General features: G+C 66.3%; 73 protein-coding genes (1 of these 73 running past the window's edge). 31 read left to right on the top strand and 42 right to left on the bottom strand.

Annotation, left to right across the window (positions count from 1 at the left end; genetic code table 11):
* From HWN72_RS23950 to HWN72_RS23925, 6 genes are all read right to left on the bottom strand, one after another.
* The coding region (locus HWN72_RS23950; protein ID WP_211151583.1) for an urea amidolyase associated protein UAAP1 at positions 1-784 on the bottom strand (784 nt) is incomplete at its 3' end.
* Positions 781-1260, bottom strand: coding sequence for a CopG family ribbon-helix-helix protein (locus tag HWN72_RS23945; protein WP_197524482.1), 480 nt, complete (start codon positions 1258-1260; stop codon positions 781-783). The genes HWN72_RS23950 and HWN72_RS23945, both read right to left, overlap by 4 nt.
* Positions 1261-1436: 176 nt before the next feature.
* A complete protein-coding gene (locus HWN72_RS23940; protein WP_211151582.1) occupies positions 1437-2192 on the bottom strand; it encodes an ATP-binding cassette domain-containing protein in 756 nt (251 codons plus the stop codon).
* Entirely contained in the window at positions 2189-3004 is an 816-nt protein-coding gene (locus HWN72_RS23935) for an ABC transporter permease (RefSeq protein ID WP_211151581.1), read from the bottom strand. Before HWN72_RS23935 ends, HWN72_RS23940 begins: the two co-directional genes overlap by 4 nt.
* Positions 3005-3079: 75 nt before the next feature.
* Positions 3080-4168 (bottom strand): putative urea ABC transporter substrate-binding protein, encoded by a 1089-nt coding sequence (locus HWN72_RS23930; RefSeq protein ID WP_211151580.1) that lies wholly within the window; start codon positions 4166-4168, stop codon positions 3080-3082.
* Positions 4169-4294: 126 nt separating this feature from the next.
* On the bottom strand, positions 4295-4768 hold the full coding sequence (locus HWN72_RS23925; RefSeq protein ID WP_375154541.1) for a CopG family ribbon-helix-helix protein: 474 nt from the start codon (positions 4766-4768) through the stop codon (positions 4295-4297).
* 238 nt (positions 4769-5006) lie between these two features.
* On the opposite strand from HWN72_RS23925, the gene HWN72_RS23920 reads away from it, so the two are divergent.
* The 5 genes from HWN72_RS23920 to HWN72_RS23900 all read left to right on the top strand — a co-directional run bounded on the left by HWN72_RS23920 (position 5007) and on the right by HWN72_RS23900 (position 13177).
* On the top strand, positions 5007-6092 hold the full coding sequence (locus HWN72_RS23920) for an MBL fold metallo-hydrolase (protein WP_211151578.1): 1086 nt from the start codon (positions 5007-5009) through the stop codon (positions 6090-6092).
* 17 nt (positions 6093-6109) lie between these two features.
* Complete coding sequence (locus HWN72_RS23915; protein ID WP_211151577.1) at positions 6110-7120, top strand: MBL fold metallo-hydrolase; 1011 nt, start codon at positions 6110-6112, stop codon at positions 7118-7120.
* A 262-nt stretch (positions 7121-7382) separates the two neighbouring features.
* Positions 7383-8348, top strand: a complete 966-nt coding sequence (locus HWN72_RS23910; RefSeq protein WP_248006275.1) for a sterol desaturase family protein — start codon at positions 7383-7385, stop codon at positions 8346-8348.
* A gap of 256 nt (positions 8349-8604) precedes the next feature.
* Positions 8605-10956, top strand: coding sequence for a TonB-dependent receptor (locus HWN72_RS23905; protein ID WP_211151576.1), 2352 nt, complete (start codon positions 8605-8607; stop codon positions 10954-10956).
* Between the two features lie 175 nt (positions 10957-11131).
* Positions 11132-13177, top strand: coding sequence for a M13 family metallopeptidase (locus HWN72_RS23900; RefSeq protein ID WP_211151575.1), 2046 nt, complete (start codon positions 11132-11134; stop codon positions 13175-13177).
* A gap of 158 nt (positions 13178-13335) precedes the next feature.
* Here the strand turns inward: HWN72_RS23900 and HWN72_RS23895 are convergent, their stop codons facing one another.
* The 3 genes from HWN72_RS23895 to HWN72_RS23885 all read right to left on the bottom strand — a co-directional run bounded on the left by HWN72_RS23895 (position 13336) and on the right by HWN72_RS23885 (position 15221).
* Entirely contained in the window at positions 13336-13764 is a 429-nt protein-coding gene (locus HWN72_RS23895) for a nuclear transport factor 2 family protein (RefSeq protein WP_008830732.1), read from the bottom strand.
* Positions 13765-13841: 77 nt separating this feature from the next.
* Positions 13842-14192 (bottom strand): Rieske 2Fe-2S domain-containing protein, encoded by a 351-nt coding sequence (locus HWN72_RS23890; protein ID WP_008830733.1) that lies wholly within the window; start codon positions 14190-14192, stop codon positions 13842-13844.
* A 21-nt stretch (positions 14193-14213) separates the two neighbouring features.
* A complete protein-coding gene (locus HWN72_RS23885; protein ID WP_211151574.1) occupies positions 14214-15221 on the bottom strand; it encodes an NADP-dependent oxidoreductase in 1008 nt (335 codons plus the stop codon).
* A 116-nt stretch (positions 15222-15337) separates the two neighbouring features.
* Between HWN72_RS23885 and HWN72_RS23880 the strand changes: the two genes are divergently transcribed.
* On the top strand, positions 15338-15742 hold the full coding sequence (locus tag HWN72_RS23880; RefSeq protein ID WP_008830735.1) for a nuclear transport factor 2 family protein: 405 nt from the start codon (positions 15338-15340) through the stop codon (positions 15740-15742).
* Positions 15743-15764: 22 nt separating this feature from the next.
* Positions 15765-16637, top strand: coding sequence for an SMP-30/gluconolactonase/LRE family protein (locus HWN72_RS23875; RefSeq protein WP_211151573.1), 873 nt, complete (start codon positions 15765-15767; stop codon positions 16635-16637).
* A gap of 16 nt (positions 16638-16653) precedes the next feature.
* Here the strand turns inward: HWN72_RS23875 and HWN72_RS23870 are convergent, their stop codons facing one another.
* From HWN72_RS23870 to HWN72_RS31325, 4 genes are read right to left on the bottom strand one after another with little or no spacing between them, the layout of a single operon-like run.
* Positions 16654-17748: an NAD(P)/FAD-dependent oxidoreductase gene (locus HWN72_RS23870; RefSeq protein WP_211151572.1), complete on the bottom strand. Its 1095-nt coding sequence runs from the start codon at positions 17746-17748 to the stop codon at positions 16654-16656.
* Position 17749: 1 nt separating this feature from the next.
* Complete coding sequence (locus HWN72_RS23865) at positions 17750-18838, bottom strand: type III polyketide synthase (protein ID WP_008831587.1); 1089 nt, start codon at positions 18836-18838, stop codon at positions 17750-17752.
* Positions 18835-20052, bottom strand: a complete 1218-nt coding sequence (locus HWN72_RS23860; RefSeq protein WP_211151571.1) for a beta-ketoacyl synthase — start codon at positions 20050-20052, stop codon at positions 18835-18837. Before HWN72_RS23860 ends, HWN72_RS23865 begins: the two co-directional genes overlap by 4 nt.
* A gap of 10 nt (positions 20053-20062) precedes the next feature.
* Positions 20063-20503, bottom strand: coding sequence for an acyl carrier protein (locus HWN72_RS31325; RefSeq protein WP_236727326.1), 441 nt, complete (start codon positions 20501-20503; stop codon positions 20063-20065).
* Between HWN72_RS31325 and HWN72_RS23850 the strand changes: the two genes are divergently transcribed.
* The 4 genes from HWN72_RS23850 (at position 20502) to HWN72_RS23835 (ending at position 24241) form a co-directional block, all read left to right on the top strand.
* Entirely contained in the window at positions 20502-20915 is a 414-nt protein-coding gene (locus HWN72_RS23850) for a cupredoxin domain-containing protein (RefSeq protein ID WP_248006274.1), read from the top strand. The genes HWN72_RS31325 and HWN72_RS23850 overlap by 2 nt on opposite strands.
* Before the next feature lie 35 nt (positions 20916-20950).
* Entirely contained in the window at positions 20951-21646 is a 696-nt protein-coding gene (locus tag HWN72_RS23845) for a methyltransferase domain-containing protein (RefSeq protein WP_211151569.1), read from the top strand.
* Between the two features lie 225 nt (positions 21647-21871).
* Positions 21872-22897, top strand: coding sequence for a glycosyltransferase family 2 protein (locus HWN72_RS23840; protein WP_036525100.1), 1026 nt, complete (start codon positions 21872-21874; stop codon positions 22895-22897).
* Positions 22898-22957: 60 nt separating this feature from the next.
* Positions 22958-24241, top strand: a complete 1284-nt coding sequence (locus HWN72_RS23835; RefSeq protein WP_211151568.1) for a DegT/DnrJ/EryC1/StrS aminotransferase family protein — start codon at positions 22958-22960, stop codon at positions 24239-24241.
* Positions 24242-24246: 5 nt separating this feature from the next.
* On the opposite strand, the gene HWN72_RS23830 is transcribed toward HWN72_RS23835, so the two are convergent.
* On the bottom strand, positions 24247-25503 hold the full coding sequence (locus HWN72_RS23830) for a glycosyltransferase family 1 protein (RefSeq protein WP_211151567.1): 1257 nt from the start codon (positions 25501-25503) through the stop codon (positions 24247-24249).
* Positions 25504-25861: 358 nt separating this feature from the next.
* Between HWN72_RS23830 and HWN72_RS23825 the strand changes: the two genes are divergently transcribed.
* From HWN72_RS23825 to HWN72_RS23785, 9 genes are all read left to right on the top strand, one after another.
* On the top strand, positions 25862-27319 hold the full coding sequence (locus tag HWN72_RS23825; RefSeq protein WP_211151566.1) for a GMC oxidoreductase: 1458 nt from the start codon (positions 25862-25864) through the stop codon (positions 27317-27319).
* A complete protein-coding gene (locus HWN72_RS23820) occupies positions 27316-27753 on the top strand; it encodes a hypothetical protein (protein WP_211151565.1) in 438 nt (145 codons plus the stop codon). The genes HWN72_RS23825 and HWN72_RS23820 overlap by 4 nt, the downstream gene beginning before the upstream one ends.
* 169 nt (positions 27754-27922) lie before the next feature.
* The gene (locus tag HWN72_RS23815) at positions 27923-28207 is read left to right on the top strand and encodes a hypothetical protein (protein WP_008828446.1); all 285 of its coding nucleotides are present in this window, start codon (positions 27923-27925) and stop codon (positions 28205-28207) included.
* Between the two features lie 165 nt (positions 28208-28372).
* Positions 28373-29677, top strand: a complete 1305-nt coding sequence (locus HWN72_RS23810) for a polysaccharide pyruvyl transferase family protein (protein WP_211151564.1) — start codon at positions 28373-28375, stop codon at positions 29675-29677.
* Positions 29674-30996 (top strand): glycosyltransferase family 4 protein, encoded by a 1323-nt coding sequence (locus tag HWN72_RS23805; protein ID WP_036525110.1) that lies wholly within the window; start codon positions 29674-29676, stop codon positions 30994-30996. The genes HWN72_RS23810 and HWN72_RS23805 overlap by 4 nt, the downstream gene beginning before the upstream one ends.
* A gap of 4 nt (positions 30997-31000) precedes the next feature.
* Entirely contained in the window at positions 31001-31864 is an 864-nt protein-coding gene (locus HWN72_RS23800) for a glycosyltransferase family 2 protein (RefSeq protein ID WP_211151563.1), read from the top strand.
* Positions 31865-31866: 2 nt separating this feature from the next.
* On the top strand, positions 31867-32961 hold the full coding sequence (locus HWN72_RS23795) for a glycosyltransferase family 1 protein (RefSeq protein WP_036525116.1): 1095 nt from the start codon (positions 31867-31869) through the stop codon (positions 32959-32961).
* Complete coding sequence (locus HWN72_RS23790; RefSeq protein ID WP_051586776.1) at positions 32958-33866, top strand: glycosyltransferase family A protein; 909 nt, start codon at positions 32958-32960, stop codon at positions 33864-33866. Before HWN72_RS23795 ends, HWN72_RS23790 begins: the two co-directional genes overlap by 4 nt.
* Positions 33863-35362, top strand: a complete 1500-nt coding sequence (locus HWN72_RS23785) for a lipopolysaccharide biosynthesis protein (RefSeq protein WP_036525119.1) — start codon at positions 33863-33865, stop codon at positions 35360-35362. Before HWN72_RS23790 ends, HWN72_RS23785 begins: the two co-directional genes overlap by 4 nt.
* A 3-nt stretch (positions 35363-35365) precedes the next feature.
* Here HWN72_RS23785 and HWN72_RS23780 read toward each other — a convergent pair whose 3' ends face one another.
* The 9 genes from HWN72_RS23780 to HWN72_RS23740 all read right to left on the bottom strand — a co-directional run bounded on the left by HWN72_RS23780 (position 35366) and on the right by HWN72_RS23740 (position 46480).
* A complete protein-coding gene (locus HWN72_RS23780; protein WP_248006273.1) occupies positions 35366-36187 on the bottom strand; it encodes a calcium-binding protein in 822 nt (273 codons plus the stop codon).
* Between the two features lie 249 nt (positions 36188-36436).
* Complete coding sequence (locus tag HWN72_RS23775) at positions 36437-37687, bottom strand: cell wall hydrolase (protein WP_236727327.1); 1251 nt, start codon at positions 37685-37687, stop codon at positions 36437-36439.
* A 42-nt stretch (positions 37688-37729) separates the two neighbouring features.
* On the bottom strand, positions 37730-38827 hold the full coding sequence (locus HWN72_RS23770; protein ID WP_211151561.1) for a polysaccharide pyruvyl transferase family protein: 1098 nt from the start codon (positions 38825-38827) through the stop codon (positions 37730-37732).
* Between the two features lie 2 nt (positions 38828-38829).
* Entirely contained in the window at positions 38830-39765 is a 936-nt protein-coding gene (locus HWN72_RS23765) for a phosphoribosyltransferase family protein (RefSeq protein ID WP_036525126.1), read from the bottom strand.
* Complete coding sequence (locus HWN72_RS23760; protein WP_036525129.1) at positions 39765-41237, bottom strand: hypothetical protein; 1473 nt, start codon at positions 41235-41237, stop codon at positions 39765-39767. Before HWN72_RS23760 ends, HWN72_RS23765 begins: the two co-directional genes overlap by 1 nt.
* A complete protein-coding gene (locus HWN72_RS23755; RefSeq protein ID WP_051586777.1) occupies positions 41234-42373 on the bottom strand; it encodes a glycosyltransferase in 1140 nt (379 codons plus the stop codon). Before HWN72_RS23755 ends, HWN72_RS23760 begins: the two co-directional genes overlap by 4 nt.
* Positions 42370-44511 (bottom strand): Wzz/FepE/Etk N-terminal domain-containing protein, encoded by a 2142-nt coding sequence (locus tag HWN72_RS23750; RefSeq protein ID WP_036525132.1) that lies wholly within the window; start codon positions 44509-44511, stop codon positions 42370-42372. The genes HWN72_RS23755 and HWN72_RS23750 overlap by 4 nt, the downstream gene beginning before the upstream one ends.
* 41 nt (positions 44512-44552) lie before the next feature.
* On the bottom strand, positions 44553-45821 hold the full coding sequence (locus tag HWN72_RS23745) for an outer membrane beta-barrel protein (protein WP_036525135.1): 1269 nt from the start codon (positions 45819-45821) through the stop codon (positions 44553-44555).
* A complete protein-coding gene (locus HWN72_RS23740; RefSeq protein ID WP_008828990.1) occupies positions 45821-46480 on the bottom strand; it encodes a sugar transferase in 660 nt (219 codons plus the stop codon). Before HWN72_RS23740 ends, HWN72_RS23745 begins: the two co-directional genes overlap by 1 nt.
* 378 nt (positions 46481-46858) lie before the next feature.
* On the opposite strand from HWN72_RS23740, the gene HWN72_RS23735 reads away from it, so the two are divergent.
* Complete coding sequence (locus HWN72_RS23735) at positions 46859-47464, top strand: polysaccharide biosynthesis/export family protein (protein ID WP_211151560.1); 606 nt, start codon at positions 46859-46861, stop codon at positions 47462-47464.
* 497 nt (positions 47465-47961) lie between these two features.
* Positions 47962-48663 (top strand): response regulator transcription factor, encoded by a 702-nt coding sequence (locus HWN72_RS23730; protein WP_036525138.1) that lies wholly within the window; start codon positions 47962-47964, stop codon positions 48661-48663.
* Between the two features lie 73 nt (positions 48664-48736).
* Here HWN72_RS23730 and HWN72_RS23725 read toward each other — a convergent pair whose 3' ends face one another.
* From HWN72_RS23725 to hisD (HWN72_RS23710), 4 genes are all read right to left on the bottom strand, one after another.
* A complete protein-coding gene (locus tag HWN72_RS23725) occupies positions 48737-49450 on the bottom strand; it encodes a 2OG-Fe(II) oxygenase (RefSeq protein WP_036525141.1) in 714 nt (237 codons plus the stop codon).
* Positions 49447-50517, bottom strand: coding sequence for a bifunctional DNA-binding transcriptional regulator/O6-methylguanine-DNA methyltransferase Ada (ada, locus tag HWN72_RS23720; protein ID WP_211151559.1), 1071 nt, complete (start codon positions 50515-50517; stop codon positions 49447-49449). The genes HWN72_RS23725 and ada overlap by 4 nt, the downstream gene beginning before the upstream one ends.
* Before the next feature lie 197 nt (positions 50518-50714).
* A complete protein-coding gene (locus HWN72_RS23715; protein ID WP_008828985.1) occupies positions 50715-51479 on the bottom strand; it encodes an SDR family NAD(P)-dependent oxidoreductase in 765 nt (254 codons plus the stop codon).
* Positions 51480-51572: 93 nt separating this feature from the next.
* A complete protein-coding gene (hisD, locus tag HWN72_RS23710) occupies positions 51573-52904 on the bottom strand; it encodes a histidinol dehydrogenase (protein ID WP_008828984.1) in 1332 nt (443 codons plus the stop codon).
* 229 nt (positions 52905-53133) lie between these two features.
* Between hisD (HWN72_RS23710) and HWN72_RS23705 the strand changes: the two genes are divergently transcribed.
* The 3 genes from HWN72_RS23705 (at position 53134) to HWN72_RS23695 (ending at position 56340) form a co-directional block, all read left to right on the top strand.
* Complete coding sequence (locus HWN72_RS23705; RefSeq protein ID WP_008828983.1) at positions 53134-54147, top strand: LacI family DNA-binding transcriptional regulator; 1014 nt, start codon at positions 53134-53136, stop codon at positions 54145-54147.
* Between the two features lie 128 nt (positions 54148-54275).
* A complete protein-coding gene (locus tag HWN72_RS23700) occupies positions 54276-55046 on the top strand; it encodes an HpcH/HpaI aldolase/citrate lyase family protein (protein ID WP_008828982.1) in 771 nt (256 codons plus the stop codon).
* The gene (locus HWN72_RS23695; RefSeq protein ID WP_069709365.1) at positions 55036-56340 is read left to right on the top strand and encodes an amidase; all 1305 of its coding nucleotides are present in this window, start codon (positions 55036-55038) and stop codon (positions 56338-56340) included. Before HWN72_RS23700 ends, HWN72_RS23695 begins: the two co-directional genes overlap by 11 nt.
* A gap of 256 nt (positions 56341-56596) precedes the next feature.
* Here HWN72_RS23695 and HWN72_RS23690 read toward each other — a convergent pair whose 3' ends face one another.
* Together HWN72_RS23690 and HWN72_RS23685 are read right to left on the bottom strand one after the other, a co-directional pair.
* Positions 56597-58876, bottom strand: coding sequence for a TonB-dependent receptor (locus tag HWN72_RS23690; protein ID WP_036525149.1), 2280 nt, complete (start codon positions 58874-58876; stop codon positions 56597-56599).
* A gap of 261 nt (positions 58877-59137) precedes the next feature.
* The gene (locus HWN72_RS23685; RefSeq protein WP_211151558.1) at positions 59138-60184 is read right to left on the bottom strand and encodes a LacI family DNA-binding transcriptional regulator; all 1047 of its coding nucleotides are present in this window, start codon (positions 60182-60184) and stop codon (positions 59138-59140) included.
* A 173-nt stretch (positions 60185-60357) separates the two neighbouring features.
* Here HWN72_RS23685 and hisD (HWN72_RS23680) point away from each other — a divergent pair, with 173 nt between their 5' ends.
* Positions 60358-61653: a histidinol dehydrogenase gene (hisD, locus tag HWN72_RS23680; protein ID WP_008831445.1), complete on the top strand. Its 1296-nt coding sequence runs from the start codon at positions 60358-60360 to the stop codon at positions 61651-61653.
* Positions 61654-61996: 343 nt separating this feature from the next.
* Here the strand turns inward: hisD (HWN72_RS23680) and HWN72_RS23675 are convergent, their stop codons facing one another.
* The 3 genes from HWN72_RS23675 to HWN72_RS23665 form a co-directional block, all read right to left on the bottom strand.
* On the bottom strand, positions 61997-62251 hold the full coding sequence (locus tag HWN72_RS23675) for a hypothetical protein (protein WP_036525343.1): 255 nt from the start codon (positions 62249-62251) through the stop codon (positions 61997-61999).
* A 105-nt stretch (positions 62252-62356) separates the two neighbouring features.
* The gene (locus tag HWN72_RS23670; protein WP_008831447.1) at positions 62357-62671 is read right to left on the bottom strand and encodes a hypothetical protein; all 315 of its coding nucleotides are present in this window, start codon (positions 62669-62671) and stop codon (positions 62357-62359) included.
* Between the two features lie 190 nt (positions 62672-62861).
* On the bottom strand, positions 62862-63896 hold the full coding sequence (locus HWN72_RS23665; RefSeq protein WP_008831448.1) for a cupin domain-containing protein: 1035 nt from the start codon (positions 63894-63896) through the stop codon (positions 62862-62864).
* 192 nt (positions 63897-64088) lie between these two features.
* Here HWN72_RS23665 and HWN72_RS23660 point away from each other — a divergent pair, with 192 nt between their 5' ends.
* The 3 genes from HWN72_RS23660 (at position 64089) to HWN72_RS23650 (ending at position 67350) form a co-directional block, all read left to right on the top strand.
* Complete coding sequence (locus tag HWN72_RS23660) at positions 64089-64820, top strand: alpha/beta fold hydrolase (RefSeq protein ID WP_248006289.1); 732 nt, start codon at positions 64089-64091, stop codon at positions 64818-64820.
* A 29-nt stretch (positions 64821-64849) separates the two neighbouring features.
* Entirely contained in the window at positions 64850-65995 is a 1146-nt protein-coding gene (locus tag HWN72_RS31925; protein WP_211151556.1) for an ester cyclase, read from the top strand.
* Positions 65996-66087: 92 nt separating this feature from the next.
* A complete protein-coding gene (locus tag HWN72_RS23650) occupies positions 66088-67350 on the top strand; it encodes an MFS transporter (RefSeq protein ID WP_008828942.1) in 1263 nt (420 codons plus the stop codon).
* A 23-nt stretch (positions 67351-67373) separates the two neighbouring features.
* Here the strand turns inward: HWN72_RS23650 and HWN72_RS23645 are convergent, their stop codons facing one another.
* Entirely contained in the window at positions 67374-69068 is a 1695-nt protein-coding gene (locus tag HWN72_RS23645; RefSeq protein WP_008828941.1) for an FAD-dependent oxidoreductase, read from the bottom strand.
* On the bottom strand, positions 69068-69694 hold the full coding sequence (locus HWN72_RS23640; RefSeq protein ID WP_081798965.1) for a gluconate 2-dehydrogenase subunit 3 family protein: 627 nt from the start codon (positions 69692-69694) through the stop codon (positions 69068-69070). The genes HWN72_RS23645 and HWN72_RS23640 overlap by 1 nt, the downstream gene beginning before the upstream one ends.
* Positions 69695-69914: 220 nt before the next feature.
* Here HWN72_RS23640 and HWN72_RS23635 point away from each other — a divergent pair, with 220 nt between their 5' ends.
* Entirely contained in the window at positions 69915-71120 is a 1206-nt protein-coding gene (locus HWN72_RS23635; protein ID WP_036525164.1) for an MFS transporter, read from the top strand.
* Positions 71121-71162: 42 nt separating this feature from the next.
* On the opposite strand, the gene HWN72_RS23630 is transcribed toward HWN72_RS23635, so the two are convergent.
* The 3 genes from HWN72_RS23630 to HWN72_RS23620 all read right to left on the bottom strand — a co-directional run bounded on the left by HWN72_RS23630 (position 71163) and on the right by HWN72_RS23620 (position 75721).
* Entirely contained in the window at positions 71163-72647 is a 1485-nt protein-coding gene (locus HWN72_RS23630; protein WP_289357117.1) for an indolepyruvate oxidoreductase subunit beta family protein, read from the bottom strand.
* Between the two features lie 149 nt (positions 72648-72796).
* A complete protein-coding gene (locus HWN72_RS31920) occupies positions 72797-74941 on the bottom strand; it encodes an indolepyruvate ferredoxin oxidoreductase subunit alpha (protein WP_036525166.1) in 2145 nt (714 codons plus the stop codon).
* 6 nt (positions 74942-74947) lie between these two features.
* Positions 74948-75721: a cyclase family protein gene (locus HWN72_RS23620; protein ID WP_036525167.1), complete on the bottom strand. Its 774-nt coding sequence runs from the start codon at positions 75719-75721 to the stop codon at positions 74948-74950.
* Positions 75722-75824: 103 nt separating this feature from the next.
* On the opposite strand from HWN72_RS23620, the gene HWN72_RS23615 reads away from it, so the two are divergent.
* Positions 75825-76289, top strand: coding sequence for a MarR family winged helix-turn-helix transcriptional regulator (locus HWN72_RS23615; protein ID WP_008828462.1), 465 nt, complete (start codon positions 75825-75827; stop codon positions 76287-76289).
* 35 nt (positions 76290-76324) lie between these two features.
* On the opposite strand, the gene HWN72_RS23610 is transcribed toward HWN72_RS23615, so the two are convergent.
* From HWN72_RS23610 to HWN72_RS23590, 5 genes are all read right to left on the bottom strand, one after another.
* A complete protein-coding gene (locus HWN72_RS23610) occupies positions 76325-76735 on the bottom strand; it encodes a thioesterase family protein (RefSeq protein ID WP_036525169.1) in 411 nt (136 codons plus the stop codon).
* A gap of 95 nt (positions 76736-76830) precedes the next feature.
* A complete protein-coding gene (locus tag HWN72_RS23605) occupies positions 76831-77523 on the bottom strand; it encodes a phosphatase PAP2 family protein (protein ID WP_211151555.1) in 693 nt (230 codons plus the stop codon).
* Positions 77523-79820 (bottom strand): TonB-dependent receptor, encoded by a 2298-nt coding sequence (locus tag HWN72_RS23600; protein ID WP_008828465.1) that lies wholly within the window; start codon positions 79818-79820, stop codon positions 77523-77525. Before HWN72_RS23600 ends, HWN72_RS23605 begins: the two co-directional genes overlap by 1 nt.
* 141 nt (positions 79821-79961) lie before the next feature.
* Positions 79962-81332: a HAMP domain-containing sensor histidine kinase gene (locus HWN72_RS23595; RefSeq protein ID WP_211151554.1), complete on the bottom strand. Its 1371-nt coding sequence runs from the start codon at positions 81330-81332 to the stop codon at positions 79962-79964.
* Positions 81329-81513, bottom strand: partial view of a response regulator transcription factor gene (locus HWN72_RS23590; RefSeq protein WP_211151553.1) — the 3' end only. 496 nt of this gene lie beyond the right edge of the window; the window shows 185 of its 681 coding nt (coding positions 497-681); the start codon falls outside the window, past its right edge; it ends in the stop codon at positions 81329-81331. Before HWN72_RS23590 ends, HWN72_RS23595 begins: the two co-directional genes overlap by 4 nt.

The raw sequence follows: 81513 nt of genomic DNA, 5'->3' as shown, positions 1-81513 counted from the left end.
GGCCCTCGGGCGTTGCGAGGCGGATGGGGTCGTCCTCGCCCGTCACCGGGCCGCGCCATGCCGAGGCGCGCAGCGACGTCACGGTGTATTCGGGGCGCGGATCCAAAACGTGGGGGACGTTTGCGATCACCACGATCACGTCCATCTCGGCGCGCAGGATCACGGTGCGGCCGGGCGCGAAGGGGCCGACCTCGGGCGTGATCGCGCCGTCCGCCTCGATCCGCGCGCCCTTGAACAGCGTCACGCAAGGATGCACGTCGCGGCGGCCGAGGCCGTGCTTGGCCGCGCCGAGCAGGAAGCGGTCGCGGCCGCTCGGGAAGGCGCCGGAGTTGCGACCCTCGCCGTACTTCGCGAGGTTCGTCGCGGGGTTGGAGGTGCCGCAGAAGGTATCGTGCGTGCCCGCATCGTCGGCGACGATGCTCATCATCACGCGGCCCATGTCGGAGAGCAGCAGCTTGCCTTCGCCGAGATAGGCGTTCCACTGGACCTTAACCGTGTCCGCCACGTTGAGCCGTTCGGTCGGCATCTCGGCGTTGAACAGCAGGATCGAGGCGCAGGCGTCGCCCTTCCCGTCGATCAACCGCAACCGGGAGCCGCGCGTCAGCCGCCGCGTGGCGTAGCCGCCCGCCGCGATCGTTTCCTCCCACACGAGGTCGGCGGCATCGACGCCCTCGGGCAGATCGCCCGCCACGGGAGGCAGCACCGGCATGCTCTCGACCACGGTGCCGCCCTGGGCACGCGCATGGTCTCGGGCTGCGAGCGGATCGGCCAATGTTTCGGTCATGAATGCGCTCCGATATTCTTGAAGTCGTCTCCGCTCTGGTCGTAGAGCGGCGGCAGGAGGGCGGTGGTGGTGACCAGCTCAAGCTGCTGCACCCCGCGCACCCGGCGGATGGCGTCGCACAGTTCCTTCAGCCGCACGGCCGGACCCTGCACGAGAAGAACTTCGAGGGACTGGTCGTCCTCCAGCACGACATGCTGCGAGGAGATCACTTCCTTCAGGTAACTGGCTTGCGTCTGGGAGAGCTGGTGCCGCACGCGGCCCCGCTCGCTGCGGTAGACGAGGGTGATGGTGCCCGCGAGCATCTCCTCGGGCCGCATCAGCGAACCGTGCTCGGCCAGAGCATGGCGGATCAGTTCGGCGATGAGCTGGGAGCGGGAAGGCAGGCCGCGTTCCGCCACCATCATGTCGAGCTGTCTGAAGAGGTCTGCCGGAAGGCTCATGCTGAGCCGAGCCAGGCTTGCGGAGTCTGTGCCCATGCCCATTCTCTTTTCAGGTATTACGATTTACGTCAATAGTAATATTTAAACTAATTGCATTCTTTCTTTTCCGTCATCCCCGCGAAGGCGGGGACCCATCTGATGACTGTGCAACAGGCACCTTCAGGAGATGGATTCCCGCCTTCGCGGGAATGACGGAAAAAGGGTAGACGCGATCACCCGGCAGTCTCCTCTTCCGTCTCTTCCGCCCGCTCGCGCATCGGCAGGTCGTAGACGACCGTGGCTCCAAATCGGTGCGGCGCGTGCGGATCGTGGCGGCGCTTGTCGAGCGCAAGGACGCGCGTGCCCAGCGAGAATGCCTCGCGAATGTCGTGCGTCACCATCACGATCGTCAGCGAATACTTGCGCCACAGATTGCGGATGAGCGCGTGCATGTCGGCACGAATACCGGGGTCGAGCGCGCCGAACGGCTCATCGAGCAGCAGGATGCGCGGCCGCTTGACCAGCGCCTGCGCGATGGCAAGGCGCTGCTGCATGCCGCCCGACATCTGCGCGGGGTAGAGGTCGAGGCTATGGCCGAGGCCCACCGCCGTCAGCATCTCGGTCGCCTCCTCGACGGCGGCGCGGCGGGCGCTGCCGAACAGGCGGCCGAGCACCGGGGCCTTCTCGCATTCCAGCCCGAGGATCGTGTTGCGCAGCGCGGAGAGGTGCGGGAACACCGAATAGCGCTGAAACACGACGCCGCGATCCGGTCCGCATTCGGGTTTGAGCGGCGTGTCGTCGAGGGTGATGACGCCTCGGCTCGGCCCCTCCTGTCCCAGTATCAGGCGCAGGAAACTGCTTTTGCCCGCGCCCGAAGGGCCGACGATGGAGACGAAGGCGCCTTCCTCGATGTCGAGGTTCAGCTTTTCGATGATGATCCGGTCGCCGTATTCGACCCAGACGTCGCGGAAGCTCAGGAGCGTGCTCAATGGCTTTCTCCATGTGCCCAGGGAAACAGCCGGTGGCTGAGGAAAGTCAGCGCCATGTCCATCGCGATGGCCAGCAGCGCGATCCACGCGACGTAAGGCAGGATCACGTCCATCGAGAGGTAGCGGCGCACGAGGAAGATGCGGTAGCCGAGCCCGACGTCGGACGCGATCGCCTCGGCCGAGATCAGGAACACCCAGGCCGGGCCGAGTGCGAGGCGGATGGCGTGAAGCAGGCGCGGCATGGCTTGCGGCAGGGCGACGCGGATCATCACCTGCCAACTGTTGGCGCCCAGCGTCAGCGCCTTGATCACCTGCTCCCGAGGAAGCGCGGAGACGTGGGCGGCGATGTCGCGGATCATGACCGGCGCGATGCCGATGACGATCAGCGCGACCTTGGAGGTTTCGCCGAGGCCCAGCGCGATGAACAGGATCGGCAGGAGCGCAATCGGCGGGATGACCGCGATGCCGGTGACCAGCGGGCCGAACGTCGCGCGCACCGGCGGCAAGACGCCGAGCGCAAGGCCCACCACCAGCGCCATCAGCGTCGAGATACCAAGGCCGATGCCAAGGCGCTGCAGGCTCGCCATGGTATCCGCCCAGAACACCAGCTGGCCGGTGAGCTGGTCGGGCACGAAAAGCAGCGCCGACATGCTCTCGGCCATGGAGCCTGGCAGCGGCAGGATCTTGTCGGCCGGGTTCACCGCATGGCGGCTCGCGGCCATGACGATGTAGACCAGCAGGAGCAGCAGGATCGGAACTGCGCCGAGAAGCACCCGCCCCCCTCGCCCGACCTGACGATTCACCCAGCGCATTGTCGTGATCCCACCTGTGGAGTGTTGTTTTTATCCCGACCCGTCATCGCGACCCTCGCGCAATGATGGACGGTTCTAGAGCTTGCCGTCGGCGGCCATCTTCATGAAGCTGTCGTCGAAGCGCAAGGTAACGTGCTGCGCATCACCCAGCGTCTTGCCGCCGGGGAACGACATGCCCACCGCGTCGGCCGAACTGGCGCCCTTGAACAGCCCCTTGGAGAAGCTGAAGTCCCGCACGCGGGTCATCGTGGTGACGAGCGCCGGCGCGTCGGTCGCGGCGACGGCTGCCTTGGCGTCGGAGTAGAGGAAGGTCGTGCTGAGCTGGCTGTCGAACGCTTCCGGCGTCGCACCCGCGAGCTTGGCCATCGCCGCGCGGGCGGCCTTGCCCTCGGCGTCCTGGCGCGTCATCAGCGCGGTCGTCTCGTACCAGATGCCCGCCAGCGCCTTGCCGAGATTGGGGTTGGCCTTGAGCGTGGCGGTATCGACGCAGAGCAGGTCGAGGATCTCGCCCGGAATATCGGCCGAGCTGAACACCAGCTTCGCGCCCGGCTGCGCCTTCATCGCATTGAGCTGCGGGTTCCACGCCACCGCGACCTTGACGTCGGGGCTGGCGAAGGCGCCGACGATGTCGGCATCGCCGGTGTTGACCGTTTTCACGTCCCGCAGCTGCATGCCGACCGAGTTCAGCCCGCGCGCCAACAGGTAGTGCGACACCGAAAGCTCGACGAGATTGACCGACTGGCCCTTGATCGTCTTGAGGTCGCCGCCCTTCATCAGGATGCCGTCGTTGCCGTTGGAATAGTCACCGACGATGATCGCGCTGGTGTCCTTGCCACCCGCCGCCGGGATCGTCAGCGCATCCATGTTGGCGACGGTGACGCCGTCCAGCTTGCCCGCAGTGTACTGGTTCACCGACTCGACGTAGTCGTTGACCTGGACGATGTTGATCTTGAGCCCGTACTTGTCGGCCCACTTCTTCACGATGCCCGCCTGCTGGGCATAGGGCCAGGGCATCCAGCCCGCGTAGATCGACCATCCGATGTTGAATTCGGTACGCTTGGGCGCTTCGCTCGGCGCCTGCGAGCAGGCGGCGGTGAGAAGTGCTGCCGGCATCGCGGTGGCCATCAACGCGGCCTTGGCAATGCTGCGGATCGATACGATCATGACTCGGTCCCCTTTCGCAGTGCAACATTGCTGCGATTCGGATCGTTGTCCATCGAAAATTATTACGGTGCGCTATTTTTGTAATACTTGCGCGCACCATTGCCCTTGTGCATCATGCGCGAGTCTTCAGGCCGCCACTTCGTCCTTCGGCTGCGGCTTGCGCGAGGTTTCCGCCACTTTTGCAGCGACCTCGTCCTGCTCGTGCAGCGGCGGCAGAAGCGCGGTGGTCGTAACCAGCTGCAGCTGGTGAACGCCGCGAATGGCGCGCAGGGCGTCGCACAGTTCCTTCAGCCGCTCGGCAGGGCCCTGCACCAGCAGGACTTCCATCGACTGGTCGTCCTCGAGGAAGACGTGCTGCGAGGAGATCACTTCCTTCAGGTACTCCGCCTGGCTCTGTGCCAGCTGGTGGCGCACCCGCCCCTTGTCGCCCCGGTAGACCAGCGTGATCGTGCCCGCGAGCATCTCTTCCGGCCGGGTCAGAGCCTCATGCTCGGCAAGGGCGTGGCGGATCAGTTCGGCGATCAGCTGCGAGCGCGAGGGCAGCCCGCGCTCCTCCACCATGGCATCCAGCTGGCGGAACAGGTCTGCGGGAAGGCTCATGGAGAGCCGGGCAAGACTGGCGGGATCGGTGCTCAAGCGGCGCCCTTTCTGGAACAACAACAGCCCTCCCCTATACCAACCTTGCCGCCGATGACAGCAGCAGTTGGAGGCGCAGTCGGCGGTGGAGTGATACTCTCATCGCACAAAAATAATACCGTTGTCACGTTTCGTAATATCGATAAGCTGACCCGAGATCGAGCCGGTGTTCACCCGCTCGCAGCCAGTGTGGGGGCATTTCTTGGCACAGAGTCCTACCCGTAGCACGGGGTTTTCCGGCAGTTCGCAGGCCGCCACCGGGCGCGCCTATCCCAACGGTAACCCGGCGCTGGGGTACAATCCACCCGGCGTGCGTAATACCGACAGCGCCGTGCCGCTCCACCGCAGCAAGCCGGTCACGCACGACTATGCCTGCGATGGCCCCGCGGCGGGCAGCCTGTCGTTCCGCTGGACTTACGGCTCCAACGTCGCGGCGAAGAACCGCGACCCGCGCGTGCAGGTGGTGCAGTACAACGAGGATACGTTCGTGCTGCGCCAGAACGTGTGCGTCCACTGGGAGGCGCCGTTCACGTACCTGCTGTTCGGCAACAAGGGCGCGCTGCTGATCGACACCGGCGCCACCGCCAACGCCGGGCATTACCCCCTGCGTGAGACGGTGGATGCAATCATCGCGCGCTGGGCAAAGGCGCGCGGGCGCAGCAAGGTGCCGCTGACCGTCGCGCTCACCTCGGCCGAGGACATCGCGCAGAACCAGGGCCTCGTGCAGTTCGCCGACCGGCCGGACACCACGATCGTCCCCAAGCCGCTGGCGCTGATGCAGAAGACCTACGGCATCGCGAACTGGCCTTCGGGCACCGGCAGGATCGACCTCGGCGATCGCGTGATCACGGTCGTCCCGACCCCCGGCACGCACAAGGACGGGGTCAGCTTCTACGATCCCTACTGCGACCTGCTGTTCACCGGCGACCTGCTGTTCCCCGGCAAGATCAACATCGGCAACGACACCGATTTCGTCGCCTCGCTGGAAAGGCTCAAGGCTTTCGCCGCCGCCAATTCGGTGAAGTGGCTGCTGGGTGGACACATCGAGATGATGTTCGTGCCGGGCAAGTATTATGCCCGCTTCACCACCTATAAGCCTTACGAGCGGGTGCTGGAAATGACGCCCGACCTGATCGACGACGCGCTGCAGCACGCGCGCGAGATCAAGGGCAAGGACATGATGTTGATCCGCCCGGACTTCGCGCTTTTCAACGGCGTCAGTCCCGACCAGCGCACTTCGGTCTGGCCGGAAGGCGTGCCGAACATCAACCCGCCCCGCCCGTTCTGAGTTAAGGAAACCGCACCGTGGATCGCCGCTCTTTCCTGACCTACAACGCCGCCATCGCCGCCGTGCCGCTGACCGGCGCCGCGCTGACCGGGCTGTCCGACGCCGCCTCCGCCGCGACGCGCCCGCCGCCGATCGACTTCAAGGCCAACCTGCCCGCGACCGGTACTTTCCCGGACAAGTGGATTTGCGGCTCATCGTCCTGCATGGACAACACCGATCCGCCGGTGCAGGTCCACTGGTACAACCCGCACACCGCGATCCTGCGCCAGAACAAGGCCTATAGCTACGAGGCACCGTTCGCGCCGCTCTACTTCGGCAACGACCGGGTGCTGTTGCTCGACGAGGGTTTCGTGCAGCTGCGCAACGACTGGGACCTGCGCGGCGTCGTCGACCAGTGCATCGACGAGTGGTGCGCCCGCAACGGCCGCGATCCGGCCAGCCTCGAACTGCTGGTGGCGTTCAGCCATCTTCACGCCGACCACTACGCCGCGACCAACCAGTTCGCCGACCGCCCCAATACCCGCTACATGGGCCTGACGCACGAGGAGATGGTCGGCTTCTGGGGCATGACCAATTTCCCCGAGGAGCGCGTGACCCTCGACCTGGGCGGGCGCGAGATCCTGATCTGGGGCTCGCCGGGGCACGTCGTTTCCGAGTTCGCGTACTACGACAGCTACACGCAGATCCTCTATACCGGGGACATGTTCTATCGCGGCCGCTGCTACATCAGCTTCTGGGAACCGTGGTATGACAGCATGAAGCGCCTCATCGAGTTCTGCGACACGCACCCCGTCACGCACGTCATGGGTTGCCACGTCGAGATCAGCAAGGACGGCGAGGACTACGCCTACGGCATGACGTACCAGCCCGACGAGGCCCCCGTGCAAATGACCGTGCAGCAACTGCGCGAGGCCTGGGCCTACGCGCAGAAGATCACCGAGCCCGGCATCTACTTCACCGGCACCGTCTTCCTGTGCAACCAGACGCGCGGGACGACTACCATCGACAAGAATCCCTACCGCTACTGACGGCGACCCGAATCGGCGGCGCGCCGGATACGCGCCGCCGAGCGCATCTGCAGACGACAAGCGTGTTACGCAGATGCATAAAAACCACGCTCTAGCGTGATTTTTCGCCCCCCGTCGCCAAAACGCATGAGCCTCAATTAATACGCTTGACGAGAAACGTAATATCCATAGCTTGTATCACATCGCCGGTCAGAGCGAAGAAACGGGGAGAGAGAATCTTGTAACAGCAGGCCGGTCCACCGGTCTGGATGGGGGGTTTTCGATGGAACAACTGCCAGTCCGCAACACGGTTCTCTCGAACGATGCGGCTGCCTTCGCGCCTGATGCCACGGTGGCTGACGGGGGCGTGAAGCAGAAGATCTTCAACCTCGTGCCCCCGGCGTTTGTCGCCGTGATCGTCGCGTTCTGGGCATTCGCGCCCAAGGCGCTGACCGACAATGGCTGGACGATCATCGTCACCTCCGCGCTGATCACTGTCGTCGTGCTGGGCCTCGAGTTCGTGCACGAGCGGCACGCCGGATGGCGCATGAACTGGCGCGAGTTCTTCACCGACCTGTTCTACGTCGTGCTGAGCGCCACCGTCATCTCCTGGACCGCGACCGCGCTGGCCGAGGAACCACTGCAGGCAGTCAAGAAATCGCTCGGCATCACCACGCAGTGGGCGATGCACATGCCCTGGCTGCTGCAGGTGGCGCTGGTGGTCTTCATCATGGAGTTCGGCCAGTACTGGATGCATCGCCTGATGCACAATTCGACGCCGTTCTGGCTGACCCACGCGCCGCACCACCACATCACCCAGCTCAACGCCGCCAAAGGCGCGGTCGGCAACCCGATCGAGCTGTTCCTGATCAGCCTGAGCGTGCTGGCGCTGTTCGACCTCTCGCCGACCGCGCTGTTCTGCGGCTTCAACATCCTGAACGTCGTGTCGACGTTCGCGCATGCCAACGTGCGCTCCGATCCGCCGCTGTTCTATTCTTTCTTCTTCACCACGATCCGCCATCACAGCCTGCATCACTCGACCGATTACGAGAGCACGCGCTGCAACTACGGCAATTCGCTGATCCTGCTCGATCGCATCTTCGGCACCTACAAGGAAGGTGAAGCCAGCGTCGTCGGGCAGGACGATCTGAGGCGCCTGTCCATCCGGGAGCAGTTCCTGTTCCCGTTCCAGCCCCTGATCGAACGGATCAGGGCAGGCCGCGGCGAAACCGCACAGCCTGCCAACTGAAAACGGCCAACCGAGCCGCAGTAATAATTCAACGCATCACGGGAGCGAACACCTCGGCGGCATTCACGGCCGAGGGCAGTGCAAGCGCGTCGGCACGACATCCGCAAAGCGATGGCCGGCGTACGAATGAGGGTCCTCACATACACACCCACCGGGCGCGACCAAGGAGCGGGCCGGGACCGGGGCACGTCAACCGAAACTGGGGAAGCACATGACTTATCGCGCGAAATTGAGAGCAGGGCTTCTGTCCGCAACCATGATTACGAGCACCGTGCTCGCGATGCCCGCCGTGGCGCAGGAAGCGCCTGCCGCTTCCGATGAAGGCGACGCCATCATCGTCACCGGCACCCGCCGCGCCACCACGATCATGGACACGCCGATCAACATTTCGGCCATCGGCGCGGACCAGATCGCCCGCCAGCGCATCAACGACGTGCGCGGCATGGCGGACTTCACCCCCGGCCTGACCATCTCCGACACCGGCCCGCGCGGCACCGGCACGATCGTCATGCGCGGCCTCAACGCTTCGGACACTCAGACCGACGGCGCCAGCTACGACAACGCCATGGGCATCTACCTCGGCGAAGTTCCGCTCTACTATGACTTCAAGCTGCTCGACATCCAGCGCGTCGAGACCCTGCTCGGTCCGCAAGGCACGCTCTATGGCCTCGGCACGATGGCGGGCGCGATCCGCTACATCCCCAACCGTCCGAACACGGAGGAATGGGAAGGTGAGGCGCACGGCCGCACTTACGTCAAGTCGCACGCCTCCAAGCTCGGCTACCAGGTCGACGGGATGATCAATATCCCGATCGTGAAGGACCACATCGCCTTCCGTTCGTCGACCGGATACTATTACGACCCCGGCTTCATCGACTATCCGTTCCTGCTGAACGAGCCGGGCGTATCCGATCCGCAGCCGAACGGCACCGCTCGCCCGACCGGCGCGGCTTATGACGCGAACCTGCACAAGGGCAAGGATCTCAACTTCGAGAAGACCTTCACCACCCGCAACCAGTTGCTCTTCCAGACCGACGACGACTTTAAGGTCATCTTCACCTACGCCTTCCAGCGCACGAAGACCGAGGGCTCGCAGGCCAACAACGCAGGCGTCCTGGGTTCGGGCAAGTACGAGAGCGCCGCGCGCTATGCCGAGCCGATGAACCGTCGCGCGCACCTCCTGAGCATGGAGATCAACGCCAACGTCTTCGACATCGCCGACCTCGTCTGGACGAGCGCCTACACCAACGTGAAGTCGAAATCGCGCGCCGACAATACCGACCTGCTGCTCGACCTCGACTACGACTACGAACTGTTCCCTGCGTTCTCCAGCTGGAACGAGAGCTACAGCCGCCGCCAGCAGGTCAACCAGGAAGTACGCCTCGTCTCCACGCACGGCGGCCCGTTCAACTGGGTTCTCGGCGGGTTCTACAACGAGCAGAAATTGCAGCGCGATTACGCCGAGCACGTGCCTGGCCACCCCTGGGTCGATCTGGCGACGAACCCGAACGAACTGGAATACGTTTCCTACACCCGTTCGAAGGTCAAGGAGCAGGCAGTCTTCGGCGAAGGCACCTTCCACGTCACACCCAGCTGGCAGGTCACGGCCGGCGCGCGCTACTTCAAGTATACCTCGGAGATTGCAGGCGCGCAGACCCTGCCGCTGCTCGGCCAGCCGCTCAGCCCCTACGACAAGAAGGTGTCTGGCGGAAAGGCCGGTCAGGACGGCTGGGTGTGGAAGTTCAACTCTTCGTACAACTTCACCCGCGACCTGATGGTCTATGCCACCTACAGCAAGGGCTATCGCATCGGCGGACCGAACACGGTCGCGCCTTGCGACAACCCGCTGCCGCCGGGCCAGAACATCTGCGCCCTGCCTGACGAACTGCAGTACGGGCCGGACTCGACCAAGACCATCGAGGTCGGTTTCCGCGCCCAGCTGTTCGACCGCAAGGTGACGTTCAACATCGACGCCTACAGCACCAAGTGGACCGGCCTGCAGGTTGCCTCGGCAACCGTTAACGGCGCCACCGGCATCATCGTCAACGGCGGCCGCGCCTTGTCGAAGGGCATCGAAACCTCGTTCCAGATCAAGCCCGTCCCGGCACTGACGATCCAGGGCAATTATGCCTACAACGATGCCCACCTGACCGAAGACATCCCGGGCATCCTCACCATCCGCGAGGTGCCGAACGACTACAGCTTCCGCTTCGTCCAGCTCGATGCGCTGTCCGGCGACCGTCTGCCGAACTCGGCCAAGAACTCGGGCAGCCTGGGCGCCACTTACACGGTGCCGATGGGCAACGGCGAACTGTCGGCCAACTGGACGGCGACCTATCGCGGCAGCATCGTCAGCCGTCTCGGCTGGGACCGTGCCTATGGCGACAAGCTCAGCGGCTACGTCCTGCACCGCGCCTCGTTGTCCTATGACACCGACAAGTTCGGGGTCAGCGTGTTCGCGAACAACATCTTCGACAAGTACGCCGTGGTCTCGGTCGGCAACGACCGTTCGCGCATCGGCGTCAACGACGGGGTGGCGGTTCGCTACTATAGCCAGACCGTACTGACGCCGCGCGTCGTCGGCGTGGAAGCCCACATCAAGTACTGAGCATTCGTAGAGGCGCTTTCCCACAAAAGGAGAGCGCCTCTGCGACCAGATTCCGCCGGTTTCTTTGTTGCGCTGCAACGCAATTTTTCCGTAGGCGGACGGGCGATCCGGCGCTAGTCCACCGGGCATGACAGAACCGGCGCGGGCATTCCCGACGCCGCGAAAGGACCGCCTGATGAAGACCCGCATTCTTGCCGCGCTGCTGCTGTGCGCCGCGCCCTTCGCCATCGCCGCCACCGATCCGGCCCCCGCAGGCATCGACGAAACCGCGATGGATGCTTCGGTCAATCCGGGCGACGAGTTCTACCTCTTCTCGAACGGCGCCTGGCTGGCCAAGGCCGAAATCCCCGCCGACCGCAGCCGCATCGGCTCCCACACCGTCGCCGCCGACGAGACCGAGCGCCAGCAGACCGCACTCATCCAGAAGATCCTCGGCGCCAGGCAGAAGTCCGGGAGCGACGAGGCGAAGATCGGCGACTACTGGCGCGCCTACCTCGACACCGCCGCGATCGACAAGCTGGGCATCGCCCCGCTCAAGGCCGACCTGACGCGCTACGCGGCGATCAAGGACAAGGCCGCGCTGGTCAAGGTGCTGGGCGACCAGACCGAGGCCGACCTCGACCTGTTCAACAACAACAACGACATGTCGACCGAGAACCTGTTCGGCCTGTTCATCACCAAGGCGCTCAAGAGCGACGAGGTCGTGCCCTACCTGTTCCAGGGCGGCATCGCCCTGCCCGACCGCGAATACTACGTCTCGGCCGAACCGCGCATGGTCAAGATCAGGGCCGACTACCTCAAGTATATCGCCGACCTTCTGCGCCTGTCCGGCCTCGACCAGCCCGAGGCGCGCGCCGCGCGCATCCTCGCGCTCGAAACCAAGATCGCGCAGGCCCACCCGAGTAAGGCGGAAACCGCCGACTTCACGCAAGGCGGCACCCTGTGGACCCGCGCCGAGTTCGCCGCGAAGGCCCCCGGTATGGACTGGGACGCCTACTTCACCGCCGCGCACATGCCCTCGCAGCAGACCTTCGACGTCTACAGCCCCGGCGCGATCACCGGCCTCGCCGCCCTCGTCGCTTCCGAGCCGCTGGCCGCGTGGAAGGACTGGCTGGCCTTCCACCGCATCAATGCGCAGACAGATGTGCTGCCCACGAAGTTCGACGCGCTGCACTTTGCGTTCTTCGACACCAACCTTTCGGGCACCCCGGAGCAGAAGACGCGCGAAAAGCGGGCGCTGGCTTCGATCAACAGCGACCTCGGCATGCCCTTTGGCAAGCTCTACGTGCGCGAATACTTCCCGCCGGCCGCCAAGGCGCAGGTGGAGGACATGTCCGCCCGCATCAAGCACGCCTTCGCCCGCCGCATCGACGCGCTCGACTGGATGAGCCCGGCGACGCGCACCGAGGCCAAGGCCAAGCTGGAAGGCATGGTCGTCGCGGTCGGCTATCCCGACGTGTGGCCCGACACCTCCATGATCATCATCAAGCCGGGGCAGGCCTACGCCAACCGCATGTCGGCGATCCACGGCTACACGCTCCAGCAGATTTCCAAGCTGGGCAAGCCGCAGGACCGGGGCGAGTGGTGGATGACGCCGCAGCTCGTCAACGCGGTGAACCTGCCCGTGCAGAACGCGCTGAACTTCCCCGCCGCGATCCTGCAGAAGCCGTTCTTCGATCCGGCCGCCGACCTTGCTTCCAACTACGGCGCAATCGGCGCGGTGATCGGCCACGAGATCAGTCACAGCTTCGACGCCAGCGGCGCGGCGGTGGATGGCAACGGTATCCTGCGCAACTGGTGGACGAAGGAGGACCTCGCCCACTTCGAGGCGCAGACGCAGGCTCTGGTTGTTCAGTACGACGCCTACCAGCCGTTCCCCGACCTGCACCTCAACGGCAAGCTGGAACTGGGTGAGAACGGCGCCGACGTGGCGGGTCTTGCCGCCGCTTACGACGCCTACCGCGAAGCGCTGGGCGGCAAGGAACTGCCGGTGATAGACGGCTACACCGGCGACCAGCGCTTCTTCATCGCCTTCGCCCAGAGCTGGGGCGACAAGACCCGCGAAGGCGCGCTGCGCCGTCAGGTCATCGGCAACCCTCACGCGCCGGGCCAGTACCGCGCGCTGACCGTGCGCAACATCGATGCCTGGTACAAGGCATTCGACATCAAGCCGGGCGACAAGCTGTACCTGCCGCCCGAAAAGCGCGTGAAGCTGTGGTGATGTGAAAAGGGCGGGAGTGGAAACAAACACCCCGCCCGCTTTATCCGTCATCCCCGCGAAGGCGGGGACCCATCTGATGCTGGTGCAACTTGCGATGTCGTCAGATGGGTTCCCGCCTTCGCGGGAATGACAAGGAAAAGGTTCAGAGCCAGCGGTTCCTACACCCCGCGCGGCGCGTGCTGGCGGTGGATGTTGCGGAACGAGCGGCTCTTGAACAGCCACTTGCCGTCGATCTTGACGCAAGTGTCCTCGTAGACGCCGCGATCGCGCATGGTGATCCCGTCCTGGTCGTAGACCTCGGAGGTGTAGCTGCGCATCACCGCGCTATCGCCGCTGACCTCGACCGAGCCGGGCCATGCCTCGAACATGATGCCGGGATAAGCCTTCATCGCCTCTATCCACATCGCGACGATCGCCGGACGGCCCTTGGTGGTGCCGAGTTCCGGATAGTCCGGCAGCGACCATTCCGCATCCTCGGCCCAGGTCGCGCCCCAGGCTTCGGAGTCGCAGCGCGTCACCGCGTCGGCATAAGTCTCAAGCAGTTCACGGATGGCGAGGCGGTCCTCGAACGGGCCGGTAAAGGGCATTTCAGCATTCTCCCAAATCGTTTCAGGCAGATGCTAGCCCCTGCTCCGGCGCGCGAAACTATGCCTTGTGCGAGTAATTACGCCCCCACCGGTCGTTCGTTCGGCCCCGGCGCCTCGTCCGGCACGGCCACCTCGATCATGCCGCCCTCGATCCGCAGCGGGAACACGCGAAGGTCCGCGTAGGCGCCGCCGATGCAACGCCCGGTCGCGGCCTCGAAGCGCGCGCCGTGCAGCGGGCACATGATCGCCCCACGCCGCACGCGGCCGGGCGAGAGCAGCGCCGCCTGATGGGTGCAGCGGTCGTTCACGGCGCGAAAGCCGTCCTCGACCTTGACGATCAGCACGCTCCAGCCGCCCAGCATGATCGCGGCCTTTCCCTCTTCGGGAAAGTCGGCCTCGGCGATGACGGAGTGGAAGGTTTCGCTCATGGTAGCCATGGTATCCGGATCTCAGATGCAAACCAGCGTCTTGCCGATGGTACGGCCTGACATGAGGTCGATGAAGGCGGCGGGCAGGTTCTCGAACCCGTTGCGCAGATTGGCGAGCGGACGCAGCTTTCCTTCGGCCACCCACTGGTCCAGCTCCGCCTGCGCCTCGGCCAGCACCTGCGGATAATCGTACGTGATGAAGCCCTGCATCTTGATGCGGTTCACCACCAGCTGCCAGAGCGTCTTGACGCCGTAAGGGTGATCGGCGTCGTTGTACTGGCCGATCATGCCGCACACCGCGACGCGCCCGTGGAGGCGCATCAGCGGCAGGATTGCTTCAAGCATCTCGCCGCCGACGTTGTCGAAATAGACGTCGATCCCCTCGGGCGCGACTTTCGCGATTTCGGCGGCGATGTCGGGCGTGGCGCGATAGTCGATCGCGGCATCGAAGCCGAGTTCGCGGATGACTTCGGCCTTCTCCGGAGAACCGACGATGCCTATCACCCGGCATCCCTTGGCCTTGGCGATCTGACCCACCGTCGAACCCGTCGCCCCGGCGGCGGCGCTGACCAGCACGGTCTCGCCCGCCTTGGCCTCGCCCACCGCGAAAAGGCCCACCCACGCGGTTAGACCAACCGGGCCGAGGGCGCCCATGTAGTGGTGGAGATCCGTGCCCGGCTGCTGGTGCACCGTCTCCAGCCCCCAGCTCTCGCCCGAGAGGATATAGTGATCCTGCCACGTGGCGAAGGCGCGCACGAACGTGCCCACCGGGTAATCCGCATTGTTGGATTGCACGACTTCGCCAAGCGACATGCCGTTGATCGGCGCACCGAGCGCGACGGGCTCTATGTAGCTGGGCCGGTCGTCGAGGAAGCCGCGGATCGCCGGGTCCACCGACCCGACCCGCATGGCCACCAGGAACTCACCGTCACCCGGCTCGGGCATCTCCACCTCTGCGAGCGTGAAGTCCTCGGGCACCGGCATCCCGTCGGGGCGCCGCGCCAGCAATATCTGTCTTACCTTTCCCATCCCCCTTGCTTACCCGCGCCGGGCCTGAGCGAAAGGCTGGTCTAAACGCTAGGTTCGTGTCTCGCGACCGAGAGGCAAACTCGCGCGCAAACAGATGTGGAGCAGGATTCATGAGCATGTCCCCCGAAGCAATCGCCGAACTTGTCGATGCCCTCTACGCTGCGGCAGGCGCCGGCGACTGGGAGACGGCCAACGCAATGCTCACCGACGATTTCGTGGCCTATGAGGCCGATGCCCTGCCGATGGCAGGCGCCTATCGCGGCAAGAACGGCCTCAAGGACCTGTTCGCGAAGGCCATGGGCATGGCCGACGTCGTCGGGCTCGACCGCAGCGACCTGCTGACCGGCAAGGACAGCGCGATCGCGGTGCTGACGATGCGCTTTGCCGATCCCTCTCTCAAGCCCGCCGAACTGTGCGAGATGTTCCGCTTCCGCGACGGCAAGTGCTGCGAGATCAAGCCCTATTACTATGACCCCGCCGCCTTCCATGCCGCAGCGGCAGCCAAGGCGGAAACCGCCTGACGTCTGGTCAAGAGCGGTCAGCATGAGCCTGCCCCCGTATGAAGTGGTCGCCGATGGCTACGACTTCATCGAGGCGCCGCGCGTCTCGGCGGATGGAACGGTCTGGTTTGCGGATCTCACCGCTACGGGCGTGTACCGCAAGCGGCCGGGACACGCGGCTGAACTGATGCTGCCCGGCCGTCTGTGGGTAGGCGGGATCGTGTTCGACGACGGCGGAGACGTGCTGTGCAGCGGGCGCGGCGGCATCGTCGCGCTCAATCCGGCGACCGGCACCACGCGCGATGTCCTCACGCGGATCGAGGGCGCGCCCCTCGTCGCGGTCAACGACATGGAGGGCGATGGACGCGGCGGCCTTTTCGCGGGCACCATCGATTTCGAGGCGATCTTCGAGACCGGAAAGCCGCCTTCCCCCGGCCTGTTCTTCCACTTGTCCGGCGACGGCGAAGTCACAGTGCTGCGCCGCGACGTCGTCGCATCCAACGGCATCGCGGCAAGCCCTTGTGGGACGTGGCTCTATCACATGGAAACCACGCGCGGCATCTGGCGCTACCCGCTGCTACCGAGCGGACTGCCCGGACCTGGCGCGTTGCTCGTCGAACTGGAGGATGGCGACGGGCTGACGGTGGATGCCGCCGGAAACCTCTGGGCGGCGTGCTGGAGCACCGGACGCCTGCTGCGGTTCACCCCCGAGGGGACACTAACCGCAGAAATGCGGCTGCCTTATCCGCACGTCGTCAGCGTCGCTTTCGGGAGCACGGAGCCGGATTGGCTCTACGTCAGCACCGGCGGCAATGCCGACGCGCCACGCTCCGGCGCGGTTTTGCGCATCAAGGTGGAAGGCCCCGGCCTGCCCGGACCGACGACGCGGCTGCGCATGCTTTGCAGGGAACCCTGACCGGCCAGGTGCGCCATCACGCAATTTCCCGCCAGTCCGGCAACCGTGTCGCCCGCGCCGCATAAGCAAGCACGGGGGCATGCATGCGCGCCAGCCAATAAGCCGCACGGCGAAAAGCAGGGGACTCCAGCCCGTTCTGGAGCACCGTGGCACGGATGATCTGGCGGCGGGTCTGGCCCGCCAGCAACCTGTGATAGGTCCCAGCGTCATCGCCCGCCAGCACGCAGTGCGCCGCGAGGAATGCGCTGCGCAAGGCGATCGCCATGCCGTCGCCGGTCAGCGAAGGGGTCATCGCCCACCGATCACCCAGCAACATGGCCGTGCCCGTGGCATGCCCTCGGGGCGGCGGGCCATAGCTTAGGTTGGCAATGGCGAGCGGCCGCTCGAACAGCGGCTGCGCGTCGGCGAGAACCCGTTGGAGGAACCCGGTGCCCTCCAGCCATGCTCGCACGCCCTGCCAGTCGCCGCCAAGCCGCGCGAAGGCATCGGCGCGCAGGACCAGGCACAAATTGGCCCGGCCGTCCTCGATCAGTTGCAGGCCCGCATAGCCGCCCTCCAGCAGCACCAGCACGATCGCTCCCGCCAGATGCCGCATCGCGGCCGGAGAGAGGCGATAGTGCATCTTGAAACCCACATGCCCGTTCGCGATGCGCGCGGCAGGTCTTTCGCCCCGGATCGGCAGCTTGCCGGTGGCGACCAGAACATGGCGCCCATGATGCTCGCCGACGCTGGTGCGGGCCGTGTGTCCATCCAGCCCCGTCACGCGCACCCCGCGTTCGATGCGCGCCCCGCTTGCCGCAGCCCGGCCGATCAGCGCTTCATCGAGGGCATGGCGACTGAGGCCCAGCGCAGCGAACGGCAGCGCAGTCTCTACCGCGCGGTCGCCCCACACAAGGCGCATGCGCCGGATCGGCACCGCGCCCAGGTCCAGCGGCTCGACTCCAAGCTGCCGCAGATGGGCCACGGCCTCGACCGACAGGAATTCGCCGCAGACCTTGTGGTGCGCCCCGGTCTCGCGCTCGAGCAGAAGCACGTCGCCTCCCCCGCGCGCGATCAGGCAGGCGGCGGCGCTGCCCGCCAGCCCGCCGCCGAGGATCAGGGCATCGGTCACCTTAGTCCTCGATCGTGAAGCGGAAGCTCTCCGCCGCCATTCCCGGACCGAAGGCCAGCGCCAGACCCGGCCCCTGCGCGCCGCTGGACAGCATCTGCGCCAGAATGAACATCAGCGTCGCGGACGACATGTTGCCCCGATCACGCAGCACCGATCGCGAAGGCGCGAGCGCTTCGGCGCCGAGGCCGAACCCCTGCTCCACCGCGTCGAGAACGGTGCGCCCGCCCGCATGGACCGCCCACAGCGCGAAGTCGTCCGGCGATCCGCCGCGCAAAAGGCCGTGCTCGTCCCCGCGCTTCGCCTCGGAAGCGAGCGCGGCCGCGATGCGGGCGGGCACTTCCCCGCCCAGATGCATATCGAACCCCTGATCGCGAATGTTCCAGGTGATGGCTGTGGCGGTGTCCGGGATGGTGACTGCCCGGAAGTCCTGTAAAGCGATGCCGCCTCCTTCCGCCGTCACCAGCGCCGCAGCGGCGCCATCGCCGAACAGCAGCATCGCAAGCAGACTCGGCAGGTCGTCGCTGCGCTGGAAATGAATGCTGCACAGTTCCAGCGTCACCACGAGGACGCGCGCGGCAGGCTCGGACCGGACGATGTGATGTGCCAGCCGCAGCGAATTCACCGCCGCGTAGCAGCCCATGAAGCCGACCACGGTGCGCTCCACGCCCGGATCGAGCCCCGCCCCCGCGACGATGGCCTGGTCGAGGCCGGGCGCCATGAACCCGGTGCACGAAGCGACGATCAGATGGGTGATACCCTCCCGCGCGATATCGAGGCCGAGCGCCGCAATGGCATCGAGCGCAAGGCGCGGCGCATCGCGCTCGTAACGCTCCATGCGGCTGCCGGTCGATGGCCATGGGCCGCTGCCGTAGAAGCCTTCCGTGTCCGTGACGGTGCCGTCCTGCAGCGTCACCGGCTCGAGGAAGGAAAAGCGGCGCTCGATCCCCGAACGCGCGGCCATGCGTTCGAACACCTGGCGCGTGCGCTCGTCAGCGATGCCGGATATGACGAAGCGCAGGAAGGCGTCGTGCACCTCGAACGGCGGATTGGCGGTGCCGATGCGATTGATGCGGGCGATCGTTGTGGTCATGCGCGGCGGCCCACCAACACGGCGTTGAGCCCGCCAAAGGCGAAGCTGCTCGATACCAGAACCTCCGGCGCGAACGCCTGCGCTGCAAGGACGAGCGGTAGGTCGCAGTCGGGATCGGGACCGAGGTGATTGAGCACGGGAGGGGCGATTCCTTCGTTAAGCGCGACAAGGCCGAGCAGGAACTCGATGGCTCCGGTGGCGCCGATCATGTGGCCGTGGGCAGATTTCGTCGCGATGACCCGGTGATGCGCCAGCGCCGGGCCGTAGACCCGGTGCATCGCGGCCGCTTCGGCGGGGTCGTTCAGCGCGGTGCCGGTGCCGTGCGCGGAAACGAGCGCCGCAGTGTCGAATCCGATACCGGCGTCTTCATGCGCGGCGCGGATGGCGGCGGCGATGCCTTCTAGGTCCGGCGCGGTCATGTGGGAAGCGTCGCTCGATGCGCCGTAGCCCGCCAGTTCGCCATGGATCCGGGCGCCGCGCTCCAGCGCGTGGCGTTCGCTCTCAAGCACCAGCACCGCGGCGCCCTCGCCCAGCACCATGCCGCGCCGATCGCGCGAGAAGGGGCGGCACGTATCGGACGCCAGCACGCCGAGAGACTGCCAGCCCGTGAGGGAACCGCGCGTCAGGCATGCCTCTGCGCCGCCGGCGATGACGACGTCCGCGCGCCCGGCTCGGATCATGTGCATTGCCTCGCCAAGCGCCTGCGCCGAGGAGGCGCAGGCGCCGGAGAACGTCAGCACCGGCCCATGCACGCCGAGCAGCATGGACAGTTGCGCGGCGGGCGCCGCTACCATGGAACTGGGTATCGTCTGTGGATGGACCTTGCGCTGCCCCGCCCCGAACAGCCGCTCGTAGGCGGTCTCGATCGTGGCGTTCCCGCCGCTGCCGCAGCCGAGCAGGATGGCGCTTCTCCGCGCCAGCGTCGGGTGTTCGAGCAGGCCCGCATCGGCCACCGCCTCAAGCCCCGCCTCGAGCGCGAAGGCGGAAAGCCGGTCGAGCTTCCCCAGCCGCCGCAACCGTTCCGGATCGACGGTGCCGAGCAGGGAGGGTGCGCCGGTCTCGTCATCCGCCCATGCCGCGATGCCGTCGGGCGCGGGCGGCTGGAGTGGGCGGATCGCACCGTCGCCTTTCCGCACGCGCTCCCAGTTTGCAGCAACGCCGCGCCCGACCCCGCTCACGCAGCCCAAGCCGGTTACCAGCACGCGGGCTCTCATTGCGCGGCCGTCATTGAGGCAGGGGAACACCGATGCGGTCGAACAACTGCCGCAAGGTCATCTCCCGTGTGAGTTCCTCCGGCTGAAGTTCGATCCCGTAACGGTCCTCAAGTTCGAAGAGCATGGAAACCAGATCGATGGAGGAAATGTCGAGCGTGCCCAGCGTCTCGTCAGGCTGAAGCCGTTCGATCGGAAGTCCTGTTTCCTGCGCGATCAGGGCCAGAATATCGTCGCAGGTCATCCACGTTTCTCCTTGATGCAGGTTCAGTCGCGGCGTGAAGGTTTGGCTGGCTCTGGAGTGCCGGCCCCACGCGATATCTTCGTGAGACTGCGCGCTTTTTCCAGCCCCGGCAAGTCTCGAAAGACAACAGCGATATCGCTTCAATCCGGCCTCGAAAGGTGAGATACTCGACCGGCTTTCCGGAGATGGGAACATGATCGCCTTTCGCATGACCGATGTTCGTCTGGTCGCCGTCGCCATCCTGATGCTGGCGCCGCTGGAAGCGGCATCGCAAGGTGGTCCGCCCGCAGCAGACTGGAGCCATGCCGAAACGCTGGCCGTCGAGCTTTCCAGCTTCAAGTTCGCGCCTTCCACCATCACGATGAAGCAGGGCCGGACCTACGACCTGCACCTGACGAACGTGTCGTCGGGCGGCCATGATTTCGCGGCCCGGGAATTCTTCGCGGCCGCGCAGGTCATGGACGGCGACCGGGCCAGGATCACCGGCGGCAAGGTATCGCTCGATGCCGGCCAGAGCATCGACGTCCATCTCGTCGCGCCCGCCGCCGGCAGCTACAAGGTGCGCTGCACCCACCTCATGCACAGCACGTTCGGCATGACCGGCGAGATCGTGGTTCAGTGAACGACCTGTCCACCCGGTCACGCCGGGAAGAGCAAATGGATGCATCGGACCTCGACCCGCTCATATATGCCGAGGTGCTGCGCGATCTGGCGCGGGTCAACCGCTGGACCTTCACCGCCCGTTCGACGACCGCGTTCCTGAACCGCGCCCTCGGCGAGACCCGCTCGTTCAGCCTGCTCGACGTCGGTTTCGGCCATGGCGACCTGCTGCGCACGGTGGCGAAATGGGCGGCCGGGCGGGGGATCACCGCGACGCTCGTGGGCGTGGACCTCAATCCCGCCAGCGAAGGTCTCGCCCGCGCAGCGACACCGGCGGGGCTGAGCGTAGAGTACCGCACCGGCGACTATGCCGACCAGCCCGAGAGCTTCGATTTCATCGTCAGCAGCCAGGTCGCCCATCACATGAGCGACGATCAGCTTGGCCGCTTCCTGCGCCACATGGAAATCAGGGCGCGCAGGGGATGGCTGATCTGCGATCTCCATCGCCACCGCTTCGCCTATTACGGCTTCCCGCTGCTGGCCCGTGTCATGGGCGTCCACCGCATCGTGCGCGAGGACGGGCAGCTTTCCATCGCCCGCTCGATGCGGCCCGGCGAATGGCCCGCCAGGCTCGCCGAAGCGGGTCTGGACCCGCAGCAGGTGCGCATCGTCCGGCGTGCGCCCTTCCGCATCGCGATCGAGCGCACCTTTCAGCCCGGTGTCGGACGGCTACCGGAAGGCGAGACACAATGATCACGCGCGCTCGCACGGCGCCCTGTGCATTCCGATAAATCGGGAGAGAAAACTATGCTCTCGATACCAATACAATCAATCCCAAGTCCTGCAAATCGGCCATTGTTTACAATAACGCAGTAATACTAATGCCGCGCCCATCTGGACGCCGGTTGCCGCATATGATGTATTTTCCTGCACAGGAGGCCCAACCTCACATTCCCGGCCTCACATTCTGGAAATCGTATGCCGACGCTTTCGATTTGCATTCCCACCTATAATCGCTCTGCCTGCCTGGCGGAACTGCTCGACAGCATCCTCGCAGAGAACAGCGCGGACGTGGAAGTGGTGGTCGGCGACGATGCCTCTCCCGACGATACCGAGGCGGTGGCTGCGACTTATGCCGACCGCCTCGCCCGCTTCACGTACTTCCGCCACCCCGTCAACGTCGGGGTGGACGGCAACATCGCCGCCGTGGCCGCCCGCGCGACGGGAGACTACGTCTGGCTGATGGGTGACGACGACCGGATCGAGCGAGGCGGCATCCGCCGCGTGCTCTCCGCGCTGTCGGCATGGCCGGATGCCATCGCCCTCACCGTCGGCGTGGTCGACTACGACGTGACGATGCGCCGTATGACGGGCATCAGGAAGATGCCGCGGACCCAGTGCTTCACTGGGGTCGGACCGGCATTCAGCCATCTGGCGGAACTGCTCGGCTTCATCTCGGCAACGCTGATCAGGCGCACCCATTGGGCGGCGGCCGCCGCCGATCCGCGTGCCCGGGCGATGACGAACCTCTATTCGCAAGTATACATCGCGGGCCTTGCGGTCGGCGCGAGAGGCCGCTGGGGCGTGGTCGAGGAGCCCTGCGTGGGCTTCCGGTCGGGCAACGACCAGCTCAAGCGCCGGGTCGGATGGCTGGAACGGCTGAAAGTCGATGTGCGCGCCTATGACGAGATCGCGCAGCTCCTGTTCCCTGACGATGCCCGCGTCCGCCGCGCCATGGCCCGGCGGATCTTCGACACACATGTCATTGCCCGCATCGTCAATGCCAAGACCGAAGGCACGACAGCGCGCGACGCTCTGCTGGCGGGGCTCTACCTGCTGCGCCGATACTTCGCGCTGCCGCGCTTCTGGGCTTTCGCGGTGCCGCTGCTGGTCACCCCGGGCGCAGCGGTCAGGGCGATCCGCCGCGCATACCAGGGCACGATCCGCGAATCCGGCAGCGGCCGTGCCCGCCAGTTCGCGCTCAACCCGGCAGTACGGCCGTAACGGACAAAACAGGGAGATACCGTCATCGGCCTTTTCAAGCCCATCGCGCTCAGTGCGCCCGTGGTCGACGATCCCGATGTGCCGGGGGATTTCGGTCCCTTGCGCATGATCGACGCCGCCGCGCCGGACGCGCTTTCCCATCGGCTGACGGCGTTCGCGCCCAAAGGGCGCCGGCGCCTGCTGGCCTATGAACCGCGCCTGCCCACGACCGATGCGGTGGCGCCCTATCTGCGCCAGATCGACCAGGCACGGATGTACTCCAACCAGGGGCCGCTGGTCAGGTCGCTGCAGACGCGCCTGCAATCGTCCTTCGGGCTGGTCGACGGCAGCGTCGTCACCGCCAGTTCCGGCACTGCGGCGCTCGTCGCCGCGATCATGGCGCATGCAGGGACCGCGACCGCGGAGCGCCCTTACGCCGTATGCCCGGCCTATACGTTCGTGGCGACGGCGGCGGGGGCGAGCCAGTGCGGCTACCAGCCCTATCTTGCCGACGTCTGCGAAGAGAGCTGGACGCTCGACCCGGACCGGCTGGCCGATCACCCTCTGCTCGAACGGTTCGGCGTGGTGATCCCGGTCAGCGCCTATGGCCGCGCGATCGACGTGGCGCGCTGGGCGCAGTTCCAGCGCGATACCGGCGTGAAGGTAGTCATCGACGCCGCTGCCGCTATCGAGGCCGTCGCCGACGGCGCGATGACATGCGACGCAAGAGTACCGCTCGCGCTCAGTTTCCATGCCACCAAGGCTTTCGGCTGCGGCGAAGGAGGCTGCGTCCTGTGGCCCGATCCGGCTTTGGCCGCCAAGGCATCGCAGGCGACCAACTTCGGCTTCATGGGATCGCGCAACAGCCAGAGCGCCAGCCTGAACGGCAAGATGAGCGAGTATCACGCCGCCGTAGCCCTCGCCGAACTCGACGGCTGGACGGCCAAGCGCGCCGATTTCGGGCGCGCCGCAAGGGCCTATCGGGCTGCGTTCGCACAGGCCGGGCTGCCCGCCGAAGACCTGCTGACGACGCCGCATGTCGCATCGAACTACGTGATCCACCGCTGCACCGATGCGGCAACGGCCGAAGCCCTGCAATCGGCAACGGACCTAGCGGGCGTCGAGACGCGGTTCTGGTACGGTCGCGGCCTGCACCTGCACGACCACCTCGCCGATGCCCCCCGCGACGCATTGCCGGTCACCGAAAGCCTTTCCGGCTCACTGCTCGGACTGCCCATGGGTTCCGGGCTGGCATCGGCGGAAATCGCCCGCGTGGTGGCGGTGATCAAGGCGGAACGGCTCCGCTTGGAAGCCGTGGAGGATGTCCCGTCCCCGGACTGCGCTTCGGTGCCCGCTACGGCCTGAACCCGTCAGACTGAGACGGCGACGGAGCCTTGAAACTCCGCCGCCGCCACCGTGGCCCCACCCCCCAAGGCCCGGTCCACAAGACAATCCGCGCCCAGTGCCGCGACGCAGATCAAGGCCGCCTGATCCTGCCAGCATCGACGCTCCGCCATGACGTGCCCGGCTGCGATCGCGCGGTCTCGCCACGCAGAATCCGGCAGCACACTGCGCACCGCGCGCAGCATGGAATCGACCGACAGCGGGTCGCAATAGGTCATCCCCCGCCCGCAGCGCTCCCACATCGAGGGGATGTTGGAGACCACCACCGGACAGCCGAAATGCGCGGCCTCGACTGGCGGCAGCGGGCACGCTTCGTAAAGCGAAGGGAACAGCAGGAAACGCGCGTCACGGTAGATCCGCGCAAGGCTGGCAGCGTCGTTGACCTGGCCCACGAAGTGGATCTGGCCCGCGACATCGGCAGGCACTTCGCATCGCGGCCGGCGCAGCACCCTGCCCGACGAGCCGACGAAGACGAAATGCAGCCCATCCTCACGCGCAAGGCGAATGGCCGCCTCCAGCGTGCGCGCGAAATTCTTCCGGTGCGACAGCGAGCCGACGTAGAGCCCGTAGCCAGGCGGCGGGATTAGTTTCCCCTGACCGGAGGATGGCACGACATCGGCGCTCCAGCCACCATTGGGCGCGACGCTTATCCTCGGCGCCGCAGCCGGAGCCAGCCGTACCAGCCGCTCGCGCTCGGTTTCCGAAACCGTGACGATGGCGCGCGCGCCGCGCATCAGCAGCGGCAGCATCAACCGGTGACCCACACGGTACGTGAGTTTGTAGGCATGCGGATGGTCGAGAAACGAGACGTCATGGATCATCACCACCACGTCGGCCTCGCGCCCGATCAGCGCCAGCGCTGGCGCGCTGTTGCCCAGGCACAGCAGAGTACCGCTACGGGCATGGCGAGGCAGGTCGAGTTGCTCCCACAGCACCCCGGTGTGGCGACCGACCGTCTCGACCCTGATGTGATCCAGGGAAAGGGGCTGGACCCATGGTCCCGGCGGCACCAGCAGCGTTACGTCGGCGACGATACCCCCGCTGCCCAGCATCCGGTCCAGCGCGACCGTGATCTCGCGGGCCGCGCGCTGTACCCCGGTCGCCTGCTGGACGAGGAAGCGGCCATTGATGAACAGGCGGCGCGCCGGTGCCGCGCCGCGCGATCGCGGAGCATGGGAAACGCCGATGCCTGGATTTGCGTCGATCAATGCCTGGCTCGCCACTACATGCCCCCATGTTGCCGCCTTGTGTCTGGCCAGACAAAATCGCGCATCCGGGCGACTGCTCCAATTGCACCATTGGGATTACCCCCAATTTGCGCAGCGAAAGCACTCACAATTCTCCAGCTAAGAAGGCGATGACTATCTTGCGATCTACCGGGATACATTACCCGTTATCCCATCGGATTAATCAATCATGCCCATTGGCGTTGGCGCCGGAACTGTGAAAACTGGACTAATCAATTCATTTCATCGACTTCCGATACTTCGACAAGGATGCGGACATCGTGAACAGCGCCGAACCGCAGATCATTCCCCGCTTCGCAGAGAACGTCACCGCACCGCAGGCGGTCCCGGCTGCATGACCAGGCTGCAAACGCAGGTCCGCGCGGAAAATATCGCCGGTCATCACTTCGATACGGTGGTGATCGGGTCAGGCTTCGGCTCCGGCTTCTTTCTCCACGAAGCGCTGCGCCACGCGCGCACGGGTAGGGTTCTGGTGCTGGAATGGGGCGAGATCCGCAGCCATGCGGACCAGTGGGAAGACGGCAGGCAAAGCCGTATCGCGCCCGGGTCGACCTTCGCCAATACCGGCGATCATCCGTGGAACTTCACGATCGGCTTCGGCGGCGGCACCAACTGCTGGTTCGCGCAAACGCCCCGCTTCCACCCGAGCGACTTTCGGCTGCACTCGCTGTACGGGACGGCACGCGACTGGCCGTTCGACTACGCGCAGCTCGAACCGTTCTACTGCGAGGCGGAGGAGATCATGGCCATCTCCGGCGACGAGGCGATGGGCCGGGTCCTGCCCCGCTCGCGGCCCTTCCCGCAACCGCCGCATCACCCCTCGACCCCGGATGCGCGCCTGAAGCATGCCCGCCCCGACCTGCATTTCGTCATGCCTACTGCCCGCGCCCGCGTGGCGACGGCGACACGGCCGTCCTGCTGCGCCAACCATCGCTGCTCGCTGTGTCCGGTCGATGCGAAGTTCACCGCCAACAACGGGCTGATGGACACCTTCCAGCACGCCTCCGTCACAGTCTGCCCGGGCGCCGAGGTCACCCATCTAGACGCTTCCGGCGGGGTGGTGCGCTCGGCGCAGTTCCGCTCCGGGGGACGGGAGTTCACGGTGCACGGCGACCTTTTCGTGCTGGGCGCCAACGCCATCCACTCGCCCGCCATCCTGCTGCGATCCGGAATCGAGCAGGGGCCGGTCGGCAAGGGCCTGCATGAAGCCTACGGCATCGAGGTGGAAGCCATGCTCGACGGGATCGACAACTTCGATGGCAGCACGATCACCACAGGCCTGGACTATGGCGCCTACGACGGCCCGTTCCGCAAGACGTCCGGCGCGGCGCTGCTCTATTTCGAGAATCGCTGGAAATTCGGGTTGAGGACGGAAGCGGGCCGCTGGCGCCAGAGCTTGCCGATCGTCATCGTCGCCGAGGAACTGCCGGACGAAAGATGCGCGGTCGAGATCGGTACTGACGGACGGGCCAAGGTCGTCGGCGGCGAACCCGGAGCCTATGCAGTGGCGGGTGCCGAGCGGGCCTTCGAACAACTCCCCGATATCCTGTCCGGCATTCCGGTGGAGCGCATAGAGCGCCGCTCCGTCCGGCCGACCGAAAGCCATCTGCAAGGCAGCTTGCGCATGGGCACCGACCCGGGCGATTCCGTGGTCGATGGCGGACAGGTCCATCACACGCTGCGCAATCTCGTGATCGTGGGATCGAGCGTATTTCCGACCTGTTCGGCCAGCAATCCCAGCCTGACGGTCGCCGCCATGTCGATCCGCGCCGCGCGGCAGGTGCTGGCATGACCGAAATCACGCGCCGCACCGCGCTGGCAGGCATAGGCATTGTGGGCGTCGGCATCACCGGCGGGGTCGCGGGGCTCGTCGCCCGCGGCGGTAGCGGCGCTGCGCTGCGCGCCGTCCTCCACCGCCTGGCCGGCCCCTTCACCATGAGCGACGCCGACTTCGCCCTTTTCGCGAAGGATTTCGGCGCCCGCCACGGGTATCTGGGCTACATGGAAGCCGGAGCGCTGCACCTGCTGGAAGTCTTCGGCGGCGCCAGGTGGTTCGCGCTGCGGCAACCCGGGATCGCGGAGCGCTTCGATGCTTTCGACCGCAAGCTGCTAACGGAGTTCGTCCTCGCCACCAGGCACGACGGGTCCGACGATCCCGGCCATCTGGAGTACCACGGGCTCTTCGCGGACAACCCCTGCAGCAACCCTTTCGCGCAGTTGGGGTAAACCGTCTCCCTCCAAAGGGTTAGTGCGATGCCTCGGGCGGCGCGAAATGATGACGACTTCATAGAATTGGCTTCGGACAATTGATGACCCGATACAACGCAGTGGGCGCAGCTACGCGGCGCGTCCCTTGGTTTTCCGATTCACAAGACGGATTTTCGAAGGGGTCGATATGCACGATACTTCAAAAACCGAGCGCGACACCGTCAGGGACTGCCTTGATCGCCTCGCGCGTACCAGCGCCGACATCGACTACCGCGACTTCGCGCCCGTGTCGCACCAACTCGCCGCCACTTACGCGCGACTGGCGGAGCGTGGGCTGCCTGCCAGCACCGTCGCGGTCGCCATGCTGGGCGCTACGGTGAACTTCTACGAGTGCTTCGGACTGTCCGCCGAACTGCCCGAGCAGCTACGCGCGCTGGCCGATCTGGTAGAATACGGCAGGCCGTTGTCCTGACCATCCGCACACCGTGCCCCGCCCTACCCCTTCGGTAGCCCCCCATTCGCACCTCTTCGCCAGAGCGCTGCGATTTCATACTCTTGGCCTTGTTGCAGTGCAGTCGCGGTCGTCCGATCCGCGCCGCGGGATGCAGTCTGTCCGCAACCGGAAACAGGATCGTCCATGGAAGCCGCCGAACGATTGATGCTCGACGATCCGCGCGACGCTCAACACCTCTCGAATCCGCCAGACACCCCCGATCAGCCGGAGGAAACCATCGACCATTCCGCCGATGAAACCCCTGCGGCCGCCCGCGTCGCCATACTGAACGTCAAGTACAGCCCGAACCTGGGCGACGGGATCATCGCGGAATGCCTGGAAGGCGAATTGCGCCGCGCCCGGCCGCGCATGGAGCCGGTTTCGATCGACCTCGCCGGGCGCACCCGCTTCAGCGCGGCTCATGGGCGCCGCCGTACGACTGCACTATCGATCATCGAGCGCCTCCCGGCCGGTCTGCGTGCCCTGCTCGTTCCCGCTCTGCTGCTGGTGCTGGTACGCTATCGCCTTGCGCCGCGCTGGAAGACGGCGCTGGCCGCCTGCGACGGCGTGATCATCGGCGGCGGCGCGCTGTTCCAGGATGTCGACCAGAACTTTCCGGTAAAGATCGCCGAAGCCCTCAAGCTGACCAATGCCCGCCGACTGCCGGTGGCGATCGCAAGCGTCGGCGTCTCTGCGGAATGGTCCACCGCCGGACGCACACGGCTGGCCGAGCAACTGCGGGCGGCGCGTCTACTGCACATATCGGTTCGCGACGACCTCTCCGCCGAAACCTGGCGCGCAACCATGGGCACCCAAGGCATCGGACCGGCCACGATCGCACCGGACCCCGGCCTTCTCAGCGCCCGGCATTACGGTACACCGAGAATATCCGGGCCGCCGCGCGTCGGGCTCTGCGTGACGGCCCCTATCGCCCTGCGCCTTCATCACGAGGGTGCCCACGACGACGGGCAGTTGGAAGCATGGATGCGCGCCGTGGCGCGCCAGTTGACGGCGCTTCGGCGCGACGTCGTCCTGTTCACCAACGGCAGTCCGGAGGACCGCCTGTTCCGCGACCGCCTGAAGGCCCGGATCGGCCGCGAGCCGGGCATCGACTTCGCCCCCGACTTCGCCGAGCCGCGTGAACTTGCCCATGCCCTGTCCGGTTTCGACTGCGTGCTCGCCCATCGCCTCCATGCCTGCATCGTCGCCTATTCCTACCGGGTGCCGACGATAGGCTTTGCCTGGGACAGCAAGCTGCGCAGCTTCTTCGAACTGACCGGACGCGGCGCCTTCGTCATCGACCCGCGTGAGGCGAGCCCGATGCACGTCGCCGACCTTGCGGTGACGGCCATCGAGCAGGGCGTCGACGAGAAAGTGCACACCGACCTGCTGCAAGGCGCGACCGATGCCATTCATGCGCTGGCCGGCCAGCTTGCGGTGGCCGGATGATCGACCGCATCGTCATCATCAACGACCTTGCCCACGCCAAGGGCGGCGCTTCGCAGCTTGCGCTGGAGGCAGCGGTGCAGTTCGCGCGGCGCGGACAGAAGGTGACGCTGCTGTGCGGCTCCGGCGGCAACCCCGATCTCGAGGCCGATGGCATCGAGGTCGTCGCCCTCGGCCATGGACGGCTGCTGGAGGGCAGCCGAGCCAAGGCAATGGTACACGGCCTCTACAATCGCCCCGCAGCGGCAATGGTGGCCCAATGGATCGCCAGCCACGACACCCCGCGAACGGTCTATCATATCCACGGCTGGTCGCAGATCCTCTCGCCCGCGCTGTTCGCAGCGATGCGGCCAGTCCGCGAGCGCATGCTGGTCCACGCGCACGACTTCTTCCTCACCTGCCCCAACGGCGCGATGTTCCATTTCGGCCGGGACGCGCCCTGCCCCGCCACGCCGATGAGCGCGGCCTGCCTTACCTCCGCCTGCGACCGGCGCGGCAAGGTATCGAAGCTGTGGCGCAGCGCCCGGCAGGGCATCCAGAACGGCGTCATCGGCGACCAGCCGCCTCCCGTGCTGCTGATCCACGGCGGCATGGCCGGATTTTTCGCGCGCTCCGGTCTGACGGAGCGCGACATGGCGGTACTGCCCAATCCGGTCGTCCCGTGGACTCCCGAGCGCATACCCGCCGAGGAGAACCGGGGCGTCCTGTTCGTCGGCCGCATGGAAGCGACCAAGGGTATAGACCTGGCGGCCGAAGCCTGCCGCCGCGCCGGAGTGCGGCTGACCGCCATCGGCGACGGCGACATGCTTGCCGACTTGCGCCGCCGTTACCCGGAGATGGCCTGGCTCGGCCGCCGCAAGCCTTCGGAAATCGGCCAGTTCGCCCGCGATGCCCGAGTAGTCGTCATGCCCAGCCGCCATATCGAGCCGTTCGGCCTCGCCGCCGTGGAAGCTCTGTGGAGCGGCCTGCCCGTCATCGCCTCACGCGATGCGCTGATCGCGCCGGACATCGTAGCGGCGGGCGCCGGCCTTGCCGTCGATCCGCGCGACATGGGCGCCTTCGCCGCCGGTCTCGGTGCGATCTTCGCCGACGACGCGCGGGCACGCGAAATGAGCGAGAACGCGCACCGCGCCACCCGCGCCCTCGCGCTGTCGCCCAATCGCTGGATCGACGCCCTGCTCGATGGCTACGCCGGGCTCCTCGACGACGGCCGCACCGGTCTTCTCGCGGCGGTGCGGCGCAGCGTGAGCGACGCCCCCGAATACCCCCCGACCGCCATCATCCTGCCATTCCGCGACCGCCGCGCGGCCGGGGGAGTATAGTCCCATGCGCATCCACGTCGTATTCGCCACCGTCGGCCGTGCCGCACTGCTCGCCCGCACGGTGGACCGCATTGCCGAGCAAAGCCGACTGCCGGACGGCATCCTCGTATCGGCCACCGGACCGGACGACGTAGCGGGCATCGATCGGGCACGCATGCCCGCCCGCGTGATCTTAGGAGACAAGGGCCTGTGCCGCCAGCGCAACGCGGCCTTGCGTTACCTGAGCGACAGGACCGACGTGATAGTGTTCCTCGACGACGATTTCGTCGTCCATAACGACTACCTCGCGGTGATCGAGGAGACGTTCGCCGACCAGGGCATCGTCGGGGCGACCGGGGACCTGCTGGCCGACGGCATCCACGGCGAGGAAATCCCCTTCGACGCCGCCGCGCTGAGGCTGGACGGCCACACCCTGCCCGCCTTCACTCCGCTCCGGCCGCGACAGGCGCTCTACGGCTGCAACATGGCCGTGCGCGCTTCGGCCATCGACGGGCTGTGGTTCGACGAGGCGCTGCCGCTTTACGGCTGGCAGGAGGACATCGACTTCACCCACCAGCTTGGCAAGCGCGGCGGGCTGGTGTCGGGCGATCGGCTGACCGGCATCCACCTCGGCACCCGCAGCGCCCGGTCGCCGGGCAAGCGGCTGGGCTATTCGCAAGTCGCCAACCTCGTCCACTTGTGGCGCAAGGGTACGATGCAGCCCAACCTCGGCCAGCGGCTACTGGTACAGAACCTTGCCTCGAACGCGCTGCGCAGCTTCTATCCCGAACCGCACATCGACCGGCGCGGGCGCCTGCTGGGCAACCTCATCGCGCTTCGCGACCTCATGACCGGCCGCATCGATCCGCGCCGCGTCGAGACGATGTGACCATGCCGCGCCCCATCTACTTCAACGGCAAATTCTATTCCGGCGGGCTGAACGGCGTCCACCGCGTCGCCGACCGGCTGATCCGCGAGTGCGACCGCATGCTGGCGCTGATCCCCCTTGAACACCGGCCCCGCGCCTATCTGATGACGGCGACAAAAGCCGACTGGGTGCCGCCACTACAAGCCATAGAGCGACGCGACTACGCGCGAACCGACCAGTTCTGGGAACAGGTCATTCTGCCGCTGGCGAGCCGCGACGGGGTGCTGGTGAACCTCGCCAACCTCGCGCCGATCGCCCACCGCAACAAGATCACGATGATCCATGACGTGCAGTTCCTGTTCTCCGACTGCGGCTATCCGGCCCGCCAGCGGATCGGCTATCGCTGGCTGACGCCGCTGCTGGGGCGATCGAGCAAGGCGACGCTGACCGTCTCGGAATTCTCCCGCCGCCTGCTGCATCAGCATGCCATCGCCGATCAGGGGCGCACGCGCGTCATCGCCAACGGGGCCGACCACATCCTCGATGCGGCCGAGGACAACGGCCTGCGCGAACGCCTTGGCCTGATACCGGGGAGCTACGCCGTCCTGTTCGGCAGTCCCAAGGCCTACAAGAACAACACGGTCGTCTTCGACGCCTTCTCCTCCGGCGCCGCCGCCCCGACCCGGCTGGTGGTCGTCGGCCCGCAGCGCGAGGCGCTCGCCGCGGCGGGGCTCCGTCCGCCCGAGGGCACGATCTTTGCCGGACGGCCTGATGACGGCGAACTCAAGAGTCTTCTCGGCGGCGCAGTGGCGATCCTGTTTCCCTCGCGCACCGAAGGCTTCGGACTTCCCCCGCTCGAAGCGATGCTGTGCGACTGCCCCGTCATCGCCAGCCCGGCCGGCGCGATCCCCGAGGCTTGCGGAGACGCCGCGATCTACGCCGGCACCGACCGCCCGGACGAGTGGGCCGAGGCTATCGTGCGCCTGCGCAACGATCCAGCCCTGCGCGCCTTCAAGATCGCACAGGGTCGCCGCCGCGCCGCGCGCTTCACCTGGAAGGCGGCGGGCTCGGGCCTGATGGACGTCATCAAACAGGTTTCAGGAGGACAGCCGCGATGAAGCACGCAGGCCCGACCATCGACGTGGTGATCCCGACCTACAACCGCCGGGACCTGCTGCCCGAGGCCATCGCCAGCATAAAGGCGCAGACCCTGCCGGTCGCGCGGATCTTCATCGTCGACGACGGCTCGACCGACGGCACGATCGAATGGGTCCGCACGCTGGCGCAGGACGATCCGGCGATCGAACTGGTCGAGATGCAGCACGGCGGCGCCAATGTCGCGCGCAATGCCGGGATCGCGCGGGCGCAGTCGGAATGGGTCGCCTTCCTCGATTCCGACGATGCGTGGGAGCCGGAAAAGCTGGAGCGCCAGTTCGCGCTGCTGGAGGAACGGCCCGATCTGGTCGGCCTGTTCTGCGGATTTCGCCTCGTCGGCATCAAGGTGGAGAAGATCCACCGGCCGCGCGACAACCCCTCGCTGCTCGACTTGCGCTGCGCCAATGGCCTCGGCAGCACGTCGGGCGCGGTGATCCGGCGATCGGCGCTGCAGGAGGCAACCGGGTTCAATCCGGAGCTGCCCAGCTGCCAGGACTGGGACTTGTGGTTCCGTTTGCGCCGTATCGGACCCATGGGGGTTGCGCGCCTGCCGCTGGTGCGGTTCAACTGTGGCCCGCACGAGCGGATCACGACCAATATGAACAAGGTGCTCTCCGGCCACCGCGCCATCTTCGCCAACCTCCTCGCCGACGTCGAGCGTGCGGGCGAACGGGCGCGCATCCGGTCGCAGCACAAGCTGGTGGAAGCCGACATCAAGCGCCGCTTCGGCAGCAACGGCGCGGCGCTGTGGCTGATCCTGCGCTCGTTTTTTCAGGCCCCCAGCAAGCGCGCTCTGGCGGTCGGCTGGCGCACCACGCGCGGCATCTGGGACGACCTGCGCCAGCCACGCCCGGCCAGCGCCGCATGAGCAAGGTCGGTGTAGCGCGCGGCGCCGCAGCCCTCGGGGCAACGCGGATCGCCACCAACCTCGCCAATCTCGGCGCGCTGGTCGTGCTGGCGCGGTTGCTCACGCCGCAGGACTTCGGCCTCGTCGCCATCTGCACGACGGTGCTGGGCGTACTGGTCGCGCTGACCGAGCTTTCGGTCGGATCGGCCCTCATCCAGCGCGACGAGGTGACGCCCGCGCACATCGACAGCGCCTGGACCATGTCGTTGCTGCGCGCGGCCCTCATTGCCGGCGGCTTCGCGCTGGCGTCCGAACCGCTGGCCCGGCTCTACGGCGACGACAGGCTGGCGCCGCTCTTCGTGCTGTCGGGCATCACCGGCGCACTGGCGGGGCTCACCAATCCGCTCGTTTCGCTGCGGATGCGGGCGATGAATTTCCGGCCGATGATCATGCTGCAGATCGTGCAGAAGCTGTCGGCGCTGGCGATCTCCGTTGGGCTGGCGCTGTGGCTGCGCAACTACTGGGCTATCGTGGTGGGATCGGCGATCGGCGGCGCGCTGGGTACGGTGCTGAGCTACCTCGTCGTGCCTTACCGGCCGCGCTTCACCCTCTCGCGTTCACGTGACCTGCTGGGCTTCTCCAGCTGGCTGTTCCTCGGCCAGGTGATGAACGTGGTGAACTGGCGCTTCGATCAGCTGGTGATCGGCCTGTTCCTGCCGACCGCGCAGCTGGGCGCCTATTCGATGGCCGACAACGTCTCCGCCATCCCGAGCCGCGAGGCGACGACGCCGCTGGTCCAGACCCTGTTTCCCAGCTTCGCCCGCATGCAGGGCGACCGGGCCCGGCTGCGCACCGCCTACCAGACCGCGCAAGGCGCGATCGGCATCGTCGCCTTGCCGATCGCGGTCGGCTTCATGTTGCTCGCCGACCCGATGGTGCGCGTGGCGCTCGGGCAGAAATGGCTGATAACGGTGCCGCTGATCCAGGTGATCGGCTTCAGCTACGCGCTGCAGACGCTGGTGACCGGATCGCGCCCCCTGGCCATGGCCGAAGGGGCCACCCGCACGCTCTTCGTGCGCGACGTCTGGGGACTGGCGCTGCGCGTCCCTTGCGTGACGGTCGGGCTTATGGGCTGGGGCCTGATGGGGCTGGTCTGGGGACGGCTGCTGAGTTCGGTGCTGGGCCTGTTCATCACGTCCGCGCTCGTCACGAAGCTGACCGGACTCCCCATTCTCGATCAGATGAAGGCGCATCGGCGTACCATCCTGGCCGTGGTCGTGATGGCGGCGGCGGTACTGGCGGCCGATCACGAACTGCTGCAAGTCGGTGCGATGCCCATCGCACGCATCGCCGTGCTCGCACCCTTGGGCGCGCTGACCTACCTCGGCATGCTCCACCTGCTGTGGATCGGCAGCGGGCGAAGCGCGGGCGCGGAGGCCGAACTGCTCGGCCTCGCACGCACCGCGATCGCCCGCTTCAGGAAAGGGCGAAGGGCCCCGGCGATAACCGGGGCCTGATCCTCACGCGCCTACCGCGGAACGGATCGCCGCCACCGCCGGGCGCGGTGTCAGGTCGGTGTTGAACAGGCCGAAATTGGTGATCTCGCTCGTGCCCTTCCAGCAGAACAGCTCGTAGATGCTGATCGTGTGGACGTAGGACTGCGCCATCGCGGTCTTGACGTCGGACGCCAGCAACGTCGCCTGCTGGGCGATCGTGACCGGCGGCGAGGTATTGTTGCTGGCGCTTCCCCCCGTCGTGCGGCCCCACTCGGTGATGATGCCCTGGGTGGTCTTGCTCTCGACCACCTTCTGCTTGAACCCCGCCACGCGCCCGGCGACGTCGGACGGCGGCGTCGGGTAGATGTGGGAATTGGCCAAGTCGGTGTACGGCGCCTGCTGTGCCTGCATGAAGTCGTTGCTGGCGACCAGCGGGATCGAGCGCAGCACCGGGTCCACCTTGATGGCGGCATGGAAGTCCTTGATGAACGCCATCAGGGCCGGTGCATTACCGGTGCGGAAGCCCATGCGCTTGTCGGTCACGCCATTGTAGGTGACCGGATTGAGATCCGGCTCGTTGGGAAACTCGATGGCGAAGATCGAATTGGGAACGGTCGCCACGAACGCTTTCACGTCGGCGATGCTCTTGCGGATGTCCCGCACCGAAAGCGTGAAGCAGAACCGCACGCCCGCCCTTGCGAGGCCCACGTAAGTCGCCCAGCCTGCGGTTCCGCTGTAAGGCTCGCGGCAGCGCATCTTGCGCACGCCGCCCAGCTTGTCGAGCGCAGGCAATATGTTAGCCAGTTTGTAGGGCGATTGGGTGTCTTGCGGACGCCCCTGCACCATCAGCCGGCTGATGGAAGGGGTAGCGCCCCGTGCGATGGAAGGAAGGAGGGGAGCGGTCGCAAGCGCGCCGATCAGGTGACGTCGAGAGAGAGGGAAACCGTATTCGGACATTATTGTCGTTGCTCCAGAGGGCGAATCCGGATCGGCCGCATATCGGGCGATCATACCCTCCGGAAGGCGCAACGGGACGCGCGGCCCCGGGCTTGCGCCGGTCCGCACGGGAGCAGGAAATCTGACGGTTTCTTAACCTTAAAGCGGAGTATGGAGCAGTCTCTGGACGGCGACGCGGTCGGGCGGCAGGCATTGCCGCATATCCGGACGGGTCACGGCGGAGCAATCCCACAGCGCCAGGTCGCGGTGGCTCGCCGGGTCGCGGATGAAGACGAAGACCGGAAGGTCGCGCTGGAACGGCGACCGCAGGCGGTTGGCCTCCAGCATTGCGGGAGAGGGCCAGGCAACGACACGGCAATTGGCCTTGCCCGCGCAGCGGGAGAGCGCATCCATTGCCCACCGTCCCGGAGGTGTCGCCGGATCGATGGCGAGGAGTATCGCATCACCCTGAACACCGCCGGGGTTCCCTGCCATGACGGACGGATGTGCGGCGGTAAATGCGGGCTCCGTGACGGTAGGCAAGGACGCTGCGGTGGTTTCGACTTCTGCCTGTTCCGATCCCATGAGTGCCCCGAGCCGCTCGATCACGGGCTCCGGCGCATTCGGGCGGACAAGATGCCCTCCGGCGAACCGGTAGAACACATGCGCGCCGACCTGCGCGACTTTCGTGAGGCTCGGCGCCCAGTAGGGATAGACGTAGTCCGCATGGTAATGCGTAGCATCGCCCACCGCCGGGTCCACCGCTCCGGACAGCGCCGCCGCTGCGAGAACCCGCGCACGCCGCCAGGCTTCGGGCGCTGGCCGCCGCGTCATCGCGCCGTCGCAGGTGAAGGTGAACTGGCAGCCGGTCGATAGTTCGGACCCCTGAAACACCACGCCGCACACGCTCGCCGGGTAGACCCCGTGGCGCACGCGGTTGAGCACCACCTGCATCACCGCACGCTCCCCGGCGGCATCGTCGCCCGCCTCGTACAAGCCCGCCGCAGCGAGGCAGGTCAGCGCCCGCAGATGGTCTTGCTCGCCGCCCGCGAAGGCGAACGGCCTCGCGAGGCCCGGAGGCGCATCGAAACGCCGCGCATCGTTGAGCAAGTGCGCCTTTTCGGGTGAACCGGCGGTATCGGCGGCCGGCGCGGCGGAACCGAACGGCGGCTTTACGACCGGATTGCGGAGCATCACCGGCCCGGATCGGGCCGTCACGGAGACCGGCGCGCGCACGGCGGCAGGCAGTGCATAGGAGCACAGGCCGACAGCTGCGACGATCGCCGTCATCGCGCGCATCACCCGGACCACCGGGAATCGTGCAGGGCCTGACGGCCGCGCCGATGTCGAGGCAGCGGGATACTGCACGGTGCCGTGATGCCGTCTCCCCGCCTGGACGGAAAGTGCCACGGCGGGCGAGCAGCGGCGCAGCGGGATTAGCCCTTTCGGGTATCAATCGAGGTTGAGCGCCGCCCGGCGCCCGAGTTCCTGCCTGACTTGCGCCCGGGCCGCGCCATCGAACGCCAACGCCGCCGCGACTTTGGCTCCGGCCTTGGCTGCCTCTTCACGGCCGATCAGGGGGATCGCGAAGTCGTCGGCCACGACACGGACCTTGGCCGTGCCGTCCTCGATCGCCAGCGCGGGCGCATCGGCAAGGATCGCGAAGATCAGCGAATGCAGCCGGTTCGTCACCACCAGAGCGGCGTCGCGATAGAGCTGCGTCAGGGTTTCCAGTTCGAAACTGTCGAAGACATGGGGCTCACGCCGCTGCCAACGGCTTGCGAGACGGGCAGCGGACGCCTTGTCCATCGATTCGCGCGGGTCGTGGCAGGCAATGGCGACCCGCGCGTCGGGCAATGCCGCCTGAGCTGCATCCAGCACCGCATCGAGCGCGGCGCCGTCAAGCGAGCGGCGCTCGCTGCCGTCGTCGCAAGGCGCCACCACGATCCAGCGCGCGACCGGCTCGCGTTCGGCTTCGACATACGCGCCGGTTGGCAGGAACACCATGTCGGCGAGGACCGCCACCGCCTTGCCCGGCAGCAGATCGGCCAGATTACGCGCGGAAGCCGCATCGCGCACGTTCACCACGGCGCAGCGTCGCAGCACCATGCGCCAGAGAAAACGCCGGGAGCGTGAACGGATCACACTCACCCCAAGCCCCCGCGTGACCACGCGCCCGCCGCCAGCGCGTGCGCTTACGGCGGCCAGTGCAAGGCCGAACATCGACGCGATCGACACGTTGTCCCGCACGATCTGGCCGCCGCCAATCACGAGATCGGTCCCGAAGGCCCGGCCCGCGAAGTGAAGCAGGCGCTTGCCCGGCGTGAGTTCGCCGCCTGCCTCCTCGACCTGCCTGACGATCGCTGCGGGGAGCCGCGCCCAGTACCGCACCGCCCCGCCCTCCCCTCGCGAAACCGCAAGGTTCTGCAGCACCAGCTTGAGGTCGCCGAGATTGTGCAGGTCACCCGGTACGAAGACCTGTCGCCGGTGCGAATGGCGAGGCGTCGCGGCCCCTTCGCTCCCCGCGTCGATCACCGGCTGGTGCTTCACCGCTACCCCGCTCGCAGCACGCGCGAGACCATCCGGCCGACACGCGCGCGGAACCGGCGCGGAGCCAGCGTATGGCGGATCGCCTGCGGGTTCATCATCCCCGGCATCAGCATCTGCGGGCCCTGAAGGCTGAGCACGGGTTTGCCGGACAGCCGCGCAATGTCGCGGGCCTGCGGCAGTTCGCTCTCCACGAACAGGTCGCAGGCGGCTTCGCGATAAACTTCCGCCTTGAAACTGCCGTGTGCCCGCAGGCGGCGCCGCGCGGCGGCGTCGGGGAGGTCGAGCATCCGGAGCTGGCCGTAACGGACGCCGTGACGGTCCAGCCAGTCCTCGGTCGGCGCACGGTACTTCTCCAGCCGGCTGGTCACCAGCATCGCGATCTCTCGGCGGGGTCGATGGAGCGGCACGGCGCTGGCGAGGAAGTTCAGGTAGCGGGCGCCGTCGTCGTTCTCGCGCTCGGTCGGATCGACGCAGAGCACGCCGTCAATGTCGAAGCAGGAGCGCGAGACGATCGGATGATGCAGCACGTTCCACTCGAAAACGCGTGGTTCCGGGACGGTCTCGAACACGAAGTCGGCGCCGCCGGACTTGCCCGGCACGCCGTAGACCGCCGCGAAGGTGATGCGACAATCGAGGTGTGCCAGCTTCGCACGCGCCTCCTGCATGGAGGCACCGGTGCGGCAACTGTCGTCGATAACGAGGACGTGGGCGAACCGGGAGACGGCGCCTTCCTCGCGCCGGGTATGGCCGGAGGAGAGCAGCCGCCCTTGCGCAAAACCATCGATGTCCGCCAGCGGCAGGTTGCGCGCGAGAGCGACCATCGAGGCGGGCAGCATCCCGCTGCGAGGCACGCCCACGACGAGGTCGATGTCGTGCGGCAGCCGGGAAAGGCCACGCCAGACATCGCGGTAGAGGTCGTTAATCGAGCGGAAATGCATCAGGCGGAACCTCCGGAAGATCGTGCAGTTGCAACGGCTTGCGGCGGCGACCCTGAGATTTTGCGGCTGACCAGTATCGCCAGGTCGGGCTTCCTCACCACGTGCGGGATCATCCGCCTGAGGCCGAGCGCGGCGCCTGCGAAGATCGCGAAGCTGGTGCCTGGGTGGCTGTTGGGGGAGGACACCGCTGCCGGGATCAGGATGATCGGTGCCGTCACCGCGCAGGCCCGCATCACCGCGATCATCGCCTCGTGCCCACTTGCGGCCACGGTGGCGCCGATCGGGCGCACCACGCTGATGAGATACCACACGAAAGTGCCGATCCCGATCACGCCCATCGTACCAAGGATCGCCATGAACAGGCTCGACGAACGGAAACTGCCCGGCCCGATGCCGAGACCGCCCGAGGCGATGAAGGCGGTCACCCCCTGCATGGCCCAGAACAGGCGCTGCTGGCCGGAGGTGCTGGCGCCCTTGTCGACGGTCATGTGGACGACCATCTGCCCGATTTTCGCTGCCATTCCAGGCACAACCGCGATTGCCACCGCCACCAGGAACACCAGCGCGACGAGCGCGGCGGCGGCCTGCCGGAGCCGCTGCGGCTGCGCTCCGGCCGGGAACAATGCGGCGCGCCCGGCGAAGAACGCGGCGTAGCAGGCGAGGCCGACGTAGGCGGTGCTGGAGGTGCTGAGGAACAGGACCCCGCCCAGCAGGAGCGCGGCCGTGCCGGTGTGGCGTGCCCAGACCGAGCGATACCAGCACTCGGCGTTGAACACGAACCAGCCGAGCGCGAAGGCGGCCCAGCCGGAGGCTTCGGGGAAAAGCCCGTCCACCCGGTTAAATCCTTGATAAGACTGATCAAGCTGGGCGTAGGCGCCGTTGCGGAACAGCGCGAAGACGTCCTGCACCCAGGTGCCCTTGGTCTGCGAGGCGATCAGGCCGGTCAGCGCGTGGACCCAGCCGATGACGACGCCGCCCTTGACCAGAGCCTCGATTCCGCCCGCCGTACGCACCGCCACATAGGCACTCAACGTGACCATAAGGGCACCCAAGAGGTACACACAGGCTGTGATGTTCTGCGAAGTCGGCTTCAACGGCACCGTATCGAACAGGCTACGCGCATCATCGAAGCGCATCGGCGCGACATCGATCTGCCCGGCGAAGATGCGCGGCGCGACCAGCGCGGCAACCATGCCGTAGAGCGTGAAGAGCACGAGCGGGAAGTTGTCCTTCACCCCGTCGCGCCACAGTTCGAAATAGCCGCCGCTCGGCATCAGCACGCGCAGATAGACGAAGACCAGCGCGAACTGGATCGGCGGTATCGAGCTGTTGCCCAGCGCCGGAACCGTCAGCGCCGCCGCCCCGCCGAACAGGCCCGAGGCCATCAGGAACAGCAGCATCGCGGGCATCGAGCGGAACAGCAGCACGAAGCCGATCACCAGCTGCACGAGGCCGACGAAAGTGAAGCTCATGACAGTTGCCCCACCGCCGTAAGGATCTTGCGATCGAAATGCTCGGGCGCGAAGCGGTTGGACTGCGCGACCGCGACGCTCGGGTCGAATTCGGGAAGCCAGCGCTCGAACCGCTCGATCCCGTCGACCAGCGAGTCCGCCGTCTGTCGTTCGAAGAACAGGCCGGTCTCGCCCGGCACCACGCTGTCGAGCACGCCGCCGCGCCCGTAGGCCAGCACCGGGCGGCCCGAGGCCATGGCCTCCACCGGGACGATGCCGAAGTCCTCCTCCGCCGTGAACACCAGGCCCCGCGCCCGCGCATAAGCCTGCCGCAACTCGTTGAACCCCAGCCGCGAGACGAAGCGGATGTTCGGCCCGGCGACGCGCTTGAGCCTGGCGAGCATCCCGCCGTCCCCCACCATGAGCAGCGGCAGTCCGGTGCGGTTGAACGCCTCCACCGCAAGGTCGGGGCGTTTGTAGGGCACCATCTGGCCGACCCACAGGTAGTGATCATCGACGTCGAGGCTGGGGGTGAAGATGCGCGTATCGACCGGCGGGTGGATGACCTCGGACTCGCGCCGCCAGAACTTGCGCACGCGCTCGCGGATGAAGCTGCTGTTGGCGACGATCGTGTCCACCCTTGCGCTGGACGACATGTCCCATTGCCGCATCCGGTGGTAGATCAGCGGCATCGCCGCGCGGGCGATCGGATTGGCGTCCTTGCGGTAGAGGTGGTAGTGATCCCACAGATACCGCATCGGCGAGTGGCAGTAGCACAAGTGCTGCGCATGGGGGCTGGTGATCACCCCCTTGGCCGGCCCGCTCTCGCTGCTGATGACGAGGTCGTAGCCGGTCAGGTCGAGATGCTCCAATGCCATCGGCATCAGCGGCAGGTAATACTGGTACAACCGGCGCGAGAACGGCAAGCCGTTGATCCAGGTCGTCGTCACGTTGGCCTTGCGGATGCTCTCCGACATCCGGCTTTCATCGTAGACGTGGGTGAAGACGTCCGCGCCCGGGAACAGGCCGAGCAGCCGCTCCAGCACCCGCTCCCCGCCGCGCATCGACACCAGCCAGTAATGGACGATGGCGACGCGCGGTTCGCTGAACCGGGTGTGCCGTCCCGCCATCGGGGGTTCGGCCAGGTTCAGTGTCATGCGTAATAGGCCTTGTATTCACGGTAGAAGTAGGCCGGGTCGGAGTAGCCGAAGAGGCGCTTGCGGCGCATGTCCATCCGGTTGATCGTCACGCCCACGACGTTGACGCTCTCACGCGGCAGCATGCCCAGGGCCGAGCGCGCCGCCCCCTTCATCGTCTTGCGCCAGCGCACCACAAGCACTGTCGCGTCGGCCATTCCGGCGAGGGTGCGGCCCGCCGCGATCGGCAGCACCGGCGGCAGGTCGAGCACGACATAATCGAAGCAGGCGCGCAATTCCTGCAGCAACCGGGTGAAAGTCTCGCCCGTCAGCAGCGTGTCATGGGCAAGGTCGGAAGGCTTGACCGGCAGGACACAGAGCCCCGATTCCCCGGTCACCAGCGCATCGGCGAGCGAAACCTTGCCCTCCAGCACTTCGATCAGGCCGGGATGCTCGGGCGAGAGGCGCAGCAGCTTGCTGACACCGCGCCCGCGCAAATCGCAGTCGACGAGGATCGCGCCGCGCCCGCTGACCGCCAGCGTCTGCGCGAGGCAGGAGGCCACCGTCGTCTTGCCCTCCTTGGGGAGCGCCGAGGTCACCGCTATGATCTGCGCCGGGCCATAGACCGCCTGCTCGATCGAGGTGCGCAGCGAGCGGAACGATTCGGCGAAGGCGGAGCGCGGTTCCTGCGTGATCGCTGGCACCTCGCGCCGCGACTTGCGGCTGACCGAAGCGAGCAGCGGGATCGCGCCGAGGTAGCGACTGCCCAGTCCCTGCTCGACTTCGTCCGACGTCGTCACGCCGCGGAACAGCGCCTCGGCGACGTAAGCGGCGGCAAGCCCGGCGCCGAGGCCGATCACCAGCGCCAGCAGCATGTTCATGGGAATGTTGGGCGAGCTTGGCAGCAGCGGCACTTCGGCCAGCGACAGCACGCGGGCGTTCGGCCGCTGGGTGCCGTCCTGCGCGATCAGCTGGCGGTAGCTGTTGAGGTAGGTCTCGTACATCGCCTGCGAGGACTGCGCGGTGCGCTCCAGTTCATCGAGGCCCACCATTGCCGCGTTGTTGCGCGCAAGGTTCCCGCGCGCCGCACCGAGGCTGGAGCTGAGCGAGGCGAGGCGCTGGTCCGCCACATCGCGCTGCGCCTGCAGGTTGGACATGATGCGGGTAATCTCGTTCCTGATGTCGCTGCGCACTTCGGCGAGTTCGCTCCGGCTGCGCACGAGCTGGGGATGATTGGGGCCGTAGCGCGCCTGCATGTTGGCGACCTCGCCGCCGATCTGCGATTCCCGCGCGCGCAGCGAGCCGATCACGCCCGAACCGAGCGCCTCGCCCACGTCGTCGCCCGCCGATCCCGAGCGCAGCTGCGCCTGCGCCGTCGCGAGCCGCGCTTGGCTCTCGGCCGCCTCGGCGCGGGCCTTGGTGACTTCCTGGTTGTAGCTGGAAATCTCCTGCTCGGTCAGCGAGGCACCCGAAGTGCTCAAGAGGCCGTTGGCGATGCGGTAGCGCTGCAGCCGCTCGGTATCGGCGTGGGCCTGCTGGCGCAGTTGCTCGAGCCGGGGCGCGACCAGCTTGGCGGTTTCGGTGTTGCTCTCGTGCGCGGCCTTGACCTCGATCTGGGTGAACTGCTGCGCATACATGTTGGCGACTTTCGCCGCGTCCTGCCCGTTCGGCGCCTTGAACGCGACCTTGAGCGCATAGCTCTCGCCGCTGCGCACGGCCGAAACGTTATTCTGGTACGTGGTGACGATCTCGGCCTGCTGGGCCGCGCTCTTGCCGTCGAGGACGCCGAGTGCGGAAGCGACACGCTGCGCAAGGTCGCGCGATTTCAGCGTCTCCACTTGCGTATCGACATAAGAGCTGTTCGGCGAAGGCCCGGCCTGTCGCCCGGCGCTTGCCGCGGCCTCAGGCGTGTCGGTCGGCGCCAGCAGGCTGACGACCGCCTCGGCCGTGTACGTGATCGGCATCGAGAAGGTCACCGCCGCGCCGATCGCCAGCGCCGCCCCCGTGACCAGCGCGATCAGCCCCGATCGGCGCCGGAAGAACGCCATCGACCCGCCAAGGTCGACGCGCGCCGACGGCAGCATGAGCGATTGCCCGGGCGCCAGCGCAAGATCGCGCGGATCGGGACCGGCACTGATAATCTGGTGTGCACTGTTCATTGTCTGCTCCTGCCCTTCCGGCCGCTGGAGATGGTGGCGCCTCAGATCGCGATCCGGGCTCCCACTCGAACGGCTGCCCCGTCGTATTCCCTTGGATTGATGCCTGACCCGCGCTGCCGCCGCGCACTCACGCCGACGAAGGCGGCGATGCGGGTGGAGATCGTGCGGGTCACGGTAGCCTCGCCGAAGACGCGCGATTCGCGGCGGTCGAAGCCTTCGTATTCGTTGCGCAGGAACCCGGCCTCGATCCCCACCAGCGTCCGGCTGCCGAGCGCGATGGAGGCGTTGCCGACCAGCGTGGACTGCAGGACGGCGGAGCCCAGCATCAGCGGGCTGCGCTCCACCGTGCGCTCGCCCTTCAGTTCGAAGCGGGTGCGTGCGGTGGGGGTCCACTTGACGCTGACGTGGTAGTCCATCGCGCCGATGTCCGGGCGGGCCGGATCGCGGGTGTCCTGCTTGACGTAGCCCAGCGCCGCTTCCGCCGTCACCAGGTCCGTTATCCGGTAGCTGACGCCGCCGACCACGGAGAAGCCCTTGGAATTGCGGCCGGTGCCGATGTCGTAGGCCAGCCGGTTACCGGTCGCCCTCACGAACAGACCGAAGGTGTCGGAGCGGCGATAATCGACCCGGAAGGTCACGGCATCGCGCCTGACGTCGCGGAAGGACTGGTCGACCGGGAGCCCGTTCTGGCGCGCGTCGTTATAGTCCAGCTTGCGCGAACTGACGCCGATCTGCCACTCGATGATGCCGCCGCCGCGCGACAGGCGCAGGCCGCCGCCGTACTCGTTGTAGGATACCGGGCGGTCGGTGAAGAACTGGTCGCCGAAGGTGCCGCGCCGCTCGATCCTGCGCGCGACGCCGAAGTCGCCGTCGAGCACGAAGCGGTCCGCGAAGTCCAGTCGCCCGCCCGCCGAAAGCGACCACTGGTTGCTGTTCTCGGCGCTGGTGTCGAGGTAGCGGCGGCCCTCGGCGGCGGCGTCGAAGTGCAGCGCGTGGCGGGAAAAGTCGCTCTGCAGGCTGACGCTGGGGCGCACCACGGCGACACCGTCGTCTATCTTGCTGCGCTGGTTATAGATGTTGGTGTCGTAGCGCAGGTCGAAGTTGACCCGGGGCAGCACCTTCATCGTGCCGATGCGGATGCCCTCGGCATCGGTCTGCTCGACCACCGATTCGGGCACTTCCACCGGATAGTCCTGTGCCCGCGCGGTGCCCGACAGGAACGCGGGCACGAACGATCCGGTGAGCCAGAGCGCGGCGGCGCGCTGGAAGCGTTTTCGCCCCAGACCGGTTGGCGCAAATGCCAACCGCATCAGCAGGACCCTCGCCCGGAAGCGACGGCGGGGATGGTCGCGGCAAGGATGCGGGCATCGTAGGCAAGCGTTCGCGCGCGGGTGTAGCGAATGTCGGCGGCGATGCGGCGGCGATAGGTCACGCTGCTGCGCCCCGAGACCTGCCACAACCCGGTCAGACCCGGCCGCACGGCAAGGTAGTGATGGATGTAGCGCCCGTAACGCGGCATCTCGTCCACCACGATCGGGCGGGGTCCGACGATGCTCATCTCCCCGCGCAGAACGTTGAACAGCTGCGGCAGCTCGTCGAGGCTGGTGACGCGGATGATCCGGCCGACGCGGGTGACGCGCGGGTCGTTCGGCAGCTTGCGATCGCGCTCCCACTGCGCGCGCAGATGCGGGTTCTCGCGCAGGATACCGTCGAGACTGCGCTCGGCGTCGAGCTGCATGGAGCGGAACTTGAAGCACGGGAAGCCGCGCCCGTTGCGGCCCACCCGGCGCTGGGCGAAGATCACCGGCCCCGGCTGGTCGACCCAGATCGCAATGGCGACGATGATGAACAGCGGCAGGAAGGCGATGATCGCCAGCGAGGCGATGGCGATGTCGAACGGCCGCGCCAGCACGTGATCGGGCTGCGCCAGCAAGTCCCAGCAGTCCCAACGCGAGCGGGCGCCCGGCACGATGGGCGCCAGCTGTGTCGCTTCCTCCCGTTCGGTGCTACTCGGCGAATACGCATCCGAGAAGGATTCGTGTATCCGAGCCTGAGTCCCGGCCGAATTCCCATCCATGGAAGATACCTCTCTGCGTCGCGATAACCGAAGGACCGGATCTCTTTTCGTTTCCGTACAAAGAGAACTGATCACGATTGTCAGAGTGACGGCATCGATGGCCGGCAGGCAAACGGTCATAAGACGTAAACCCACCTACCCCTTTCGGACTATCGGCCCGGAACTTACTGATTTTTCTTCACAACCTAAGAGGTATGGAACCGCGACGGTACTTGGATAGGATTGCCTCTCACCCCGACTTTGAGCCGGGGATCTCGCAAGGAGGGTGAAATGATCCAGGAACTTTTCAGGCCTCGCACACGCCGCTGCACGCATATTTCCGCGGCTTTGCTGGCGACGGTGCTGGCCGCCGGATGCGCGACTCAGAACTATCCGCTTGTCGACGTGTCCGAGGCGAACGCACGGGCCAGCCAGGGCATGCGCCTGGACGCCGGCGACAAAGTGCGCGTGACCGTGTTCGACGAGCCGACACTGACCGGCGAGTACGAGATCGGCACCGCAGGCGCGGTGACGATGCCGCTCATCGCCGACGTCGCGGCCGCCGGCAGCACGCCTGACCAGATGGCAGGGGCCATCACCGCCAAGCTGACCCAGGGCGGCTACGTACTGAACCCGCATGTCGCGGTGGACGTCATGTCGTACCGGCCGTTCTACATCCTCGGCGAAGTCGGCAAGCCGGGCGAGTATACCTACGCCGGGCAGATGTCCTTGCTGCAAGCGATCGCCAAGGCGGGCGGTTTCACGCCCCGCGCGAACAAGGCCACCGTCGTCGTCCTGCGCAAGAGCTGGGGCGGAGGCCGCAAGGTCGTCGTCGGCGATCCGGCCCTGATCATCATGCCCGGCGACACCATCACCGTGAATGAATCGATGCTCTAAGAGGCTCTTTGCGAAAATGCCCGGAAGGGCATTTCGTAAGCGGCACCGGCCCGCTCCCCCTCCCGACCGCCCATCGGCAGTATCCTGCGGGCGGTCGGGAGGGGGAGCGGGCCGGTGCCGCGAAATTCGTTTCCAACGAATTTCCAAACAGGCTGCGAGTGTCCCGCGATGAACCGTTCATCGCAAATATCGGCAATTTCGACGTGAATCGCTAAAAACACTGAAAAATGCCAATGTAGCCACCCAGCAAGACCAAATATGGTTATGTACGTAAACAGCTTTCGAAAGATATACATCGGCCTCAACCGGCCATGGGTATTTTGAGGACCTGAAAAAAGTACATAATGGATTTGGGAGAAAGCCGCGCCTGAATATTTGGGACGCCGGATGTCGTCTTGTACCGTCGATTGACAGGACTGACCTCGAAAGGCCGCACTTGAACAACACTCCGGGCATTGAGGAATCGATGCCCGGGTTGGGACTCGGAAGGGTGACCGTTGGGTATTTCAGTCTCTATTATCAACCCCAGTTCGATTTCTCGCGAGGGGCTCCGACGCATCATCCTCGATGGCGGCATCGAGGTCGTATCGACTTCCGCCAGCGTCGATGACTTGCCCGAATTGCCCGACCGCAGCGATCATCTGGTCCTGGTCGACATGCCCAGCCTGGCCGACCAGCTCGATTCGCTGCAACGGCTGGCCAGCCGCGACACCGTGAGCGCGCTGATCCTGGCCGAGAAATTCGACCTCTCGTCCATGCTCAACTGCTTCGACCATGGCGCGCAGGGCTATGCCGTGAAGGACATGCCGTGCGACACCCTGATCGCGCTGCTGCGCCTGGCGGCACTGGGGCACAAAGTCATCCCGCCGGACGTCGCCGACATGCTGCGGCGCGAGGACTTCCGGATCGCGATACCCGAGGCGCGTGACGACCTGACCGGCCTGCAGAACACCGGCCACGGCGGTGGGTCGAAGCTGTCCCAGCGTGAAAACGACGTGCTGTGCTGCCTGATGGCCGGCTATTCCAACAAGCGCATCGCCCGCAAGCTCTTCGTGACTGAGGCGACGGTCAAGGTTCACGTGAAGGCGATCCTGCGCAAGCTCAACGTCGCGAACCGGACACAGGCGGCGATGTGGGCGACCACGCACGGCGTGCCCACCCTCGATGCGACGATGACGGCGCCCTCGATGGGGAATTGATCGCTTTGCCGGAGCATGGCCGCCTGCCCCCACACCGCCGTCATTGCGAGCGTAGCGAAGCAATGACGAAGCGTCAGGCCGCGTCGTGGAAGATGATCCCCAGCGTGTGACGCCTGCCCGAACGCAGCGTGCTGACACCATGCCGCAGCGTGACACGGTAGTCGCCCCGCGTGCCCCGCTGCGGGCGCTGGTTCACCGCGAACAGGACGCCGTCGCCCTTGCCGAGCGGCACGACCGATGCGCGTGATTGCATGCGCGGACGCTGCTCGGTCAGTACGAACTCGCCGCCGGTGAAGTCCCTGCCGGGCTGCGACAGCAGCACGGCGACCTGCAGCGGAAACACGTGATCCCCGTAGAGATCCTGATGCAGGCAATTGTAGTCGCCCTCGCCATATTCCAGCAGTAGCGGCGTCGGCCGCCTCTGGCCCGCTTCGTGACACCTTGCGAGGAAACTCGCGTGATCGGCGGGGAAGCGCGCCGCCATGCCCATTCGTTCGCTCCACCTGTTCGCGATCGGCGCGACATGGGGATAGAGACAGATGCGCGCCGCTTCCACCAGCGGGGGCAGCGGGTAGGCGAAATAGCGATACTCGCCCTTGCCGAACCCGTGCCGCGCCATGTGGACGTGGCTGCGGAAGGCGCCTGTTGGTCCGTACATACCAGCCACGGCGTCGCATTCGGCGTCTGCGAGCAGGCCGGGCAGCACCGCCCAGCCTTCCCGGTCGAGATCGCCCGCGATCGCATCCCAGTCGTAGGCGTCGATCCGCGTACTCGGAAAAGCGCTCACGCCCCGCCTTCCAGTTCGATGAGCCTGCGCTTGCGCTCCACGCCCCAGCGATAGCCCGACAGCGAACCGTCATTGCGGATGACCCGGTGGCAGGGGATGGCGATGGCGATGCGATTGGCCGCGCAGGCTCCCGCAACCGCGCGCGTGGCGCTGGGCGAGCCGATGCGGCGCGCGACTTCGGCATACGTGACGGTCTCGCCCGCCGGGATTTCGCGCAGCGCCTGCCAGACGCGCTGCTGGAAGGCGGTGCCCCGCACGTCGAGCGGCAGGTCGAGGCCGATGTCCGGCGCCTCGACGAAGCCGACGACCCGTGCCACCGTCCGCTCGTAACCGGCATCGGCGCCGACCAGTTCCGCGCGGGGAAAGCGGTCCTGCAAGTCGCGGACCAAGTCCTCGGGGTCATCGCCAAGCAGGATCGATGCCACCCCCTTGTCGCTGGAGGCCACCAGGATCGCGCCCAGAAAACATTGCGCCACCGCGAAGTGGAGCACCTCGTCGGCCCCGCCGTTCCTGTAGCGGCCGGGCGTCATGCCCAGCATCGCGCCCGACTGCTCGTAGAACCGGCCGTTGGAATTGAACCCGGCGTCGTAGATGGCGTCCGTCACCCGGCCTCCTGCGGCCAGAGTGTCGCGTACCTTGCGGGCACGATGGGCGCTCGCATAAGCCTTGGGGGTCAGGCCGGTCTGGGCCTTGAACAGGCGGTGGAAGTAGCCGGGGCTCAGTTCCACCGCCGCCGCCAGGTCATCGAGCGAAGGCGGCTCGTCCGACGCCTCGATCAGGCGGCAGGCCTGCTCGACCAGCGCGGCATTCCCGGCTTCCTGCGACGCGCCTTCCGGGTTGCAGCGCCTGCAGGGCCGGCACCCGGTCGCGCGGGCACTCTCCAGCGTGTCGTGCAGCGTCACGTTGCGGGGATTGGCGGTCCGCGAGGGGCAAGAGGGGCGGCAATAGATGCCGGTGGTCGCGACCGAGTACCACAGCGTGCCGTCGGCGCTCTTGTCGCGGGCGACGACTTGCGCCCAGCGCGGATCGTCCGCGGTGTCGTCGATAGGTGTGTCTGCGTTTGTCATGGCCCCATTCTGCCAGCCCGCAGGTGAAACGCGCTCTGTTTCCTGCTTTCAAATTCGATATGGGGCCTTCGTCGCTGCCATGCGAGGCTTACGGCGGGACTCTGGAGCAGAAATGGCTGCCCCATAAGGGGAGGTTTGATTACTCCACCCTTCGTCATTGCGAGCGCAGCGACGAAACACGGTAGGGCGACAACACCCTAGTCGGCGGTCCAGCCGCCGTCCACGACGAGGCTGGTCCCGGTCATCAGCGCCGAGGCGTCCGACGACAGGAACAGCACCGCTCCCATCAGGTCTTCCACTTGACCCAGTCGGCCGATCTTGATCTTCGCCAGGACGCTGGCCTTGAACGCCGCGTCCTCGAAGTACGGCCGGGTGAGCGGCGTCTCGATGAAGGTCGGCGCGATCGTGTTGGAGCGAATGCCGCGGGGCGCAAGGTCGAGCGCCATCGCCTTGCTCATACCCTCCAGCGCCCATTTCGAGGCGCAGTAGAGCGAGCGGTTCGGGCCGCCGACATGGCCCATCTGCGATCCCATGTGGATCAGGCTGCCGGTTTCCCCCGCCGCCATCATCCGCCGCGCGCAGGCCTGGGCCACGAAAAAGGCGCTCTTGACGTTGAGGTCGAGCACCGCGTCGTAATCCTCGACGCTCACTTCCCACATCGGCTTGGGCCGGTTGGTCCCGGCATTGTTGACGAGGACGTGGAACGGCTCTTGCCCGGCGAAGAAGGCATCGACTGCGGCAAGGTCCGACACGTCGAGCGTTGCGGCTTGCGCCTTGCCGCCCAGCGCGGTGATCTGCGCCGCAGCTGCCTCGATCTCGCCTGCGGTACGCGCCACCAGCGTGACATCCGCCCCCGCTTCGGCCAGCGCAGCGGCGGCGGCAAGGCCGATGCCCCGGCCCGCACCGGTGACGACCGCGCGCCGCCCGTCGAGGCGTAGGCTGGGAGTTCTGGGCAGGGTCATCGCATCGTCCTCATGTCTTTCCAAATCGCCGCATCGGCGAACGGGGCCAACAGAGACGGCCCCTGCCGCCCTGTCCACCCCGTTCATGACCGATCAGGCCGCCGTGGCCGGGGTCGGCTCCGCCTGCCCGGCATAAGGCACGTCACGCCCGCCGAAGCGGCGCACGCGGATGTTCGCCTGCTCGCCATGCCCGGCGAAGCCTTCCAGCGCGCAGAGGCGGCTGCAGTATTCGCCGATCAGCGCCGAGGCCTCGTCAGTGAGGACGCGCTGGTAGGTGCAGGTCTTGATGAACTTGCCGACCCAGAGCCCGCCGGTGTAGCGCGCCGCCTTTCTGGTGGGCAGCGTGTGGTTGGTGCCGATCACCTTGTCGCCGAAGCTGACATTGGTGCGATTGCCCAGGAACAGCGCGCCATAATTGGTCATGTGCTGCAGGAAATAGTCCGGGTCGGCGGTCATCACCTGCACGTGTTCGGAGGCGATCTCGTCGGCAACGCGGACCATTTCCTCGTAGCTGTCCGCCACGATCACCTCGCCGAAGGTCTCCCACGCCTTGCGGGCATGGTCGGCCGTGGGCAGTATCTGCAGCAGGCGCTCGATCTCGGCCATCGTCTCGCGCGCGAACTTCTCCGAATTGGTGAGCAGGACGCCGGGGCTGTCCGGGCCGTGCTCGACTTGCCCGAGGATGTCTGTGGCGGCCATCTCGGGGTCGCAGCCGATCTCGTCGGCGATGATCAGCGTTTCGGTCGGTCCTGCGAACAAGTCGATGCCGACGCGGCCGTAGAGCTGGCGCTTGGCTTCGGCCACGAAGGCGTTGCCGGGGCCGACGAGGATATCGACCGGGTCGATCGTCTCGGTGCCCAGAGCCATCGCGCCCACCGCCTGGATGCCGCCCAGCGCATAGATCGCATCGGCACCCGCCATCGCCTGCGCCGCGACGATCGCGCGCGCGGGCTTGCCCTGGAACGGGGGCGCACAGGTGATGACCCGCTTAACGCCCGCGACTTTCGCGGTGATGACCGACATGTGCGCGCTGGCCAGCAGCGGATACTTGCCGCCCGGCACGTAGCAGCCCGCCGAGTTCAGCGGCAGGTTCTTGTGGCCGAGCACGACGCCGGGCAGCGTCTCGACCTCGACGTCCTTCATGCTGTCGCGCTGGATCTGCGCGAAATTGCGCACCTGCGCCTGCGCGAATTCGATGTCCTTGCGCTCCTGCGCCGAAAGCGATTCCACGCAGGCGTCGATCTCGGCCTGCGAGAGTCGGTAGTCCTCGCGGTCCCAGTTGTCGAACCGGTTGCTCATCTCGCGCACGGCGACGTCGCCGCGCGCCTCGATATCGGCCAGCGCTGCCTCGACGATGTCACGCACCTTGCGGTCCGCATCCGCCTTCGCCTCTGCGGTCGCGCCGCGCTTGAGATAGATCGCCATTCGTCCTGCTCCTGCCCGGGCGGTCTGCCCGCTTGCTCTGCGGCGCCTGGGAATCGGACACCGATTGGTGTTTGAATACATATTCATCGATATATGCACAATATGCAAAATATTCGAACATATGGCCATTATATCGCCGCATTAACCTATGATCATGCATTCACTGAACGTACTCCACCCCCCGCGTAACGCCGTTGACCTCCCCCATGACCACTCGATAGGAAACGGCATGGAAATCGAGAAAGAGGCGATCACGTCCCTGGACGTCGCGCGCAGGGCCGGCGTGTCGCAATCGGCGGTGTCGCGCGCCTTCACGCCGGGCGCGAGCATCGCCGCGGACAAGCGCGAGCGGATCATCGCCGCCGCCGAGGAATTGGGTTACCGGCCCAATCCGCTGGCCCGCTCGCTACTTCGCGGGCGCTCTAACATCGTCGGCGTCGGCGTGGGCTACCTCACCAATCCGTTCTTCACCCAGACCCTGCAACTGCTGTCCGACGCGCTGGACGGCGCCGGGCTGCGCCTGATGCTGTTCCCGGCGCAAGGCAGTACCCGGCCCGAGCCCTCCATCCACGAAATCCTGCATTACCGGATCGACGCGCTGGTGCTGCTGTCCGTCAGCCCCTCCTCCACCCTGACCGAGCAGTGCCGCCGCGCGCAGGTGCCGGTGATCCATTACAACCGCACCACCCCCGCGCAGGATGCCTCCTGCGTGGTGGGCGACAACGAGACAGGCGCGAGGGCGATCGCGGCGCACCTGCTGGCCGGGCGTCACCGCCGCTTCGCCTTCATGGCGGGCACCGCGGATTCCTCCACCAACGCCCAGCGCGAGGCGGGATTCACCGAATACCTTGCCGAGCGGGGCGCACCGGCCCCGATCCGCGAGGATGGCGCCTTCGATTTCGATACCGCGATGGCCGCCACCCGCCGCCTGCTGCTGCGCAAGGACCGGCCCGAGGCGATCTTCTGCGCCAACGACACCATGGCGCTGGCCGCGATCACCGTCGCCCGCCACGAATTCGGGCTGGACGTGGGCCGCGAGATTTCGATCGCCGGGTACGACGACGTGCCGATGGCGGCATGGCCCGGCTTCTCGCTCACCAGCTATTCGCAGCCCGCGGCCTTCATGGTGGCGGAGACCCTGCGCCTGATCCTGTCCCTGCGCACCGATGCCGACCGGCACGAGCAGGTCGTCGCGCAAGGCTCCCTCGTCGTGCGCGGCAGCACCCGCCCGGTCGGCGCCTGACCGCAAATCTGATTGGCAGCAAATCCATTGACCGGGCAAGCCCTCGGGCTTACCGATGAATTCGAATTCATCGGAGAATGATCCATGGGAACTGCAACGCCGCACCGCGAATGCCACCGGGCTCTGTCTTGAACACGCCCGCGTTCCGTGAACGGCTGACCTCGGGCGAACTGCTGGTCGGCACGTTCGTCAAGACACCCTCGCCGATCGTCGCCGAAGTGCTGTCGCTCACCGGCCTCGACTGCCTCTGCCTCGATGCCGAGCATGCGCCGTTCGACCGCGCGACCATCGACGGCTGCGTAGCCATGACCCGCGCCATCGGCATGCCCAGCCTCGTGCGGATTCCGGTAGCGACGCCGGAGCAAGTGCTCAATGCGCTGGATTGCGGCGCCACCGGTGTCGTCGCGCCGCATATCCGCAATGCCGCAGAAGCCGCCGCCTTCGCCCGCGCCTGCCGCTTCGGCGCCGGAGGGCGCGGCTATGCCGGCTCCACCCGCGCGGCCTGCTACACGACGCGCCCAATGGCCGACCACTTGCGCCTGAGCGAGCGCGAAACCGTGGCCATCGCCCAGATCGAAGACCCCGAAGCGGTCGAGGACATCGACGAGATCGCCCGCGTCGACGGCATCGACTGCCTGTTCGTCGGCCGCGTGGACCTGACGGTGGGCTACGGCCTTGCCAGCCAGGACCATGAACGCGTCGTCGCCGCCGTCGAGCGCATCTGCGACGCGGGGCGCAGGAATGGCCGGGCGGTCGGCATGTTCCTCAGCCGGATCGAGGACGTGACCCACTGGCACGAACGCGGCGCCAGCCTGTTCCTGCTCGGCTCCGACCATGGCTTCCTTTTGCAGGGCGCCGCAGACCTTCTCGACAGGGCGCGCCGGTCCGTTGCCGTCTGATCTCGCGACAGGCCCTGATCCCGCGACGGGCAACGTGGAGGCAAGGCTGGACGCCTGCCTCGACCGCATCGGCGCCGAGGATCATCGCTGGAATGCGATGCTGGCGCTGAACCCGCACGCCCGCATGGCGGCGCGCGACGCGGACGCGGCCATGCGCCGAAGGATGCCGGTGGGGCCGCTCCACGGCATGGTGCTGGCGATCAAGGACAACATCGACATCGCAGGGATGGCGACCAGTTCGGGATGCCTCGCGCTCGAAGCCGCGATGCCGCTCGCCAATGCCACGGTGATCGACCGGCTTGTCGATGGCGGGGCCGTCATCGTCGGCAAGACCAACTTGTCCGAGTTCTCCTTCGAAGTGCGATCGCGCAGTTCGCTCGGCGGCGACGTCCTCAGCCCCTTTGCCCCGGCCACGACGGCGGGCGGATCGAGCGGCGGATCGGCGGTCGCAGTCGCGCGCGGCTTCGCGAGCGCCGCGATCGGCACCGATACCGGCGGCTCGATCCGCATTCCGGCGGCCTGCAATGGCCTTGTCGGACTGCGTCCCGCGCATGGCATGCTGCCGCTGGACGGCGTCGCGCCGCTGGCCCCATCCACCGACACCATCGGCCCGATCGCCCGCACCGTCGAGGATGCCCGCGGGCTCTATCTCGCGATGGGCGGCAAGATCCCTGCGGGAGAAACCGGGGCGCCGCCGCGCATCGGCGTGCTGCGCGCCGCCTTCGGCACCGACCCGAGGGTGATCGCCGCCTGCGAACGCGCCTTGCGAAAACTGGCGGACGGCGGGGCCGAACTCGTCGATCCTTTCGCGATCCCCGATATCGCGCAAATGCTGGCCGGTCCGCATATCGTCGACGTCGAATTCGCGGCCGCGTTCGACGCGTATCTTGCCCGCAATTTCGTGGCCGGGACCGCACCGCAAAGCCTCGCCGCCTTGCTCGAAGGCGGCCGATTCCTTCCGGAATACCGCCCGGTGATCCTCGATCGCCTGTCGCGCAGCGCGGAAGAGGCGCAGGCTGTCCTTGCCGCTCATCGCCGCCTGACCGACACCCTGCTGCGGGCCATGGCGGAGCACCGCCTCGACGGGCTGTTCCACCCGACCCTGCGCGTCATTCCCGAGGGTCTGGGCAATCCCAAGGTCGGCTGGGCTCCCGAACTGGCGCCTCGCACCGGCTGGCCCGCGATCAGCGTTCCGGCGGGCGCGCAGACCTGCCCTGTCGGTGTGGAACTGCTGGCTCCGACGGGCCGCGAACAGCTGCTGTTCGATCTCGCCCGCATGATCGAGCAGGCTTGACCGAACGCGCTTTGGTCGCCGATCGAGGTTCGCCCTACCCCTCGCCCCGCCCCTCGTCATTGCGAGCGCAGCGAAGCAATCCAGAGCAGTCTTGAGCCGCCCTGGATTGCTTCGCTGCGCTCGCAATGACGAACGGTGAGCAGGCAGGGCATTCGCAACCCGGCAAACAAGGAAGACGGCGCCTTCCCCGCCGGGAAAGCGCCGCCTCTTCACGCCGTGAAAGGGAAGGCTCCCGCCTCCCCCTTCCCTGCCATCGTCAGAACTTGGTGCCGACGCGGATGCCGTACGTGCGCGGTGCCGCGTAGGACACCTGGATGCGCTGGCGGCGACCGATCACGCCGCTCAGCAGCACCGCCTGGTTGCTCAGGTTGTCGCCATAGGCTTCGACGTAGGTGCGATCGTCCGGGCTGCTCCAGCGCAGCGAGGCGTCGAACTTGTCGTAGCTGCCCTGACGGTCCAGCACGGTGTTGCGGTCGGTGGTGTAGTAGCTGCTTGAATGCAGCCACGACCCCATCGGCGACAACATGCCCGCCGTGCCCAGATCGATGTCGTAGGATACCGCCAGCGTCGTCTTCAGCTTGGGCGACTGCGGAATGCGGTTGCCCTTCAGGTTGAGCGACACCGGATCGGTGCCATCGGAAAGTCCGTAGAAGTTGTTGCCGCTAATGTAGCTGGTGTACTCGGCATTCATCAGCGCCGCCGTGGCATCGATGTGCAGCGCCTGTACCGGATTCAGCCGCAGCGCCATCTCGGCACCATAGCTGCGCGCCTTGCCGGCAGAGCCGAAGTACGAGACCAGCGGCGTGTAGATGTTGATCTGCAGGTTACTGAACTTGTTGTAGAACACCGAGGCCTCGAACTGGCCCAGTCCGCCCAGGATGCGGCTCTTGAAGCCCGCTTCGTAGGCGTCCACCTTCTGCGGCGCGTAGGATTGCGGGATCAGCGGATTGCCACCGCTGTCGTTGACGCCGCCCGATGCGAAGCCGGTCGATGCCGTCGCGTAGATCATCGTGTTGCGATCGACGGTGTACTGCAGGCCCGCGCGCCAGGTCCAGCTGTTGAAGCTGGGCGAGCCGCTGGTGACGACATAAGGCGTCGTGAAATCGTAGGTGTTCGGCGGCGCGTCGGCGAAGTCGGAGAAGACGAAGCTCTTCTTCTCGTGCGAATAGCGGATGCCGCCGATCAGCTTCAGCTTGTCAGGCACGATCGCGTAGCTGGCCTGGCCATAGAAGGCGAGCGCCTCGACGCCGATGTCGGAGTCCGCACGGAAGCCGTTGGTCGTAGCGCCGGGCGCGGTGACCTTCTGCTGGTACGTCTCGAAGATGTCGTCCTTGAGGTAGTAGGCCCCGACGATCCATTCCAGCGGCGTGCGGCTGTTCGAGGCAAGCTGCACTTCCTGCGAGAACGCCTTCGAGCGGGTCTTCGGCTCCTGGATGCCCGAGCCGTAGCCATAGGCTTCGAAGACCTTGCTGGACTGGTCATTGTCGGCGCTGCGGTGAGCGGTGAAGTGCGTGTAGCCGGTGATCGAACTGACCGTGGCAAAGCCGAGGTCATAGGCGATCTTGCCCGAAACGTAGTCTTCGGCGACATGCTCGAACGGCTGGTAATCCCAGTCGTTGGTCCAGGCGCCGCCGGTCACAGGGGTGCCCACGTCACGGCCCGCCAGGTTCGGGCTGCCATTGGGGACGGAGGGGTTCACCGCCACGCCCGATCCATTGATCGACTGGTAGCCGGTGGACGTGTTGATGAGCGTACCGGCGGTCTTGTAGCCGTAGGAGCCCGCGCCTGCATCGTCGCGGCGCCAGGTCCCGGCATGGATGGTCACCTCGAGGCGGTCGTCGGGCTTCCACTTGAGCGAGACCCGCTGCGCGTTCTCGTTCAGGTCGTTGAGCACGATGCCCGGGGTCGTCGACTTGACGTAGCCGTCATGGCGCTGGAACACCCCGGCCACGCGCACCTGAAGGGTGTCGCTGACGGGAATGTTGACGAAGCCGTCGATGCGGGCGGAATCGAAGTTGCCCCTGTCGAGGTTGACCCCGGCCGCGAATTCGTCAGTCGGATCGGACGTCACGACGCTGATGTTGCCGCCGAAGGTGTTGCGTCCGTAAAGCGTGCCTTGCGGGCCGCGCAGGACCTCGACACGGGCGATGTCGAACAGCGGAATGCTCTGCTGCTGGGTGCGGCTCTGGTAGACGCCGTCGAGGTAGAACCCGATGACCGGGTCGGTCTGCGCGCTGACGAGGCTGGTGCGCACGCCGCGGATCGCCGGGAACGAGTCCGACCCTTGCGACCCCCAGGTGAAGCCCGGCGTCGCCAGTTCCACCTTGGACACGTTCTGCGCGCCTAGCCGCTGCAGGGCATCCCCCGAGAGCGCGGTGACGGCAACCGGAACGTCGAGCAGACGCTCGCTGCGCCGCTGCGCGGTAACGACGATATCGCCCGCCGAATTCGCGGATTCATCCGCCGCAGGCACGGTAGTGGTGGTTTTGGCGTCCTGCGCCATGACGGGCGCCGCCGCGAAAACCAGCGCCGCCAACGAAACTCCCTGGATCAAACGAGTGTGCATATTCATCCCTCAAATGCCCTCGAACTCCAGGAAAGGTATCTGCGACCCGCCCCTCTGTCCATGAATTTTTGCATTCGAAGTCATTTCGTGATCGAGCGGGTATATACTTGAGAACCATTTACCTTAAGTAAGACAAGATGCGATATTTGACGATGTTTTATAAAAACTTGAGGTATTATCGGTACATCAATCGAAATATCAAAATATATCACTTCCGTAATGAATAATAATTCAATAGCCTTCTACGGAAATTCGCGCACTGCTTCCCGCCTCCATCTGACCACTGAACAATCGCTGTTCAGGCGGAGCGGAGGCATCTTCGATACGCTTTATTAAAAGCTCGATGGCCGCCTCGGTCATCCGGCGCACGGGCTGACGGACCGTAGTGAGGTCGTATGCACCGAGTCTCGATGCACCCGAACCATCGAAGCCTACGATGGACAAGTCCTGCGGCACCGACAGACCCAGATCGATTCGCGCCGCGTCCATCGCGCCGATAGCCATCATGTCGTTGACGGCGATGATCGCCTCGCACCCTCTGGCGTGAAGTTCTGCCATCGCCGCATGGCCGCTCTCGTACGTGAAGTCGCCGCGGACTTCGGGCACCTCGGTGATCCCGGCCATGGACAGCGCCATCAGCGCGGCGCTGCGGCGCTCCTCGCCGACGTAGTTGTCCAGCGGGCCGGAGATCAGGCCGAAGCGCCGATGCCCCGCCGAGAGCAGGCGCCCGACCAGATCGCGCTCCCCCTCCCCCGAATCGCACCGCACCGAGGCGGCACCGCTGGCAACGCGATTATAGAGGACGACCGGCACGCGATGCTCGGCGAACTGCGCGACTTGCGCCGTGGACAGGCGCGCCGCCGAGATCACGCCATCGACCGAATGTCGCCAGATCTGGTCCAGCACGCCATCGACCTCGCTCTCCTGTGACAATGCGAAGAGCAGCACGCGAAAGTCCTTCTCGCTCAGCCGCGCGCCCAGTTCGGCCAGGACTTCGGGATAATAGAGGTTCGTGCGCGCAGCGATGATGACCGCCACGATGTTGGTCCGCTTCGAGATCAGAGCCTGTGCCAGCGCATTGGGCTTGTACCCGATTTCCGCCGCGACCTTGAGAATCAGTTCGCGCTTGGCAGGCGCGATCGACGCGTTCGGGGCGAAGCAGCGCGATACGGCTGACTGCGAAACCCCCGCGATGCGCGCCACGTCGTAGGACGTGGGACGGCGACCGTCTTCCATTCCGGTGGACTTGAGCTTCTTGGTCGATCGAGGCTTTGGCATGGAACGTCCGTAACTTGGCGCGAAACCCCGGTCTAGCGACGTAAAGGCGGCACCGCAAATGCAACGCAACAGCGGCGCTCGTTTTGCTGCGTGACATTTGAATTCGAATGCAATAAAACTGCATCCCGTCGCCCAGACCGACCCATCCAGACCAGTCCAACGGGAGCCCTTCCATGACCGATGCGCCGCACGGATTTTCCGAGACCACAACTTACATCAAGGCGCCCGCGCGCGACCAGATCACCGACAGTGGTGACGTCGCCGGCCTGGTCGCCCGCGTCCTTGCCGACGTGCGCGCCGAAGGCGATGCCGCCGTGCGCCGCTACTCCGCGCAGTTCGACAAGGCCGAACTTGACCGCTTCGAGGTCAGCTCGGCCGAGCGTCAGACCGCACTCGACGAACTCGACCCGCAGACCCGCGCCGACACCGAATTCGCGATCGACAACGTGCGCCGCTTCGCCGAGGCGCAGCTGGGCACGATCCTGCCGCTGGAGATCGAGCCGATCCCCGGCCTGCACCTCGGCCACCGGGTGATCCCGATCGACCGGGTCGGCGCCTATGTGCCCGGCGGCCGCTTCCCGCTGCTTTCCGCGCCGATCATGACCATCGTTCCGGGCAAGGTCGCGGGCTGCGCCGAAGTCGTCGCCTGCCTGCCGCCCAATGCCCACCGCGCGATGATCGCGGGCTGCCACCTTTCGGGCGCCGACCGCATCTTCCGCATCGGCGGCGCGCAGGCGATCGCGGCGATGGCCTACGGCACCGAGAGCGTGCCGCAGGTCAACAAGATCATGGGCCCCGGCAACGCCTTCGTGAACGAGGCCAAGCGGCAGGTCTTCGGCCCCGTCGGCATCGACCAGCTGGCAGGGCCTTCCGAGATCTTCGTCGTCGCCGATGCCTCGGGCGATCCCGAACTGATCGCCTGCGACCTGCTGGGCCAGGCCGAGCACGACGTGCGCACCCGCGTCGGCCTCATCACCACCGACCGCGCGCTGGCCGAGGCGACCGTGCGCGAGGTGGAGCGCCAGCTCCAGACCCTCGCCACCGCCAAGGTCGCGGCGGAATCCTGGGAGAACTACGGCGAAGTCGTGCTCTGCGCCGACGAGGCGGCGATGATCGCCTATTCCGATTTCGTGGCGGCCGAGCACCTTCAGGTCCACACTGCCGACCCGCACGGCTTCGCCAAGAAGCTGCGCAACTACGGCTCGCTGTTCATCGGCGAGAACGCCAGCGTGGTCTATTCTGACAAGAACGTGGGCACCAACCACACCCTGCCGACGATGGGCGCGGGGCGCTACACCGGCGGCCTGTGGGTCGGCTCCTACGTCAAGATCGCCACGCACCAGTGGCTGGAGGACAAGGCCGTCGCCGCCGTCGCCCCGCCGGCGATCCGCCAGAGCGGCAGCGAGGGCCTCGAAGGCCACCAGAAGGCCGCCGCAATCCGCTTCGACCGGCTGAAGCAGCCCGCCTGACACCCACCGTCGCGATGTGAGGGCGGCTCCGGGTGACCGGGGCCGCCCTTCGCGTGTCCGGCCGCGCAAGGTGACAGGGTTTACACGGTTTACACAGTCCTGGAGGAAAAGGTGTCACCTTGCGGCGGAAGCTGTCACCTTGTGCGCCAGATGTGTCACCTTGTGTGGAAAAGGTGTCACCTTGAACGCTGGAAGTGTCACCTTGCGACCTCGAAGGTGTCACCTTGCAAGGTCTAGTCGGAAGGCGGCGTGCTAGCTCGGGCGAAGTGGAAAACGGCATTCATGACGAATACCGTACCCACCCGGCTGTAGGAAAATGCCCGGTTCGCGCGCCGCGAACCCGTTACGAAACGTCCGGCCCCGCAGCCAGCGCCGCTTCGATTTCCTGTCCGGCAGCGGCCGCTTCGGCCGCGAGCTTGCGCAAGGCCTTCGCGGTATCCGCCAGAAGCCCGGCGCCGAGGGGACGCTCGGCGTTGATGAAACGGCGGATCGCCCGCTCGTCTATGCCCATGCGGCGCGAGAACGCCGTGGTGCCGCCAAAAAGCTGGACGCAATAGGCGAAGTGTTCGCGTTGCTCGTCGATCGAAGGTGCTGCCATTGTATCCGCCTGCTGGTTTGCCGATGCCGCCATACCCGATCTTGCGAACGAGGCAACACGGGTGCGAAGCCTGCAGACTTCGGGCGATCTGCGGGAAATCGCGGCCTAGTTGCCTTCCGCATCGACGGTGAACACCATGGGTTTGCCGCGGGAATCGGGGTCCCATCCCGCCAGCAATGCGGCCCGTACACCCCGCACCACGATCGCATCGCCGATCTGAAGGCGCCCTCGTTGCATGCCCTTGAGCAGCCGTTTGGGCGCCGGGAATTCCAGCAGGGCGCCGCGCTTGGTGTGCCTGCGCAGCAGGGCAACGGTCATCCCCCGCCAGCCATCGGCATCGCCCCACTGCGGCTCGCTGCGGAGTTCCCATTCATACTGAAGTCCATCGACCTCGACGCAGCCGGCTAGCTTGTTGCTCATCGCGGCATGCCTAGCAGGTCTCTGTCCGCAAACCACCCTCCAGTTCCGGAAAGGGCGATCGTCGCTGGCCGAAGCCGCCCTGTGCAGAGCAACAAGGAGCCTGCCCGGCGCGGATGGGAACGCCGGGCAGGCCAGAAGACATCGCCCGACCCATGCAGATGTACCGGGCGACGCGGGTGTTCCCTGAAAATCAGGCTGCGGCGCCAGACTCGAACAGCGGCCGCGCGACGTCCTCGCCGCCGCGCACCACGTAGGCCACGCAAGGGACCGAGGCGGTGTTGCGCAGGGCGCGGGGCAGGTCTACTGGCACGGTCAGGGTGTCGCCCGCGCCCATCAGGATTTCGCCGTGGTCCCAGCTCACTTCCAGCGTGCCGGAGTGAACGAAGATCACTTCCACCTCGCGGCGGCTGTGGCGCGGCACGTAGGCGCCGGTCTGGAGCGTCAGCAGGCGCAAGTTGAAGCCGTGCGCCCACCAACCGCTGATCGGGCCGGGGGCGAAGCCGTCTGCGGTCGCCTGCGGGACGATCAGCCCGGCTTCCTCGACGCCGGGTGCGGCCAGCGGCGAGGCCGGGTTGGCGGCGACGTCCGCGAAGCGCACCACGCATTCGGCCAGCTTTTCGAGCGGGGGCGTGCGCAGCTGCGCCAGGTCGTCCTCGCTCAGCGGGGCTTCCAGTTCGGCCTCACGCAAGGTGTAGTCGCCGTCGCTGGTGTCGATCAGGGTGCCGCCCTTGGTCAGCTTGAGGCCGAAGTCGGCGGCGGATTCGAACACAGCGGGCGCCCACGTGACCTTGCCGGGATCGTCCTGGCCGAGCACCACCCACAGGAAACCGACGCCCTCGTCCAGCTTTTCGAAGCCGCGGAACATGCGGGTAGGGACCGAGCAGACGTCGCCCGGCGCGATGTCGAGCGTGCCGTCCTCGCGGTTGGGGCCAAAGATAAGCCTCCAGTGGCCGGAGTGGACGACGAAGACTTCCGCCGTCTCATGGCTGTGCTGCGAGTTGACGCAGCCTTCTGGCTGGCGGGCAGCGCCGACGTTGAAGCCGTGCGGCTCGGTGATGTGGACGAACTGGTCGGCGCTTTCGGACACGCCCGCGCCGATGATCGTGAAGTTCTCCTTCTCGGTCGAACCCGGCGTGCGGGTATCGATGAAGGCGGTGCGGCAAGGCACGAGGTCTGCGTAGCGCACGAGGCGCTGGGCCATCGCTTCGCGAGTCCACTCGGTCACGTCATACTCCTCAATAGGGTCTTCGATGCGGAGCGCTTTCCTCTACCTTTTCGGATTTCATGAATCACGCTTGCATTCGAATTCAATCGTGGTACGTCATGGACACCGCCAGCGCAAGCCATGACGCGCCTGCGGCACGAAAATTGATCGAGAGGACCAGATAGACGGTCCCACGGGGAGCTGAGCTTGACCATGTCCGCCACTGGACGAAACGATGCCGACGGTCTGCCGCTCGTCCTGCTTGCGGGAACGCTGTGCGACGCGCGGGTGTTCGCGCCGATGCTGCGGCATGCGGCGCTGGCCGGGCGACCGGTGGTCCATTGCGACATGACCGGCGTGGCATCGGCGCGGGGGCTGGCCGAACGGGCGCTTTCGCAGGTTTCCGGGCGCTTCATTCCGGTCGGCTTCTCGCTGGGGGCGATCGTGGCGCTGGAGATGGCGGCCCTCGCGCCCGAGCGGATCACCGCCATGGCGCTGATCGCCGCCAACGGGCGCGACGTACCGGAGGCAGATCACGCCGACCGCCGCGCCGCCGCCACGACCGATCCGGGAGTGCTGGTCGGCGAAGTGCTGTGGGAGCGCTCGGTCGCGGCCGGGGCGCGCCATGACAGCGCGCTGAAGGCGACGATCGTGGCGATGGCGCAAAGCCAGCCGCCCTGCACGCTGGCGCTGCAGACCGAAGTTGCCCTCACCCGTTCCGACAAGCGGCCGCTGCTGCCCATCATGCGCATGCCCGCACTGGTGCTGGGCGGGGCCGAGGATCGCATCGCTCCGCCCGAACTGCAGCGCGAACTGGCGGCGGGCCTGCCCGATGCCGAACTCGTGATCGCGCCGGATGCAGGGCATTTCCTGCCGCTCGAATGTCCCGATTTGTGCGCCCGCACGCTGGCCGACTGGCTGGCGCACGTGCGGACGCTCGCATAGCATCATCAAGATCATCCCACGGAGGTCACGTGACTGATACCCAAGCCCCCAAGAAGCCCGCAACACCGCGCACCGACATTGCTCCCAGCGACGGCGAGACGGGCCGCGTCCTGCAGGTCGAGCGGCGCGACTTCACGCAGCTGGTGCCCGAGGGGCGCAAGCGCGTGCAGTCGATGCGCGGCTTCGACGAATGCTACACCGACATCGTCGACTACATCATCCGCTGCACCCACCGCATCTGGGACGAGCGCGACGTCGGCCTGATCTACACGCACTACACGCATAACTGCGTCGCCTACACCACGATGGGCACGATGTACGATCGCGAGACGCACATCCGCGACACCATCCAGCGCCTTGTCGAATTCCCCGACCGGCGCGGCATGGCGCAGCAGGTGATCTGGAACGGCGACGACGTGAACGGCTTCTACACCAGCCACATGACGCACGGCCTGGGTCGCCACACCGAGCCGGGTTCCTGGGGCAAGCCGACGGGCCGCACCTACTGCACCCGCACCGTCGCCGACTGCATGATCCTGGAGAACAAGATCTACAAGGAGTGGATCGTGCGCGACAACATGGGTCCGCTGATCCAGGTCGGCCTCGATCCGCACGTCTTCGCGCAGGGGATCGCGCAGAAGAAGTTCGATCTGGGCGAAACCGTACTCGACCTCACCGAGAACCGCCGCCTGCTCGGCCAGTACCCGCCCGAGAGCGAGGCCGACCTGTCGATCGCGCACAATGCGGGCGAGGAGCAGCTGCTCGAATGGCTGCACCACATCTACAACAAGCGCATGTTCGGCAAGATCCACGATATCTACGCGCCCAACTGCCAGTGGCACGGGCCGCTGATGCGCGAACTCTACGGCGTGGCATCGGTGCTGCACCAGACGATGCGCCTCGTCGCGCTGCTGCCCGACTGCTCGTTCGTGCCGCAGCACATCGCCTCGGTCGACAGCGAGGAAGGCGGCACCAAGTACGCGGTACGCTGGGTGATGGACGGCCACCACCTCGGCTACGGCTCTCTCGGCGCGCCAACCGGGCATCACCTGTTCGTGATGGGCGTGACCCACTTCCACGTGAAGGACGGCAAGATCGTCGACGAATGGGTGGTCTACGACGAGTTGTCGATGCTGGTGCAGCTCAAGCTGGCGGCGATCCAGGCGGCTGCCTGAATTCAGCACCCGAAATGCGCAAGGCAGGGCCGCGTGCAAGGCGCGGCCCCGCCCCTACTTCCGCCACACTCCAACCATGACCGGAGCCGTGCATGCCCATCATCGCCCCTCTCGCGCCTGACGTCGCCCCTGACGTCGCCATCGAAGCCGAGCCGGTCGATCGGGCCGCGCGTCTCCCCATGCCCGGCATGGGGCGGCAGGTGGCGATCTTCGCGCTGCTGCTCGCCTGCGAATTCCTCTACGGCTGGGCTTGGAACACGGTGGACGTGCTGCGCCCGTTCATTCGCGCGTCGCTGAACCTCTCGCTGCTGGAGGCAGGATCGGCCTATTCGGCGCAAGGCGCAGGTGCGCTGATCGGCGCGGTGCTGATCGGGCAAATCGCCGACCGCTTCGGCCGTCGCCGGATCTTCGCGCTGGTCGTGCTCGGCTACGGCACGATGCTGATCGCGGGTACGGCGGTCGGCAGCTATCCGATGCTGCTGGTCCAGCGTTTCCTGCTGGGTGCTTTCGCAGGCGCGAGCTTTCCGGTGGGCGTGGGCATCTATGTGAACCTCTTCCGCCCCTCGCTGCGTGGACGTCTGGCAGGGACGATGAACGCCTTCTTCAGCTTCTCGATCGTCGCGCTCGGCCTGGCGATGGGCGCGGTGGCGCCGGGAGACTGGAAGCTGCTGCTGTGGATCGGGGGCCTGCCGACGTTCGCGCTGGCGCTCATGGTGCTGTGGCTGATCCCCGCGCGTTCTCCGATCGACATGGCCAGCGAACGCGCGGCGAAGCTGCCCATCGGCGAACTCTTCGCGCCCGACGTGCGCCGCCAGACGCTCATGCTGGCAGCGATGACCGGCCTCAACTTCTTCGGCTACGCGGCCTACAGCGGCTGGCTGACCACGTACCTTTCCGGCGAACGCGGGTTCGACGCGGCGACGGCCGGAAAGCTGGTGGCCTGGCAGTTCGCGGGCAACATCGCCGGAGGCTTCTTCTGGGGCTGGACGGCCGACCGCTTCGGCCGCCGCTTCAATGCGATCGGCTTCCTGATCGCCGCCGCCGCCATCATCGCCTACCTGCTGGCGCCGACCGACGTGCTGATGCTGCAGCTAATCGGGCTGGTCTACGGCGCAGCATTGTGCTCCAGCGTGACCTGGGGACCGTGGCTAGCCGAACTGTACCCGCCGCACCTGCAGTCCACCGCCGCCTCGATCTTCAACTGGGGCCGGATCATCAGCTTCTTCGCGCCGCTCATCACCGCGACGCTGGCGCAGAAGCTCGGCATGACCATCGCCATGGGCTCGGCGAGCCTGGCGTTTTCGCTGGCGGCGGTGCTATGGCTGGCACAGCGCGAGACGCTGGAGCGGCGCTGAGGCGCCTCCAGCGACAGGAGCCGTCAGGCCGGAACCGCCAGCGCCCCGCCTTTCACCTGCTCCGCCGCATGCGCCGCCGCGCGGGCCGTCAGCGCCATGTAGGTCAGTGACGGGTTCTGGCACGCACTGGAGGCCATCGCCGAACCATCGGTGACGTAGAGATTAGCGATGTCGTGCGCCCGGTTGTGCGCGTCGAGCACCGAAGTGCGCGGATCGCGGCCCATGCGCGCGCCGCCCATCTCGTGCACCGCACCGCCGCCGGAGCCGACCTCCGCCGATTCCGAGAGGATGTCGGCGTCCATCAGCCCGATCATCGCCTTGGCCTCTTCCAGAGCATGGCTCACCAGCCTACGCTCATTGTCGCCATAGGCGAAATCGATGCGGGTCTGCGGCATCCCGAGGCTGTCCACCTTGCCATGGTCGATCGTGACGCGGTTGTGCGCCTGCGGCAGGCATTCGGCAAAGGCGCCCAGCAGCATCGTCCAGTCACCCGGACCGCTGGTCGCCGCCTTGAGGCCGCCGCCGATACCGGGCGTGCCGATACCGTCCGCCCAGCCCCGCCGCGTCGCGCTGCCCTGATAGGAATAGCCGCGCAGCATCTCGCGGTCCTGCCCGTCGAGATTGACGAAGCGCGGGATGACGATCGCCACCGGGCGGTTGCCATAATAAGCATGCCCCTCGAAGCCGCGAATGCGCGCGACGACCGACATCGCCAGCGCATGGTCCATGAAATAACGTCCCAACGTGCCGCTCGAATTGGCGAGGCCGTGCGGATTGGCGTCGTCGGCGGAGCGCAGCAGGACGCTGATCGAATTGACGCTGCCCGCGCACAGGAACACCACGTTGGCACGGTAAATCGTGCGGGCGCGGGTCTTCGCATCAATCACGCGCACGCCGCTGATACGCTTGTTCAAGGGATCGTATTCGAGGCTGTCAACCACCGCGTCAGTCACCAGCGTCAGCCGCCCGGTGGCGCGCGCGGCGGGGAGCGTCGAACTCTGCGTGCTGAAATAGGCCCCGTAGGAGCACCCGCGCGAACAGATGTTGCGGTACTGGCAATGCGAACGGTCGCCCTTTGCCTCGGTCAGGTTGGAACTGCGGCCCATGATCAGTCGCCGCTCGGGCCAGCGTTCGGCGATCCGCTCCTTGAGCGCCGCCTCCACGACATTAAGGTCCATCGGCGGCTGGAACACACCGTCAGGCAACTGATCCAGTCCCTCGCGCGATCCGGAAACGCCGATGAAGCCTTCGACGTGGTCGTACCACGGCGCGATGTCGGCATAGCGGATCGGCCAGTCGGTGCCGTGCCCGTCCCGCGCGTTGGCGCCCCAGTCGAGGTCGCCCCAGCGGTAGCACTGGCGCCCCCATACCAGCGAGCGGCCGCCCAACTGATAGGCGCGGCGCCACTGGAAAGGGTCCGTTGCGGTGGTTTGGTACGGGTTCTCACGGTCGTTGACGAAATGGTCGCGCGACCATTCGGTGAAACCCATGCCCTTGCTCTGCACTGCGTAGTCGCTGGCGTTGAGTTGCGGGTCGCCGAAGCCGCGGAACGGCAGTTCCCATGGCGGCGTCGTCTCGTTGGTGTAGCCCGACTGGTGCTCGATCATGCGGCCGCGTTCGAGCATGAGGACGTTGAGGCCGCGCTCGGTCAGTTCCTTGGCCGCCCAGCCCCCGGTGATCCCGGAGCCTATGACGATGGCATCGAATGCTCCGCTCATTATCCGGCGATCTTCTTCTTGATGGAGTTGGCGGAATAGTCGTTCGACAGCGGCCTGAAGGCAGGCGTCACCGGCACGTCGCGGTCGTAGCGACCGGGAGCGATCTCGTAATCGAGCTGGCCGCTCGCCCCGGCCTCGGAGGTGTAGTAGGCCATCAGGATCAGTGCCTTGGCCGTGAACCAGGGGCTCGGAAATGCGATCGGCGCGGCGAAGACCTTGCGATCGTACTCGCCCAGGATCGCGGCCTGCCGTGCCTGTGACTGGTCCATGAAGCCGCCTGTGGCAAAAAGCCCCGGCACTTCGCCGTCCAGCGCCTGGGCCAGGCGGGCAAGGGTATCGCGCGGCGTGCCCATGAGCCCGGCATCGACCGCGCGCAAAACGAATTCAACATTGCCCTGGTTTCCGGCTCCGGATGTCTCCCCTTGGGGAATCACCAGTCCCAGCAGAACGCCCACCATCGCGCCCTGCTCGACGCCCTCCGCAACCTCTCCGGAGCATGCCGCCGCACCTCCCAGCAGCGCCGCGCAGCCCAGCGCTTCCATCGCCAGAAGTCCTGCACGCAGCGCAGAACGGCGATTTTGAGGCCGCCCCGCAAGATGCGACAAGACATCGTTCGATAGCTGCATTATACCTCCTGCACCCTCACGCCACCCCCGGCAGGGTCGCTTACGGGGCGCCACTCGATCTCGATAATTCAGTCATAAACTAAATTCTCATTCACGCCAATTCAGAATTCACTTTCCGCTTGAGCTGGCATGAACGCAGTGCCATCGACGGAATATCCGGTGCCCGGCGCCAGGCACGGGAGAGACGATTGGCGTCGCAACAAGAAAGGGGAACCGGACAATGGACATCGGCACAAGAGTGCGCCTCTCGCTGATGATGTTTCTTCAGTATTTCGTCTGGGGTGCGTGGTGGGTGCCGTTCGGCAGCTACCTCATGCATGCCGGACTGGGTTCATGGATCGGCACGATGTTTTCCGCGCAAGGCTGGGCCGCGATCCTGTCGCCGCTGTTCGTCGGGGCGATCGCGGATCGCTACTTCTCGGCGCAGAAAGTCGTCGGCGTGCTGCATCTCGCGGGCGGCGGCGCGCTGCTCGCGCTGTCGCTTGCGGGGAGCGACCCGGGCCTCGTCTTCGCGCTGACGCTCGGCGTGCTGCTGGCCTACATGCCCACCCTAGCCCTGTCGAACGCGATCGCCTTCGCCGCGATGACTGACACCGCGAAGGAGTTTCCCGCGATCCGCGTGCTGGGCACCATCGGCTGGATCGTGGCGGGCCTGCTCGTCGGCTGGCTGGGTGCGGAGGAGACCGCGCTACCCCTGCGCATGGCGGCCGGGGTTTCGGTGCTCTACGGCCTCTATGCCTTCACGCTGCCCGCCACTCCTCCGGCCGCCAGCTCGAAGCGCGTGGGCCTTGCCGGACTGCTGGGTCTGGACGCGATCAAGGGCGGCGACCGCTCGTTCTGGGCGCTGATCGGCTGCTCGCTGCTGCTGATGATCCCGCTGAGCTTCTACTACGCCTATGCCAACCCGTTCCTGGTCGGCGTGGGCGTCGGCGCGGCGGCGGGGGTGCAGACGATCGGGCAGGTTTCCGAAGTCGGCTTCCTGCTGCTGCTGCCGCTGTTCCTGCGCTGGTTCGGGATGAAGACGGTGCTGCTCGTCGGCATGCTGGCATGGACCGCACGCTATGCGCTGTTCGCCTTCGGCTTCGACGCGGGCGGCCCGCATATGCCGATGCTGCTGGTCGCGCTGGCGCTGCACGGCGTGTGCTTCGACTTCTTCCTCGTCGCCGGACAGATCTGGGTGGACCAGCGCTTCCCGACCGAGACGCGGGGCCGCGCGCAGTCGTTCCTGGCGCTCGTCACCTGGGGTGTCGGCTCGATCATCGGCAGCCTGCTGGCGAACGCCGTCTACGTCGCGCACAGCGGCGGCACGAACGGGCACGAGGTCGACTGGACCGGCTTCTGGCTGATCCCCTCGGCACTGGCCGCCGTGGTCGCGGTGGTGTTCGCGCTGTCCTTCAGGGACAGCGCGAAGCGGGCCGGGAACTGAGCGTATCGGGGCGATCCCGCAAGGATCGCCCCGATACGGCCATTAACCTGCGAGGGCTTCGGTCAGCCCGCTCGACTTGTCGTCCGCCAGCGCCAGTTCGCGCAAAGTGCGGATGCCTGCCGCATCCCGGGGAGCGCGGGCGTGTTCGGCAACGATGCGCTGGAAGTTCCCGAGGCCGCGCTCGAAGGTATCGCCGTAGCCCTTGATCAGCCGCTGGCAGAGCACCAGTTCCAGCGCCAGTTCGCGGTCCTTGGCTGCCTCGGTGCGCACCAGTTCCAGCCAGTGCTCGATGCGCTCCTGCTCCTCGATGTAGCGCAGCGAGCGCGGGCGGATCGACCGCATCGCCGCAACGGTGCGCAGCGCCAGGAACCAGCGCAAGCCGGTCGTCTCGACATGGCGCCCTTCGGTGAAGAAGCGGCCGAGCAGCTTCGTCAGGCCCTTGCTGGCGAGGATGCGGCGGCCGATCCCGGCGGGCAGCGTCTCGCAGACTTCCTGCAGGCGCGGGTGCATGAATTCGGTGATCGAAAGGATCTGCTCGTCGCCCGCCTTCACTTCGCCGCGTACGCGGGTGATGCGGCTGGCGCGCGTCTTGAGGTCGGCGACGCGAATGGTGTCTTCATAACCCATCCACAGCGCCAGATGGCGCGCGGTCTCGGCGGTCAGTTCGAACGGCGCGGCATCGAGCGCGGCGACGGATTCGAGGCGATCCAGGTAGAGCGCGGCATAGGCGCCGTCCTGCCAGTCCATCAGCTTGGCGACGCCGTGCAGGGCGTTGGCCTGCGCGGGCGGGGGCAGGTTCGCGGCGATGCGCGCGGCGAGCGCGCGGCCCTGCTCGGTGGTCGGCACGGGGAGGTCGTGCGTGATCTCATCCGGCCTGGCAACGGGCTGCTGGGCGCGGTCGAAGCCTTCCTGGAAGCCCTTGAGGTTGCTCTTCACGGCGATGCCGCTGTGCTCGATCGCGGCGCGATAGGTGTCGGCCGCGAAGGGCAAGCCGCCGCTGCCCGCCAGCGCGCCGAACATGATCGCGCTGATGACGCTGCCCGAACGGTCAGTCGCGGCGTCCATGTCGAAGCCGATGAAGCGCTTCGAGCGCTGGTACGCCGCCTCGATGATCTTTTCGCCGTTGCCGCGGCCGTCGCCCATCGCCTGCTTCTCACCGATGGCGTAGATGCGGTGGGTGGAGCCGATCAGCGTCGTGCGCCCCGCGGTGGAGAACCCGCGCAGCAGTGCGCGACCGGTTTCCATGAGTTCGGAGGCGACAACCACGTCCACGTCGCCCGGCATCGGCATCTGCGCCATCACCGGCAGGCGGCCCGATCCGTCGGGCTTCGCCAGTTCGACGTAGTACACGGTCGAGCCGGTGCGCTGCGCCACGCCGGGGACCGAAGTGCCCTGCGCCAGCCAGCCCTCGGCGCGGGCGACTTCCTGAATCCAGTCGGCCAGCACGCCGCCGCCCTGTCCGCCGAGGGCGAGGATGGCGATGGTGATGCGGTTTTCGTTGGCGATCGTCATGGTGGTGTCTCTCACTCTCTTGCTTCATCCTCCCTGTCGCGAAGCGATGGGGAGGTGGCAGCCCGTCAGGGCTGACGGAGGGGACGGGCTGGGTTCCGCCCCCTCCACCACCGACTGCGTCGGCGGTCCCCCTCCCCATTGCTGCGCAACGGGGAGGAATGGCTTCAGAACGCCCGCGCCGCGCGGGCCTTGTCGGCGCCGGCCTGCCAGCGGGCCATGATCGCGCCGCTGACTTTCGCCTTGAAGCGTTCGAACTTGCCCGGATTGGCGACGATCTGCGCGCGGTAGAAGCTGGGGCACAGCACCGCCGCATGGCTCACCTCGCCGCACAGGCCGCAGCCCACGCAGGAATTCTCGACATGTGCCACCGGGTCCTGCCGCAGCGGGTCCGGGTTGGGCTTGATCGTCAGCGACGGGCAGCCCGACAGGCGGATGCAGCTGTGATCGCCGGTGCAGGTGTCGCTGTCGACGCCGAAGCGTTCGCGCACCACGCGCTCGCCCGCCTTCAGCTTCGCCGAAGTCGCCTTCTTCTCGCGCCGCTGCTTGTTGAGCATGCATTCGGACTGCGCGACGATGACCTTGGGGCCTTTCTCCTCGGTCGTCAGCGCTTCGCGCAGCATCGAGGTCATGCCCTTGAGGTCATAAGTGCGATGCGTCTCGCGCACCCACTTCGCGCCGACACCGCGCACCGCCTTGGTGATCGGGTTCTTGGTCACGCGATTGGCGTTTTCGGCGCGCGACGACAGGATATCCTGACCGCCGGTGGCCGCCGAATAGCCGTTGTCGATGATCATCGTGACGGTGTCGTCCTTGTTGAACACCGCATTGCCGACGCCCGAGGTCAGGCCGTTGTGCCAGAAGCCCCCGTCGCCCATGATCGCGATCGACCGCTTTGACCCCTCACCTTCCTTGGGCTTGAACGCCGAGGCACCCGCCGCGCCGAGGCCATAGCCCATCGTCGTGTTGCCGATGTTGAACGGCGGCAGGATCGAGAACAGGTGGCAGCCGATGTCCGCCGAGACATGGGTGGGGCCAAGCTCGCGCTCCACCAGCTTCATCGCGGTAAAGATCGGGCGCTCCGGACAGCCGGTGCAGAAGCCCGCCGGGCGCTGCGGGATTTCCTTGGCCACGGGTGCGGGCAGCGGGTTGGCCGCTTCCAGTTGCGGGGCCAGCGCGGGCGCATAGGCTTCGAGGAATTTCGCCAGGCCCTTGCGGATCACGTCGGCGGTGTACTCGCCCGAGCGCGGCAGCATGTCCTTGCCGACGATCCGGGTGTCCAGCTCCGCGCGGCGGATCAGCGTGTTGAGTTCGTGCTCAATGAACTCGGGCTGGCCTTCCTCCAGGATCATCACTGCGCGCTTGCCCTTGCAGAACGCGGCGACTTCCTCGGGGATGATCGGATAGACGACGTTGAGGCAGTAGATCGGCAGCTTGCTGACACCATAGGAGTCCGCCAGCCCGATCAGTTCCATCGCGCGGTTGAGGTTGTTGTAGAGGCCGCCCTGCACGATCAGGCCGATGCCTTCTTCGCTTTCCTCAGGCCCGAACCACTCGTTCAGCTTGTTGTCGCGGACATAGGCGATGCCTGCGGGCCAGCGCTTCTCGATCTTCTCGACTTCGTGAAGGAAGTTCGCAGGGGGCAGCACGATGCGGTCGGTATCGCGCACCGGGCTGGCGGCCGCCTCGCCCACCGTCAGCGGCGGGCGCACGTTGTCCTTCGCCACGAACGAACCGGTCATGTGGCAGGACCGCACGCGCAGCTGCAGCATGACCGGCGTGTTCGAGGCTTCGGAGAGGCGGAAGCCCTGCTCCACCGAGTCGACGATGCTGGGCAGGTTGGGGCGCGGATCGATCAGCCACATCTGCGACTTCATCGCGAAGGCATGCGTGCGCTCCTGCATGATCGAGGAGCCTTCGCCGTAGTCCTCGCCCACGATCACCAGCGCGCCGCCGGTAACGCCGCCCGACGAGACGTTGGACAGCGCGTCCGACGCCACGTTGGTCCCCACCACCGATTTCCACGCGACCGCGCCGCGTAAGGGGTAGTTGACCGAGGCCGCCAGCATCGCCGCCGCGGTGGCTTCCGAGGCGCTCGCCTCGAAATGGACGCCGAGGCTTTCGAGCAAGTCGTTGGCATCGGCGAAGACGTCCATCAGGTGGCTGATCGGCGAGCCCTGATAGCCTCCGACATAGGCCACGCCCGACTGCAGCAGCCCCTTGGTGACCGCCAGGATGCCCTCGCCGGTGAAGACCTCGCCCTCACCCGCGGTGAGCTTGAGGACTTCCTTCTTGAATGAACGCTCCGCCACTTGCCCTTACTCCGAAACGAGCGCGAGGACGCGCAGCGGGCTGCCCGAACCGCCCAGGATCTTGAGCGGCGAGGCGATCACGATCGCGCCGGTGGCGGGCAGCCTGTCGAGGTTTTCAAGGCACTGCAGGCCGTACTTGCCCGCGCCGTGGAGCAGCGTGTGCGCCGGGTACATCGGCTCAAGCAGATGCGCCTGGCCTGCATCGGTGCCGATCGTCTCGACGCCGAAGCCCAGCGCGTCACGGTCGAGGATGTACTGGATCGCGGAGGCGTCTGGCCCCGGGGTGTGGGCGCCGTCTTCCTTGCGGTTGGTGTAGGCGTCGACGTCCAGCTTCGACCAGTCGGTGCGGAACAGCACCCAGGCGCCGGCGGGAATGGCGCCGTGCTCGGCTTCCCAGACCTTGATGTGCTCGGCCGTCAGGAGGAAGTCCGGGTTCGCGGCGCATTCGGCCGAGAAATCGAGTACCACGGCGGGCGCGACCAGCTTCTGCGGCGGCACCTTGTCGATGGTGTTGTCCGGCAGGTCCTTGCCCGAGACCCAGTGGACCGGCGCGTCGAAGTGCGTGCCGGTGTGCTCGCCCACCGTGAAGTTGTTCCAGTGCCATGCGACGCCGCGCTCGTCGTAGCGCGAGATTTCCTCGCGCGAGAAGGCAGCGGTCTGGCCGAACGGTTCGGGCAGCACCAGCAGCGGGGTGTCTTCGGAGAGGGTCTGGGTCAGATCGACGACGGTGATGTCACCGGCCGTCAGCGCATGGGCGAGAGAAGCGAGAACGTCTGTCATGGACTTGGGCCTCCTGTTGGACCATTACGGCGAAGAGTATCGGATTAAGTTGCATATGCAACTAAAATGTCATGCCGGGCGCTTATCGCCCTTGGAGCCTAGGATGAGCGAGGATTTGCGCCCTTTCGGTAACCCTGGATCGGAGGATTTCCGCCTCGACGCCTACCCGTTCTATCTGCTGAACCGGGCCGCGAGCCGGTACAACGTGGTCATCGAGTCGGGCCTGCGCGGGATCGGGATCGACATTCCGACGTGGCGCGTGCTGATGATTCTCGGCGAGCACGAGCCGCTGGCGATCGGGCAGGTGGCGAAGTCGGCGGTCATCAACCTCTCCACCATGATGCGCATCGTGGAGCGCATGACCAAGGCGGGGCTGATCGAGACGGCGCCCAGCGAATCGGACGGCCGCGTGACCGAGATCCGCATGACGGCCGAGGGGCGCGTGAAACTGGGCGAAGCGCGCGAGGTGACCGCGCCGCTCTACGAGCAGATCATCCGGGGGTTCTCTGCCACGGACTTTTCGAAGATGCTGGATCTGCTGGGGCGGCTCTACGACAATCTGGATTGAGAGCACACGCCCCGAAACAGACGGGAAGCCTTGGTCTATTCGGTGTCGTCGACGGAGAAGAAGCGCTGGATGACGTCGCGGGCCAGACGCGCCGGGCGCATCGTGGAGGCATCGAGGCAGCACCAGCTCGAGCGGACTTCCGCCAGCACTTCCTCGCCGCGACGGATCACGGTCTCGTAGAATGCGCGGGCGCCCTGCACTTTTTCCAGAAGCACCGTCGCGATGACGTCGTCTTCGAGGAAGGCGGGCTTGCGATAGGTGATCTCATGCTTGATCGCGACCCACAGGTGGCCGGCGATCGCGTCCGCCGGGGCAAGCGCGCGCCAGTGATCGGTCACCGCCGCCTGCACCCATTTCAGGTAGCTGGCATTGTTGACATGACCCATGAAGTCGATGTCGTCCGGATCGATGCCGATCGGAAAGCGATGGGGAATTGCCTGGTTCACGTATACGTCAATAGCACCTTGCGAGCGATCCCGGAAGCCGGGCTTGCACTTGCGCCACGGCTTCCGGTCTTCATCCGGGCCTATCGTGTGGGGATTCAGAATCCTGCGGCCTTAAGCTCCTTCGCCGCCTCGTCGAAGCGTGCCCGAAATTCAGGCGTTTCCATCAGACGCTCGCCGATGATCATGCCGTAGGACTGGCCGGCGATGATGTCCGAAGGGAAGTGGCGCTCGCAGACCACACGGGCTTCGGCATAGTCCGCAGCGCGGGCCATGATCGCGGGAGCCTTGGCGGGTGCCAGCCGAGCAAGGATCGAAGCCATCGAAAACGCCATCGTGGCATGCCCGCTGGGATAGCTGTAGTCCGGGTTTTCCGGATCGCCGCAAGGGTGCAAGGTGGCATCGGAAACCCAGGGACGGTCGCGTTGAAAATGCGCCTTGCCCCGGGTCACCGCAGCCTTTTCCTCCACGCGCACCGCCGCGAACAGTGCGCGGGTTGCAGGAAGCCGGTCGAGGGCAAAGCCCGGCCCCATCGCGGCGGCGAAGACGCTGACGTCCTTGATCTTGCCCAGGGCGGTGGCATTGTCGGCATCGGCGGTGGTCCGGGTCTGATCGACGCGGTGGAGTTGCTCCAGCTCTGAGCGGCCCTGTGCACTGTCCTTCGCCGGAGGCGGCGGCAGCAGCAGCGAAGGATCGACATCCCCGGGCGTCAGCAGCAAGGGCTGCTGCGGCCCTTCCTTGGCCGCGACCAGAGCGATCGCAGCCAGGGTGAGAAGCATTGCCTTGCGCATCAGAAGCGCACCGTGATGTCGCCCATGATCTGGCGGCCGGGCTGGAAGTAGACCTGATCCTGCGAGGTGTTCAGGCTCGTGGACGTAGGGCCAGTCCCCGAGAGGCCGATGTCGGTGTACTTGGTGGAGTCGAATAGGTCGGTCACCGTCACGCCGAAGCGCAGGTTGCGCCAGTCGTAGCTCGCGGAAAGAATGGTGGTGTTGTACGGCGCGATGCGAACCTGCCGGTTCACCTTGTTGAGCCCGCCGCCGATGCTCGATTCATCGATCGCGTACTGAACGCCGGTCCACTTGTCGATGATCGAGAAGCGGATCGGGCCGGACTTGAAGATGGCGCCGGCTGCCGCCGTTCCCTTGGGCGCATTGGCAACCTGGATGTGCGTGGTCTTCTCTTGCGCGGAATTGAGCGAGCCGTTTGCGAACACGGCAAGTCCGTGGCCGATCACCAGCGTCGCCTGCCCTTCGAGGCCCTTGTAGATCACGCCGCCCTGATTGTAGAACGCCGAGGTCGTTCCGCCGGTGCCGTCGGATACGGTGCGGCTGCCGATCTTGTTGTTGAAGTCGATGTAGTAACCATCGAAATCGAGGCTCAGGCGCGAACCGTGATAGACGAAGCCGGCCTGGTAATTGGTCGAAGTCTGCGGCTGCAGGTTCGAAAGGTCGGGGCGCGCGATGTAGAGCGTGCTCAGGCCGGGGGCGAGGAAGCCCTGAGCATACTGGCCATAGACCGACAGGTTCGACAGCACCGAATAATTGATCGTCGCGTACGTCAGGTTCTTGCTGTTCGTCTGACTCAGGCGCTGCGCATAGCGGGTCTTCTGGTTGTAGAGCGCGTCGATCTTGCGCGTGAAATCGACATGCTTGAACCCGGGGGTGATCGTCAGGCCGGGCAGCGGGCGCAGTTCCAGTTCCGCGAATTCCTCAGCCTGATCGCCGGAGGAGTTCTGGTCGAACTTGACGTACTGCGGTGTCTTTGCGCCAGTGACCGGGTTGGTGACCGACTTCTCGATATAGTTGTAGCCGCCGGTGACGAGATCCACGTCGGTCTGCTGGCGGTACGTATCGTTATGCTCCAGCCACAGGCCTGCGGTCAGCGCACCGAAGCCGAAGTCGTACCTGATCTTGGCGATATCGCCCCAGACGCGGTACTTGTTGGTCTTGGTGTAGCCGGGAATACCGGCGACCTTGGCGCCGCCCGGCGTCAGGACGACTTGGTTGGCGACGTTCAACTGGCTGTTCGGCACGCCGACGAGGTTCGTCGCGGTGTTGCCCGACAGCGTCTCGTTATCGTAGGAATAGGTATAGGCCGTATTCGTGAACGTGGAGTTCGGCGCGAAATTCGCGTCGAGCTTGACGATTTCGAAGTCGGTCGTTTTCGAGGTCGAGTTGTACTTCCAGTAGCTCTGGCTGTTCGGATCGTTGTTCAGGCTGTAATTGCGTCCGTACAGGCGCACCTGATCCAGCGTCGAGCCATCGCTGTCCGGCTGGTTGAAGTGGTTCTTGTTGTAGGTCGAGAGCAGCGTCAGCTTCACGTCAGGGCCGACCGGGATCACGACTTTGCCGAAGAGGTTCTTCTGGTTGTAGCCGCTATAGGTCAGCGCACCGTCGGTCTTGGTGTACTGGCCCGAGAACACCGCTTCGGTGCCGCCGAGCTTTTCGATCGCGCCGGTCTGGATGAGCCCGCGCAGGAGGTAGGTGTTGAAAGTGCCGTAACTGCCCTTCATTTCCACGCCGGGATCGGCACGCGTCTCGCGCGAGAACATGTTCATGTTGCCGCCGAACGTGGCGATGCCAAGCTGGCTGGCGTTGCCGGGACCGCGATCGACCACCAGGGTCTCGACGGTGTTGGACGGGAAGAACGTGTTGGAGTGATGGCTGGGATCGTTGGTATCGCCGAACGGCACGCCATCGTAGGTGATGTTGAATTCACCATCCTTAAAGCCGCGCATGCGCGACTTGGACTCGTTGAGGCCGACGCCGTTGGTGCCGCCGCTGTTGCTCACCGAAGGCGAGATCAGCGCGATCTGGTTGAAATCGACGCTGGCGGGAAGCGAATCCTCGATGAACGAGCGCGACACGATCGAGGCGGGCTGCGTCTGCTTGAGCGACGCGGTGACAGGCGCGATCTCGTTTGCCTTGGTCGCGGTCACCAGAATGGCGGAACCCTCGGCGATGCCGTCGCCGCCATCTGCCGCAGGCGCCTCGTCGGCCCAGGCAGCCTGGGTGGAAAGGGCGATGGCGAGAGCGGCAATGGATGTAAGGCGGCCAGCGCGCAGGCACAAATTCCGGGCTTTCATGAGTGCATTCCCTGAGTGGTGTGATCTTGTGGCCGTGCCGCTAGAGGCCACGCGTGACAGTTCAGGGTAGTGACCGCCGCCAACCTTGCACCGATGCAATGTTGCACAATTATAATTTTTCGCGGCTTGCCGGAGGCCGAGTCAGATCGCTTGCGGCAAGGCCTCGCCGGGAATTCTCACCCGCACTTCCAGCCCCGGCATCGCGTCCGCCAGGTCGAGGCTGCCTTTGTGAAAGCGAGCGATGGCGCTCGCGATCGCCAGACCCAGTCCGCTGCCCTTGGACGGGGAAACCGCGAGGCCGCGCTCGAACGGCTGCGTAACGCGCGCGAATTCGTCTTCTGGCAAGCCGGGGCCGTCGTCGCGCACCGTGATCGTCGCGCCGTCCCCGACGCTTTCGAGCGAGATCGTGACGTTGGTTCCCGTGGGAGTGTGCGTGGCCGCATTCTCAAGCAGGTTCACCAGCAACTGATTCAGAAGGTCCGGATCGCCGTCGATGGCGACCTCCTCCAGGCTCTCCACCCGAAGCGATCCGCCGCGATCGGTGATCACCGGCTCCATCGTATCCGCAATGTCCCTGATCAGCGGGCGCAGCGCGATTCTTCCCATGACCGTGGGATGCTGCCCGGTCTCGATCTCGGCCAGGCGCAGCAGCGCGTCGAAGATATTGATGATGGAGCCGCACTCACGTTCCGCCCTGTCCAGCAGAGAGGGGAAGGCCGATTGGTCGTCGCGCGATGCCTTTTCGAGGAGGCTGCGCAGGCGCATCAGGGGTGTGCGCAGGTCATGCGCCAGATTGCTGGAAAACAACTGCTGCGCGCGGACCAGCTCCGCCATGTGATCCAGCATCTGGTTGAGACTTTGCGCCTGCACCGCGAACATGCCGTCAAGCCGCTCCATCGGAATGCGGCGGGACAAGTCGCCCGCGGCGATGGCGGCGGCGGTATCCTGCGTTTCCGAAAGCCGCCGGGCCGTCAGCCGCGCGACCAGCAATGTCGCCGAGACGCCGAGCACCAGCGCCACCAGCGAAATCGCGACGACCGCCATGGGCAGGATCGCATGCAGCCCCCTGACCGCCTCCAGATGCTGGACGACCACGAACAGGCCTCCGGCATCGAGCCGCGTCGCCAGTGCCCTGCCCGCCTCCTTGTGATGCCCGCCCGCCGTATATTGCACCTCGGAGAAGCCCGATGGCGGCGGCACGATGTCCAGCCTTCCCGCCAGACGGCGCCCGTTGCGGTCGAACAGGACATACGTGCGCTCGCTGAAGACCTTGCGCTGGCTCCATTCGAGGATCTTGGCCTTCAGAATTGCTTCCTGCGCGGGATTGCCCCTGAGGTTCGAGACGTACTTGCGGGTATGGTATAGCAGCGATTCGTCGATCCGGTTCGATACTGAATTGTCGGCAAGGCTGAACCCGACGATGCCGGTGACGATCATCGCCAGCGCAAAGGCGAGACCGACCTGGATCGCCAGTCGACCCAGCGTCGCCGGTCCACGCATGATCGAGTTCACGTGCAGCGCTCAGTGCGTAGCACATAGCCTGCACCGCGCTGCGTATCGATAGGATCGCAGCCGATTTCCTGCAGGGCCGTGCGCAACCGGCTCATGTTGCTTTCCACGATGTTGGTCGTGGTCGAAAACGAATAGGACCACACTGCCTCCAGCAGCATGGTGCGCGTGACGATGCGATCCG

This window comes from Novosphingobium sp. HR1a (assembly GCF_015594425.1).
Taxonomy (GTDB): Bacteria; Pseudomonadota; Alphaproteobacteria; order Sphingomonadales; family Sphingomonadaceae; genus Novosphingobium; species Novosphingobium resinovorum_A.
Note: the sequence above shows the minus strand (reverse complement) of the source record. Positions and strands in the feature narration are given on the sequence as shown.

What these genes read in the sequence shown, in the direction of transcription:
- HWN72_RS23945 (WP_197524482.1), bottom strand. Translation starts at nt 1,260, where the DNA reads ATGGGCACAGACTCCGCAAGCCTGGCTCGGCTCAGCATGAGCCTTCCG.
- HWN72_RS23935 (WP_211151581.1), bottom strand. Translation starts at nt 3,004, where the DNA reads ATGCGCTGGGTGAATCGTCAGGTCGGGCGAGGGGGGCGGGTGCTTCTC.
- HWN72_RS23930 (WP_211151580.1), bottom strand. Translation starts at nt 4,168, where the DNA reads ATGATCGTATCGATCCGCAGCATTGCCAAGGCCGCGTTGATGGCCACC.
- HWN72_RS23925 (WP_375154541.1), bottom strand. Translation starts at nt 4,768, where the DNA reads ATGAGCCTTCCCGCAGACCTGTTCCGCCAGCTGGATGCCATGGTGGAG.
- HWN72_RS23910 (WP_248006275.1), top strand. Translation starts at nt 7,383, where the DNA reads ATGGAACAACTGCCAGTCCGCAACACGGTTCTCTCGAACGATGCGGCT.
- HWN72_RS23905 (WP_211151576.1), top strand. Translation starts at nt 8,605, where the DNA reads ATGATTACGAGCACCGTGCTCGCGATGCCCGCCGTGGCGCAGGAAGCG.
- HWN72_RS23900 (WP_211151575.1), top strand. Translation starts at nt 11,132, where the DNA reads ATGAAGACCCGCATTCTTGCCGCGCTGCTGCTGTGCGCCGCGCCCTTC.
- HWN72_RS23895 (WP_008830732.1), bottom strand. Translation starts at nt 13,764, where the DNA reads ATGCCCTTTACCGGCCCGTTCGAGGACCGCCTCGCCATCCGTGAACTG.
- HWN72_RS23890 (WP_008830733.1), bottom strand. Translation starts at nt 14,192, where the DNA reads ATGAGCGAAACCTTCCACTCCGTCATCGCCGAGGCCGACTTTCCCGAA.
- HWN72_RS23885 (WP_211151574.1), bottom strand. Translation starts at nt 15,221, where the DNA reads ATGGGAAAGGTAAGACAGATATTGCTGGCGCGGCGCCCCGACGGGATG.
- HWN72_RS23880 (WP_008830735.1), top strand. Translation starts at nt 15,338, where the DNA reads ATGTCCCCCGAAGCAATCGCCGAACTTGTCGATGCCCTCTACGCTGCG.
- HWN72_RS23875 (WP_211151573.1), top strand. Translation starts at nt 15,765, where the DNA reads ATGAGCCTGCCCCCGTATGAAGTGGTCGCCGATGGCTACGACTTCATC.
- HWN72_RS23865 (WP_008831587.1), bottom strand. Translation starts at nt 18,838, where the DNA reads ATGACCACAACGATCGCCCGCATCAATCGCATCGGCACCGCCAATCCG.
- HWN72_RS23860 (WP_211151571.1), bottom strand. Translation starts at nt 20,052, where the DNA reads ATGAGAGCCCGCGTGCTGGTAACCGGCTTGGGCTGCGTGAGCGGGGTC.
- HWN72_RS23850 (WP_248006274.1), top strand. Translation starts at nt 20,502, where the DNA reads ATGACCGATGTTCGTCTGGTCGCCGTCGCCATCCTGATGCTGGCGCCG.
- HWN72_RS31325 (WP_236727326.1), bottom strand. Translation starts at nt 20,503, where the DNA reads ATGCGAAAGGCGATCATGTTCCCATCTCCGGAAAGCCGGTCGAGTATC.
- HWN72_RS23845 (WP_211151569.1), top strand. Translation starts at nt 20,951, where the DNA reads ATGGATGCATCGGACCTCGACCCGCTCATATATGCCGAGGTGCTGCGC.
- HWN72_RS23840 (WP_036525100.1), top strand. Translation starts at nt 21,872, where the DNA reads ATGCCGACGCTTTCGATTTGCATTCCCACCTATAATCGCTCTGCCTGC.
- HWN72_RS23825 (WP_211151566.1), top strand. Translation starts at nt 25,862, where the DNA reads ATGACCAGGCTGCAAACGCAGGTCCGCGCGGAAAATATCGCCGGTCAT.
- HWN72_RS23820 (WP_211151565.1), top strand. Translation starts at nt 27,316, where the DNA reads ATGACCGAAATCACGCGCCGCACCGCGCTGGCAGGCATAGGCATTGTG.
- HWN72_RS23815 (WP_008828446.1), top strand. Translation starts at nt 27,923, where the DNA reads ATGCACGATACTTCAAAAACCGAGCGCGACACCGTCAGGGACTGCCTT.
- HWN72_RS23810 (WP_211151564.1), top strand. Translation starts at nt 28,373, where the DNA reads ATGGAAGCCGCCGAACGATTGATGCTCGACGATCCGCGCGACGCTCAA.
- HWN72_RS23805 (WP_036525110.1), top strand. Translation starts at nt 29,674, where the DNA reads ATGATCGACCGCATCGTCATCATCAACGACCTTGCCCACGCCAAGGGC.
- HWN72_RS23800 (WP_211151563.1), top strand. Translation starts at nt 31,001, where the DNA reads ATGCGCATCCACGTCGTATTCGCCACCGTCGGCCGTGCCGCACTGCTC.
- HWN72_RS23795 (WP_036525116.1), top strand. Translation starts at nt 31,867, where the DNA reads ATGCCGCGCCCCATCTACTTCAACGGCAAATTCTATTCCGGCGGGCTG.
- HWN72_RS23790 (WP_051586776.1), top strand. Translation starts at nt 32,958, where the DNA reads ATGAAGCACGCAGGCCCGACCATCGACGTGGTGATCCCGACCTACAAC.
- HWN72_RS23785 (WP_036525119.1), top strand. Translation starts at nt 33,863, where the DNA reads ATGAGCAAGGTCGGTGTAGCGCGCGGCGCCGCAGCCCTCGGGGCAACG.
- HWN72_RS23780 (WP_248006273.1), bottom strand. Translation starts at nt 36,187, where the DNA reads ATGGTGCAGGGGCGTCCGCAAGACACCCAATCGCCCTACAAACTGGCT.
- HWN72_RS23765 (WP_036525126.1), bottom strand. Translation starts at nt 39,765, where the DNA reads ATGCATTTCCGCTCGATTAACGACCTCTACCGCGATGTCTGGCGTGGC.
- HWN72_RS23760 (WP_036525129.1), bottom strand. Translation starts at nt 41,237, where the DNA reads ATGAGCTTCACTTTCGTCGGCCTCGTGCAGCTGGTGATCGGCTTCGTG.
- HWN72_RS23755 (WP_051586777.1), bottom strand. Translation starts at nt 42,373, where the DNA reads ATGACACTGAACCTGGCCGAACCCCCGATGGCGGGACGGCACACCCGG.
- HWN72_RS23750 (WP_036525132.1), bottom strand. Translation starts at nt 44,511, where the DNA reads ATGAACAGTGCACACCAGATTATCAGTGCCGGTCCCGATCCGCGCGAT.
- HWN72_RS23745 (WP_036525135.1), bottom strand. Translation starts at nt 45,821, where the DNA reads ATGCGGTTGGCATTTGCGCCAACCGGTCTGGGGCGAAAACGCTTCCAG.
- HWN72_RS23735 (WP_211151560.1), top strand. Translation starts at nt 46,859, where the DNA reads ATGATCCAGGAACTTTTCAGGCCTCGCACACGCCGCTGCACGCATATT.
- ada (WP_211151559.1), bottom strand. Translation starts at nt 50,517, where the DNA reads ATGACAAACGCAGACACACCTATCGACGACACCGCGGACGATCCGCGC.
- HWN72_RS23715 (WP_008828985.1), bottom strand. Translation starts at nt 51,479, where the DNA reads ATGACCCTGCCCAGAACTCCCAGCCTACGCCTCGACGGGCGGCGCGCG.
- hisD (WP_008828984.1), bottom strand. Translation starts at nt 52,904, where the DNA reads ATGGCGATCTATCTCAAGCGCGGCGCGACCGCAGAGGCGAAGGCGGAT.
- HWN72_RS23705 (WP_008828983.1), top strand. Translation starts at nt 53,134, where the DNA reads ATGGAAATCGAGAAAGAGGCGATCACGTCCCTGGACGTCGCGCGCAGG.
- HWN72_RS23685 (WP_211151558.1), bottom strand. Translation starts at nt 60,184, where the DNA reads ATGCCAAAGCCTCGATCGACCAAGAAGCTCAAGTCCACCGGAATGGAA.
- hisD (WP_008831445.1), top strand. Translation starts at nt 60,358, where the DNA reads ATGACCGATGCGCCGCACGGATTTTCCGAGACCACAACTTACATCAAG.
- HWN72_RS23675 (WP_036525343.1), bottom strand. Translation starts at nt 62,251, where the DNA reads ATGGCAGCACCTTCGATCGACGAGCAACGCGAACACTTCGCCTATTGC.
- HWN72_RS23670 (WP_008831447.1), bottom strand. Translation starts at nt 62,671, where the DNA reads ATGAGCAACAAGCTAGCCGGCTGCGTCGAGGTCGATGGACTTCAGTAT.
- HWN72_RS23660 (WP_248006289.1), top strand. Translation starts at nt 64,089, where the DNA reads ATGTCCGCCACTGGACGAAACGATGCCGACGGTCTGCCGCTCGTCCTG.
- HWN72_RS23650 (WP_008828942.1), top strand. Translation starts at nt 66,088, where the DNA reads ATGCCCATCATCGCCCCTCTCGCGCCTGACGTCGCCCCTGACGTCGCC.
- HWN72_RS23645 (WP_008828941.1), bottom strand. Translation starts at nt 69,068, where the DNA reads ATGAGCGGAGCATTCGATGCCATCGTCATAGGCTCCGGGATCACCGGG.
- HWN72_RS23640 (WP_081798965.1), bottom strand. Translation starts at nt 69,694, where the DNA reads ATGCAGCTATCGAACGATGTCTTGTCGCATCTTGCGGGGCGGCCTCAA.
- HWN72_RS23635 (WP_036525164.1), top strand. Translation starts at nt 69,915, where the DNA reads ATGGACATCGGCACAAGAGTGCGCCTCTCGCTGATGATGTTTCTTCAG.
- HWN72_RS23620 (WP_036525167.1), bottom strand. Translation starts at nt 75,721, where the DNA reads ATGACAGACGTTCTCGCTTCTCTCGCCCATGCGCTGACGGCCGGTGAC.
- HWN72_RS23615 (WP_008828462.1), top strand. Translation starts at nt 75,825, where the DNA reads ATGAGCGAGGATTTGCGCCCTTTCGGTAACCCTGGATCGGAGGATTTC.
- HWN72_RS23605 (WP_211151555.1), bottom strand. Translation starts at nt 77,523, where the DNA reads ATGCGCAAGGCAATGCTTCTCACCCTGGCTGCGATCGCTCTGGTCGCG.
- HWN72_RS23600 (WP_008828465.1), bottom strand. Translation starts at nt 79,820, where the DNA reads ATGAAAGCCCGGAATTTGTGCCTGCGCGCTGGCCGCCTTACATCCATT.